The 88,587-nt window shown below is 54.1% G+C and carries 77 protein-coding genes and 1 rRNA gene; 28 read left to right on the top strand and 50 right to left on the bottom strand.

Annotated features, from left to right (window positions below):
- Positions 1-57: 57 nt before the first annotated feature.
- From rlmN to OGY13_RS20095, 4 genes are all read right to left on the bottom strand, one after another.
- Positions 58-1,224, bottom strand: coding sequence for a dual-specificity RNA methyltransferase RlmN (gene rlmN, locus OGY13_RS20080; RefSeq protein WP_008785455.1), 1,167 nt, complete (start codon positions 1,222-1,224; stop codon positions 58-60).
- Positions 1,225-1,475: 251 nt separating this feature from the next.
- Positions 1,476-1,907, bottom strand: a complete 432-nt coding sequence (gene ndk / locus OGY13_RS20085) for a nucleoside-diphosphate kinase (protein ID WP_003037710.1) — start codon at positions 1,905-1,907, stop codon at positions 1,476-1,478.
- 148 nt (positions 1,908-2,055) lie between these two features.
- Positions 2,056-4,368: a peptidoglycan glycosyltransferase PbpC gene (gene pbpC, locus OGY13_RS20090; protein WP_213752119.1), complete on the bottom strand. Its 2,313-nt coding sequence runs from the start codon at positions 4,366-4,368 to the stop codon at positions 2,056-2,058.
- Positions 4,369-9,303, bottom strand: coding sequence for an alpha-2-macroglobulin family protein (locus OGY13_RS20095; protein WP_213752120.1), 4,935 nt, complete (start codon positions 9,301-9,303; stop codon positions 4,369-4,371). It abuts the gene before it with no gap.
- Between the two features lie 206 nt (positions 9,304-9,509).
- On the opposite strand from OGY13_RS20095, the gene sseA reads away from it, so the two are divergent.
- Positions 9,510-10,355 (top strand): 3-mercaptopyruvate sulfurtransferase, encoded by an 846-nt coding sequence (sseA, locus tag OGY13_RS20100; protein ID WP_048234730.1) that lies wholly within the window; start codon positions 9,510-9,512, stop codon positions 10,353-10,355.
- Between the two features lie 43 nt (positions 10,356-10,398).
- On the opposite strand, the gene sseB is transcribed toward sseA, so the two are convergent.
- The 11 genes from sseB to trmJ form a co-directional block, all read right to left on the bottom strand.
- Positions 10,399-11,175 (bottom strand): enhanced serine sensitivity protein SseB, encoded by a 777-nt coding sequence (sseB, locus tag OGY13_RS20105; protein WP_213752121.1) that lies wholly within the window; start codon positions 11,173-11,175, stop codon positions 10,399-10,401.
- A 70-nt stretch (positions 11,176-11,245) separates the two neighbouring features.
- A complete protein-coding gene (gene pepB, locus OGY13_RS20110) occupies positions 11,246-12,529 on the bottom strand; it encodes an aminopeptidase PepB (RefSeq protein ID WP_079935288.1) in 1,284 nt (427 codons plus the stop codon).
- A 61-nt stretch (positions 12,530-12,590) separates the two neighbouring features.
- Positions 12,591-12,791, bottom strand: coding sequence for a Fe-S cluster assembly protein IscX (iscX, locus tag OGY13_RS20115; protein WP_003037694.1), 201 nt, complete (start codon positions 12,789-12,791; stop codon positions 12,591-12,593).
- Positions 12,792-12,802: 11 nt separating this feature from the next.
- Positions 12,803-13,138: an ISC system 2Fe-2S type ferredoxin gene (gene fdx / locus OGY13_RS20120; RefSeq protein WP_003037690.1), complete on the bottom strand. Its 336-nt coding sequence runs from the start codon at positions 13,136-13,138 to the stop codon at positions 12,803-12,805.
- A 1-nt stretch (position 13,139) separates the two neighbouring features.
- Entirely contained in the window at positions 13,140-14,990 is a 1,851-nt protein-coding gene (gene hscA / locus OGY13_RS20125) for a Fe-S protein assembly chaperone HscA (RefSeq protein ID WP_003838439.1), read from the bottom strand.
- A 15-nt stretch (positions 14,991-15,005) separates the two neighbouring features.
- Positions 15,006-15,521: a co-chaperone HscB gene (gene hscB / locus OGY13_RS20130; RefSeq protein ID WP_003835201.1), complete on the bottom strand. Its 516-nt coding sequence runs from the start codon at positions 15,519-15,521 to the stop codon at positions 15,006-15,008.
- A 76-nt stretch (positions 15,522-15,597) separates the two neighbouring features.
- Positions 15,598-15,921, bottom strand: coding sequence for an iron-sulfur cluster assembly protein IscA (gene iscA / locus OGY13_RS20135; RefSeq protein ID WP_003835203.1), 324 nt, complete (start codon positions 15,919-15,921; stop codon positions 15,598-15,600).
- Positions 15,922-15,941: 20 nt separating this feature from the next.
- On the bottom strand, positions 15,942-16,328 hold the full coding sequence (gene iscU, locus OGY13_RS20140; RefSeq protein WP_002913991.1) for a Fe-S cluster assembly scaffold IscU: 387 nt from the start codon (positions 16,326-16,328) through the stop codon (positions 15,942-15,944).
- 26 nt (positions 16,329-16,354) lie between these two features.
- Positions 16,355-17,569 (bottom strand): cysteine desulfurase, encoded by a 1,215-nt coding sequence (iscS, locus tag OGY13_RS20145; protein WP_003835233.1) that lies wholly within the window; start codon positions 17,567-17,569, stop codon positions 16,355-16,357.
- A 112-nt stretch (positions 17,570-17,681) separates the two neighbouring features.
- On the bottom strand, positions 17,682-18,173 hold the full coding sequence (gene iscR / locus OGY13_RS20150; protein ID WP_003037674.1) for a Fe-S cluster assembly transcriptional regulator IscR: 492 nt from the start codon (positions 18,171-18,173) through the stop codon (positions 17,682-17,684).
- A gap of 239 nt (positions 18,174-18,412) precedes the next feature.
- Complete coding sequence (gene trmJ, locus OGY13_RS20155; protein WP_003835235.1) at positions 18,413-19,144, bottom strand: tRNA (cytosine(32)/uridine(32)-2'-O)-methyltransferase TrmJ; 732 nt, start codon at positions 19,142-19,144, stop codon at positions 18,413-18,415.
- 118 nt (positions 19,145-19,262) lie between these two features.
- Here trmJ and suhB point away from each other — a divergent pair, with 118 nt between their 5' ends.
- A complete protein-coding gene (suhB, locus tag OGY13_RS20160; protein WP_003835237.1) occupies positions 19,263-20,066 on the top strand; it encodes an inositol-1-monophosphatase in 804 nt (267 codons plus the stop codon).
- Between the two features lie 103 nt (positions 20,067-20,169).
- On the opposite strand, the gene OGY13_RS20165 is transcribed toward suhB, so the two are convergent.
- Together OGY13_RS20165 and OGY13_RS20170 are read right to left on the bottom strand one after the other, a co-directional pair.
- Positions 20,170-21,150, bottom strand: a complete 981-nt coding sequence (locus OGY13_RS20165; RefSeq protein WP_213752122.1) for a nickel/cobalt transporter — start codon at positions 21,148-21,150, stop codon at positions 20,170-20,172.
- Positions 21,141-21,779 carry a DUF1007 family protein gene (locus OGY13_RS20170; RefSeq protein ID WP_032944224.1) on the bottom strand — a complete coding sequence of 213 codons (639 nt, stop codon included), beginning with the start codon at positions 21,777-21,779 and terminating at the stop codon, positions 21,141-21,143. Before OGY13_RS20170 ends, OGY13_RS20165 begins: the two co-directional genes overlap by 10 nt.
- 420 nt (positions 21,780-22,199) lie before the next feature.
- On the opposite strand from OGY13_RS20170, the gene OGY13_RS20175 reads away from it, so the two are divergent.
- From OGY13_RS20175 to csiE, 7 genes are all read left to right on the top strand, one after another.
- Positions 22,200-23,183, top strand: coding sequence for an autoinducer 2 ABC transporter substrate-binding protein (locus OGY13_RS20175; protein WP_003037665.1), 984 nt, complete (start codon positions 22,200-22,202; stop codon positions 23,181-23,183).
- 103 nt (positions 23,184-23,286) lie between these two features.
- Complete coding sequence (locus tag OGY13_RS20180) at positions 23,287-24,795, top strand: sugar ABC transporter ATP-binding protein (protein WP_213752123.1); 1,509 nt, start codon at positions 23,287-23,289, stop codon at positions 24,793-24,795.
- A complete protein-coding gene (locus OGY13_RS20185) occupies positions 24,788-25,777 on the top strand; it encodes an ABC transporter permease (protein ID WP_008785467.1) in 990 nt (329 codons plus the stop codon). The genes OGY13_RS20180 and OGY13_RS20185 overlap by 8 nt, the downstream gene beginning before the upstream one ends.
- A 1-nt stretch (position 25,778) precedes the next feature.
- Positions 25,779-26,732, top strand: coding sequence for an ABC transporter permease (locus OGY13_RS20190; protein WP_003037658.1), 954 nt, complete (start codon positions 25,779-25,781; stop codon positions 26,730-26,732).
- Positions 26,733-26,749: 17 nt separating this feature from the next.
- Positions 26,750-28,387, top strand: coding sequence for an FGGY-family carbohydrate kinase (locus OGY13_RS20195; RefSeq protein WP_008785469.1), 1,638 nt, complete (start codon positions 26,750-26,752; stop codon positions 28,385-28,387).
- Complete coding sequence (locus tag OGY13_RS20200; protein ID WP_213752124.1) at positions 28,384-28,983, top strand: KpsF/GutQ family sugar-phosphate isomerase; 600 nt, start codon at positions 28,384-28,386, stop codon at positions 28,981-28,983. Before OGY13_RS20195 ends, OGY13_RS20200 begins: the two co-directional genes overlap by 4 nt.
- Before the next feature lie 959 nt (positions 28,984-29,942).
- Positions 29,943-31,220 (top strand): stationary phase inducible protein CsiE, encoded by a 1,278-nt coding sequence (csiE, locus tag OGY13_RS20205; RefSeq protein ID WP_032944230.1) that lies wholly within the window; start codon positions 29,943-29,945, stop codon positions 31,218-31,220.
- Here csiE and OGY13_RS20210 read toward each other — a convergent pair.
- From OGY13_RS20210 to OGY13_RS20225, 4 genes are all read right to left on the bottom strand, one after another.
- Positions 31,215-32,363, bottom strand: a complete 1,149-nt coding sequence (locus OGY13_RS20210; protein WP_111465250.1) for a 3-phenylpropionate MFS transporter — start codon at positions 32,361-32,363, stop codon at positions 31,215-31,217. The genes csiE and OGY13_RS20210 overlap by 6 nt on opposite strands.
- 88 nt (positions 32,364-32,451) lie before the next feature.
- Positions 32,452-33,294, bottom strand: a complete 843-nt coding sequence (locus tag OGY13_RS20215) for an aldose 1-epimerase (protein WP_213752125.1) — start codon at positions 33,292-33,294, stop codon at positions 32,452-32,454.
- Positions 33,294-34,733 carry a sugar porter family MFS transporter gene (locus OGY13_RS20220; RefSeq protein WP_048215775.1) on the bottom strand — a complete coding sequence of 480 codons (1,440 nt, stop codon included), beginning with the start codon at positions 34,731-34,733 and terminating at the stop codon, positions 33,294-33,296. Before OGY13_RS20220 ends, OGY13_RS20215 begins: the two co-directional genes overlap by 1 nt.
- A gap of 72 nt (positions 34,734-34,805) precedes the next feature.
- Complete coding sequence (locus OGY13_RS20225; RefSeq protein ID WP_213752126.1) at positions 34,806-38,072, bottom strand: DUF5107 domain-containing protein; 3,267 nt, start codon at positions 38,070-38,072, stop codon at positions 34,806-34,808.
- A gap of 114 nt (positions 38,073-38,186) precedes the next feature.
- On the opposite strand from OGY13_RS20225, the gene OGY13_RS20230 reads away from it, so the two are divergent.
- Complete coding sequence (locus OGY13_RS20230) at positions 38,187-39,380, top strand: ROK family transcriptional regulator (RefSeq protein ID WP_213752127.1); 1,194 nt, start codon at positions 38,187-38,189, stop codon at positions 39,378-39,380.
- A gap of 3 nt (positions 39,381-39,383) precedes the next feature.
- On the opposite strand, the gene hcaR is transcribed toward OGY13_RS20230, so the two are convergent.
- Positions 39,384-40,277: a DNA-binding transcriptional regulator HcaR gene (gene hcaR / locus OGY13_RS20235; RefSeq protein WP_213752128.1), complete on the bottom strand. Its 894-nt coding sequence runs from the start codon at positions 40,275-40,277 to the stop codon at positions 39,384-39,386.
- A 135-nt stretch (positions 40,278-40,412) separates the two neighbouring features.
- On the opposite strand from hcaR, the gene hcaE reads away from it, so the two are divergent.
- The 5 genes from hcaE to hcaD are packed head-to-tail and all read left to right on the top strand — an operon-like array spanning position 40,413 to position 44,630.
- A complete protein-coding gene (hcaE, locus tag OGY13_RS20240; protein WP_060683413.1) occupies positions 40,413-41,774 on the top strand; it encodes a 3-phenylpropionate/cinnamic acid dioxygenase subunit alpha in 1,362 nt (453 codons plus the stop codon).
- On the top strand, positions 41,771-42,289 hold the full coding sequence (hcaF, locus tag OGY13_RS20245; RefSeq protein ID WP_032944241.1) for a 3-phenylpropionate/cinnamic acid dioxygenase subunit beta: 519 nt from the start codon (positions 41,771-41,773) through the stop codon (positions 42,287-42,289). Before hcaE ends, hcaF begins: the two co-directional genes overlap by 4 nt.
- A complete protein-coding gene (gene hcaC, locus OGY13_RS20250; protein WP_032944244.1) occupies positions 42,289-42,609 on the top strand; it encodes a 3-phenylpropionate/cinnamic acid dioxygenase ferredoxin subunit in 321 nt (106 codons plus the stop codon). The genes hcaF and hcaC overlap by 1 nt, the downstream gene beginning before the upstream one ends.
- Positions 42,606-43,418 carry a 3-phenylpropionate-dihydrodiol/cinnamic acid-dihydrodiol dehydrogenase gene (gene hcaB / locus OGY13_RS20255; protein ID WP_048215769.1) on the top strand — a complete coding sequence of 271 codons (813 nt, stop codon included), beginning with the start codon at positions 42,606-42,608 and terminating at the stop codon, positions 43,416-43,418. Before hcaC ends, hcaB begins: the two co-directional genes overlap by 4 nt.
- A gap of 9 nt (positions 43,419-43,427) precedes the next feature.
- Positions 43,428-44,630 carry a phenylpropionate dioxygenase ferredoxin reductase subunit gene (gene hcaD / locus OGY13_RS20260; RefSeq protein WP_167820763.1) on the top strand — a complete coding sequence of 401 codons (1,203 nt, stop codon included), beginning with the start codon at positions 43,428-43,430 and terminating at the stop codon, positions 44,628-44,630.
- Positions 44,631-44,722: 92 nt separating this feature from the next.
- Here the strand turns inward: hcaD and glyA are convergent, their stop codons facing one another.
- Entirely contained in the window at positions 44,723-45,976 is a 1,254-nt protein-coding gene (gene glyA, locus OGY13_RS20265) for a serine hydroxymethyltransferase (protein ID WP_079935298.1), read from the bottom strand.
- 326 nt (positions 45,977-46,302) lie between these two features.
- On the opposite strand from glyA, the gene hmpA reads away from it, so the two are divergent.
- Positions 46,303-47,493 carry an NO-inducible flavohemoprotein gene (gene hmpA / locus OGY13_RS20270; protein ID WP_213752129.1) on the top strand — a complete coding sequence of 397 codons (1,191 nt, stop codon included), beginning with the start codon at positions 46,303-46,305 and terminating at the stop codon, positions 47,491-47,493.
- 101 nt (positions 47,494-47,594) lie between these two features.
- On the opposite strand, the gene glnB is transcribed toward hmpA, so the two are convergent.
- From glnB to purL, 5 genes are all read right to left on the bottom strand, one after another.
- Positions 47,595-47,933 (bottom strand): nitrogen regulatory protein P-II, encoded by a 339-nt coding sequence (gene glnB, locus OGY13_RS20275; protein ID WP_002914032.1) that lies wholly within the window; start codon positions 47,931-47,933, stop codon positions 47,595-47,597.
- A gap of 60 nt (positions 47,934-47,993) precedes the next feature.
- Entirely contained in the window at positions 47,994-49,328 is a 1,335-nt protein-coding gene (glrR, locus tag OGY13_RS20280) for a two-component system response regulator GlrR (protein ID WP_304502732.1), read from the bottom strand.
- Complete coding sequence (gene qseG, locus OGY13_RS20285) at positions 49,328-50,071, bottom strand: two-component system QseEF-associated lipoprotein QseG (protein WP_003835304.1); 744 nt, start codon at positions 50,069-50,071, stop codon at positions 49,328-49,330. The genes glrR and qseG overlap by 1 nt, the downstream gene beginning before the upstream one ends.
- Before the next feature lie 22 nt (positions 50,072-50,093).
- Complete coding sequence (gene qseE, locus OGY13_RS20290; protein ID WP_103286014.1) at positions 50,094-51,524, bottom strand: two component system sensor histidine kinase QseE/GlrK; 1,431 nt, start codon at positions 51,522-51,524, stop codon at positions 50,094-50,096.
- Positions 51,525-52,172: 648 nt separating this feature from the next.
- Complete coding sequence (purL, locus tag OGY13_RS20295) at positions 52,173-56,060, bottom strand: phosphoribosylformylglycinamidine synthase (protein WP_213752130.1); 3,888 nt, start codon at positions 56,058-56,060, stop codon at positions 52,173-52,175.
- A gap of 257 nt (positions 56,061-56,317) precedes the next feature.
- Between purL and mltF the strand changes: the two genes are divergently transcribed.
- Positions 56,318-57,868, top strand: coding sequence for a membrane-bound lytic murein transglycosylase MltF (gene mltF, locus OGY13_RS20300; RefSeq protein ID WP_213752131.1), 1,551 nt, complete (start codon positions 56,318-56,320; stop codon positions 57,866-57,868).
- Between the two features lie 40 nt (positions 57,869-57,908).
- Here the strand turns inward: mltF and tadA are convergent, their stop codons facing one another.
- Genes tadA through murQ form a run of 4 tightly spaced genes read right to left on the bottom strand, consistent with a single transcriptional unit; the run spans position 57,909 to position 61,380 of the window.
- Positions 57,909-58,445 carry a tRNA adenosine(34) deaminase TadA gene (tadA, locus tag OGY13_RS20305; protein WP_071845284.1) on the bottom strand — a complete coding sequence of 179 codons (537 nt, stop codon included), beginning with the start codon at positions 58,443-58,445 and terminating at the stop codon, positions 57,909-57,911.
- Between the two features lie 28 nt (positions 58,446-58,473).
- Positions 58,474-59,109, bottom strand: coding sequence for a phosphatidylglycerophosphatase C (gene yfhb / locus OGY13_RS20310; protein WP_048234700.1), 636 nt, complete (start codon positions 59,107-59,109; stop codon positions 58,474-58,476).
- Between the two features lie 3 nt (positions 59,110-59,112).
- Positions 59,113-60,477 carry a PTS transporter subunit EIIC gene (locus tag OGY13_RS20315; RefSeq protein ID WP_213752132.1) on the bottom strand — a complete coding sequence of 455 codons (1,365 nt, stop codon included), beginning with the start codon at positions 60,475-60,477 and terminating at the stop codon, positions 59,113-59,115.
- Positions 60,478-60,486: 9 nt separating this feature from the next.
- Positions 60,487-61,380: an N-acetylmuramic acid 6-phosphate etherase gene (gene murQ, locus OGY13_RS20320; protein WP_048215764.1), complete on the bottom strand. Its 894-nt coding sequence runs from the start codon at positions 61,378-61,380 to the stop codon at positions 60,487-60,489.
- 117 nt (positions 61,381-61,497) lie between these two features.
- Between murQ and OGY13_RS20325 the strand changes: the two genes are divergently transcribed.
- The gene (locus tag OGY13_RS20325) at positions 61,498-62,346 is read left to right on the top strand and encodes a MurR/RpiR family transcriptional regulator (protein ID WP_008785493.1); all 849 of its coding nucleotides are present in this window, start codon (positions 61,498-61,500) and stop codon (positions 62,344-62,346) included.
- 55 nt (positions 62,347-62,401) lie between these two features.
- Positions 62,402-62,662, top strand: a complete 261-nt coding sequence (locus OGY13_RS20330) for a YfhL family 4Fe-4S dicluster ferredoxin (RefSeq protein WP_003037590.1) — start codon at positions 62,402-62,404, stop codon at positions 62,660-62,662.
- 105 nt (positions 62,663-62,767) lie between these two features.
- Here OGY13_RS20330 and acpS read toward each other — a convergent pair whose 3' ends face one another.
- From acpS to rseD, 12 genes are all read right to left on the bottom strand, one after another.
- Positions 62,768-63,148: a holo-ACP synthase gene (gene acpS / locus OGY13_RS20335; protein WP_003037588.1), complete on the bottom strand. Its 381-nt coding sequence runs from the start codon at positions 63,146-63,148 to the stop codon at positions 62,768-62,770.
- Positions 63,148-63,879 carry a pyridoxine 5'-phosphate synthase gene (gene pdxJ, locus OGY13_RS20340; protein WP_008785494.1) on the bottom strand — a complete coding sequence of 244 codons (732 nt, stop codon included), beginning with the start codon at positions 63,877-63,879 and terminating at the stop codon, positions 63,148-63,150. The genes acpS and pdxJ overlap by 1 nt, the downstream gene beginning before the upstream one ends.
- Before the next feature lie 15 nt (positions 63,880-63,894).
- Positions 63,895-64,605: a DNA repair protein RecO gene (gene recO / locus OGY13_RS20345; protein WP_008785495.1), complete on the bottom strand. Its 711-nt coding sequence runs from the start codon at positions 64,603-64,605 to the stop codon at positions 63,895-63,897.
- A gap of 27 nt (positions 64,606-64,632) precedes the next feature.
- A complete protein-coding gene (era, locus tag OGY13_RS20350) occupies positions 64,633-65,538 on the bottom strand; it encodes a GTPase Era (protein WP_003037581.1) in 906 nt (301 codons plus the stop codon).
- Positions 65,535-66,215, bottom strand: a complete 681-nt coding sequence (gene rnc / locus OGY13_RS20355; protein WP_003037579.1) for a ribonuclease III — start codon at positions 66,213-66,215, stop codon at positions 65,535-65,537. Before rnc ends, era begins: the two co-directional genes overlap by 4 nt.
- Before the next feature lie 269 nt (positions 66,216-66,484).
- The gene (gene lepB, locus OGY13_RS20360; protein ID WP_003835329.1) at positions 66,485-67,459 is read right to left on the bottom strand and encodes a signal peptidase I; all 975 of its coding nucleotides are present in this window, start codon (positions 67,457-67,459) and stop codon (positions 66,485-66,487) included.
- 15 nt (positions 67,460-67,474) lie between these two features.
- Complete coding sequence (lepA, locus tag OGY13_RS20365; protein ID WP_003037577.1) at positions 67,475-69,274, bottom strand: translation elongation factor 4; 1,800 nt, start codon at positions 69,272-69,274, stop codon at positions 67,475-67,477.
- Between the two features lie 270 nt (positions 69,275-69,544).
- A complete protein-coding gene (gene rseC, locus OGY13_RS20370) occupies positions 69,545-70,009 on the bottom strand; it encodes a SoxR-reducing system protein RseC (RefSeq protein ID WP_048225094.1) in 465 nt (154 codons plus the stop codon).
- Positions 70,006-70,962: a sigma-E factor regulatory protein RseB gene (rseB, locus tag OGY13_RS20375; RefSeq protein ID WP_286637825.1), complete on the bottom strand. Its 957-nt coding sequence runs from the start codon at positions 70,960-70,962 to the stop codon at positions 70,006-70,008. Before rseB ends, rseC begins: the two co-directional genes overlap by 4 nt.
- Positions 70,962-71,612 (bottom strand): anti-sigma-E factor RseA, encoded by a 651-nt coding sequence (gene rseA / locus OGY13_RS20380; protein WP_008785497.1) that lies wholly within the window; start codon positions 71,610-71,612, stop codon positions 70,962-70,964. Before rseA ends, rseB begins: the two co-directional genes overlap by 1 nt.
- Positions 71,613-71,643: 31 nt before the next feature.
- Positions 71,644-72,219 (bottom strand): RNA polymerase sigma factor RpoE, encoded by a 576-nt coding sequence (gene rpoE, locus OGY13_RS20385; protein ID WP_003037573.1) that lies wholly within the window; start codon positions 72,217-72,219, stop codon positions 71,644-71,646.
- Entirely contained in the window at positions 72,216-72,380 is a 165-nt protein-coding gene (gene rseD, locus OGY13_RS20390) for a rpoE leader peptide RseD (RefSeq protein WP_122973798.1), read from the bottom strand. Before rseD ends, rpoE begins: the two co-directional genes overlap by 4 nt.
- Positions 72,381-72,643: 263 nt before the next feature.
- On the opposite strand from rseD, the gene nadB reads away from it, so the two are divergent.
- Positions 72,644-74,266 (top strand): L-aspartate oxidase, encoded by a 1,623-nt coding sequence (gene nadB, locus OGY13_RS20395; protein ID WP_003037572.1) that lies wholly within the window; start codon positions 72,644-72,646, stop codon positions 74,264-74,266.
- On the opposite strand, the gene trmN is transcribed toward nadB, so the two are convergent.
- Entirely contained in the window at positions 74,251-74,988 is a 738-nt protein-coding gene (trmN, locus tag OGY13_RS20400) for a tRNA(1)(Val) (adenine(37)-N(6))-methyltransferase TrmN (protein WP_020996709.1), read from the bottom strand. The two genes, nadB and trmN, sit on opposite strands and share 16 nt — an antisense overlap.
- Before the next feature lie 130 nt (positions 74,989-75,118).
- Between trmN and srmB the strand changes: the two genes are divergently transcribed.
- Complete coding sequence (srmB, locus tag OGY13_RS20405) at positions 75,119-76,447, top strand: ATP-dependent RNA helicase SrmB (RefSeq protein ID WP_003835340.1); 1,329 nt, start codon at positions 75,119-75,121, stop codon at positions 76,445-76,447.
- Between the two features lie 17 nt (positions 76,448-76,464).
- On the opposite strand, the gene OGY13_RS20410 is transcribed toward srmB, so the two are convergent.
- Positions 76,465-77,361 carry a LysR family transcriptional regulator gene (locus OGY13_RS20410; RefSeq protein WP_213752135.1) on the bottom strand — a complete coding sequence of 299 codons (897 nt, stop codon included), beginning with the start codon at positions 77,359-77,361 and terminating at the stop codon, positions 76,465-76,467.
- Positions 77,362-77,463: 102 nt separating this feature from the next.
- Here OGY13_RS20410 and eamB point away from each other — a divergent pair, with 102 nt between their 5' ends.
- A complete protein-coding gene (gene eamB, locus OGY13_RS20415) occupies positions 77,464-78,051 on the top strand; it encodes a cysteine/O-acetylserine transporter (protein WP_008785502.1) in 588 nt (195 codons plus the stop codon).
- A gap of 79 nt (positions 78,052-78,130) precedes the next feature.
- Here eamB and grcA read toward each other — a convergent pair whose 3' ends face one another.
- Positions 78,131-78,514, bottom strand: a complete 384-nt coding sequence (gene grcA, locus OGY13_RS20420) for an autonomous glycyl radical cofactor GrcA (protein WP_003037563.1) — start codon at positions 78,512-78,514, stop codon at positions 78,131-78,133.
- A 317-nt stretch (positions 78,515-78,831) separates the two neighbouring features.
- On the opposite strand from grcA, the gene ung reads away from it, so the two are divergent.
- Positions 78,832-79,521, top strand: coding sequence for a uracil-DNA glycosylase (gene ung, locus OGY13_RS20425; RefSeq protein ID WP_198802837.1), 690 nt, complete (start codon positions 78,832-78,834; stop codon positions 79,519-79,521).
- Positions 79,522-79,554: 33 nt separating this feature from the next.
- On the opposite strand, the gene OGY13_RS20430 is transcribed toward ung, so the two are convergent.
- A complete protein-coding gene (locus OGY13_RS20430; RefSeq protein WP_020996710.1) occupies positions 79,555-80,634 on the bottom strand; it encodes a tRNA/rRNA methyltransferase in 1,080 nt (359 codons plus the stop codon).
- Positions 80,635-80,841: 207 nt separating this feature from the next.
- Here OGY13_RS20430 and trxC point away from each other — a divergent pair, with 207 nt between their 5' ends.
- From trxC to OGY13_RS20460, 5 genes are all read left to right on the top strand, one after another.
- On the top strand, positions 80,842-81,261 hold the full coding sequence (gene trxC, locus OGY13_RS20435) for a thioredoxin TrxC (RefSeq protein WP_008785506.1): 420 nt from the start codon (positions 80,842-80,844) through the stop codon (positions 81,259-81,261).
- 69 nt (positions 81,262-81,330) lie between these two features.
- Positions 81,331-82,029, top strand: a complete 699-nt coding sequence (gene tapT, locus OGY13_RS20440) for a tRNA-uridine aminocarboxypropyltransferase (RefSeq protein WP_003835347.1) — start codon at positions 81,331-81,333, stop codon at positions 82,027-82,029.
- A gap of 36 nt (positions 82,030-82,065) precedes the next feature.
- Positions 82,066-84,726: a bifunctional acetate--CoA ligase family protein/GNAT family N-acetyltransferase gene (locus OGY13_RS20445; RefSeq protein WP_213752133.1), complete on the top strand. Its 2,661-nt coding sequence runs from the start codon at positions 82,066-82,068 to the stop codon at positions 84,724-84,726.
- A gap of 114 nt (positions 84,727-84,840) precedes the next feature.
- Positions 84,841-86,196, top strand: a complete 1,356-nt coding sequence (gene pssA / locus OGY13_RS20455) for a CDP-diacylglycerol--serine O-phosphatidyltransferase (RefSeq protein WP_003835350.1) — start codon at positions 84,841-84,843, stop codon at positions 86,194-86,196.
- A 32-nt stretch (positions 86,197-86,228) separates the two neighbouring features.
- Entirely contained in the window at positions 86,229-86,564 is a 336-nt protein-coding gene (locus OGY13_RS20460) for a YfiM family lipoprotein (RefSeq protein WP_153687927.1), read from the top strand.
- On the opposite strand, the gene OGY13_RS20465 is transcribed toward OGY13_RS20460, so the two are convergent.
- Together OGY13_RS20465 and rrf are read right to left on the bottom strand one after the other, a co-directional pair.
- Positions 86,561-87,859 (bottom strand): MFS transporter, encoded by a 1,299-nt coding sequence (locus tag OGY13_RS20465; RefSeq protein WP_186413089.1) that lies wholly within the window; start codon positions 87,857-87,859, stop codon positions 86,561-86,563. The genes OGY13_RS20460 and OGY13_RS20465 overlap by 4 nt on opposite strands.
- 490 nt (positions 87,860-88,349) lie before the next feature.
- Positions 88,350-88,465: ribosomal RNA gene (rrf, locus tag OGY13_RS20470) — 5S ribosomal RNA — on the bottom strand.
- Between the last annotated feature and the right edge of the window lie 122 nt (positions 88,466-88,587).

Below are 88,587 nucleotides of genomic sequence, written 5' to 3' on the forward strand. Positions count from 1 at the left end.
ACCTCATATGGCTTACGTTGCACTACGGTACAGGAATTATACCGTAGTGCGCCAACATCAAACGGTCTTAATCTCGATAGCGTCGCCCTGCATGCGCTTACGCAGAGTACGCTTGGTACGGTCGATAACGTCGCCCGCCAGCTGACCGCAGGCTGCATCGATGTCATCACCACGTGTTTTACGCACGATGGTAGTGAAACCATAGCTCATCAACACTTTGGAGAAACGATCGATACGGCTGTTAGAACTACGGCCATACGGCGCGCCCGGGAACGGGTTCCACGGGATCAGGTTGATCTTACACGGCGTATCTTTCAGCAGTTCTGCCAGCTGATGCGCGTGTTCAGTGCCATCATTGATGTGATCTAACATCACATACTCAATGGTTACACGACCCTGGTTAGCGTTGGATTTCTCCAGATAGCGACGAACCGCGCCAAGGAATGTTTCGATATTGTACTTCTTGTTGATAGGCACAATTTCGTCACGAATTTCATCGTTCGGCGCATGCAGAGAAATCGCCAGCGCGACGTCAATCATATCACCCAGCTTATCCAGCGCAGGGACAACGCCTGAGGTGGAGAGCGTGACGCGACGCTTGGACAGCCCAAAACCGAAGTCATCAAGCATGATTTCCATCGCCGGAACCACGTTGGTCAGGTTGAGCAGCGGCTCACCCATCCCCATCATCACCACGTTGGTAATAGGACGCACGCCCGTAGCCTTTACCGCACCAACGATCTTCGCCGCGCGCCAGACCTGACCAATGATCTCCGATACCCGTAGGTTACGGTTAAAGCCCTGTTGCGCCGTAGAGCAGAATTTACACTCTAATGCGCACCCGACCTGTGAAGAAACACACAGGGTCGCACGATCGTCTTCCGGGATATACACCGTTTCAACGCGCTGATCGCCAACCGCGATAGCCCATTTGATCGTACCGTCAGAAGAACGCTGCTCTTCCACCACTTCCGGGGCGCGAATTTCAGCCACTTCTTTCAGCTTGTTACGCAGCACCTTGTTGATGTCAGTCATGTCATCAAAGTTGTCGCTGCAATAGTGGTACATCCACTTCATGACCTGATCGGCACGAAACGGTTTTTCGCCCATCTCTTTGAAGAATTCGCGCATTTGCTGACGGTTCAGATCCAGCAGGTTAATTTTTCCATTTTTATTTGGAACCGCAGGAATGACGACTTCAGAGGTGTTAACTAATTCAGACATAATTTTTTCCGGCCTCGTTGTTACACGTTGTGGCCCGTGGAGGGTTAAAAAGAAACGCCCCGGCAAGCGATCTGCTCTTCCGGGGCGTTGCATTGTACAAAGTCTGGCGCAGGGATGCCACGTTTGCACGAAGCATTAGCGAAAATAATATGTAAAGAAAGAACGTAGGTCTGAGAAGACGCATCAGCGTCGCCATCAGGCAAAACAGTGCCGGATGCGCAAATGCTTATCCGGCCTACCCCACGAGCTTATTAGCGAGTGCGCGGGCAAACCTCACCTTCACCAAAGAAATAGGCGATTTCGCGCGCCGCTGACTCAACGGAGTCGGAACCGTGAGTACCGTTCTCGGTGAAGCTGTCAGCATAGTCTGCACGCAGAGTACCGGCCAGCGCATTCGCCGGGTTGGTTGCGCCCAGCAGATCGCGATGACGCTGTACGGCATTTTCGCTTTCCAGAACAGAAACAACGATCGGACCGGAAGTCATGAATTCAACCAGACCGTCAAAGAACGGTTTGCCATCGTGCTCAGCATAGAAGCCACGTGCCTGCTCAACGGTCAGGTGCAGCATTTTAGTGCCGACAATTTTGAACCCTGCTGCTTCAAAGCGCGCAAAGATGCTCCCAATAACGTTTTTTGCCACCGCGTTTGGTTTGATGATGGAAAAAGTACGTTCAATAGCCATGATAACCTCTGTAATGTGTTCTGTTGTTGTCTATATAGATGTACGACCTGGCGCGGATTATAAAGAGCATCCCGGCAATTGACTATTGATGAAGGTAACATTTCTTTAAAATAAGATGAATTTTAGCAACAAACAGTCATCAACTGGTCTACTGCATCGAAAATCTCACCGTCGCTACCTGGCCAGCATCATCCATCACCAGCAGTTGATAATCCCCTTTAGTCGCCAGCCGTAGCGTAAGACGACGTCCGCGTTCATCCAGCCTTTCACCGTTAAGAAACCACCAGCGTTCACCGCTCCCACCACTGGTTTGCACCGGCAATGAGGCTTGAGCAGAACCGGGTAAACGCTTCACAATCGCGCCATCACGAATGCCTGTCAACTGCAATGGCTGCGAAGCGTCTTGCCCCAGCGGCGGACACGTGGCAGAAACTGGCGGTAATCTCGCCCCACGGCGTTCTGATTCCGGTAGCCATGGCTCCAGCGGCAACGGCCAGACGATTAATGTTTGCTCGTGCGCCTGCGGGCAATCCGCCGCCACACGTTTGCCTTCATCATCCAGCCAGACAGGAAAACGAATGCCATTAACCCCTTCCTGCTCGGGCAATAATAACGTTGGCGGCTGACTGCCATCCAGTAACCAGGTTGCCAGACGGCGACGGCAGTTGCTGTCTCCTGGGGCAAGGGATTGCCCGCCCGGCCAGCACACCACGCCGCGACTCACGGAATCAGGACGTGGATCTTCCGGCTGATTGGTCCCGCGAGAGAGCAAAAGATTGTTGACCTGATTGAGCAGCGGCACGGCGCTGGCAAATCCAAACTGGCCCACCACCGGCGTTCCGTCTGGTCTGCCAGTCCAGATACCGATCACATAACGGGCGTTAACGCCAATCGCCCAGGCATCGCGATAGCCATAACTGGTGCCCGTTTTCCACGCCAGCGGAACCACTCTGCTCAGTGCGTTATCCGGCAGCGGTTGCGCTTCGTCGGCCATAATACGGCGAATAATCCACGCCGCGCCCGCCGACATCAACGGACGTTCAAGCAGTGGGTCACCCGGCTGCAGACGCAGTTTTCCCGCTTTTCCCTTACGGGCAAAGGCGCTGTACGCTGCGGCCATATCTTCCAGCCTTGCCCCCGCACCACCTAAAATCAGCGACAGATTCGGCGCAGCCCCTGCGGGCAGATACAGCGGTAAGCCGACGTTACGTAACGATGCGGCAAAGCGCTTCGGACCATAGGCTTCGAGCACCTGCACGGCGGGTAAATTCAACGACCTTACCAGCGCTTCGCTCATGCTCACCGGGCCATGAAAACCGCTGTCAAAATTCCCCGGTCGATAATCTCCGGTTCGCCGCGGGACATCCTGCAACAACGAAGCGGGATGAATGAGTCCGTCATCCAGCGCCAGACCGTAAACAAACGGCTTCAGCACCGAGCCTGGCGAACGGATCGCATTCACCATATCCACATGACCAAAGCGGGAGTCGTCATTCATATCTACCGACCCCACCCAACCACGCACGCTCATATCGGTGTGATCGACCACAATCATTGCCAGCGAACTGTGTGCAGGTAAGCGCCCCTTCCAGTTCTGCGCCAGCTCTTCCAGTTGACGCTGCAATCCGGCATCAAGGGTAGTCACGATTTTATCGCTCCGGCTTTTTCCCAGCATCATGCGCGAGAATAACGGCGCTAACTGCGGCATTTGCCGGGGCGACAGCCAGACTGGCTCTTCACGCGACTCCTGTACCTGTCTGGCAGGCCAAATACCCTGGCTCGCCATACGTTCGAGCACTTTATTACGCGCCGCTTCAGCACGGTCCGGCCAACGGTCAGGGCGCAGGCGACTCGGTGCCTGTGGCAAAACAGCCAGCAGCGCGGCATCGGAGTAACTCAATTGCGCGGGTGATTTACCAAGATAGGCCCAGCTTGCCGCCCCGACGCCCTGCAGCGTACCGCCAAACGGCGCACGGTTGAGATACAGTGTCAGGATGTCGCGTTTGGAGAGATGCCATTCCAGCTGCAATGCGCGCCAGAGCTGGCGAAACTTGCCGCCGAAGGTTCGCGGATGGGGATCGAGTAATCGTGCAACCTGCATGGTGAGCGTACTGCCACCCGAAACCACACGCCCAGAGGAGAGGTCCTGCCATGCTGCGCGCAGGACTGAAAACGGATTGACGCCGGGATGCTTCCAGAACCAGCGGTCTTCATAGTTAATTAACGCCTCAAGGTAGCGGGGCGACACCTCATCAATCGTTACCGGATACCGCCAGATACCTTCGGCATCGGCAAAGCGCCAGAGTGGCGTACCATCATGTGCCACCACGACCCGTGCCGGATCGACTTCGTGCAAGGGCAGCGGCCAGATTTTATCTGCCGCCCAAACTGCTGCCACAATCAATAGCGCAACGGCTGCCAGCCAGAGCCAGCAGCCGCATTTACCCAACCCGCGCATCATTTACGGTCTGACAATCAAAAGTCCCTCTGTCGCACCGGTCGCGCGCCACTGCGGAACATACATTGATTCCACCTGTGGGACGGGAACCTGGTAGGTCCCCGGCGTTACCGCTCGCGCCAGATACACCAGCGTAACCGGTTGTCCTTCATTGACCGCCACCGCAGCGACAAAGCGATCGTCACGGAACTCAACGTGCTGGATATCTGCCTGCTGCATCTGATTAAGCAGATTCGCCACTTCGCTACCGCTATCCTGCAGGCTGGCGCTGCCGTTGGCCAGATTCTGGTTTTCCAGTTCCAGTCCTGCTGGCAGTAAGTCAACCACCAGCGCATCCGGCACGTTCTGGCTGGCTTTCACCTCCAGCCAGACCAGCACCAGCTCGCCGCTGCGCAGAGAATCCAGTGATTTACTGTTTCCGTCGAGCCCCAGGATTTGACGCTCAATATGCAGAACGTTGCTGGCAGGTGTCGGTGAGGTTTGCGGATAACCGCTCACATCCAGACGCAGCCACAGCGGTTGATTACCGGTATTGGTGACGCTCAGCGTAGACAGCGCATCGGCATCCAGATTACGCGTCTGTGATTTCTCCCCGGCTAACGGTTGCTCCGAGAGTGACGTTTGCGCCTGCCATGTGCCTGGCAAGTCCTGTAACGTACGGGCGGCAAGGAACAACGCATTATTTTCCTGAGTCGAGAGCCAGCGCTGCCCAAAGGCCTGTTCTGACAACGTGTTCAGCAGCGTATTCTGCACGTCAGGTTTGAGCTTGTTCTCTTCGAGCAAGGCCATCATCAACGCGTTATCCCGTAACGCACTGCCGTAATCCGCCATCCACTGTTGCGTATCGCGGCGCGGCGTATTCAGCGCCAGCGTCAACGCCTGTTCACTGCGGTTAGCATCGCCCATATTTTTCAGCGCGATCCCCAATTGCAACAGCGGTAAACCAGAAGCCGCCTGAGCGCGTCGCTCCCAGATTTCACGCAGTGCGCCAAGCGGGGCTTTTTGCTGACGAGCCAGAACCAACGCGGCGTAGGCTTGTACGGCAAACCGGCTTGCTGAAGAGTCGTCGGTATAGCGAATCGACAACATTCCAGGATCCTGCAAATAGCGCAGCAGCCGCTCGTTGCCACGGTTAATGACCTCTACCGGGACGCTGTAGCCCTGTTCATTTGCCCTAACAAGGAAATCCATGACATACGCAGTCAGCCAGTACTCTTCCGACCCGTTTTTATCCCACAGCGCGAAACCGCCGTTATCACGCTGCATCTGCACTAAACGAGAAATCCCAATATCGACTGCAGCACGGCGTTTTTCATCGCTGTCACCCACAATACCTAACGCCTTCAATTGCGCAGCGTTGGTGTATAAGGATGGGAACAATCCGCTCGCCGTTTGCTCCAGGCAGCCGTAAGGGTAAGCCTTCAGTTCGCGGATATAACGCGCCAGATTCAGCGGCGGCTTACCGCTGAACAGCAGTTGTCCCTGCATCGTTGCAGGGGAGAAATTGGTCAGTTCTTCGCCCGGAAGCTGCCAGGTTGCGCCCGGTTGAAGTGCGACACCGTTATTAACGGTTTGCGCCGGGAACGCCGGACGCACGCCAATCTTCCACTGTTTATGCTGAACTGGCAGCGTTTCACCCGGTAAAGTCAGACCGCTAATTTCTGCCTGAATTTCGCCATCGCCAAACCCCTCCCGCGCACGCACCGGAATAAACAACGTAGTCCGTACGCCTGGTGCCAGATTCAATGGAGCAGGATCTTGTCCCATCAGCTCCAGTAAACCGCTGGCCGCGAGCTTAATATTCAGCGTTTGCGGTTTGTCAGTCAGGTTAGTCACGTCCAGCGTCAGTCGCGAGGTATCGCCTCCCGCCAGAAAACGCGGCATATTCAGTTCAGCAATTACCGGCGCGGCAACAATCACCTTGCTTTCACTGCTGCCAAAGTCATCCGCCGTCCAGGCCTGTGCCATTACCCGTAGCTCGCCGTTGAAATCACCAATCGGTAGCGTCACCGTACCTTCGCCCTGCTCGTTGAGCGTGACCGGCAGCGCCTGTTGCGCCACGATATTGACGTGATTGACCGGTGGCTTACCGCCGCGCTTTAATTCATCGCCATCACCACCAAAGCGCAGCGCCGCCAGCCGACCTTGCCCTTCGATCACCTGGCCGTAAATATCATAAATATCCGCGCCATAGCGTTTTTGTCCGAAAAATGCCTGCCACGGATCTGGCGTGGCGTAATCGGTAATGTTCAACACCCCGCTATCAACGGCAGAGACCAGCACGTTGACCTGTTTTGGTATGTCGCCATTTTTGACGCTGGCTTTAATCTTGACGGTCAAAGACTGGTTTGGACGTATTTTCGCCGGGTTTTCCAGCGCCAGCGCCAGACGACGGTTTTCATCACCTAACGGCAAATGCAGTAAACCAACCGCCCGTTTTGGCGTGGCCGAACGGGACTTGTCGCCAGGACGAACCACCAGCGCACTGAGATACAAATCGTGGCGATTCCAGGTTTTATCAATCGGGATGGAGATATCGAGACCATCCGCCGGTACGTCTATTTCTTGCCACCACAGCGGGCCTTCGCTGGACTCCACCATCGCATAACCTTTGCCAGCAGCAGGAGCGGCAACGTGCAGCTTCATGGTATCGCCAGGACGATAGCTGGGTTTGTCCAGTTTCAGAGTCACGCGATCGGGACGCACGGCCCCACTGCCGTCGCTGTTATCCTGCCAGCTATAACCTGCCCAGAAGCGTACGCTGCTCACCGCATCATTCGGGGCTTTCACTTCCAGACGATAGGCACCCCACTCAACCGGGAAGCTGACTTTACCGGTTTCATCGGCCTTAAGATCCAGAGTCTGCTCACCTTCAACCAGATCCTTTTGATCGAACTGTGATTGCCAGCCCTCGCCTTCAGACCAGTTCCAGTAATAATCCCGGCGCTCGCGGATCAAACGCACCTGCAAACCGGACACCGCTTTTTTCTCGCCCTGCGCATCGGCATAAACAATGTCGAAAGCGGCGTTGCTGTTTTCATCAACGATAGGCTGATTCACAGTGGTATCAGTGCGGTAGTCATAGACGGCTTTTGCCGCAAACTGCGGACGAATACCCGGCAGCGTGTCCGCAGGCCAGATGGCTTGTTCAGCCCGACGCGTCACCGGGCGGCCACCTGACTCCAGCAGGCTGGCTTGCAGGATCACCTGTAACGGGGAATGCGTCTCCTGCCATTGGCTGTTGGTGGTCACTTCGCCGCGACCGTGTTCATCCAGCGTAAGCTGAACTTCATCGAGGCTGCGGGACAGGTTTTCTTCGGCAATATTACCAAACTGGAACCCCGGCAATGCCTGCACCGCTTCGCGCAGCGGGCGCAGGAAAAGCTGCCCTTGCAGAGCATTGCCATTAGCGGGCGCGCCGTACAGGTAGTAGCCCACTACCGAGAACTTCACTTCATCAGCCGGAGCCACGGGAATCTTATTAGCGGAGAGATTGAGCGCCATCCGCTCAGGCATAAAATCTTCGACGTGGAAATCCCACATCCGTGACTGGTTGTCGCCCGTATTAGCACGAATATGCCACATACCGGTTGGTGCGTTGGTGTCCAGCGGCCAGCTAAAGCGGTACAGACCGTTCTCCGGCTGGCTAACCACCGAACGTAACACTTGCCCGTCGGGCTTCACGACCTCCAGCTTCACCGGCTGGTCGGGCAACGTTTTGCCGTCGCTGTCACGCAGTAATCCGTTGAGGATCACCGTTTCGCCAGGACGATAGAGGTCACGGGGACCAAACATAAAGAACTGTTTGCTGTATCCCGGTGCACCGGCAATATCAAATTCAGCCAGATCCAACGCCGGGAGTTTCAAATCCAGCAGCGTGGTTTGCCCGTCTTTGCGGGCCAGCAATAAAGCCGCGTCTTTATCAGTCTCCAGTTTGACATGACCCTGCGCGTCGCTGGTAGCCTGCGCCAACGTCTGTCCTTTTTCGTTGAGTAAGGTGACCTCTATACCCTGCTGCGCAGCGCCGTTTTCCAGACTCTGCGTAAAGACATCAAGTTGATTATGGTAACGGTGCGCAGACACACCAATATCGCTGAGCGTGAACAGCGTAGCGGCATTACTGTAGTTGTATTGTCCAGCCTGATTCATCACCGCGATGTAAACACCTGCTTGCTGCAACGGCTTGATATCGCTCAGCGGCAGCAGCAGCTTCTCACGGGTGTTACGCGCAGGATTGAGGTCAAAGCGTCCGGTATACACCAGTTCCGCCATTTTCAGTAAATTGTCAGATTCCCAGTTCGTCAACGAATTGCGGTATTCCCACTGGCTGACAAATGCGCCGAGCGATTCAGGCTTCACACGAAAGAAGTTCACATCCACGCTGTTAACGTTGAGGGCCATTACCGGCAGGCCTTCAATTACTTTTCCCGGCAACAGCGAGCCGCGACTGGCAAACCCAACGCTTGGCTGTACATCGCGGGTGGTAATGTTTTTTTCATAATCAATAGCGAACGTCGCTTTATTCAGCGCCAGCAAATCACGCTCAATGGTCACCACCAGTTCCCGGTTAGGTTCCAGATGGCGTAAGCGCAGCTCTTTCAGATTTGGCGCCAGCTCCCAGGCACCATCCACTTTGCCGCTTTTTTTATCAACAACGTGCACGACGCGGGAAAAATCTTGTTCTGGATCGAGGGGAATGGAGAAGGTCAAAACGAGCGTTGCCGCACCGTCGAGCTGGACCTCTGAGGCATCCAGCAGCGTCAGCGACTTGCCCTGGCTTTGTTGCACCAGCTTTTGTAATTGGGCCTTGTCTTTTACTAGCGCAGTCTGGGGAGCTGGCGAGTCAGGTTTCGCAGCAGTCGGTGATTTTTCGTTATTATTATCGCACCCGACCAGTGCCAGCATCAGCATGCAGGCCGCTACGCGTAAATGTTTCATTTTTCATCCCTGGCCGTAGTGGCCCGTTAGCTACGTAGAACAACTATTATGCGTCAGATTTCCGGCTGTGGAAGTCAGTAACTGAACAACGTTGTCTTAATTTAAGTGATTAATGTGGATTCACCTGACAAATCAGCCTGTTTTACTTGTCGCTTTACGGTAAACATCCGACAATTTGCCAAAACCTGGTAAAAATGGAGATGCCTATGACCACCGCCTTCTTTGTCGCTGCCGACTGGCTTGCCGAACACATTGACGACCCGGAAATACAAATTCTTGATGCCCGGATGGCACCTCCAGGACAGGAAGATCGCGATGTTGGCGAGGAGTATCGTGCGGGCCATATTCCTGGCGCAGTATTTTTTGATATTGAAGCGCTTTCCGATCATACCTCACCGCTACCGCATATGATGCCACGCCCCGAAGCCTTTGCCGTTGCGATGCGCGAGCTGGGCGTTAATCAGGATAAGCATCTGGTTATCTACGATGACGGTAATCTGTTTTCCGCGCCACGCGCATGGTGGATGCTGCGGACATTTGGCGTCGAAAATGTCTCCATTCTGGCAGGCGGTCTGGCAGGCTGGAAGCGCGATGAGTTAATGCTCAAGGAAGGCGATGAGGATTTACCTGAAGGTGAATTTAACGTGGCCTTTACGCCTGACGCAGTTGTGCGCGTTACCGATGTACTGCTGGCCAGTCATGAAAAAACGGCGCAGATCGTCGATGCCCGCCCGGCTGCGCGTTTTAATGGCGAAGTTGACGAGCCGCGTCCTGGTCTGAAACGTGGTCATGTGCCGGGTGCGCTTAACGTACCGTGGACAGAACTGGTTCGTGACGGCGAACTGAAAACCACCGATGAGCTGGATGCTATTTTCTTCAGCCACGGCGTGAGCTTTGACCGCCCTATTATCGCCAGCTGCGGCTCCGGCGTAACGGCTGCCGTCGTCGTGCTGGCACTTGCCACGCTGGGCGTTTCTGACGTCGCATTGTATGACGGCGCATGGAGCGAATGGGGAGCGCGCAACGATTTACCGGTAGAACCGCAATTATAAAGCTGGAAAAGCCGGATAGCGCTTCGCTTATCCGGCCTACAATTTAGATAATCCGGTTCTGTTTAAAGTCGCGCAGGAAACCGCCCCAGCGGCGTTCGTAGAACGGTGCGATATGCTCAGTGATAAAGTGGCTCACGCCCTTCTCACCCTTCTTCACCTGGCAGATATCAATAGGTTCATCGCCCGACAGCGTATCGGTCGCGACGCTGCCAGCAGCGTGGATGATCTCTTCAATATCCCCTTCCGCTTCAATACCAATCAGCAGATTCGGCTGGGCTTCCGCGCTTTCTTTGATTGAGCAGAGAAACGCGCGTTTTACCGGCTTAATGGTTTTAAACAGCGTAGTCAGCGAGTCAATCATCTGCGCCGGAGGTTCAGCGACTTCAGAGAGGATCAGCGATTCACCGCCTTCCAGTACTTCCTGGGTGCTGAGCGGATTCCCCTCTTCCCCCATCAGCAGGCTGATTTCACGCGGCATAAATTCTTTGCCGGTCGGCAGTTTCGCGTTGAGAAAGAGCGTTTCGCCGAGCGTCATTTCAAACAACGTACGCACCGGCATAACGACAAATGCTTGCTCATCTTCCACCGCCTGCTGCAGGGCTTCCAGAGAAGTGAAGAACGGGATCACGGTCGTTCCGTCTTCTTTTTCCCAGTGCTGCAGGTCGAGAGCGCTGTCTTCAACCACCGCCTCGCCTTCTGCGGCAGTACCCGGCACCCAGACTGTGGATTCCAGTAAAGTACGGAAAAATGCCGGACGATGCGCAGGCTCTGTTGCCGCTTGTTCCAGCAATGTTTCTAATTCGTTTTTTGTTTCGGACATAAGTATCACAAATTGGATGAATACATGTAGGCCGGATAAGCGTAGCGCCATCCGGCAATACAGTAATAAATTATGCGGTCAGCAGATTCGCAATCGTGCGCACACCCAGACCGGTTGCGCCCGCAGACCACTGCTCAACCGGCGCTTTGCGATAGGTTGCGGAACAGTCGATATGCAGCCAGCCCTGCTGGTAGTTTTCCACGAAATGGGACAGGAAGCCCGCCGCGGTGCTTGCGCCAGCCGGGTAAGCCGCGCTACCGGTGTTATTCAGTTCGGCAAAGTTCGACGGCAACTGGCTACGGTGAAACTCTGCCAGCGGCAGACGCCAGAACGGTTCGTTTTCTTGCGCCGCACTTGCCAGCAGGCGAGCAGCCAGCTGATCATCAAAGCTAAACAGCGCGTGGTAATCGTTGCCCAGCGCGGTTTTCGCCGCGCCGGTCAGCGTGGCAGCATCAATGATCAGTTCCGGTTTCTGCGCGCTGGCATCGATCAGGCCATCGGCCAGCACCAGACGTCCTTCGGCATCGGTATTCATCACTTCAACTTTTTTACCGTTGCGATAGTGAATGATATCGCCGAGCTTAAAGGCGTTGCCGCTAATCAGGTTATCCGCACAGCACAGATACAGCTTCACGCGCTTGTTCAGACCACGGGTGATGGCAAATGCCAACGCGCCGGTGACCGTTGCCGCACCGCCCATGTCGGACTTCATTGAGTCCATAAATGCGCTTTGCTTGATGCTGTAACCACCGGAATCAAAAGTAATTCCCTTACCAACCAGGCAGGCATAAACCGGGGCTTCTTTGTCGCCTGTTGGGTTGTAGTCCAGCGCCAGCAGCACTGGAGGACGTTCAGATCCGCGACCCACGGTATGCAGGCCCATGTAGTTCTGCTCGCGCAGATCTTCACCTTTGGTGATGCGGTAAGAGACGTTATCGCACGCGACGGAGCACAGCAGATCAACAGCGCGCTGCGCCAGCTGTTCCGGGCCCAGCTCTTCTGCCGGGGCATTAATGGTATCACGCACCCAGTCAATAATCTTCAGACGGCTATCCAGCTCTTTGCGCTGCGCTTCGTCCAGAGCGGCCCACTCAACTTTGCGGGTGCCTTTTGGTCCCTTGTAGCCCTGCCAGAACGCCCAGCTACGTTCGGTATCCCAGCCTTCACCGTCCAGTTGAACGTGTTTAATACCCAGGCCGTCGATTTTACGCGCGGCACGCTGGATAAGGCCGAGGTCATCTTTTCCGTTCAGGTGCAGGGTAATGCCTTCATTATTAATGCTGTATGTTGCCTTTTCCCCCCAGCGGGCATCGGCAGGTTGCGTGGAAAGCGTAATTTTCATGGCTTCTGTCATTTTATTTATCCTTATTTTCGCGCATACAGGAAAACGGGCCACCCGTGGGCAGCCCGTTGACTTATTCGGCTTCGTCCAGCCAGACCAGCAAAATGGCCTCAAGGATTTTTTCGTTCGATGCCTGAGGATCATCATCGAACTCTTCCAGGTCACAGATCCACTGGTGCAGATCGGTGAAACGAACGGTCTTGGGATCGAGATCGGGGAAAGCGTCATACAGCGCCTCGCCGATTTCGCGGCTATCGGTCCACTTCAGTCCCATACTACCCTCTGTTAATGCTCACGCGCATGATTGATTGTGTAACGTGGGATTTCGACCACTAAATCGTCCTCGGTTACCCGCGCCTGACAGCTTAAACGGCTCTCCGGCTCCAGTCCCCAGGCTTTATCCAGCATGTCGTCTTCTTCTTCTGTGCTTTCCGGCAAAGAATCAAAACCTTCACGCACGATGCAGTGGCAGGTAGTGCAGGCACAGGATTTTTCACAGGCGTGTTCAATCTCGATTCCGTTACGCAGGGCAACGTCGAGAATGGTTTCGCCGGTCTCAGCTTCCAGAACTGCGCCATCGGGACAGAGATCCTGATGAGGCAAAATAACAATCTTTGGCATATTAAACCTCGTCCACGGAATGGCCTTTCAGCGCGCTACGGACGGATTTGTCCATGCGGCGAGCGGCGAATTCCTGGGTTTGTTTGTCTACGTTTTTAATGGCTTGTTCTATCGCGTCAACATCGTCACCCTGTGCAACCTCGCTCAAGTGCGCGGCGGCGGTGTCGATAGCCTGACGTTCTGCGGCGCTTAACAGCGCGGCATCAGCGTTCAGCGCACCGGATAAACTCTCCAGTACGCGTGCCGCTTCGACTTTCTGTTCTGCCAGCATACGGGCTTTAACGTCCTGCTCGGCAAAACTCATCGAATCCTGAATCATGGAGGCGATTTCACTGTCGGTCAGACCGTAGGACGGTTTAACCTGGATTGAGGACTCAACGCCTGTGGATTTCTCCATGGCGGTGACGCTCAGCAGCCCATCGGCATCCACCTGGAAGGTCACGCGGATGTGCGCACCGCCAGCCGGTAATGCCGGGATGCCGCGCAGCGCAAAACGCGCCAGTGAACGACAGTCCTGCACCAGCTCACGCTCGCCCTGCATCACGTGAATGGACATCGCGGTTTGGCCATCTTTAAAGGTGGTAAAGTCCTGCGCGCGCGCCACTGGGATAGTGGTGTTACGCGGGATCACTTTCTCCACCAGACCGCCCATGGTTTCCAGTCCCAGAGACAGCGGGATAACGTCCAGCAGCAGCATTTCGCTGTCCGGTTTATTTCCGACCAGAATATCCGCCTGGATTGCCGCACCGATAGCGACCACTTTGTCCGGGTCAATAGAGGTCAGCGGCGTGCGGCCAAAAAATTCACCGACGCGTTCACGTACCAATGGCACGCGCGTTGAACCGCCAACCATCACCACTTCCAGCACATCTTGCGGCTCCACGCCCGCATCTTTCAGCGCGCGACGGCAGGCCAGCAGCGTACGCTTGACCAGTGCGGAAATGAGTTCATTAAAGGTTTCACGGGTGATTTCCCCCTGCCATCCTGCCACGTTAACCGTTACAGAATCAGCGTCGCTAAGTGCGATTTTCGCTGCAATCGCGGCATCCAGCAGTTCACGCTGTACGCGGTTATCGCTGCGATCGGCCACGCCCGCCTGCTCGCGAATGTAATCGGCCAGCAGATGGTCAAAATCGTCGCCGCCGAGCGCGGAATCACCACCGGTCGCCAGCACTTCAAACACGCCACGGCTCAGGCGCAGAATAGAAATATCAAACGTACCGCCACCAAGATCGTAGACCGCGATCACGCCTTCCTGACCGGAGTCCAGACCATACGCGATCGCCGCTGCGGTCGGTTCGTTCAGCAGACGCAATACGTGCAGGCCCGCCAGACGCGCGGCGTCTTTGGTCCCCTGACGCTGTGCATCGTCAAAGTAAGCCGGAACGGTGATTACCACGCCGTCCAGTTCGCCGGACAGCGATTCGGTAGCCCGCGCGGCCAGCGCTTTCAGAATATCAGCAGAGACGCGCACCGGATTAAGCAAACCGGCAGCGGTTTCAATCATCGGCAGACCGTTTTCGCTCGCCTGGAACGTATATGGCAGATGCGGGTAACGCGCCTGGATATCCGCCAGAGAGCGGCCCATCATGCGTTTTACCGAGCTAACGGTGTTTGCCGTATCCAACGCTGCATTGGCGCGGGCATCGTAACCGACAGAGTAGCCCTGCTGCTGATAGTGAACCACTGACGGCAACAGGTGGCGACCTTCATGGTCTGCCAGCGTTTCGGCCTGGCCGCTGCGTACGGTAGCAACCAGGGAGTTGGTGGTGCCTAAATCGATACCTACCGCCAGACGACGCTGGTGCGGCGCGGCGCTCAGACCAGGCTCACTAATTTGTAATAAGGCCATTTTCGCTTCCGGAAATTAAAAATCGAGCAGTTTTTCTTCGAGTTGTTCTGCACTGCTTCGCAGTTTATCGAGAAAACGCAGCTTACGCACGGTATCTGCCGCTGCGTCCCACGTCTCGCTATCCAGCTGTTCCACCATCAGTTGATGGCGAACGTTATACATTTCGCTGACGCGTTTCATAAACGCATCTAAACGTTGACTGTCTTTTGCCTGTTCAATCTCGTCCAGCTCTTCACGCAGCTCAAGTTGCTCCATCAGGAACGCGGTATCGCGCACCGTGTGCTGCTCGCTGCGGATATCAAAACCGTGTAAAGACAATAAGTATTCGGCGCGCATCAAAGGATGGCGCAGCGTTTGCCAGGCCTGGTTGATAGTGGCGGACTGCGAAACCGCAGCAAGTTGTTCCGCCTGGGAACCGCTGGCGAATTTATCAGGATGATACTGACGTTGTAGATCCTGAAAACGTAGGCTCAGCGCCTGAGTATCGAGCTGATAACGGGCCGGTAAGCCAAAGAGGGTGAAGTAGTCCATAACATTCTCAGGGGTAGCCTGTTAGAACAAACCCCACACGTAGCGAAGCCACGGTGGGGTTTTCGGGTGACGCACGTTACACGTGGAAGCTTTCGCCGCATCCACATTCGTCTTTCACGTTCGGGTTAGTGAACTTAAACCCTTCGTTCAGACCTTCTTTGACGAAGTCTAACTGCGTACCGTCGAGGAATTGCAGGCTCTTACCGTCGATCACGACTTTTACACCTTTGTCTTCAAACACGGTATCTTCAGCCGCCGGCTCGTCAACAAATTCCAGTACATAGGCCATACCTGAGCAGCCGGAGGTTCTCACGCCCAGACGCAGACCAAACCCTTTACCGCGGTTTGCCAGGAAGGTATTTACACGCGCTGCTGCACTGTCGCTTAAGGTAATCGACATAATAAAACCTCAACTCTTAATTATTTTGCTTCACGTTTGCTTTTGTAATCCGCAATCGCGGCTTTAATCGCGTCTTCAGCCAGAATAGAGCAGTGAATTTTCACCGGTGGCAGTTCAAGCTCGTCGGCGATATCGGTGTTTTTAATCGCCTGTGCTTCGTCCAGAGATTTCCCTTTTACCCATTCGGTAACCAGAGAGCTGGAAGCAATAGCGGAACCGCAGCCGTAAGTCTTGAAACGCGCGTCTTCAATGATACCCTCATTGTTGACTTTGATCTGCAACTTCATCACGTCGCCACAGGCTGGTGCACCGACCATGCCGCTACCCACGTTCTCGTCGCTGTTGTCAAAAGAGCCCACGTTACGTGGATTCTCGTAATGATCGATAACTTTTTCGCTGTAAGCCATGTTGAATTCTCCTTATCGGTGCCGAATTAGTGATGTGACCATTCAATGCTGTTCAGATCCACACCCTGTTTGAACATTTCCCACAGTGGAGAAAGGTCGCGCAGACGGCCAATGGAGTTGCGAACCAGATTGATGGCATAGTCAATCTCTTCTTCGGTAGTGAAACGACCTAAAGAGAAACGAATTGAGCTGTGTGCCAGCTCGTCGGTCATCCCCAGCGCGCGCAGCACGTAGGATGGCTCCAGGCTTGCAGAAGTACATGCAGAACCGGAGGATACAGCCAGGTCTTTCAGCGCCATAATCAGCGACTCGCCTTCAACAAAGTTGAAGCTGACGTTGAGAATGTTCGGTGCGCCCTGCTCGAGGTCACCGTTGAGGTACACCTCTTCCATATCTTTCACGCCGTTCCACAGACGGTTACGCAGACTGCGCAGGCGCGCCATCTCGGTTTCCATCTCTTCTTTAGCGATACGGTATGCTTCACCCATGCCGACGATCTGGTGCACAGGCAGCGTACCGGAACGCATACCGCGCTCGTGACCGCCGCCGTGCATCTGCGCTTCAATACGAATACGCGGTTTACGACGAACGTACAGCGCGCCGATACCTTTCGGACCATAGATTTTGTGGCCGGAGAAGGACATCAGGTCAACTTTCAGTTGGCTCAGATCGATAGGCAGTTTGCCCACGCTCTGGGTCGCATCAACGTGATAGATGATGCCGCGAGCACGGCACATTTCGCCGATAGTCGCGATATCCTGCACCACGCCGATTTCGTTGTTCACGTGCATGATGGACACGAGGATGGTGTCGTCACGCATTGCTGCTTCAAGTTCTTTCAGGTCGATAATGCCGTTACGCTGCGGGGCGAGGTAGGTGACTTCGAACCCTTCGCGCTCCAGCTGACGACAGGTATCCAGCACGGCTTTGTGTTCGGTTTTGCTGGTGATGATGTGCTTGCCTTTTTTCTGATAAAAGTTGGCTGCACCTTTAATCGCCAGGTTATCGGATTCAGTCGCACCGGAAGTAAATACGATTTCACGCGGGTCAGCGCCCACGAGGTCGGCAATCTGGTTACGGGCGATATCTACCGCCTCTTCAGCCTGCCAGCCGAAACGGTGTGAACGAGACGCTGGGTTACCAAAGTTTCCGTCCAGGGTCAGACACTGCATCATTTTCTCGGCAACACGCGGGTCCACCGGCGTGGTTGCGGAGTAGTCGAGATAGATCGGTAATTTCATTGCTCTATAAACTCCGTACATCGCTTCAATGCAAGGAATCAGGCAACCGGCTGGATGTACGACCGAGTTAACGGGGTGTGTAGCACCCCGGCCTGATTCTAAAATACTTTTATTATGCGCGTAACTTAACGTCGATCGCGTCTTGAGCACGATTAGTGCGTGGAGCGTCATGGGTATGCTGGCGACCAGACACATCCAGGACTTCCTGATTATTTACCAGTTCGCCCAACGTAATGTTGTTGAGGAAACCGGTCAGACGATCGCTCAGATCGCGCCACAGCGCGTGGGTCAGGCATTTATCGCCGCCCTGACAACCGCCTTTGCCCTGGCAACGGGTCGCATCTACAGACTCGTCAACAGCGCTAATCACTTCACCTACTGCGATGCTGCCGGCATCTTTACCCAGCAGATACCCGCCGCCTGGTCCACGTACGCTGGAAACCAGACCGTTTTTACGCAAACGGGAAAACAGCTGCTCCAGATATGACAGGGAAATTCCCTGACGTTCAGAAATATCAGCCAACGGTACCGGGCCCGTTTCGGAGTTGAGCGCAACGTCCAACATTGCGGTCACGGCATAACGCCCTTTTGATGTCAGTCTCATGTCTTACTTAGCCTCAAACTCGCCCCTGCCCGGGGTTTTTTATTGTAAAATGGGGGTATTGCATAGCAGGGGCAAGTCTGACATTCCCGACTAAATCAGTCAACTATTTACTTGACTAATTTAGTCGGGTATTTAACCTTCAGTGCCATTTTCACTTGCCGGATGCGCTTCGTTTATCCGGCCTGCAAATCGTGCGGCCTGTAGGCCGGATAAGCGAAGCGCATCCGGCATTCGTACAGTTACTTGCTTTTATTCTGCTGCTCGATTGAAGCTAAAATCCCGCGCAGGATGTTCAGCTCCTGGCTCTCTGGACGCGCGCGCGTGAACAAACGACGCAGTTTGTTCATCACCTGCCCCGGGTGCCCTTCGCGGATAAACCCGGTCGATAGCAGCGTTTGCTCCAGATGACCGTAAAAACGCTCTAAATCATCGACCAGCGGATACTCTGCTTCTTCGTAATCTACGGTCTTGTCGCTTTCCTGCGTCGCCAGCCAGGCCATGCGCACTTCATAAGAGATGACCTGCACTGCCATCGCCAGGTTGAGCGAACTGTATTCCGGGTTCGCGGCAATGGCGACGTGATAATGGCACTTCTGCAGCTCTTCGTTGGTCAGACCAACACGTTCACGACCAAATACCAGCGCCACCGGCGAGTTCGTCGCTTCAGAGACACTTTTTAAACCGCATTCACGCGGGTCCAGCATCGGCCACGGCAGCGTGCGGGAACGCGCACTGGTGCCTACCACCAGGCTACAGCCCGCCAGCGCTTCATCGAGCGTATCGACGATCTGCGCGCTGCCGATCACATCACTGGCACCCGCTGCCAGGGCGATGGCCTGGGAGTCCGGTTTAACCAGTGGATTTACCAGCCACAGATTGGTTAAACCCATGGTTTTCATTGCGCGGGCTACAGAGCCCATGTTGCCAGTGTGAGAGGTTTCCACCAGCACGATTCGAATATTTTGCAGCATTGTATTTCTTCGGCTAAAGATTATTCGGGCATATTATCATAAAACGAAGACATATTCCGAACTCGCTGCTATACTCTGCGCCGTTTTCCCGTTCTTTAACATCCAGTGAGAGAGACCGATGCATCCGATGCTGACCATCGCCGTGCGCGCAGCGCGCAAGGCGGGTAATGTAATTGCCAAACACTACGAAACCCCAGACTCTGTAGAAACCAGCCAGAAAGGCAGCAATGATTTCGTGACTAACGTCGATAAAGCCGCCGAAGCGATTATTATCGAAACGATTCGCAAATCTTACCCACAGCACACCATCATCACCGAAGAAAGCGGTGAACATGTTGGTGAAGATTTGGATGTTCAATGGGTTATCGATCCACTGGATGGCACCACCAACTTCGTAAAACGTCTGCCGCACTTCGCGGTATCCATCGCAGTACGCATCAAAGGCCGTACTGAAGTCGCCGTTGTTTACGATCCAATGCGTAACGAACTGTTCACCGCAACCCGTGGCCAGGGCGCACAGCTGAACGGCTACCGTCTGCGTGGCAGCACCGCCCGCGATCTGGATGGCACCATCATCGCCACCGGTTTCCCGTTCAAAGCCAAACAGCACGCCGCTTCTTACATGAAAATTCTGGGCAACATGTTTACCGAATGCGCGGACTTCCGCCGCACCGGTTCTGCTGCGCTGGATCTGGCCTACGTTGCCGCAGCCCGCGTTGACGGTTATTTCGAAATTGGCCTGCGCCCGTGGGATTTCGCCGCAGGTGAGCTGATTGCCCGTGAAGCTGGCGCACTGGTTTGCGACTTTACCGGTGGTCATAACTACATGGCGACCGGCAACATCGTTGCAGGTAACCCGCGCGTAGTGAAAGCCATGCTGGCTAACATGCGTGACGAACTGAGCGATGCGCTGAAGCGTTAATCGTTGATGCCTGATGGCGGCTAGCGCCTTATCCGGCCTACCAGGGAAGTTCCCCGTAGGCCTGATAAGCGAAGCGCCATCAGGCATTCATCCTACAACAGTGCTAAAACGGTCTTATCCCTCGCCCTACCGGCACCGCGCTCATCCACATCACAATCGCAGCAGCAATCAGCACCGCACCACCGGCTAATGCCAGCGTCGTCCAGCCAATCTGTCGCCACAATACCGGCGCTTTATGCCCGCTAAATTTCACCGCAAGCGAGCGGAAACTGTGTACCAACAGAGCCAGTGACGTAATCGTCAAAGAGGTTCCTGCCGCCATCGCCAGCGCCGACGCCATCCCCCAGCTAAACACGCCAACCACTTTGCTGAACAGTAAAACCATGATGGCCCCCGAGCACGGGCGCATCCCCATAGACAGCACGATCATCAACCGGGCACGCCAGTCATCACCACTTTGCAGCTGTTCAGGATCGGGAAAATGCTGATGCCCGCAGCCGCAACCCTCGTGATGCACATGATGCGGCGTGAAGGCAGTGAATTTTGGGCGGCGCAGCAGCTGGCGCAATTTCTTCAGCGCACGGACGCACAATAAAACGCCCAACACGCCAACCAGAGCATAACTCCCTTTCTCTAGCCAGAAACTACTCATATGTAGCTGTCGTGCGGGCAACTGCAAGATGGTAAGCACCACAACCACCAGTCCGATGGCGACCAGCCCCTGTAATAAAGATGAGGCTAGCGTCAGGCCAATACTCGACTTCAGCTTCGAGGGGTGCGTTGCCAGCCAGGTGGTAATGACGACTTTTCCATGTCCCGGCCCCAGCGCATGCAGAACTCCGTAGAGAAAACTAAACAGCAGCAGCGATCCCCCGGCCTGGGCCGGCCTGGCGGCAACTGCTTTCAGCAACCCGCTCATCTGTTGGTTAACGTCGCGCTGCCAGACGACACTTTTCATCATCACCTGCGGCCAGGCCTGCCATAGCCACAGTATGCCGCCTGCCGCCAACAGCAAAAAGACAGCCAGCGGCCATAGCGTCAGCCAGCGACGTCTGGCTGCGCGTTGTTGATAAACTACTGACATTGCAGCGTTACCGTCTGTGCAAACTGTTTACCCAACTCCATATCCTCCGGCGGTGCGTCTTCTTTATCCAGCGACTGCGCAAAGCTCAGCGTTTGTTCATTGGGCGTCGGCGTATGTACTGAAATCCGGCATTTCTGGCTTATGGCCTGCCCCAGCCTGGCGTCGCTGTCTTTGTCATAGCTCATATCAACGTAGTAGGTCGGGTCGAAGGTTGAAATGGTATATTTTTGACCACTCAGCGGCTGAGCTTCGGCCAGCGGCAAAACGAACGTCAGCACTGCCTGGTGTTCCTCCCGCGCCATGCCATATTCCGTCGGCCTGTTTTTAAACTTTACCTTTTTCCCGTCGTGCCACACTTCGGTGAAATAGTGCTGCCCGAGAACGTTGGCCATCACTTCCGCCGCCAGTTTCTTCCAGATCTCATCACCAGGTTTGGCATTCCCCGCATCGTAAAGCAGATCCGCCGAGGTAATTTCATCCATCGTCCAGCGCATTTTCAGCGCGACGAACTGGTCATTCTCGCTCACTATCTCAGTTTTCAGATGGATAAAGCTGTGGGGATGCGCGCCTGCGCCAAAGGACAGGACAGCGAGAAACAACGTGATAATGATACGTTTAACGCCTTGCATGAGTTCTCCACGATGAAAATCTACACCGCCACAAATAATGATGCCTGGTTTGGCGAAAGTGTGCTGAGGATACCATTGAACGAAAAAATATTGAGCACCCTTTTCCGGTATCGATTCAGTTCTCAATTTCGATAATTTCTTCTTCGGGAAATTCCCCCCAAACACCTTTTAGGCGTCAAAACTTAAGCCAAATGATAAAAAAATGTTAATTGATGGTTTCATTTTAATATTTAATTAACACTTAATTTGAAAACCTGAATGTAAAACCATGCAAATTTAACTAATTGTTAACCATTTTATTTCTATAAATTCACAATAATGGGCATATATCACATTTACCAAACTTATGATTCATTCCCTCTTCCATTCATTGTTAACTTCACGCCGTGACATGTCCTGCCCCCTACGAAAGGTACAACTATGAAATTCAAACTCGCATTACTCAGTGCAACCCTGGTTTCTGCATGCATGTTGTCCGGCACGTCCTTTGCGGCGGAAAAATATGAAATTGCTGTGGTTGCCAAAGTCACCGGGATCCCATGGTTTAACCGGATGGAAACCGGCGTAAATGAAGCAGCAAAAAAACTGGATGTGAATGCTTACCAGACCGGACCTTCAACGCCGGACCCGGCGCAGCAGGTGAAAGTGATTGAGGATCTGATCGCCAAAAACGTTAATGCGATCATCGTGGTGCCGAATGATGCCAAGGTCCTTGAGCCGGTACTGAAAAAAGCGCGCGATAAAGGCATCGTGGTGCTGACGCACGAATCCCCGGATGAGCAAATTGGCCAGTGGGATATCGAAACCATCGATAGTGAAAAATACGCACAGGCTAACGTCGATGAGTTAGCGAAAAATATGGGCGGCAAAGGCGGATATGCCATCTATGTTGGTTCGCTGACGGTCCCACTGCATAACGCGTGGGCGGATTATGCGATTAAGTACCAGAAAGAAAAATATCCGGAAATGTTCGAAGTCACTTCACGTCTGCCGGTCGCGGAAAGTATCGATAAATCCTACGCCACAACGCTGGATCTGATGAAAACCTACCCGCAGATGAAGGGCATTATCGGCTTCGGCTCACTGGGTCCAATCGGTGCTGGTCAGGCTGTGCAGAAAAAACGCGCCAAAGATAAGATCGCCGTCGTCGGGATCGCCATGCCGGCGCAGGCAGCACCTTACCTGATGCGCGGTGATATCAAAAAAGCGCTGCTGTGGGATCCAAAAGACGCGGGCTACGCGCTGGTCACCGTTGCCGATCAGCTGTTGCAGGGCAAAGAAGTGAACGCCGATCTGAGTATCGATGGTTTAGGGAAAGCCGATATCGACACGGAGAAGAAAGTGATCCGCTTTAACAAGATCCTCGAAGTCACCAAAGACAACGCACAATCACTTGGTTTCTAAGGCTTTAGCCAACACCAGGGAACCTTAACGCCGACCGTCTGGTCGGCGCTATCAACCAAACTAACACTCAGCGTCCCCCCGGACGCGCGCAGGGGTATTGTCCATGGCAGACACCACCGCATTTATCACTCTTGAGAATATCAGCAAACAATTCCCGGGCGTGCTGGCGCTGGATAACGTGAATCTGACGCTGAGAAAAGGCGAAGTTCACTGTCTGGCGGGTCAAAACGGCTGTGGTAAAAGTACCATTATTAAAGTGATCTCCGGGGTTTATCATCCGGAAAAAGGCGCGCAGATTTTACTCGACGGAAAATTGTTCCATCATCTGACGCCGCAGCTCTCTTCCCATTATGGCATTCAGGTTATTTATCAGGACCTGTCGTTGTTCCCCAACTTTAGCGTCGCAGAAAATATCGCGGTCAACCGCTATCTGCCGGGTGGCGATATCTGGGTGCGTCGCGGCGCCATGAAGCAGCAGGCGCTGGCAGCCATGAAACGTATTGGGGTGAATATCGATCCCGATAAAAAAGTTGAAAAACTCTCAATTGCTGATCGACAGCTGGTCGCCATTTGCCGGGCGATTGCCGCCGATGCGCGTCTGGTGATTATGGACGAGCCCACCGCCTCGCTAACCCGCCAGGAGGTTAATGGCCTGCTGCGGGTAGTTAATGAACTGAAAGCGGCCGGAATTTGCGTCGTGTTTGTCAGCCATCGTCTGGATGAGGTGATGGAAGTGGCTGACCGCATCAGCGTAATGCGCGACGGCAAACTGGTGGGTACATACCCTGCCAGCGAACTCGACAGTCACGAACTAGCCTTCCTGATGACCGGACAACGCTTCCACTACAGCCCATTGCCGGAAAGACCTGCTATTGAGCAAGAGCCGCTCCTTGAGCTGCGCAATCTCAGCCGCAGAGGTAAATACCAGAACATCAATCTGTCGCTGCACGGCGGCGAGATCGTCTCCATTGTTGGTCTTCTGGGTGCCGGGCGCACCGAGCTTTGTCTGAGCCTGTTTGGTATGACGCGCCCGGAAAGCGGCGAGATTCGCATTAACGGTCAGCCGGTTACTCTGCGCAATAACCATGACGCCATCCAACACGGGATCGGCTATGTCTCAGAAGATCGCCTGACGCAGGGGCTGATCATGGAGCAGTCGATCTACGACAACACCATCGTCACGGTGTTTGATCAACTGCACACCGGTAGCGGCCTGCTCGATCACCGTAAAGCGCAAAAGTTGGTCGCCGATTTGATCCGCGAACTGAATATCAAAGTGTCCGATCCGCACCTGCCGGTCAAAACCCTTTCCGGCGGTAATGCCCAGCGTATCGCCATTGCCAAATGGGTGGCGACCAATCCCCGCATCCTGATCCTCGACTCGCCTACCGTTGGCGTGGATATCGCCAACAAAGAGGGCATTTACCAGATAGCCCGCGATTTGGCGGGACAGGGTATGGCGGTGCTGATGATTTGCGATGAAATCCCGGAAGCGTATTACAACAGCCACCGCGTGCTGGTAATGCGTCGCGGCAAGCTGGTGGCGGAATTTAATCCTCATCAATGCCGTGAAGAGGAGATTGCTGAAGTGGTCGAGGTAATCAATGAATAAGATGCATCTCTCCCGTTTAATCGGGCAACATGAGTTCTGGCTGGGCCTGCTGGTTGTAGCCCTTGCCGTTGGGCTGAGCATCAGCACCGACGAGTTCTTGTCTTTGGGGAACCTGACGGATGTGGCCACCAGCTACGCGATTCTCGGCATCCTGGCCTGTGGGCTGTTTGTAGTGCTGATTTCCGGTGGGATCGACATCTCATTTCCGGCGATGACCGCGATAGCCCAGTATGCAATGGCCAGTTGGGTTATCGGTCACGGTGGCAACTTCGCGCTGGCGTTAATCATCGCCATTGCGGTGGGCCTGCTGCTTGGGCTGATCAACGGTTTTCTGGTCTATTGGCTACGCGTTCCGGCAATCATCATTACCATCGCCACGCTGAACGTCTACTACGGTCTGCTGGTTTACGCCACCAAAGGCACCTGGCTGTACGGCTTCCCGGACTGGTTTATGAACGGCATTAACTGGTTCTCGTTCACCGCGGCGGATGGCTACGACTACGGTTTGACCCTCCCCCTGCTGTGCCTGGCGGCGGTGATCATTTTTACCGCCGTGCTGATGAACTATACCCGTCTTGGCCGTCAGGTTTACGCCATGGGCGGCAACCGCGACGCGGCCTCGCGCCTGGGGCTGAATCTGCTGAAGCTGCATTTTTACGTCTATGGCTACATGGGCATTCTGGCAGGCGTTGCCGCCGTGGTTCAGGCGCAAATCACCCAGTCAGTTGCGCCCAATTCGCTGCTCGGCTTTGAGCTGACGGTGCTGGCGGCGGTAGTACTCGGCGGAACCAGCATGAGCGGCGGGCGCGGTACGTTGACCGGAACCCTGCTCGGCGTGGTTCTGCTGGCCTTCTTACAAAATGGCCTGACGCTGCTCAGCGTCTCCTCTTACTGGCACACCGTGTTCAGCGGCGCCATTATCCTGGTCAGCATTAGCGCCACGGCCTGGAACGAAAAACGCAAACTGGCAAGGGAGCTTTGAGATGAAAACAATCGCCAGATTTTTACCCGGTGATGCCATCATTCGTCTGCAATGCGTGATTATTGTGGTCGTCGCCCTGGTCTTCTCGGCCCTGCTCGGCAGCCGTTTTTTCAGCGTCGCTAACTTCCAGTCGATTGGCTCACAGCTACCAATCCTCGGCATGCTGGCCCTCGGGATGGGCATGACCATGCTGACCGGCGGCATTAACCTGTCGATTATTGCCGGGGCGAACGCCTGCTCGCTGGTGATGGCGGCGATTATCGTCACCCATCCGGATAACCCGCTGTTTCTGGTGCTGGCGCTGCTGGCAGGCGCTGCCGTGGCGGTGGCTATCGGCACGCTCAACGGTGCGCTGATTGCCTGGGTCGGGGTTTCGCCTATTCTCGCCACGCTCGGCACGATGACGCTTATCTCCGGGCTGAATATTCTGCTTTCCAACGGGACGGTGATTTCCGGTTTCCCGACCGCCATTCAGTACCTTGGTAACGCCACGATTGCCGGTATTCCGGTGGCGCTACTGCTCTTTTTCCTGGTGGCAATCCTGCTGTGGGTGCTGCTGGAGCACACCACGCTTGGGCGCAGCCTGTATCTCGTCGGTTCCAATGAGCAGGCTACCCGCTACAGCGGTGTGAATACCGTACGGGTACAAATTTCGGTGTACGTGATTTCTGCCCTGCTCGGCTGGGTCGCCGCCATTTTGATGATGGCGAAATTCAACTCAGCTAAAGCCGGATACGGTGAATCCTACCTGCTGGTCACCATCCTTGCCTCCGTCCTCGGCGGTATCAACCCGGATGGCGGCTTCGGGCGCATTATCGGCCTGGTGCTGGCACTGATTGTGCTGCAAATGCTGGAAAGCGGCCTTAACTTGCTGGGGGTCAGCAGCTATCTGACGATGGCGCTGTGGGGCGCGGTGCTGATCCTCTTTATCGCATTACAGAATCGTAAAGCCTGATTTCAGGAGAAAAAATTATGGCAAGTTACTTTATTGGTGTGGATGTCGGAACCGGAAGCGCCCGTGCTGGCGTGTTTGATCTCAACGGCAGAATGGTCGGTCAGGCCAGTCGGGCCATCGAGATTTACCGCCCGCAGGCCGATTTTGTTGAGCAGTCTTCCGATAACATCTGGCAGGCGGTGTGTAACGCGGTTCGCGATGCGATTAACCAGTCGGATATCAACCCAATCCAGGTGAAAGGTCTGGGCTTTGACGCGACCTGTTCACTGGTGGTGCTGGACAAAGAAGGTAAACCGCTGACCATTAGCCCGTCCGGGCGCAGCGAACAGAACATCATTGTGTGGATGGATCACCGCGCCATTACTCAGGCCGAGCGCATCAACGCCCTGCATCATCGGGTGCTGGACTACGTTGGTGGTATTATCTCCCCAGAAATGCAAACGCCCAAGCTGCTATGGCTGAAGCAACATATGCCCAACACCTGGGCCAATGCGGGATACTACTTTGACCTGCCCGATTTCCTGACCTGGCGCGCAACGGGCGATGACACGCGCTCATTGTGTTCGACGGTGTGTAAATGGACCTATATGGGCCATGAAGACAAATGGGATGCCAGCTATTTCCGCCAGATTGGGCTGGAAGATTTGCTGGAGCATGATGCCGCCAAAATTGGTCGCTACGTGAAAACCATGGGCGAACCGCTCGGTCACGGGCTATCCGCGCGCGCCGCCAGCGAAATGGGGCTGATTCCGGGGACCGCTGTCAGCGTCTCGATCATTGATGCCCACGCCGGTACCCTCGGCACGCTCGGGGCAAGCGGTGTTTCCGGCGAGGTGGCGGATTTTGACCGTCGTATCGCGCTGATTGGCGGCACTTCCACTGGACACATGGCGATTTCCAAAGAGCCGCGTTTTATCGGCGGCGTCTGGGGTCCTTACTACTCAGCCGTGCTGCCAGAATACTGGCTCAACGAAGGTGGACAGTCGGCAACAGGGGCGTTAATCGACCACGTTATTCAGTCGCATCCTTGCTACGAAACCCTGCTGGCGCAAGCTAAATCTCAGGGGCAGACCATTTACGAAGTGCTAAATGCGCTGTTGCGTAAAATGGCCGGTGAGCCGGAAGATATCGCATTTTTAACCCGCGATATGCACATCCTGCCCTATTTCCACGGCAACCGCTCGCCGCGCGCTAACCCAACGCTTACGGGCGCAATCACCGGACTGAAACTGTCACGTACGCCGGAAGATATGGCGCTACAGTACCTTGCGACCATCCAGGCCATTGCGCTGGGAACCCGCCATATCATTGAAACGATGAATCAAAGCGGCTACACCATCGATACGATAATGGCCAGCGGCGGCGGGACGAAAAACCCAATCTTCGTTCAGGAACATGCCAACGCCACCGGCTGCGCGATGCTGCTGCCTGAAGAGAGCGAAGCCATGCTGCTGGGTGGCGCCATGATGGGAACTATCGCCGCGGGCGTTTTCGAAACCTTCCCGGAAGCGATGTCGGCGATGAGCCGGATTGGTAAAACGGTTACCCCGCAGACTAATCGCATTAAGCAGTACTACGATCGCAAATATCGGGTATTCCACGAGATGTATCAGGATCATATGAAATACCGCCAGTTGATGCAGGAGGACGCATGAGCGACTCCTGGTCTCAGGCCACCGGCGTATTTCAGCTCTATAGCGATGCCCTGGCGGGTCTGGGGCAGCATCTGACTGAACCGCTCTGGCAGTCGCTGATGGCGGAGCTGCGCGGCTGTCAGGGGAAAATCGTCGTCATCGGCGTAGGTACCTCCGGCATCGCAGCGCGTAAAGTGGCGCATATGCTTGCGTGCGTGGAACGCCCGGCGATCTACCTCAACGCGACGGACGCGGCGCATGGCGATCTCGGTTTTTTACGCGCCAACGACCTGGTGATTATGCTGTCGCGTGGAGGGAATTCGGACGAACTCACCCGGCTGCTGCCCGGACTGAATGCGCGAAATGTGCCGATTCTGAGCGTGACTGAAAACGCCGATTCTGCCATTGCTAAAGCGTCGAGACTGGTGATTTCCACCGGCGTCCAGCGTGAGGCCGACCCGCTCAACATGTTGGCCACCACATCAATTTTACTGGTGCTGGCTATCTTTGACGCCGCCTGCGCCTGCCTGATGAGCGAAAGCGGTTACTCAAAAGAGACGCTGTTGTCTGTGCATCCCGGCGGTGATGTGGGATTAACGCTGAGCCGTGGTAAGTAACGCCAGGCAGCGCTCTTTTTACCCCCCCCTATTTGCAAGTGTAATGACGGTCAGTTAAACATGTAGGGAGAACGTTTTACTCTGAATAAGTTTCCGTTCACCTTATGTGCATCGCTTCTCTGATATCGCTATACCCGTGAACGTGCAAGGGAGGCTCACCGCCGCCTCCCTTGCATCCCAGGCTCCCGGCGGGAAAATCGTCGCTGCGCGAGCTATTCGTCTTATTCCGTCTGCCTGTCGGGTCGGGGCCGAGCCTGCATCCATGCAGGCCGTCCCCTCTGCCCGCATCCTTGCGGGCAGTCCCGGTCAGCCGTCAACGCCTCATCGATTTTCAGCCGGACCGGGGTCATCGCTTCAACGCTCTGACTTCCAGTTAAATCTGTTTTGCTGTTTTAACAAAAAACACAGAAGGTGAGGTGTGAGCTGGTCCGGCTGAAAATTGCCGACGTGCTTCCGTAAGGCCGGGAGAGCCAGCATGGATGCTGGCTCAGGGCGCGCTTTACAGGGACGTTACATCGCGCCCGGCCCGGTAGCCTGGAGGAATAAGCGGAGGGAACCGCGGAGCGGCAATTTTCCCGCCGGGAGCCGGGATTGTTAAGGGTGCGGCGATAGCACCCTTAACACGTTCACTGGCGTTCAGTGTACAGAGAAGCGATGAACATAAGGTGAACGGAACCTTTTCTCGGAGAAAACATATTCATTATGCTCCGCCAACATATGTTGATACAGGAGCATTAACAGTACGTCATTGCGCAACCTGCCGGTTTATTTATATCTAACCAAAAGATAAAACAGTGAAAAAGCGGATTAACGCGCTGCGTTCCACTACCGCTATCTGTTCCGCACGTTAAAAATTCTGTGACGCTCCCCAGCATTCCTGGCGTAAAGCTTTCCATTCCTCAAATCTATGAGCAAACTTTAGCTATTCTTATCAAACATACTCACGGGAGAATCTACAGATGATGTCAACGCTTGCCCCACCATCTGTACTTTCCGCTCCCCAGCGCCGTTGCCAGGTGCTGCTGACGCTTTTCCTGCCGGGGCAAATCGCTACTACACAAACCTTCAGCAGCCTCAACGGTGTCGATGATGCCACGGTTCAGGAAGATATTATTGGCGCAGGACTCGAAATCCAGCGCTATCACCGGCTCGCGATAGCCACCGCGCAGAATGGTGGCTATACGATCGAAGGAACCCCGCTAAATCAGCGTCTGTGTCTGTTGCAGTGGCTGCGCCGTGGCCTGCGGATTTGCCCGGCCTTTATCGCCCAGCAGTTTACCCCGGCGTTAAAAGCAGAACTAAAACAACGGGGGATCGCACGTACGCTGTATGACGACACCAATCTGCATGCGCTCATTAATCTGTGCTCCCGGCGCTTGCAGAAGCCGTTTGAGTGTCGTGACATCCAGTTCCTGCGCCTGTATTTACAGTACTGCCTGCTACAGCATCACGCGGGGATCACCCCGGAATTTAACCCACTCCAGCAACGCTGGGCGCAATCCTGCGCGGAATATCCGCTCGCAGAGGAAATTGGCCGTCACTGGCAGCGCCACGTCATGCAGAGTGCACCGCTGGGCGAATCGCTGTTTATGGCGTTGCTGTTCTCAATGCTTCGTATCCCCGACCCGATTCGCGATAATCACCAGCAGGATCGCCGCCTGCGCCTTGCTATTGCGCGGCTGGTGCTGCGTTTTCGCGAGTATGGCAATGTGCGCTTCAGCGATGAGCAAGGGCTGAATGACCAGTTGTATATCCACCTGGCTCAGGCACTGAACCGCAGCGTGTTTGCCATCGGCATTGATAACACGCTGCCGGAGGAGTTCAGCCGCCTTTATCCCCGGCTGGTTCGTACTACCCGCGAGGCGATTCACGGCTTCGAGGCCGAATACGATGTGCAATTTTCCGAAGAAGAGATCGGGCTGGTGGCCGTTATTTTCGGCGCCTGGCTGATGCAGGAGAAGGATTTACACGAAAAGCAGATTATCCTGCTGACCGGTAGTAACGAACAACTTGAAGTGCATATAGAGCAACAGCTGCGCGAACTGACGCTGCTGCCGCTCAACGTAAAACATATGCCGATGCAGGACTTTCAAAAAGAGGGTGCCCCGCGCGGCGTAACGCTGATTATTACGCCGTACACCACGCCGTTACCGCTATTTTCACCCCCGTTGATTCATGCGGATCTGGCGCTTACGCCGCATCAGCAGCAGCAGATCCGCAAAATCCTCGAATCATAACGTTGCAGGCTGCGCGACCACCTTCGGGCGCAGAACGATTGCCGGGAGCGCCACCAGCGCCATCACCCAGAACACGCCGCTGCCCAGATTCTGGTACAGATAGCCCGCGAATACGGTCATGATGGCGATACTGCCGCCCATCGCTATCGCGGAATACACCGCCTGCAAACGAATAACTTCGCTCCCCTGGCGTGCCGCGATATAACGCATTGCCGCCAGGTGGCAGACGGTAAAGGTTCCGCAATGGAGGATTTGCACCACGATCAGCCACGGCAGCTCGGTGCTCCAGCCCATCAATCCCCAACGCACCACCCCGCAAATGGCGGAAAGCAGCAGCAGATCGCGGGCGCTGAAGCGACGGAACAGCTTGTGGCTAAGTGCGAAAATAATCACCTCCGCCACCACACCTAGTGACCATAAATAGCCCACCGCCGAAGCGGAATATCCGGCAGACTGCCAATAGATGGCGCTGAAACCATAATACGCAGCATGCGCCCCCTGTAGCAGACTCACGCAAGCAAGAAAACGCCAGCTCTGGGTTATCAGCGCGCGCCAGGCGGGCCATCCCGCACTCTCCTGCTGACGGTTTTCACCCGCTGGCTGCACGCTCGGGCGAATCATCATGCCCAGCAGCATCGAGGCGACGCCAAGCGATAGCAGGACCAGGATCACCCGATAGTCAAACAGGCTCACCAGTTTGCCGGTTAGCGCGGAGCCGATCACAAAAGCCACGGATCCCCACAGTCGCACCCGACCGTAATCCATGGTTATCTGTTTCTGCCAGGTGTTGGCCAGCGCATCGGTCAGCGGTACCAACGGTGAGAAAAACAGGTTAAAACCGACCATCACCACCATCAGCCACGCCACGTTGGTTCCCGCCCAGAAGGCCAGCGCAAACACCAGCGTCAACAGGGCCAGAATACGTAACGCTGAGATCAGCCGAGAGGGATCGCTCACACGCGGCGCAATCAGCAAACTACCGAGAAAACGGGCAATCAGCCCCGCCCCCAGCAGTAAACCGATGGTTTCCGGCGTCAGCCCTAACCCTTCGAGCCAGACGCTCCAGAAAGGCAGAAAGATACCGTAGCTAAAGAAGTAGGTGAAATAACCGAGCGCCAGCCAGCGCGTGGAATGCAAAGCCATGAATCCCTCCCGTTTGGAGGCGATAGTCTGGCGACAAACGCAGGCTGGCGCAAGAGAGCATTAACAGGCAGATAACATGATTTTTGCCCTATTCGATGCTAATTTGCATCGCAAAATGGCAGCGTTCTCCCTGCGCTAAAACCTGCAATCCCGGCTGCCCCTGCATGTTGTGGGCATTCACCGGATACGTTTGCGGCTCCAGACACAGGAACTCCTCACCCGACATTCTGAACAGCATCAACCACGGAGTTTGCGCTAAAATCGTGACTTTCATCACATCACGCTGAATAACGGCCCGCCCGCTCCAGCCAGAATATCCGACATTCAGCCAGCTATCCTCACCGTATTGCGCATGCATGAAATCAGCCGCTGAAGGGATATCACGTTGCCATTCCAGCGGCAGATGCTGCTCCCCCTCAGGCCAGTAGCCGCTTGCGGTGAACTGCGCCGTACTGCGCTTATCAAAGGCGAAAAACGGATGGAACCCGCAGCCGTAAATCATTGGCTGCTCACCGCAATGAGTGAGCGTCAACGAGGCGTGCAGGCTCGAGGTTTCCAGTTGATAGCAAAGCTGCGCCGTATAGTCGTAGCCACAGGGATGCCAACTGCGCAACTGCAGCAAACAACCGCTTTGGGTGACAGTGATAACCTGCCAGCGTTGCAGCCAGCCGTCACCGTGCAGGAAAAAGGTGTCATCTGCGCCATGTTGAGGTAAAACCACCTCTTCACCGCGCAGCATAAAACGATTTCCCGCCACCCGATTCGCGACCGGCAGCATCGGGAACAGGCCGCAATCACCGGGTTGCTGACCATGACCTTCGCGTAAAATGGCCTGTTGATGTTGTAACGAAACCAGACTTAATAGCGAACCGCCCTGCGAGTCTACGCACATCCGCAGATGTGCGTTTTGTAGCGTCAGCAGACCATCCATTATCGGGCGCTTCGTTGCTGGGCTGATGTGCCAGCTTTTGTATGTTGCGCCGCCAACTGTTCTTCCAGCGCTTCCAGCGTCACGCCTTTGGTTTCCGGTACATTACGCAGAACATATATGAAGCCCATCGCGCAAATCACACCGTACAGCAGGAAGCTTCCCGACGCGCCCAGACTCGCATTCAGCAGCGGGAAGGTATAGGTCAGCAGGAAGCAGGCAATCCACAGCGCCAGCGTCCCCAGCGACATCGCCAACCCACGAACGCGATTAGGGAAAATTTCAGACAGCAGCACCCAGGTCACCGGAGCCAGCGTCAGGGCATAAATAGCGATCGCCGCCAGCACCAGAACCAAAACCGGCCAGCCCATAATGCCCAACCCGTACGCCCCGGCAATCAGTACATAAATAACCGTTAATCCTGACGCACCGAACAACATCAGTTTACGACGACCAATTTTGTCCACTAACGGCAGAGCGGCAAGGGTAAAGACCAGATTGATGATCCCTGTCGCCACGATCGATTTTAACGTACCGTTGATGTCGAATCCGGCAGAAGCGAAGATCTCCTGCGCATAGTTGAAAATAACGTTGATCCCACACCACTGCTGAAACACTGCCAGCACCATACCAATAATCACGATCGGTTTGATCTGCGGTTGTAACAGCGTTGACCACGCGACCTTGTGATTATCTTTTTGCAGCGTATGTTCAATCTCTTTCAGCGTTTGCCCGGCATATTCCGCCGAACCAATGCGCTGCAGCATGGCGCGCGCACGATCGGCTTTTCCCGCTTTCACCAGCCAGCGCGGCGATTCAGGAACAAAGAACATCAGCACCAGGAAAATTACCGCGGGCACTAATTCCGCGCCAAACATCCAGCGCCAGCCCGTCTGACCGTTCCAGCTTTCAACAATTGCCTGCTGCGTAGCGCCTGTGGCAACAGGTTCGGCAATCATCAGGTTGATAAGCTGCGCCGCCAGCACGCCAATGACGATGGTGAGCTGGTTGACGGCCACAAAGCGACCACGCTTTTCAGCGGGGCTAACCTCGGCGATATACAGTGGGCTTAGCGCAGACGCCAGACCAATCCCCACGCCGCCAACGATGCGATAAACAATAAACATATCGAAGTTACTGGCGACGGCGGTTCCCCAGGCGGAAGCGCTAAAGAGGATCGCTGAGAGAATCAGCGGCATTTTTCGGCCAAATTTATCGGCGCACCAGCCGGAAATCAGCGCGCCAAAGATACAACCAACCAGCGCGGAACTCATCGCCCAGCCGGATTGTGCCGGATCGGTAATCGAGAAATATGCTTCATAGAAGGGTTTTGCCCCGCCGATCACCACCCAGTCATAGCCAAACAGTAAACCTCCGCAGGCCGCAACCAGGCAGATAGTCCAGACGTAACCAATCTTTAAATGTGTCTGCGCGTTATTCATTATGATTCCTCTTTCAGGGAAACGCAGGGTACAGTAGGTTTCGGGTGAGGTTACCCCCACCCGTTTCGGGTGTTACTGGAAAAGCCTTACGTTAATGGCGTGACGCAGCAGTAATGCCTTGTCATGTGCCGGATTGAGTTGCAGGAGTTCATCGAGTTCACGCTGACAGGCGGCGCTATTTCCCAGCCCCAGATGCCCGAGCGCATTGATAAACAGGCAGTGTTGCTGGTGTTTTGCTTGTGCTGAGGTATCCAGCACCACCAGGTCGGGTAGCGAGACGGCGAAGAAATCGACATCCGGCACGTTGTCGTGATGCGACTCAACCCATTGCAGGAAGCTATTGAACAAAGCGTCCGCCTCTGCGTCATCGCCAAGTTTTCTCTGCGCCATACCCTGCCAGAAGAGATAGTCCACTGGCTGGTCGTTGTAATAACGTCCGGCATCCAGTGAGCTGCCGCCACGCGTTGCACGGGAGAAGTAGCGCAGGGATTCCTCGAAATGGCCTTGCAGCTGCGCGCAATGCCCCAGCAAATACCAGATGTCGTTATCCGTTTGCCCTGGCAAGCGTCCTTCCCCGAGGTTTTGTGGGTAGTGCAACGCCTGTTGCAGCTGCGCGATGGCGGTTTGCAGGTCGCCGGAATGAACGGCAGCCAGGGCACGATGCATCTGATTCAGCAGATATTGCCCGGTGGCTTTACCTTCACCACCTTCCCACGGATGGAACACGCGTTCACGTAACACTGCGGCGGCATCGTCGTAGCGCCCCACCCCATTCCACAAGCTGAGCAGTTCCACCGTCAGATCGTCTCGATGGAAGACAATCTCTTTACTGGCTTCCAGTCGCTGCAGACGCTGCTCAGCGGGTTGTGCCATTAACTTCTTGAGATAGTCGAGTTCAAACAGGAAGCGAGCATTCTGTGGTTCCAGCGCCACGGCCTGCGACAAATACTGCATCGCCTGCTGTGCATCGTGCAGTTTGTTCCAGGCATAGATTCCCAGTAAACGGTGTACCGGTGCGAAATCCGCTTCCTGCGCAAGCGTGAACTGCCAGCAGGAAACCGCCTCGGCATAACGCCGTTTGCTGTACCAGAAGCAGCCGAGGAAATAGCGGGCAAAAGCACTTTGCTCAAGAGTTTGCAGCATCTGCACTTCATCCAGCGTATTGGGGAAGCGCACGCGGTTTTGCAGACACTCACGAGCACGTTCAATGAACGGTTGTGGATTATCGCTCAGCGAAGCGCGCCACAGCATCGGCAGCGTTTCCTGGCTGTCGAGCAGTTCCAGCACGCTACGGGCAGCATCCTTTTGCCCCAAAGAAGTCAGCCAGCCTGCCAGTTCACACGCGTTGGTACCGCGACGCCCGGTAATTAAGATCAGCGCTTTCGCCGTCGCCTCGTCTTGGCAGATAGCCCAGCGCGCATAGTGCAGGGTGTAACTCAGCGGATAATCAACCAGTTGTTGGCGAATGTAGTCCAGCGCTTGCGCATTGCGATCAAGCTTTGCCAGCGCCAGCGCTTTCAGCCCCATCGCCAGGTTATTACTGCCGTTAAAGCGCAGGCTCTGCTCGACCTTTTCCAATGCGCCAGCGTAGTCCTGACGCTTCATCGCCAGACGCGCTAACGACCAGAAAGCCGCATCCCGGCAGTTGCCGCTCCAGCTGGCCTTATAATAATTATCCCACGCGCTGTCATCATCGCCCTGACGTTCCTGTGCGGCGGCCAGCAGCATACTTGCCTCACCATCACGCGGATTTTTATTGAGCTTATGCGCCCGCTCCAGCGCCTTGCCAGCACATTGTGCCGCCAGCGCCCAGTCGGCGCGGTTTAGCGCCAGCGTCCCCAGGGCCACATTATTGCGGTAGTCCAGCGGATCAACGTCCAGCGCGCGGCGATAATAATCTTCGGCATAGCGGCTGGCGTGGTTATACTGCTCCAGATGCTGACCAATAAAATAGAGTTCATCGGTATTAGAAAGCGCTTCTGGCAGCGCTGGCGCGACGGCCGCCGAAGGCAGCGGTAACTCTTTCGCGATGTGCTCTTCGTACTGCAAAAGCGTAGTGCCATCGGCGCTAGTGACGGTCATCGTCACCCGGGCATGGCCATTGTCAGACACATCGGCCAGCCAGCTCTGTCCAGGCTCAAGGGTGAGGGTATTTTCATAGAACGGCTGCCCGTGCGCAGCAAGCGTAACCTGAACATCGCGTAGCGGCGCAATAGCATAAACGCCCACAGAAAGCTGGCTACGCTCACGCACCAGACGAAGCGCCAACTGCGTGCTGGCGTTTTGCACCATTCCCAGTTCGCTGTAGGGCAAGAAGTTTTGCACGAAGACTTTCTCTTCGTACGGCGCAAGCCAGGTGAAATCCGGCTGATTATCGGTAAAGACCCCGGTCATCAGTTCAATATACGGACCGTTGTCATCGGTGAGATTACGATCCCAGGCAACACCAAAGTCGCCGTATCCCCATGTCCACTGTTTTTTCCCCGGCGAAACATGGTGATCGGCCACATGCAGCAACCCACCACGCTCGCCGTGATGCCACGCGCCAACAAAATCATAATCTGATTTTTCAGCCATATAGGAGGTCGGTACGGGTACGTTCTTGTAGCGTGAGATATCCACACCGGCCGAATAGTCCACTTTGTAGTATGTGCCGGTGGCGATGGGAAACGCTGAGACATCGCGCTTACCGTGGTCAAATACCGCCGTCACATCCGGAGGGAACACGCTCTGATGATCGTCGCCGCCCTTCACCGCCGGATTCGCCCACCATAAGAAGTGGCGCGGGGTAGCGTTACCGTTAAACACCTTCCCGGTTATCTCGATCAACGCGCGATCCGGATACAGCGTGAATCCGGTCATCACCTGTAAACCGCGCATGGGTTCAACCTCACCCATCCACACGGTGTATTCACCCTGCTCACCCTGCTGTTGAGTAAAATCCACCGGCATAAAGGTGGTCGGGCGATGATGTTGCGGCCAGTTAAACTCGATACCGCCGGAGATCCACGGCCCAAGCAGACCGACCAGCGCGGGTTTCACCACTTCGTTGTAGTAGACGAAGTCGCGCTGCTGCACTTTGTCATACGCTCGATGAATACGCCCGCCTAACTCCGGCAGCAGCATGATGCGAATGAAGTCGTTCTCCATCCACACCGCCTGATAGTCGCGCATTTCACGTTTGCCGGTCAGCGTATCAATCACGCCGTAAGGGTAAACCGCTCCAGAAGATCCCTGATACACCCGTTTTTCCAGAAACATTGGGTTGGCATCTTCTTCACCCGCCGCCCACGTTGGGAGGGTGATCGTTTCCTGCCAGACTTTAACTGAACCGTACATGCCGCTCTCCACTCAATAAACCAAAGTAAAAATTCAACTTGATGCTATTCTGCGGCAGTTAAGTGGCGTTAAAATGCGCAATGCTCACGCAATATAGTTAAGGGAGTTAAGTGAATGCAGCGTTCGGGGTTCAACAATGCCAGGGTCCGTCAGGCGAATAAACAGATCTTTTTGTCTCACCTGTGGCGGGAAAAACAGCTCAGCAAGTCACAGCTGGCGCAGCTCACCAGCCTGTCGATCCCGGCGGTCAGCAATATCCTCGAAGAACTGATGGATGAAGGGAGAATCAGCCATTCGCGAGAAACCTTAAGCCAGCGCGGTTTGAGCAGCGGCAGCTATCATTTGCCAGAAAAAGGCGCCTGGACGCTGTGCATCAACGTCACCCCCACCAGCATCACCAGTCAACTGGCGGACGCGCGACTGGTGGCTGTAGGCGACTGGCAGCATGAAGTCATCAACCCCGAATCGCCAAAAGCGCTGCTGTCAGCCCTGGCGGCACACTGGCGGGAGTATCGTCGGGAATTTCCCGATGTGACGATTAATCTGGCGCTTGGCGTTCATGGTCAAGTTGATCCGATAACCGGTGCATCAAAAACCATGCCCCAGGCCCCGTGGAAAACTCCGGTGGAAATAAAATATCTGCTGGAGGAGAAGCTCGGCGTGCAGGTCCGGCTGGACAATGACTGCGTGATGCTGGCGCTGGCGGAAAAATGGCAAAACCCGGCGGCAAACGGTGATTTCTGCGTGATTAACGTTGATTACGGTATTGGCTCATCGTTTGTGATTAACGATAACATCTGGCGCGGTAGCCTGTATGGCAGCGGTCAGATTGGGCATACCATCATTCATCCCGATGGTGTCGCCTGTGACTGTGGTCGCTATGGCTGTCTGGAAACCGTAGCGTCATTAAGCGCATTGAAAAAGCAGGCCCGGGTGTGGATGAAATCGCAGCCGACATCCCTTTACGATCCGGAAACGCTCACCACTGACCAGCTAATTGCGGCCTGGCAGCACGGAGATGTCCGCATTCAGGCCTGGGCCGAAAATGCCGCCAGCGCCATCGGGCTGAGTCTTTATAACTTTCTGAATATACTGAATATTAACCAAATATGGTTGTATGGGCGTAGCTGCGCATTTGGCGACAGCTGGCTCAATACGCTGGTGCAGCAAACTGGGTTTAACCCATTCGATCACGGCGATAACCCGCGAGCCAGAGCCACGCAGATAAGCTTCGGTAAGCTTAATCGCACCCAGCAACTTATGGGCATTGGCTATCTGTATGTCGAGTCACAGCTTAGCGAGTTATAGCCATTACTCCGTCAGGCTCACCGTTAAACGTTCATGTACCGTGGCGATAAAATCGGTCAACGCCGGTTTGATTGGCCCTTTTTTCCACGCCATCAACAGCGCAATGGTCGGAACATCGCCAACAATAGGGCGGAAAACCACCTGTCCGGTATTAAAATTATTCATATAACCGGGTATCAAAGTCACCCCCAGCCCCATGCCGACCAGGTTCATGGTCACCAGAATGTTGGTTGCCACCTGCACAATGTTGGGCTGGCTTTTTTGCTGCTGAAACCAGTTTTTGACAATCATCGCTAACGCGCCAGAGTAGGCCGGATCGGTGCTGACAAAATTCACGCCGTGTAGTTGTTCTGCGGAGATTGCTTGCTCATTAGCTAACGGATGATTCACCGGTAAAACCACGACTAACGGCTCATGAATCAGCTCCAGATAATCGAGATCCGGGCTGTACACCGGGTGGCGCATTAAGCCCACATCCAGCTCTCCACTCAGGATCTTCTCTTCCTGTTCGGTGGTGATCAGACTCACCAGCTCAATGTGCGTATCAGGCTGTTTTAAACGAAACAAAGGCAGCACCTTCGGCAGCAGATTTACCTCTGCGGAAGGGACAAAACCGATGGCGAAATGATTATCTTCCTGCACCGTTTTACGGGCACGAACTTTGGCGTTTTCCGCCTGTTCGAGGATCGCCTGCGCATCTTGCAAAAAGCACTCTCCCGCCGCCGTCAGCGCAACTTTTCGTTTATCCCGCACCAGCAACGGAACGCCCACGCACGTTTCCAGATCGCGGATCTGGCTGCTTAACGACGGCTGAGAGGTATGCAGCTTTTCTGCCGCTCGGGTGAAATTCAGCGCCTGCGCCACCGCTACGAAATAGCGTAAGTGCCTCAGTTCCATGCCCTTCTCCTTGTTATCGAAAAAATGTCTCAACTGGTAGAAATTTACTATTTCACAGATTGATAACTAACCAGCAACATCCTTAAGGTACAAAAAAAGAAGGTCAATACATCTTAGCTTTCAGGATTAAAAAATATGACCACACCCTCAAATTTAGACATCTACCAACTGATCGACACGCAAAACGGTCGCGTAACCCCACGAATTTATACCGACCCTGAAATTTACCAACTGGAGCTGGAACGCATCTTCGGACGCTGCTGGTTATTTCTCGCCCACGAAAGCCAAATCCCCAAACCCGGTGATTTTTTTAACACCTACATGGGCGAGGATGCAGTTGTGGTGGTTCGCCAGAAAGACGGCAGCATCAAAGCGTTTCTCAACCAGTGTCGCCACCGCGCTATGCGCGTCAGCTACGCCGACTGCGGCAATACCCGCGCCTTCACCTGCCCGTATCACGGCTGGTCGTACGGCATTAACGGCGAGCTGATCGACGTCCCGCTGGAACCGCGCGCCTACCCGCAAGGGCTGTGCAAATCGCACTGGGGGCTGAACGAAGTTCCTGGCGTAGAGAGCTACAAGGGACTGATTTTCGGCAACTGGGATACCTCCGCGCCTGCGCTGCGCGATTATCTCGGCGACATCGCCTGGTATCTCGACGGCGTGCTGGATCGTCGTGAAGGCGGCACCGAAATCGTCGGTGGCGTACAAAAGTGGACCATTGATTGTAACTGGAAATTCCCCGCCGAACAGTTTGCCAGCGACCAGTATCACGCGCTGTTCAGCCATGCCTCGGCCGTGCAGGTGCTGGGGGCAAAAGACGACGGCAGCGATAAACGCCTGGGCGACGGACAAACCGCCCGCCCGGTGTGGGAAACCGCCAAAGACGCACTACAGTTCGGTCAGGATGGGCACGGTAGCGGATTTTTCTTTACCGAAAATCCCGATGCCAACGTCTGGGTCGACGGCGAAGTCTCCAGCTATTACCGCGACACCTACGCGGAAGCCGAGCAGCGTCTGGGTAAAGTTCGCGCCCTGCGTCTGGCCGGTCACAACAACATTTTCCCAACGCTTTCCTGGCTCAACGGTACTGCCACCTTAAGGGTCTGGCATCCGCGCGGGCCGGATCAAGTTGAAGTGTGGGCATTCTGTATTACCGATAAAGCCGCCTCTGATGAAGTGAAAGCTGCGTTTGAAAACAGCGCAACGCGGGCTTTTGGCCCCGCCGGATTCCTGGAGCAGGACGACTCGGAAAACTGGTGTGAAATTCAAAAACTGCTGAAGGGTCATCGCGCACGCAACACCAAATTGTGTTTGGAAATGGGGCTGGGCCAGGAGAAACGTCGTGAAGACGGCATTCCGGGGATCACCAACTACATCTTTTCGGAAACCGCCGCGCGCGGCATGTATCAGCGCTGGGCCGATTTGCTCAGCAGCGAAAGCTGGCAGGAAGTGCAGGAGAAAACTTCAGCTTACCAGCAGGAGGTGATGAAATGAGCACCTTAGTTTCTCAGGAACTACACCACCGCATTACACAGTTTCTCTACCATGAAGCCAGCCTGCTGGATGACTGGAAGTTTCGTGACTGGCTGGCACAACTGGATGAAGACATTCGCTACACCATGCGTACGACGGTCAATGCCCAGACGCGCGATCGTCGCAAAGGCGTGCAGCCGCCGACCACCTGGATTTTCAACGACAACAAAGACCAGCTCGAACGTCGTATCGCGCGGCTGGAAACCGGCATGGCCTGGGCGGAAGAGCCACCGTCGCGTACCCGGCACCTGATCAGCAACTGCCAGGTCAGTGAAACTGGAGTTCCCGACGTCTTTGCCGTGCGCCTTAATTATCTGCTGTATCGCGCGCAAAAAGAGCGCGATGAAACCTTTTACGTCGGCATGCGCATAGACAAAGTGCGCCGTTTGCCGGGCGATGAGTGGCGCTTACTGGAGCGTGAGATCGTGCTGGATCAAGCGGTGATCACCTCCCATAACCTGAGTGTACTGTTCTGATGAGTCGTGTTTATGCTTGCCCCGTAGGGGATTTGCCGGAGGGTGAAGCGCTCCGGCTTGATACCTCGCCCGTCATCGCGCTGTTCAACGTTGGCGGCGAGTTCTATGCCATTAACGATCGCTGTAGCCACGGTAACGCTTCGATGTCGGAAGGCTATCTGGAAGACGACGCTACGGTGGAATGCCCGCTGCATGCCGCCAGTTTTTGCCTGAAAACCGGCAAGGCGTTGTGTCTACCCGCCACCGACGCGCTCACCACCTACGCGGTATATGTGGACGGTAGCGATGTGTTTGTTGATATTCCAGAGGACGCAAGATGAGCGATTTACGCGATAACGTGGTCTTTATCACCGGTGGTGGCTCCGGTCTTGGCCTGGCGCTGGTCGAGCGTTTCATCGAAGAAGGTGCGCGGGTCGCCACGCTGGAGCTGTCGCCAGCTAAAGTTGCCAGCCTGCGTCAGCGCTTTGGCGAACATGTGCTGGCAATCGAAGGCAACGTCACCTGCTACGCCGACTATCAGCGCGCGGTAGATCAAATCCTGACGCATTACGGTACGCTGGACTGTTTTATCGGAAATGCGGGGATATGGGATCACAACGCCTCGTTGGTCAATACGCCTGCGGATGCGCTGGAGAGCGGCTTTCATGAGCTGTTTAACGTCAACGTGCTGGGCTATCTGCTGGGCGCGAAAGCCTGTGCCCCTGCACTTATCGCCAGCGAAGGCAGCATCATCTTTACCCTGTCCAATGCGTCGTGGTATCCAGGCGGCGGCGGCCCGCTGTATACCGCCAGCAAACATGCGGCTACCGGGCTGATTCGCCAGCTGGCATACGAGCTGGCACCAAAGGTTCGTGTTAACGGTGTCGGTCCATGCGGTATGGCGACAGATCTACGCGGCCCGCAGGCGCTGGGACAAAACGATACATCGATTATGCAGTCGCTGACGCCGGAAAAAATCGCCGCTATTTTGCCACTACAATTTTTCCCGGAGCCTGCGGATTTTACCGGCCCGTATGTGATGCTGGCGTCAAAGCGCAACAACCGCACATTGAGTGGCGTAATGATCAATGCCGACGCTGGTCTGGGTATTCGCGGTATTCGTCACGTCGCCGCCGGACTGGATCTCTGAGGAGGCGTTATGAACCCAAAAACTATCGCTATCGTCGGCGGCGGTCAGGCGGCGGCTATGGCTACCGCTGCACTGCGCCAACAAGGTTTTGACGGCGAATTACACCTGTTTTCCGATGAGCAGCATCTGCCCTATGAACGCCCACCGCTCTCCAAAGCGATGCTACTGGACGACAATCCGCAACTTCAGCCGATACTCCCCGCTGACTGGTGGCGGGAACACAACGTACAGCTGCATCTGGGGGTTACTGTGCAGACGTTCGGCCGCCAAACGCATCAGTTGGTACTGGCTAATGGGCAGAGTTATCCATGGGATCGGCTACTGATTGCAACGGGCGCTGCGGCACGCCCCCTTCCGCAACTGGATAAGCTGGGCGATCGTTGCTTCACCCTGCGCCACGCGGGCGATGCCGAGCGCCTGCGCGACAATTTATTGCCGGGCAAGTCGATTGTCATTGTCGGTGCGGGCACCATTGGTCTGGAACTGGCGGCCAGCGCGACTCAACGCGACTGTCAGGTGACGGTGGTGGAGCTGGCGCCAACGGTCATGGGCCGCAACGCGCCTGCTCCGGTGCGCGACTATCTGCTAGCCCGCCACCAACTTGCGGGCGTGCGGGTACTGCTTAACAACGCTATTGAGCATGCCGAAGCGGGAGAGCGTCTCTCGCTCACGCTACAAAACGGCGAAACTCTCACCGCTGATGCGGTGATCTATGGCATCGGTATCGTGGCGAACGATATGCTGGCCCGCGAAGCGGGGCTGGAGACGGCGAACGGCATTATCGTTGATACCGCCTGCACCACCTCCGATCCCGCGATTTTCGCCGCCGGTGACGTAGCGATAACACGCCAGGCTGACTGTTCGTTAGTACGCGTGGAAAGCTGGGAAAACGCCAATTTTCAGGCACAGGTTGCCGCCGCCGCGATGCTCAATCAACCGCAGCCAGCAGCAACGCCGGGCTGGTTCTGGACCGATCAGTACCGTGATAATCTACAGTTTGTCGGCGAAATGCAGGGTGAGAACTGGCTCCTACGCGGCGATCCTGATGCGCAGAAAGCAATATGGTTTAACCTACAGGATGGCGTGATTGTCGGCGCAGTAACGTTGAATCAGGGCCGAGAAATACGTTTATTGAGAAAATGGATTCAGGCAAAGAAAAAGCCGCCAGTGGCGACTTTAATCGATGAAACAATCTTGCTTAAGTCAATATAACTGCCGGATGGCACTTCGTTTATCCGGCCTACATGTGAGTTACCTGTAGGCCGGAAAAGGTGTTTACACCACCATCTGGCAATCCGTATTACTTACGCGTAAACCGGGAAACGTGCACAGATATCCAGCACTTTACCTTTGACGCGCTCGATAACAGCTTCGTCATTGATGTTGTCCAGAACGTCACACATCCAGCCAGCCAGCTCTTTCACTTCCGATTCTTTAAAGCCACGGCGAGTCACAGCCGGAGAACCGATACGGATACCGGAAGTCACAAACGGGCTCTTCGGATCGTTCGGTACGCTGTTTTTGTTAACGGTGATGTTAGCACGGCCCAGCGCGGCGTCAGCTTCTTTACCGGTCAGGTTTTTATCAACCAGATCCAGCAGGAACAGGTGGTTTTCAGTACCGCCAGAAACCACTTTGTAGCCACGGTTCAGGAACACTTCCACCATCGCTTTGGCGTTTTTGGCAACCTGCTGTTGGTAAACCTTGAACTCAGGCTCCATCGCTTCTTTCAGCGCCACAGCTTTCGCCGCGATCACGTGCATCAGCGGGCCGCCCTGCGCGCTTGGGAACACAGCGGAGTTCAGTTTTTTGTACAGCTCTTCGTCACCGCCTTTCGCCAGGATCAGGCCACCGCGTGGACCTGCCAGGGTTTTGTGGGTGGTGGTGGTCACAACGTGTGCGTGTGGAACCGGGTTCGGATAAACGCCTGCGGCAATCAGACCCGCAACGTGCGCCATATCGACGAACAGATATGCACCGATGCTGTCGGCGATTTCGCGCATTTTTGCCCAGTCAACAACGCCGGAGTAAGCAGAGAAGCCACCGATGATCATCTTCGGTTTGTGCTCTTTGGCCTGCTTCGCCATGTCTTCGTAGTCAATTTTGCCGGACTCATCAATACCGTAAGGGATGATGTTGTACAGTTTGCCGGAGAAGTTAACCGGGGAGCCGTGAGTCAGGTGGCCGCCTTGTGCCAGGTTCATACCCAGAACGGTATCGCCCGGTTGCAGCAGAGCGGTGTAAACAGCGAAGTTAGCCTGAGAGCCGGAGTGCGGTTGTACGTTAGCGTAGTCAGCGCCAAACAGCTCTTTTGCGCGATCGATAGCCAGTTGCTCAACGATATCAACGTACTCGCAACCGCCGTAGTAGCGCTTGCCCGGATAACCTTCAGCATATTTGTTGGTCAGCTGAGAACCCTGCGCCTGCATAACACGCGGGCTGGTGTAGTTTTCGGAGGCGATCAGTTCGATGTGCTCTTCCTGACGTACTTTTTCCTGCTCCATAGCCTGCCACAGTTCGGCATCATAATCGGCAATGTTCATTTCACGCTTTAACATCCGCATCTCCTGACTCAGCTAACAATAAAATTTTCGGCCTTAAAAGGCGGTCCGTAGGACAACGGCGAACAGTATAACCGAATCATTCTTCGATAACAGGTCTTGACAAAGGATTTTACGCAAACGATTACCTTCACGGTACGCAAGGCTTTGGAGAACAAAGGTCTGCTGAATTTCAACGGATTTCTTTTCAGGTTTGTGATGCAGATTTTTCACGATGTAACCTTTACAACGCAAAGTTACAAAGAACCATTTACAATGCAGGGGTATTTTTTATAAGATGTATTTGACATACATCATTAAAGTCTCAGATAAAGGAAGACCGTATGCTTGACGCACAAACCATCGCTACAGTGAAAGCCACCATTCCCCTGCTGGTTGAAACAGGCCCGAAGCTGACCGCCCATTTCTACGACCGCATGTTTACGCATAACCCAGAGCTGAAAGAAATCTTCAACATGAGTAATCAGCGTAATGGCGATCAGCGTGAAGCGCTGTTTAATGCTATTGCCGCGTATGCCAGCAATATCGAAAATCTGGCGGCACTGTTGCCGGCTGTTGAGAAAATCGCACAGAAGCATACCAGCTTCCAGATTAAACCCGAGCAGTACAACATCGTGGGTGGCCATTTACTGGCAACGCTGGACGAAATGTTCAGCCCAGGCCAGGAAGTTCTGGATGCGTGGGGCAAAGCATACGGCGTGCTGGCGAACGTTTTCATCAACCGTGAAGCGCAAATCTACAGCGAAAATGCCAATAAAAATGGCGGCTGGGAAGGTATCCGTCCTTTCCGTATCGTGGCAAAAACCCCACGCAGTGCACTTATCACCAGCTTTGAATTTGAACCTGTCGACGGTGGCGCAGTAGCTGAATATCATCCGGGGCAATATCTGGGCGTCTGGTTAAAGCCGGAAGGTTTCCCGCATCAGGAAATTCGTCAGTACTCACTGACCCGTAAACCCGATGGCAAAGGCTACCGTATTGCGGTTAAGCGTGAGGACGGTGGTCAGGTTTCAACCTGGCTGCACAACCATGCGAATGTTGGCGACGTTGTTCACCTGGCCGCACCTGCGGGCGATTTCTTTATGGACGTTGCGACCGACACCCCGGTATCTCTGATCTCCGCGGGCGTGGGACAAACCCCAATGCTGGCGATGCTGGATACGCTGGCAAAAGCGCAGCATACGGCGCAGGTTAACTGGTTCCATGCGGCAGAAAATGGTGACGTGCATGCCTTCGCTGATGAAGTCAATGAACTCGGCAAAACGCTGCCACGCTTTAGCGCACACACCTGGTATCGTGAGCCAACCGAAGCCGATCGTGCGGAAGGTGCCTTTGATAGCGTAGGTCTGATGGATTTGAACAAACTGGAAAGCGCAATCAGCGATCCGGCGATGCAGTTTTATCTGTGCGGTCCGGTTGGTTTCATGCAGTTCGCCGCGAAGCAGCTGGTCGGTCTGGGCGTGAAAAACGAGAACATTCATTACGAATGCTTCGGTCCGCACAAAGTCTTGTAATGTGTTACGCGAGTAGGCCGGATAAGGCGTTTACGCCGCCATCCGGCAATCACTCTGCCTGATGCGCTACGCTTATCAGGCCTACAAATTAACGGCGCGGCTTAGATTGCCGCGTCGTCTTCTTCACCGGTACGAATACGAATAACGCGTGCCACGTCGAAGACAAAAATCTTACCGTCACCGATCTTGCCGGTCTGGGCAGTACGGATAATGGTGTCGACGCAGGTATCGACGATGTCGTCGGTAACCACAATTTCAATTTTTACCTTCGGCAGAAAATCCACCATATATTCCGCGCCACGGTACAACTCGGTATGGCCTTTCTGACGGCCAAAACCTTTCACTTCTGTCACAGTCATACCGGTAATGCCGACTTCTGCCAGCGCTTCGCGGACGTCGTCCAGCTTGAAGGGTTTAATAATCGCATCAATCTTTTTCATGCTATTCCTTGAAAAGGTCGCCTGTCTTTTGATCGAATAAAGCTAACATAATCCGCAGATTTATTCTTTGAAATCGTTTGCATCCAGCTCGTGCCGAGAAAGCAATTTATAGAATTCGGTGCGGTTGCGCCCCGCCATTCTTGCCGCGTGGGTCACATTGCCCTTGGTGATTTGCAGCAGCTTACGCAGATAGTTGAGCTCAAACTGGTTACGCGCCTCAACAAAGGTCGGCAGCGCGGTGTTTTCCCCTTCCAGCGCCTGCTCCACCAGCGCGTCGCTGATCACCGGCGAAGAGGTCAACGCCACGCACTGCTCAATTACGTTGACCAGCTGACGCACGTTGCCCGGCCAGCTGGCGGTCATTAACCGCTTCATGGCATCGGTTGAAAAGGCGCGTACGAACGGTTTGTGCCGTTCAGCAGACTGGCGCAGCAGATGGTTCGCCAGCAGCGGAATATCTTCCGTACGCTCGGCCAGCGCAGGGATCTTCAGGCTCACCACATTGAGGCGATAGTACAAATCCTCGCGAAATTCGCCCCGTGCCATCGCTTTGGGTAAATCGCGGTGGGTCGCAGAAACGATCCGCACATCAATGTCGATATCGCGGTTACTGCCCAACGGTCTGACTTTTCGTTCCTGCAATACGCGCAGCAGTTTCACCTGTAACGGCGCAGGCATATCGCCAATCTCATCGAGAAACAGCGTACCTCCTTCTGCGGCCTGAAACAGCCCTTCACGATTGCTCACCGCACCGGTAAAAGCACCGCGCGCATGACCAAACAGTTCTGATTCCAGCAGTTGTTCCGGCAACGCGCCGCAGTTAATGGCAATGAAAGGTTTTTGGCTGCGTGGGCTGGCGTTGTGAATAGCCTGAGCGAAAACTTCTTTCCCGGTTCCGCTTTGACCGTTGATCAAGACGCTAACGTCCGATTGCGCCACCATTCGCGCCTGTTCCAGCAGGCGTAGCATCAGCGGGCTGCGGGTAACGATAGATTCGCGCCAGCTGTCATCGGTGGCGGGCGCAGACTGTTCCAGCGCCCCGTCAATCGCGTGATATAACGCGTCCTTGTCGACTGGTTTAGTGAGGAAACTGAACACCCCTTGCTGGGTCGCCGCAACGGCGTCCGGGATGGAGCCGTGAGCGGTCAGGATAATCACCGGCATTCCAGGCTGTACTTTCTGGATTTCAGTAAACAGCTGCATGCCATCCATTTCATCCATGCGCAGATCGCTAATAACCAGATCCACTTTTTCACGGTTCAGCACCCGTAACCCTTCCTGCCCACTTTCCGCGGTCACGACGCTGTAGCCTTCGCTGGTCAGTCGCATTCCAAGTAATTTCAACAGGCCCGGATCGTCATCCACCAGCAGCAGATGCGCGGGCTTACGGCTTATCATGGCGTAACCTCATCGGCAGACGGCGCTGCGCCTTCTTCGTTATCAGGCGTAGTGAGTTTATCGTTCCCGTGCAGCGCATCAGGATTGTAGTTACCGCCAGGTTTGCGCGTGGAAAGCTGACGCTCAATATCGGTCAGATTCTCCAGCTTGCGGGTCGTGAGATCGAGCTGGGACTGCAAATGCTGTTGCTGTTGGCGCAGCGTATCGAGATCGCTGTCGGACGCCTGCTGGAGCTTACTGTAGCGCATACGCTCTTCGGCAAGCTGCAACTGCAACGTTTGGCTGCTGCGCCAGACCTGATACAGCGGGCGTACCTGCGGCGGAATTTGCGGGCTTAACGCATCGAGGCGCGTAACAGCCTCCCGCCTTTCAGGCGGCGTAATGTTGGCATTATCGAGCAGGATCCCACGCCTGAAAGCGCCCTGCCAGGTATCTGTCATCAGGGTGCTGGCTTCACTACGCGCCTGCACCGGCATCAGGCGATTGGCACAATCCATCGCCCGCAGCCAGTACAACGGATTGGTTTCTGTAGACTGGCCAGACAGCGACCAGATATCCGTACAGTCGGTTGCAAGGTAGTCCGCCAGTTGATTAGGCGGAATTTTCTCCTGCGAGGGATCGCCGATAATATGATTCACCGCGTTCGGGACACAACCAACCAGCGCCAGGCACGGCAGGCTTGCGAGGATGACGCGACGAAGAAAATGTCGTTTAAGCATTCGGACAACAACGTATGGCATACTCACCAGACTTAAGTTTATTTTAGTGATTTTTCGCAGCAGCTAGCGGCAGTTCTATGCGAAAACAAACGTTTTGCGCATGGTCATCAACCAGATACAGCTTGCCCCGCATACGGCGGATGCAATCTCTGGCAATGCTTAGCCCCAACCCGCTTCCTTTTACCGCCCCTTTTCGCTGATGACTCCCCTGGAAAAAAGGCTCGAAGATCATGGTCTGTTCTGCTTCTGGAATCGGTGTGCCGGTATTCATTACATCGATGTATACCGTTGAGCCATGCAAACTGCTGCGGATCCAAATGTTACCGGATTCAGCACCATAGTGCACCGCATTGGAATAAAGATTGTCCAGCACGCTCATCAACAGCATCGGTTCTGCCAGGCAGGTGTTCACCGCAAGCGCAACATCAGTATGTATCATTTTGGCGCGAGCGGGCAGGCTATGCGCAGAAACAACGCTTTCCACCAGCGGCGCAATTTCCACACTTTCAAGTTCCACCTCGTCATCCGCCAGCTTGCGGTTGTAATCGAGGAGTTGTTCAATCAGCTTTTGCAGGTTACGGCTGCTGTCATCCAGAATACCGACCACCTCTTTTTGCTCCGGTGTTAACGGGCCAACCACCTGATCGGCCAACAATTCGGTACCTTCGCGCATGCTCGCCAGCGGTGTTTTCAGCTCATGGGAAAGATGGCGTAAAAACTGATGCCGTTGCGACTCAAGCCAGGAGAGGCGTTCGCTTAACCAGATGATGCGCTGCCCCACGGATCTTAATTCCCGTGGCCCGGTAAATAATACGCTATCCCCCAGCGAGCGCCCTTCTCCCAGACAGTTGATCATCCGTTCAATGCCCTTCACCGGACCGATAATCATGCGGGTAAACAGCAAGACCATCGCCAGGCTGACGAGAAACAGCACCAGTGCCTGCCAGCCAAAAAACTGCCCGCGTTCGGCTATTTCCTGCTGTAACTGCTGCCCACGAGAAAAGACCACGGTACGCGTCGCTTGCACCATCTCGGTATTGGCATTGGCGAACGCTTCCAGCCGTGCAGCCGACACACTGTCAGGACCACTGTTTTTACACTGCAACTGCGCGAGATCGTTAAGATCCTGACGCAACGCCTGGTAGAGCTTGGTATCCGGCAACACCCCCGCATGCGCATCCAGCATGTCGCTGTAGCGTTTACGCTGGCTTTGGTAGACCCTGGCCAATGTTGGGTCATCAAGCACGCAGTATTGCCGATAGCTGCGCTCCATCTCCAGCGCGACGTTGGTCATCGCCTCGCTGCGTCTGGCATCAATCAGCGTGGTGCGGTTTGTCAGCGCAGCCTGCGCGCTCAGGGCATTCAGACTTTGCCATGCCTGCCAGGCCAGAACTAACAACGGCAGCAGGATAAGCAAGAAGGCCAACGTCACCAATTGACGTAAAGATCGGGGAAAAACTGACCAGCGCTTCAAGGCGTTACTCTCAATGGACAGGAATAGATTGATGCTAACTGAGGGGAACGCCAGATACAACAAAGCCGGGATTAACCCGGCTTTGTTGTGGAATAAGGCGGTGCCTAACTCGACGTTTCGCCCGGAGGTTGATATGAGCAATGCTAATATCAGATGTTGGACGGCAGGCACCTTGTTGTGCGTCATTCGAAGTTTATGTAGCACGTCCCGAAGGGGCTGACATAAGAAGGTGAATGAGCCACTGGTTAATATTATGCAGCATCTGTGCCAGTATTCAAAACACTTTATTAACACAATGATAAGTATGAAAAATATTATTATTTTCACAAATAACAATTCTGGCTGTTTTTTGTTCTCTATGTCGCCAATCAGCAACACTTGCAGCACTTAAAAAAAAACCCCTATTAAATCAAATAATTAAACGTCTCTTTTTGACGACACCACAACCCTGTCCATGTCGGCATTTCCCGACACTTTACTTTTAGGTGCAAGCGCTGAGTTTATTGCCGGATGGCGGCGTGAACGCCTTATCCGGCCTACAACCGCATTTTCCCTGTAGGCCTGATAAGCGTAGCGTCATCAGGCGGGTTCCATCCGGCAGACAAAAAAAGCCCCTCGCGAAGAGGGGCTTGATGACTATTGAGCGAATTAACCGAGCTGTTTACGCGCGTTGCGGAAAATACGCATCCATGGGCTATCCTCGCCCCAGTTTTCCGGGTGCCAGGAGTTGCTCACGGTACGGAACACACGTTCCGGGTGCGGCATCATAATGGTGACGCGACCATTTTCAGTGGTCACTGCAGTAATGCCGTTCGGCGAACCGTTCGGGTTAGCCGGATAGGTCTCGGTCACCTTACCGAAGTTATCAACGTAGCGCAGCGCCACCAGACCTTTGCTCTCAAGCTGAGCCAGATGCGCACCGTCACGCACTTCCACACGACCTTCACCGTGAGAAACGGCAATCGGCATCATCGAACCCACCATATCGGCAAGCAGTAAAGACGGGCTTTGCGTCACTTCGACCAGACTGAAGCGGGCTTCAAAGCGGTCGGAATGGTTACGCACAAAGCGCGGCCACAGGTCGCTTCCTGGGATCAGCTCACGCAGGTTAGACATCATCTGACAACCGTTACACACGCCGAGTGCCAGCGTTTGCGGGCGATGGAAGAAGGTTTCGAACTCATCACGGACGCGGTTGTTGAACAGAATCGACTTCGCCCAACCTTCACCAGCGCCAAGCACATCGCCGTAAGAGAAGCCGCCGCAGGCCACCAGTGCCTGGAAGTTACCCAGGCCGATACGTCCGCCCAGCAGGTCGCTCATGTGCACATCGATGGCGTCAAAACCCGCACGGTGGAAGGCAGCTGCCATTTCAACGTGGGAGTTCACACCCTGCTCGCGCAGTACGGCCACTTTGGGACGTGCACCGGTGGCGATGTACGGAGCGGCAACATCTTCGTTGATATCAAACGACAGTTTAACGTTGAGACCAGGGTCCGCATCGTTGGTTTTAGCGTCGTGTTCCTGATCGGCGCATTCCGGGTTGTCACGCAGGCGCTGCATCTGCCAGGTAGTTTCCGCCCACCACATACGCAGGGTAGTACGGCTTTCGCTAAACACCGGCTGGCCGTTAGCGGTCAGGGTGAAGCGGTCACCTTCAACGGCTTTACCGAGGAAGTGTACGCAGTCTGCCAGGCCGTGGGTAGCCAGAATCGCTTCCACCGCCTCACGCTCAGCAGCACGAACCTGAATCACCGCACCCAGTTCTTCGTTAAACAGCGCCGCCAGACGATCTTCACCCAGAGAGTGGATATCAGCGTCAATACCGCAGTGACCGGCGAAGGCCATTTCCGCCAGCGTAACCAGCAGACCGCCGTCAGAACGGTCATGGTAGGCCAGCAGCTTACGCGCAGCGACCAGCGCCTGAATCGCATCGTAGAAGCCTTTCAGTTGCTCAACGTTACGCACGTCGGCAGGCTTATCGCCCAGTTGACGGTAAACCTGCGCCAGCGACGTAGCGCCCAGCGCATTGTGACCAAGACCGAGGTCAATCAGCAGCAGGGCGTTGTCTTCAGTAGACAGCTGCGGGGTAATGGTGTGGCGCACATCTTCTACGCGGGCAAAGGCGGTGATCACCAGCGACAGCGGCGAAGTCATTTCACGCTGCTCGTTACCTTCCTGCCAGCGGGTTTTCATCGACATAGAGTCTTTGCCCACTGGAATGGTCAGGCCGAGCGCCGGGCATAGCTCTTCCCCGACGGCTTTTACTGCTTCGTACAGGCCAGCATCTTCACCAGGGTGACCAGCAGCCGCCATCCAGTTTGCCGACAGCTTAATACGTTTGATGTCGCCAATCTGCGTTGCCGCAATGTTGGTCAGCGCTTCACCGACCGCCAGACGCGCAGAGGCAGAGAAATCCAGTAGCGCAACCGGCGCGCGTTCGCCGATAGACATCGCTTCACCGTAGTAACTATCGAGGCTGGCGGTAGTGACCGCGCAGTTAGCGACCGGGATCTGCCATGGACCAACCATCTGGTCACGCGCAACCATACCGGTAACGGTACGGTCACCGATGGTCACGAGGAACGTTTTCTCCGCGACAGTCGGCAGATGCAGCACGCGGTTAACCGCATCTGCAATCGAGATTTCACCACGATTCAGGGCATCGCCTTTGGCTTTCAGCGTCTGCACATCGCGGGTCATTTTCGGTGTTTTACCCAGCAGCACATCAAGCGGCATGTCGATCGGCTGGTTGTCGAAGTGGCTGTCGCTCAAGGTCAGATGCTGTTCTTCGGTAGCTTCACCAATCACCGCATACGGCGCGCGCTCGCGCTTACACAGTTCGTCAAACAGCGGCAATTGATCGGCAGCAACCGCCAGCACGTAGCGTTCCTGGGATTCGTTACACCAGATTTCCAGCGGGCTCATACCCGGCTCGTCGCTGAGGATATCGCGCAGCTGGAACTTACCGCCGCGACCACCATCACTTACCAGCTCCGGCATAGCGTTAGACAGACCACCCGCGCCAACGTCATGGATAAACAGAATCGGGTTCGCATCACCCATCTGCCAGCAACGGTCGATAACTTCCTGGCAACGACGTTCCATTTCCGGGTTGTCACGCTGTACGGAAGCGAAATCAAGATCGGCATCAGACTGGCCGGAAGCCATAGAGGAGGCTGCCCCGCCGCCAAGGCCAATGTTCATTGCCGGGCCGCCGAGGACGATAAGCTTAGCGCCAACGACGATCTCGCCCTTCTGCACGTGATCGGCACGGATGTTACCGATCCCGCCTGCCAGCATGATCGGTTTATGGTAACCGCGCAGCTCTTCGCCGTTATGGCTGTTGACCTTTTCTTCATAGGTACGGAAGTAGCCGGTCAGCGCCGGACGACCAAATTCGTTGTTAAACGCCGCGCCGCCCAGCGGGCCTTCGGTCATGATATCAAGCGCGGTAACAATACGGTCCGGCTTACCGAAGTCTTCTTCCCACGGCTGTTCAAAGCCAGGAATACGCAGGTTGGAAACGGAGAAACCCACCAGCCCGGCTTTCGGTTTTGCACCGCGACCTGTTGCGCCCTCGTCGCGGATTTCGCCGCCGGAGCCGGTTGCAGCACCTGGCCACGGAGAGATAGCCGTCGGGTGGTTGTGAGTTTCAACCTTCATCAGGATGTGGGCTGGTTCCTGATGGAAATCGTAGCGGCCGGTTTTGTGGTCGGCAAAATAGCGGCCCACTTCAGAGCCTTCCATTACCGCAGCGTTGTCTTTATAGGCAGACAGCACGTGGTCCGGCGTGGTTTCGAAGGTATTCTTGATCATCTTGAACAGCGACTTAGGCTGCTGTTTACCATCGATAACCCAGTCGGCGTTAAAAATCTTGTGGCGGCAGTGCTCAGAGTTGGCCTGCGCAAACATGTATAGTTCAATATCGTTCGGGTTACGTCCCAGTTTGGTGAACGCATCCTGCAGATAGTCAATTTCGTCTTCCGCCAGCGCCAGACCCAGACGCAGGTTAGCGTCGATCAGCGCCTGACGCCCCTCACCCAGTAGATCAACGCTGGAGACCGGCGCCGGTTGGTGATGGGCAAACAGTTTTTCGGCATCGTTCAGCGAAGAGAAAACCGTTTCCATCATGCGATCGTGCAGTTCGTCGGCCACCATCTGCCATTGCTCAGCGGTCAGCGTGGAGGCTTCTACATACCAGGCAATGCCACGTTCCAGGCGGCTAATCTGGTGCAGACCGCAGTTGTGGGCAATATCAGTCGCTTTAGAAGACCACGGGGAGATGGTGCCAGGGCGAGGCGTAACCAGCAGCAGTTTGCCTTCCGGGGCGTGGCTTTGCAGAGCAGGACCATATTTCAGCAAGCGTGCAAGCTGCGCGTGCTCATCTTCATTTAACGGTGCATTCAGATCGGCGAAATGGACGTACTCGGCGTAAATGTTGTGGACCTGGAGGTTGGCAGCCTGAAAACGTGCCAGCAGTTTGTTAATACGGAATGCAGACAGTGCAGGTGAACCACGCAGAATTTCCATCATAAGTCTCTCGTCTTCTAAGCTTTCGGTGTGCCCAAGTGGGGGAAACGGGCGTCATTATAAAGAATCTACCGCGCCGACGAAACCGTTTGCGTCGAAATAAAATCACGACCGTCACTTATCATCAAATGCGGTCAGATTTCTGAATAAGTTGCCAACTGACGCAAGTTTAAGCAAAATGCCGTTCATTAATGACGACTTCACTTCTTAATCAACACCACAGCAGACAGAGACAACGTACGGTTCAGAGAATTAACTAATTGAAAAAATTAAAGATTAATTATCTGTTCATCGGCATATTGACGCTGTTGTTGGCAGCGGCCCTTTGGCCATCTATCCCCTGGTTCGGTAAAGCCGAAAATCGTATCGCCGCCATTCAGTCGCGGGGAGAGCTGCGCGTCAGTACCATCGACTCACCGTTAACTTACGCGACCCTCAACGGCAAAAAATTCGGCCTGGATTATGAACTGGCCCAGGAATTTGCCGACTACTTAGGCGTGAAGTTAAAAGTTACCGTACGCCAGAACATCAGCCAGCTTTTTGACGACCTGGATAACGGCAATGCCGACCTGTTAGCCGCAGGTCTGGTCTATAACAGCGAGCGGGTGAAAAATTACCAGCCCGGCCCGACCTATTATTCGGTTTCACAACAGCTGGTGTACCGGGTTGGGCAATACCGCCCTCGCACGCTTGCCACCGTGAACGAAAACCAACTGACTATCGCCCCGGGGCACGTGGTGGTTAATGACCTCCAGCAGCTAAAAGAGAAAAAATTTCCCGATCTGAGCTGGAAAGTCGATGACAAAAAGGGCACCACCGAACTGCTTGATGATGTAATCGCCGGAAAGCTGGATTACACCATTGCCGATTCTGTTGCCATCAGCTTATATCAACGCGTGCATCCTGAGCTGGCCGTAGCGCTCGACGTCTCTGACGAACAACCGGTGACATGGTTTAGTCGGCTGGACGATGACAACACGCTGTCTGCCGCCCTACTGGATTTCTTCAACACCATGAATGAAGACGGTTCTCTGGCACGGCTGGAAGAGAAATATCTCGGGCATGGCGATGATTTTGACTATGTCGATACCCGCTCCTTTTTACGCGCCGTAGACAGCGTGTTGCCGGACCTCAAGCCGCTGTTTGAGAAATATGCGCAAGAAATAGACTGGCGACTGCTGGCCGCTATCTCGTATCAGGAATCACACTGGGACGCGCAGGCCACTTCTCCAACCGGCGTACGCGGGCTGATGATGTTGACCAAAAATACCGCTCAGAGTCTCGGGCTGACCGACCGTACCGATGCCGAACAGAGTATCAGCGGCGGCGCGCGATACTTGCAGGATATGATGAGTAAAGTACCGGATACCGTCCCCGAAGGAGAACGCATCTGGTTTGCCCTTGCAGCCTATAACATGGGTTATGCGCACATGCTGGATGCGCGGGCGCTGACGGTGAAAACCAAAGGCAATCCGAACAGTTGGTCTGACGTAAAACAGCGATTACCGCTGCTCAGCCAAAAACCGTATTATAACAAGTTGACCTATGGCTATGCGCGCGGCCACGAAGCTTACTCCTATGTGGAAAATATCCGTAAGTACCAAATTAGCCTGGTGGGATATCTGCAAGAGAAAGAAAAACAGGCGCTAGAAACGCAGCAACTGGCGCAGGATTACCCGACGGTGACGCCCGCAGAACTATTAGGTAAAGAGAAATTCCCGCTTTCGGCGTTTCTGTCTCAAACGTCGTCAAACTACCTGACGCACTCCCCTTCCCTGCTGTTTTCACCGCATAAAAAAGAGGAGAAGTAGTCTTGTACGCCTGATAAGCGCACTGCCATCAGGCTGAGAGTTACTGATTAGCGGATTTTTTCAGGGCCTTGATTTCCTGCCGGCGCATGCGGAAGAAATCACTGAGCAACGTGGCACATTCATCCCGCAGTACCCCCTCTGTCACTTCAACCCGATGATTCATTCCAGGGTGATGCAGTACATCCATTAATGACCCGGCAGCGCCCGTTTTCGCATCGCGCGCGCCAAAAACGACCCGACCGATACGGCTGTGCACCATCGCGCCAGCACACATCACACACGGCTCCAGAGTGACGTACAGCGTGGCATCTAACAGGCGGTAGTTTTGCAGCACCAGGCCGCCCTGACGCAGCGCCATAATCTCAGCGTGGGCAGTCGGATCATGATGTCCAATCGGGCGGTTCCAGCCTTCGCCAATCACTCGGTTGTTATGTACCAATACCGCACCCACCGGGACTTCACGCTCATCCCAGGCGCGCTTAGCCAGCGTTAAAGCATGACGCATCCAGTATTCGTGGCTAAATTCAACATCTGACAAAGGGGTAACTCCAGTAATCAAAGCGGGCGCATTATACACGTCATACTTCAAATTGCATGTGCGTTAGCTATTCGAGTTGCTGAAGCTCTCCGCGCGGCGTGACGCGCCAGCGATGCTGGCAAAAAGAGAGCAGCGGATTGTCCTGATTACTGTCACTATAGCCACTGTAAAGCTGTAGCGGCGCGCCAATGTGGCGTTCCAGTTGTGTCACTTTCTCATGGCCCAGACAGCGCAAAGTCAGTACCCAACCGCCGTATCCCCGCGCCATTTTGCTGGCGATCAGATTGACTCGCGGTAGCCATGGAGTATCAAAGTAAACCTGCTCGACCAGTGACTGCGGAGAGCCGGTAATAAGCCAGATATCAGCGTCAGAGCTTAACAGGTAGGTTGTCAGCCGCTGCTGCACGAGCGGAAACGCCGTCACGTTACTGCGAAACCAGCGCACAAAGTCGGCCTGATGCGCTTTCAGACGCGCCTCACTGCGGCCAAAAGTGCATCCCCATAACAGCAGGCTCATTGGCCAGCGGGCGGCACGTCCTTTTATCAGCAACGCCAGCGCAATCACCGGTAATAGAGGCAGCACAAGCAACGCATTCAGCGGCTGGCGACGCAGCAGATAACGAATAAAACTACCGAACATATCCTGCTGGTGTAACGTGCCATCCAAATCAAAAAAGACAACGCGGCGCTGGTGATTGGTCAAACCTTATTCCTCTGGATCAGTGAATCCCAATAGCCAGGTAAACAGGAACCCGGCGATAACTGCTACCAGATAGCCTAACAGATAGAACATCACTTTTCCGGCAACAATCGTCAGTGCCAGCGGTAACCCGGAGATGCCAAAGGTGATGACCGTCGCCACCTTCCAGTAGCTAATCAGCGCCCCACCTACCGCGCCGCCAAGACAGGCACCGATAAACGGCTTACCCAACGGCAGCGTTACGCCAAAAATCAGCGGCTCGCCAATCCCCAGCAGTCCGACCGGTAGCGCCCCTTTGATCACTTTCTTTAGCCGCGCATTACGAGTTTTCATCAGAACCGCGATCGCAGCACCTATTTGCCCAACGCCCGCCATCGCCAGGATCGGAAAAAGCGCGTTATAACCGTGTGCCTGAACCAGCTCAACGTGGATGGGCACCAATCCCTGATGAAGTCCGGTGAGCACCAACGGCAGAAAGGTACCTGCCAGCACGGCACCGACCAGAAAACCGCCGCGATCGATAGCCCATGATGCGCCGTGAGCGATAGATTCAGAAATCCATCCGCCAAGCGGTTGCAGCGCCACAATCGCGATTACGCCGGTAATGATGGTGGTTAGCAGCGGGTTAAGGATAAGCTCCAGTGATTCCGGCAACAGCGTGCGGAATTTACGTTCGATCCAGCACATCAGCGCAACCACCAGCAATACCGCGATCACCCCACCGCGCCCCGGCTGCAACACTTCGCCAAACAGGGTAATTTGCGCCAGCTGAGGGCTGGAAAGGATCCCCGCCATCACCCCGCCCATTGCCAGGGAGCCACCGAAAACTTTGGCGGTATTCACCCCGACCAGAATATTCATGATGGCAAACACGGCGCTGCCAAATATGCCCATCAGTCCCAGCATATTTGGATAGTGGGTCGCAAAATCCCCCACGATATCCGGGCGCTTAAGGATGTTAATAATGCCGGTAATCAAACCAGAGGCGATAAACGCCGGAATAAGAGGGATAAAGACGTTCGCCAGCTTGCGCAGCGCATCGCTCATCGGCGCTTTGTACTTCGCTTTGGCTTCTGACTTGGTGCGCTCAATATCATTGGTACCTGCTCGCTCGCCGCCATCGGCAATCAGGGAACGCATGGCATCCACCACTTTGGCAGCTTTACCGGGGCCGACAATAATCTGGTGCTGTGCGCCCTGCTTCACGTAGCCGCTAACGCCGGGCAGTTGCCTGAGGCGGGGAATATCGATCTGCCCGTCATCCTGAACTTCCACCCTGACACGGGTCATACAGTTTTCCAGACGCAGAATATTGTTCTCTCCGCCAACGCCCAGCAGGATGTCGCTGGCCAGCAACGCCGTCTTATCCATATACACCTCTTAGTGTTCTAACGCCGCGCGTAAAAAACCCTGGTGAGCGGCAAGCTTTTCGCGGGCGGCAGCGGCATCCAGGCCGGTGAGCGCCATTAAAATAGCTGGCTTAACATCATAATCCGTCTGCTTCAGCAGCGTTTCAGCTTGAGCCCGCGCAATACCGGTGGCTTCAACCACCATACGGCACGCCCGATCGACCAGTTTGACGTTGGTTGCCTGCATATCCACCATCAGGTTCTGATACACCTTGCCAAATTTCACCATCGCGCCGGTGGAGATCATATTGAGCACCAGCTTTTGCGCGGTGCCGGATTTCAGTCGTGTTGACCCGGTCAGCGCCTCAGGCCCCACTACCGGAGAAATGGCAATATCCGCTTCATGCGCGATAGGGGAATCCGGATTGCAAGAAATAGCCGCCGTTGTACAGCCCACCGAACGCGCATATTTCAACCCGCCAATTACATACGGCGTGCGACCAGAAGCTGCCAGCCCCACCACCAGATCCTGTGCGGTAAGATTAAGCTCACGCAGATCGTCTTCGCCTAGCTGCGGGTTATCTTCTGCGCCTTCTACTGCCTTCAGCAAAGCGCCCGGTCCCCCGGCAATCAGCCCAACCACCAGACCGTGTGGGACGCCGAAGGTCGGTGGGCATTCAGACGCGTCCAGCACCCCAAGACGCCCGCTGGTACCTGCTCCCATGTAAATAATGCGTCCACCGGCTTTTAGCGCGTCAGCTGCCGCATCAACCGCGCGCGCAACTTCAGGAAGAGTTGCTTTTACTGCTTCAGCTACCAGCGTATCCTGTTGATTAAAACGATGAACCAACTCCAGAGTGGAGAGCGCATCCAGATCCATGGTCTGAGGATTGCGGGTTTCTGAAACTAACGCACCGAGATTCATTTTTTGTTCCTTAGGAATTTTTAATTCATAATAATCTGTCATAATGGAATATTATATTCACTAAGGCGAGTGATATTTTGTTTTGTAATCGCCATCACATTTTCGCCAGGAGAAAGCATGAACTGTTTAATTCGCATTCGTCAGCGTTATCCGGATCTCGCGCAAAGCGATAAAAAACTTGCGGATTATCTTCTTGCTCAGCCGGATACTGCGCGTCATCTCAGTTCACAACAGCTGGCCTTTGAAGCGGGCGTCAGCCAGTCCAGCGTGGTGAAATTCGCGCAAAAGATGGGCTTTAAAGGATTCCCGGCACTCAAACTGGCGATTAGCGAAGCATTGGCCAGCAATCCCAATCCCCATTCCATTCCGGTACATAATCAGATTCGCGGTGACGACCCGATGCGAATGGTAGGCGAGAAACTGATTAAAGAGAACGTGGCGGCGATGCATGCAACGCTGGACGTCAACAGCGAAGAGAAACTGATGGAGAGCGTCACGATGCTGCGTTCAGCCCGCCGCATCATCGTGACCGGGATTGGCGCATCGGGTCTGGTGGCACAGAATTTTGCCTGGAAGCTGCTGAAGATTGGTTTTAACGCGGTGGTGGAACGCGATATGCACGCCCTACTGGCGACGGTGCAGGCGCTTTCGCCCAACGATCTACTGCTGGCCATTTCGTATACCGGAGAGCGTCGCGAGCTCAATCTGGCTGCGGATGAAACGTTGCGCACCGGCGCGAAAATCCTCGCCATCACCGGATTTACACCGAACGCACTGCAGCAACGGGCAAATCATTGTCTGTACACTATTGCCGAGGAGCAGGCCACGCGCAGCGCAGCGATTTCCTCCACCCATGCGCAAATGATGCTCACTGATTTACTGTTTATGGCGCTGGTACAGCAGGATCTGGAGCATGCCCCGGAACGTATTCGCCACAGTGAGGCACTGGTAAAAAAACTGGTCTGAGCAAAGAATGCGCGTATAATGCCCGCCCGATTTGTGATGTTTTGAGAGTTTCCTGATGGCCCTGTTAATCACTAAAAAGTGTATCAATTGCGATATGTGCGAGCCCGAATGCCCGAATGAGGCGATTTCGATGGGTGATAGCATTTACGAGATTAACAGCGACAAGTGTACGGAATGCGTAGGCCATTACGACACGCCAACCTGCCAGAAGGTGTGCCCGATCCCCAATACTATTTTGAAAGATCCGGCGCATGTCGAAACAGAAGAGCAGCTGTGGGATAAGTTTGTGCTGATGCACCACGCCGATAAACTTTAGCCACGTCGCCATCTGGCGATGAAGTCCCTACCTGCCCCTGCAACAAACGCATAACCCGTAGGCCGGATAAGACGCTACGCGTCGCCATCCGGCATCGTCCTGAATCTAACTTTCGATAATCACCGTGGCGCAGGCGTAGTGACGCTCATCGGCCAGCGTCACATGCATGTGCGCAACGCCGAGTTTTTCCGCCAGTTTTAACGCCTCTCCCCATAATCGCAGACGCGGCTTACCGAGTTCATCGTTAAAGACTTCAAACTGATTAAACGCCAGCCCATTGCGAATACCCGTGCCAAAGGCTTTTGCTGCCGCCTCTTTGACTGCAAAACGCTTCGCCAGAAAACGCACCGGCTGCTGATGCGTTTCCCAGATTGCCCATTCGTTGTCGCTGAGCACACGTCTTGCCAGGCGGTCGCCGGAACGGGAGATCACCGCTTCGATGCGGGCAATCTCCACGATATCCGTACCTAATCCCAGAATCGCCATTAGCCACGCGCTTCCAGCATCAGGCGCTTCATTTCGACTACGGCCTCTTTCAGGCCGCTCATCACCGCACGTCCAATAATGGCATGGCCAATGTTCAGCTCGTGCATTTCCGGGATCCGCGCGATAGCTTTAACGTTGTGATACGTCAGACCGTGACCCGCATTCACCTTCAGGCCAAGACTTGCAGCATAGGTTGCCGCTTTGGCGATACGCGCCAGTTCGCTGGCCTGTTCTGCGTCGGTTTTCGCATCGGCGTAACAGCCGGTGTGAATCTCAATAAACGGTGCGCCAACTTCCGCAGCGGCCTTAATCTGTTCTTCATCGGCATCGATAAACAGCGAAACCAGAATGCCTGCGTCCGCCAGCCGTTTGCAGGCATCGCGCATCTTGTCACGCTGACCGGCGACGTCCAGCCCACCTTCAGTGGTAACTTCCTGACGTTTTTCCGGCACCAGGCAGCAAAAATGCGGCTTAGTCTCAACGGCAATCGACAGCATCTCTTCGGTGACTGCCATTTCCAGATTCATGCGCGTATCCAGCGTCTGGCGCAAAATACGTACGTCACGGTCGGTGATATGACGACGGTCTTCACGCAGGTGTACGGTAATACCGTCCGCGCCCGCCTGTTCAACGATAAACGCTGCCTGAACCGGGTCCGGATATGCGGTACCGCGTGCATTACGTAAAGTGGCAATGTGGTCAATGTTGACGCCTAACAGTAATTCGGCCATGACAATCCTCGTTTTTTATTTTCGCTTCGGCATAAACTGCCGGAATAATTCGCGGCTCTTTAAGGGCTTACCACCAAGATACGGCTTTAACGCCATGCGGGTAAAGCGTTTCGCGGCGCGAAGCGTATCAGCATCCGGAAATTCCCGCGATTCGAGTGCTTTCAGATGGCGTCCGGTAAAGGTGGCGTTATCAATCACTACGCTTGCGATAAACCCTTTTTCTTCCCTGTAGCGATAGGTCATGGTGTCGTCTACCGGCTCGCCGCTGCCTGCACAGTGGGTAAAATCGACGCCATACCCCAGATGACCAAGTAAGGCCAGCTCAAAGCGACGCAACGCAGGTTCTGGCGAACCCGTGGCGCCAGCCAGCGCCTGAATACAGTTCAGGTAATCGAAAAAGAGTGCAGAAAAGCGGGTTTCGTACTCGAGTACGCGCGAGATAAGCTCGTTAATATACAAGCCGCTGTACAGCGTGATTCCGCTAAGGGGGAGTGCCAGAGAAACGGCTTCGGCGCTGCGCAAGGTTTTGACCTCGCCACGTCCACCAAAGCGAAGCAACAACGGGGTAAAAGGCTGGAGTGCGCCTTTAAGATTGGAGCGTTTGGAACGTGCGCCTTTAGCCACAAGGCGCACGCGACCCGACTCTTCCGTGAAGACGTCCAGCACGAGACTGGTTTCGCTCCAGGGGCGACTATGCAGGACAAAAGCGCGTTGCCATCCTTCCATATACTCGCCGTGTTTCAGAAGATGTGTTTAGACGTCGTCGCCGTAACCGAGGCTACGCAGCGCGCGTTCGTCATCGGCCCAGCCGGATTTCACTTTCACCCACAGTTCGAGGTGAACGGGCGCTTCGAACATCTCCTGCATGTCTTTACGCGCTTCGATGCCGATGGTTTTAATCTTGGCCCCTTTGTTGCCAATAACCATCTTCTTCTGCCCTTCACGTTCAACGAGGATCAGACCGTTGATGTCGTAGCCACCGCGCTCGTTAGAGATAAAACGCTCAATCTCCACGGTAACGGAGTACGGCAGTTCAGCACCCAGAAAACGCATCAGCTTTTCACGGATGATTTCAGAGGCCATAAAGCGCTGAGAACGGTCGGTGATGTAATCTTCCGGGAAGTGATGAATAGCTTCCGGCAAATGCTTACGCACGATGCCCGCAACGGTATCGACATTCAAGCCGGTTTCGGCAGAAATCGGTACGATATCAAGGAAGTTCATCTGGCTTGCCAGGAACTGCAGGTGCGGCAGCAGATCGGCTTTTTCCTGAACGTTGTCGACTTTGTTGACGGCCAGAATAACCGGGGCTTTGCCATCACGCAGCTTGTTGAGCACCATTTCGTCGTCCGGCGTCCAGCGGGTGCCTTCGACAACGAAAATAACCAGTTCAACATCACCGATCGAGCTGCTCGCCGCTTTGTTCATCAAGCGGTTAATAGCCCGTTTTTCTTCCATATGCAGACCCGGGGTATCAACATAAATCGCCTGATACGCGCCTTCGGTATGGATGCCAACAATACGGTGACGTGTTGTCTGAGCCTTACGTGAGGTAATAGAAATCTTCTGCCCAAGCAGATTATTCAACAGGGTGGATTTGCCGACGTTCGGGCGACCGACGATAGCAATAAATCCGCAGTAAGTTTTCTCTTCGCTCATTCCAGCTCCAGTTTTTTCAACGCCTGTTCGGCGGCAGCCTGCTCAGCCTTACGACGGCTCGAACCTGTGCCAACCACCGGTTCACTCAGGCCGCTGACCTGGCAGTGGATAGTAAATTCTTGATCGTGTGCTTCACCACGGACCTGCACCACCAAATAAGACGGCAGAGGCAGGTGGCGACCCTGCAAATATTCCTGCAGGCGCGTTTTCGGATCTTTTTGTTTGTCGCCTGGGCTAATTTCATCCAGACGAGTTTGATACCAGTTCAGGATCAATTGCTCAACGGTTTGAATATCGCTGTCGAGGAAGACGCCGCCGATCAAAGCTTCAACGGTATCCGCCAGGATTGATTCACGACGGAAGCCGCCGCTTTTCAGCTCACCAGGCCCCAAACGTAAACATTCACCGAGGTCAAACTCACGGGCTAATTCAGCCAGCGTATTGCCGCGAACCAGCGTCGCGCGCATGCGGCTCATATCACCTTCATCCACACGCGGGAAACGGTGATACAGCGCATTAGCGATAACAAAGCTCAAAATAGAGTCGCCTAAAAATTCTAAACGCTCGTTATGTTTGCTGCTGGCGCTCCGGTGAGTTAATGCCTGCTGCAACAGCTCCTGATGATTAAAAGTGTAGCCCAGCTTCCGTTGAAGCCGATTAATTACGATGGGGTTCATGCGATACCAATAAATGAATGCGTCAACAATTCAGCACACGAAACAGACCTGATATACGCATTTCGCTGAGCCATCCGGCTTCGCCTGCATGCTTTTGTATACAAACCAACGCTGTTTCGTGTGCCGTGGCAACCTGTCGGTGCCAACCTAAAACTTCGGGGGAATATTCTATACACAACGACAAGGGATGTCGTTAGTCTGCGGGAATTTATCCGAGAAATAATTCACGCTGCCGCCGTAATGACGACAACGTGAACAATTATCGGTGATTAGTGAATGCCACCAATACGGCTTAAACGCACACCGGTCGGCCATTCACCTTCTTGCTTATCGAAACTCATCCAGATAGCGGTCGCTTTACCAACCAGATTCGCTTCCGGTACAAATCCCCAGTAACGGCTGTCCGCGCTATTATCACGGTTATCACCCATCATGAAGTAGTGTCCCGGCGGAACGATCCAGGTTGCCAACGGCTGACCAGGTTGACGGTAATACATCCCCACCTGATCCTGCGCAATCGGCACGGTCAGAATGCGGTGCGTAACCTCACCCAGCGTTTCTTTACGCTCAGAAAGGCGAATACCGTTCTCTTTCGTTTCGTTCAGCGGAACTTCAAAGAAGCCGCTGGTCGCTTCACCGCCGTTACGACGAGCAAAGGTCTGTACAAAATCACTTGGCTGAACATCAGAGTACGTTACCGGCAGCGCGTTTTCACACGCCTGACCGGAACGGCATCCTGGCTGAATAGTCACCTCTTTCGCCACTGGATCGTACGTTACTTTGTCTCCCGGTAAACCGACAGCACGTTTAATGTAGTCCAGACGCGGATCTTCCGGGTATTTAAACACCACGATATCACCGCGTTTCGGATGACCGGTTTCGATCAACGTTTTCTGGTAAATCGGATCTTTAATCCCGTAGGCGAATTTCTCCACCAGGATAAAATCACCGATAAGCAGCGTCGGCATCATCGAACCTGACGGGATCTGGAATGGTTCATAGATAAATGAACGCACCACCAGCACAATCGCCAGTACCGGGAAAACGGACGCCCCGGTTTCCAGCCAGCCTGGCTTAGGTGCCACTTTTTTCAGCGTAGCTTTATCCAGTGAATCACCTGCAGCAGCTTGCGCTGCTGCCTGACGCTCCCGGCGCTTTGGCGCGAAGATGAATTTATCTACGCACCATAAAATGCCCGTCACCAGTGTGGCAATCACCAGAATCAGGGCAAACATGTTCGCCATGCCAACTCCTTAAGATTATTTGCTGTCTTTACCGACATGCAGAATGGCGAGGAACGCTTCCTGCGGCAGTTCGACGTTACCGATCTGCTTCATGCGCTTTTTACCCTCTTTCTGTTTTTGCAGCAGCTTTTTCTTACGGCTGATATCGCCACCGTAGCATTTCGCCAGAACGTTTTTACGCAGCTGCTTAACCGTTGAACGCGCGATGATGTGCGTACCAATGGCCGCCTGGATCGCGATATCAAACTGCTGGCGAGGGATCAGATCTTTCATCTTCTCAACCAGTTCACGGCCACGGCTCTGGGAGTTGTCGCGGTGGGTAATCAGCGCCAGCGCATCGACACGTTCGTTGTTGATAAGGACATCAACACGCACCATGTCAGACGCCTGGAAGCGTTTGAAGTTATAGTCCAGCGACGCGTAGCCGCGAGAGGTCGACTTCAGACGGTCGAAGAAATCGAGTACGACTTCCGCCATTGGAATCTCATACGTCAGCGCCACCTGGTTACCGTGGTAAACCATGTTGGTCTGGACGCCACGCTTCTCGATACACAGGGTGATGACGTTGCCAAGGTAAGCCTGCGGCAGCAACATGTGACACTCAGCGATCGGCTCACGCAGTTCGTAGATGTTGTTCAGCGGCGGCAGCTTGGACGGGCTATCGACGTAGATAGTCTCTTTCGCCGTGGTTTCGACTTCGTAGACTACGGTCGGCGCGGTGGTGATCAGATCCAGATCGTATTCACGCTCCAGACGTTCCTGAATGATCTCCATGTGCAGCAGACCAAGGAAACCACAACGGAAGCCGAAGCCCAGCGCGGTAGAGCTTTCCGGTTCGTAGAACAGGGAGGCGTCGTTCAGGCTCAGCTTGCCAAGCGCGTCACGGAAGTTTTCGTAGTCGTCAGAGCTCACCGGGAACAGACCAGCGTAAACCTGCGGCTTCACTTTTTTAAAGCCTGGCAGCGGTTTGTCTGCCGGGTTACGCGCCTGCGTCAGAGTATCGCCAACCGGTGCGCCGAGGATGTCTTTAATCGCACAAACCAACCAACCTACCTCGCCGCATTTCAGCTCGGTACGGTCAACCTGTTTTGGCGTGAAGATGCCCAGACGGTCAGCGTTATAGACCTGACCGGTGCTCATCACTTTAATTTTGTCGCCTTTACGCATGGTGCCGTTTTTAATACGCACCAGTGACACCACGCCAAGGTAGTTATCGAACCAGGAGTCGATGATCAGCGCCTGCAATGGGCCTTCCGGATCGCCTTCCGGCGGCGGAATGTCGCGTACCAGACGTTCAAGAACGTCAGTGACGCCAACGCCGGTTTTCGCCGAGCAGCGAACGGCATCTGTCGCATCGATACCGACGATATCTTCGATCTCTTCCGCTACGCGTTCAGGATCGGCGGCTGGCAGGTCAATTTTGTTCAGTACCGGTACTACTTCCAGATCCATTTCCATGGCGGTATAGCAGTTAGCCAGGGTCTGCGCTTCTACGCCCTGTCCGGCATCAACCACCAGCAATGCACCTTCACAGGCAGCAAGCGAGCGGGAAACTTCATACGAGAAGTCAACGTGGCCCGGGGTGTCGATAAAGTTAAGCTGATAGGTTTCACCATCAGATGCTTTGAAATCGAGCGTCACGCTCTGCGCTTTGATAGTAATACCGCGCTCACGCTCAAGATCCATCGAGTCGAGAACCTGCGCTTCCATTTCACGGTCAGACAGGCCACCGCAGATCTGGATAATACGGTCAGACAGCGTCGATTTACCGTGGTCGATGTGAGCTATGATTGAAAAGTTACGTATGTTCTTCATATAGTGTAATTATTGTGCCTTACGCCCGCCGGAGCAGGCTCTGAGAAGTCGCTGATCTGAGCTTAACGTCTGTTTAAGTGAAACGCCGCATTCTACACTACAACGCTGAGGCGAGGAAACGTTCATAGAGCAAGGATAGCGGGAACTGGAAACAACCTTGCAAAGTCGGTGAAACTTTTGCCGGATGGCGGCATAAACGCCTTATCCGGCCTACGCCTGCATCTGAGCACGCTGTAGACCTGATAAGCGCAACGCCATCAGGCAAAGATATCACTGCTGGGTTTCGACGCGAATAAGATCGGGTGGGAGAGCAACGTTCAGAATGACCGGCTGCCAGGCTTCGCGCTCAGCAAGCTTACGAGAGTATCCACGAGCAATCAGGAATCCGCCCACGCCCCCCAGCACTGCGCCGCTTAATGCCGCAAGATCGGAACCAAACAGCACCTGGAACAGCGCCGCGAAAAGAAACAGTCCCGCCAACGGAGACATGTAGACCAGCATCGCCGATCCCAACAGGCTACCTTCGGCAATGCCCAGTTCAACTTTTTGACCAGGGGTCAAGGGTTCGTCGCAGGGCACCACGATAGTGTGTGTGGTCTGTGGTCCCAGTTTGTTCAGCACGCGGCTCCCGCATCCGGCCCGGGAAGCACAGCTGCTACATGATGCTTTAACATCGCAGCTGACCGTCGCCAGACCATTATGCCAGGAGACGACCGTCGCCCATTCTTTAATCATTGTGCTGCCCTGAACTTGATATTGTCCGCGATACGCTTCGCCGTTTGTGGTGGAAGCTCGCCCACAATCGTAATTTCCGCGTTATCACGCACGCTGGTGCTGACCGTTCTGCGGCCAGTACGCAGCAGTTGATCGGCGCTGTTCTGCGTCGCACGGTTTACGTTCACGGAGAAACTAAACAGGCCATCAGAATAAAGGCGTGATTCAATCGGCATGTTATCCATCGTCGGCAGCGGACGTCGACTGCTTGAGACCTCACTGAAACCTTGTGGCAACCACGACGGACTCCAGTTGAAGTTGGTTTTCTCGCCTGCAGGAACCGACAGCAACGGTGGTAAATTCGCTTTTGCTAACGTCTGCATGCTGTCGCTAACACCGTTATTCACGGTAAAGGAGATCACACGGAACTGTTCCAGCGTTTCGCCATCACGATCGAGGAGATCGACACGCATTGGCAGTTTGGTCTCCGTGTCCATCCAAACGATATAGCTGTAACGGGTGCCGTCACGCGCCACAACGCGGATCACTTCACAGAGCCGATCGGCAATACGGGTGCGGCCTACTGAGATAAAATCATAGTAGGGAGCAAGGCGTTTGAAATCGGTGTAAATCAGGGATGGCAGAGAGTCAACGATATAATCGCCGTTCAGCGTGAACGGTTCGAGACCAGGCTCAAAATAGCTAATTTCGTTGCCGCGTTGCACCACTTCCCGGCGCGGTCCATCCATTTGTAATAGTTGCGCGAGTGGACGGTTATCCTGGCGGGCATGACGATAACGTAGGGATTCAACACCCTGCTTATTGATGCTGACAAATGACAGCTCATAGGTTAGCGACTGGCTGGCCAGATTCATCTGCTGCAACAACGCCCCGGACGCAGGATTGGCCGAGGAGTTTACAGAGAAGAACAGGCTACCAGCCACAAGTGACATGGCAAACCAAAGTTGCTTCATTACTGCGATTGCGTTCCTAAAGTTTGAATTCCTGGCACCTGCACAGCGGCTTGCTGTGTTTGGGCCTGCTCAAACTGAAGCTGTTCAGAGTGCAGTCGACGTTGCAGTTCGTAATCCTGCAACATGGCATTAATACGACGACGCTGCTCCTGTACCTGCTGTTGTTGACCGCCGCTGGCCGTCGCGTCAGAAGGTACACCCAAGCTTACCGGACTGGCTTTACCCATCATCGGTAATGTATTAAATACCGGTGTTTCGGGCTGCTGGGACGTTTCAGATTGCCCATTATAGTGCTGGACGCCAACGATAACTGCAAGTGATACGCACGCGGCCACACCCATTTGGGTAAGCTGCGCGGCCCACGGACGCATTTTCTTCCAGAATGGCATTTTCTGCCACTGGTGCGGTGCTGGCTGGGCCTCAGGAATCAATGGCGCCGTCTGGCGTACTGGCTCATCCTGGATGGCGGCCATTACGCGGGCGGAAATATCGAAATGGAGAACGTCGGCGGTATCACCTCGCATGGAATCGCGAATCAGGTGATAACTCTCCCAGGTTTTTTGCATTTCCGGGTCGTGAGTTAGCTCTTTGAGTAACTCAGTATCCAGCGTTTCGCCATCCATTAAAGCGGAAAGTTTCTCTTTCTGCATGCCTAATACCTTTTCCAGTATCCCGCTATCGTCAACGCCTGATAAGCGGTTGAACTTTATTATCAATAGCTTCCCTCGCTCGGAAGATACGTGAACGCACCGTACCTACCGGACAATCCATGATAGCGGCTATCTCTTCATAGCTCAGGCCATCCAGCTCCCGCAAGGTTATTGCCATGCGTAAATCTTCCGGGAGGGACTCAATAGTTCGGAAAACTATCTGTCTCAGTTCTTCTGACAACATTAAGTTCTCAGGGTTCGAAATTTCTTTCAGCGCACCGCCACTTTCGTAATTTTCTGCTTCAATCGCATCAATATCACTGGAAGGTGGACGACGCCCCTGAGCGACCAGGTAATTCTTCGCTGTATTGACTGCAATACGATACAGCCAGGTATAAAAAGCACTATCTCCCCGGAACGAGTCCAGCGCACGATAGGCTTTGATAAATGCTTCTTGTACTACATCGGGTACATCACCCGACGGTACATAGCGAGAAACCAGACTCGCCACCTTATGCTGATAGCGCACTACCAGTAGGTTAAAGGCTTTCTGATCTCCCTTCTGGACCCGTTCTACCAGGACCTGGTCCGTTAACTGCTCGCTCATCCGAGGTAAAGTCTCCCCAAACCAAATTTCCACGCGCTTTCGAAACGCCACTCCATCAGCTTCACTATGAGCAAGCAAATGCTTAGAGTGCTCAAGTTTCGTAAAGTTCCGTTACGCATTGTTTTTTGTTTGTCATGTTGTAGACAGGTCTTATCTCTCATTATAAGTCTACATAACCCGATCAACGCACTATCTGTACAGAAATGCCCATTTCACCGCTTGCAGAGTAACCCAACGGGCACTTTATTTCATCACATAATCTGATGCTAACGGCCTGCTTCACAAAATATTTTTGCCTATTTCGCCCTCATCATGCTTTTCCTTCATGTTTAGTCATTGCAACACATTTAAAAATAAAACGTGCAGTATCGCGCAATGTGGTGCTATGGTGACCAAACACTGTTTAGTAAATTAAACAAACATCATGAATACGACTCCTGAATTATCCTGTGACGTGCTGATCATTGGCAGCGGGGCTGCCGGACTCTCACTGGCGCTGCGCCTGGCTGAAAAACATCAGGTTATTGTCCTGAGCAAAGGGCCGGTCAGCGAAGGCTCGACATTTTATGCCCAGGGGGGTATTGCCGCGGTTTTCGATGAAACCGACAGTATCGACTCCCACGTTGAAGATACGCTGATTGCCGGGGCCGGGCTGTGCGATCGTCATGCGGTTGAATTTGTCGCCAGCAATGCCCGCACCTGCGTTCAATGGCTTATCGATCAGGGCGTCTTATTTGATACACAGGTTCAGCCTAACGGCGAAGAGAGCTATCACCTGACCCGTGAAGGCGGTCACAGCCATCGACGCATCCTGCACGCTGCGGATGCTACCGGCAAAGAAGTCGAAACCACCCTCGTCAGCCAGGCACAAAATCACCCCAATATCCGGGTTCTTGAGCGTAGCAACGCCGTCGACCTGATTGTCTCCGATAAAATCGGTCTGCCAGGAACGCGTCGGGTTGTCGGCGCATGGATCTGGAATCGTAATAAAGAAGCCGTCGAAACCTGCCATGCGAAGTCGGTAGTGTTGGCCACCGGCGGCGCATCAAAGGTGTATCAATACACCACCAATCCGGATATTTCCTCGGGTGACGGGATTGCAATGGCCTGGCGCGCAGGATGCCGCGTCGCCAACCTGGAGTTTAACCAGTTTCACCCGACAGCGCTGTATCATCCGCAGGCGCGCAATTTTCTGCTGACCGAAGCGCTGCGCGGCGAAGGAGCGCACCTGAAACGCCCGGACGGTTCACGCTTTATGCCCGATTTTGACGAACGTGGCGAATTGGCTCCCCGCGATATTGTCGCCCGCGCCATTGATCATGAAATGAAGCGCCTTGGTGCAGATTGCATGTTCCTCGATATCAGCCATAAGCCGGAAGAATTTGTTCGTCAGCATTTCCCGATGATTTATGAAAAGTTGCTGGGATTGGGCATTGATTTAACCAAAGAGCCGGTTCCCATCGTGCCTGCCGCGCACTATACCTGCGGCGGTGTGATGGTGGATGACTTTGGCCGTACCGATGTCGACGGGCTGTATGCGATCGGCGAAGTGAGTTACACCGGCCTGCATGGCGCCAACCGGATGGCATCGAACTCATTGCTGGAGTGTCTGGTTTATGGCTGGTCCGCGGCTGAAGATATCGACAGGCGCATGCCTTATGCTCGCGGCGTTAGCACGCTCCCGGGCTGGGATGAAAGCCGGGTAGAAAATCCGGATGAGTTGGTTGTTATCCAGCATAACTGGCATGAGCTGCGGCTGTTTATGTGGGATTACGTCGGTATTGTGCGTACGACCAAGCGCCTGGAGCGCGCTCTGCGCCGTATCACCATGCTGCAACAGGAAATCGACGAGTATTACGCCCATTTCCGCGTGTCGAACAATTTGCTGGAACTGCGCAATCTGGTGCAGGTTGCCGAGCTGATTGTCCGCTGCGCAATGATGCGCAAAGAGAGTCGGGGCCTGCACTACACGCTGGATTACCCAGAGCAGCTTCCAGAAGCCGGCCCGTCCATTCTCTCGCCGCTAAGTCATCACATAAACAGGTAAAACGCCTGGGTCAGCGCCGTATAACCTTCAGAGTAACGTTGGTCTGGCCCACGAATCACCAGCCTGTCGCTAAAGCACTCCCCGGCCTGCGGGGAGAATGCCAGCAATACCCGATGCGGTAGTCGGGCTTCCGTTTCTGCTACATCCGTACGTAATCGCAGATGCCAGCCCATACTTAATGCCTGCTGGGTAAACGCGTTCCCAATCTGTTCCGGCAGCACGACACAAAAAAAACCTTCTTCCGTAATGCTGTCCGCCGCCAGCGTAAGCAACATCTGGTGATCGAGCGTGGTGGTATAGCGCGCCTGCTCGCGCTGCGGTGTTGCACATTCCACGCCCTGTTCATAATAGGGAGGGTTGCTGATTATCAAATCAAAACGCACGGTCTGACGCGGTATCCACTGCTGCGCATCTTCTGTATGAACACTCACGCGATGCATCCACGGAGATTGCGCGATGTTCTCCTGCGCCTGCTGCGCGGCATCGACATCAAGCTCCACGGCGTCAATGATGACGTTTTCATCCGTGCGCTGGGCCAACATCAGCGCCAACAGGCCGCTCCCGGTACCAATATCCAGGATCCGCTTTACGCCCGCAACGGGGGCCCAGGCCCCCAATAAAATGCCGTCTGTTCCGACTTTCATTGCACAGCGATCGTGTGCCACAAAAAACTGCTTAAAAGTAAATCCATTACGTCTCAGTACGGATGTAGACTGGGGCATGAAGAACAACCTTCCTGGAAAAAAAACGATAACATAGGATAAAAACAATACCTGAGAAGGTATATCCATACAAACAGATGAAGATTGCAGCCGTAACGTCTATAATCAGCGCCCCACTCAGAGGTAGAACATGACTGTAACGACTTTTTCCGAACTTGAACTCGATGAAAGCCTTCTGGATGCCCTCCAGGAAAAAGGTTTCACTCGCCCGACCGCCATTCAGGCTGCCGCCATTCCGCCTGCGCTCGATGGCCGTGATGTACTCGGTTCTGCGCCGACAGGCACCGGTAAAACGGCGGCATATTTGCTGCCAGCGTTGCAGCACCTGCTCGACTTCCCGCGCAAGAAATCTGGTCCGCCGCGCATTTTAATCCTGACGCCAACGCGCGAACTGGCGATGCAGGTTGCCGAACACGCTCGTGAACTGGCGAAGAATACGCATCTGGATATCGCTACGATTACCGGCGGCGTGGCTTACATGAACCACATGGAAGTCTTTAGCGAAAACCAGGACATCGTGGTCGCCACCACGGGTCGTCTGCTGCAATACATTAAAGAAGAAAACTTCGACTGCCATGCGGTTGAAACGCTAATTCTCGATGAAGCAGACCGTATGCTGGACATGGGCTTTGCCCAGGACATCGAGCATATCGCCGGTGAAACACGCTGGCGTAAGCAAACCATGCTGTTTTCCGCCACACTGGAAGGCGATGCGATTAAAGATTTTGCCGAGCGTCTGTTGGAAGACCCGGTCGAAGTCTCAGCGGATCCGTCCACCCGCGAACGCAAGAAGATCCATCAGTTTTACTACCGTGCCGATGACATCGAGCACAAAACTGCCATGCTGATCCACCTGTTAAAACAGCCGGAAGCGACTCGCTCGATTGTCTTCGTACGCAAACGTGAGCGTGTGCACGAACTGGCAGGCTGGCTGCGCCAGGCGGGCATTAATAACTGCTATCTCGAAGGCGAGATGGTGCAGAACAAACGTAACGAAGCGATCAAACGCCTGACCGATGGTCGTGTGAACGTGCTGGTAGCAACCGACGTTGCCGCTCGCGGGATCGATATTCCTGACGTCAGCCACGTGTTTAACTTCGACATGCCGCGCAGTGGCGATGCCTATTTGCACCGTATTGGCCGTACCGGTCGTGCTGGCCGTAAAGGCACTGCGATCTCTTTGGTTGAAGCGCACGACCACCTGCTGCTCGGCAAAGCGAGCCGCTATATTGACGAACCGCTGAAAGCTCGCGTCATTGACGAACTGCGTCCAACCACGCGCGCGCCAAGTGAGAAATCTAACGGTAAGCCATCCAAGAAAGTGCTGGCGAAGCGCGCTGAGAAAAAGGCGAAAGAGAAAGAGAAGCCGCGGGTGAAAAAACGTCACCGCGACGCCAAAAATATCGGCAAACGTCGTAAGCCGAGCGGCGCTGCTACCCAGCAGTCCGACAAAGAGTAAACCGAATGCCGGGCCATTTAGCCCGGCATTTTTTCACGTGATGCAAAACTCTCTTCAATGCACTCAAGAAACACCCGCATCGCCGGGCTAACGACTTTTCCGGCATGATAACCACACAATGCCGTAATTAACTCAGGTTGTTCACTGAACGGTAATTCAATCAACTCCCCTGAACGTAACTCTTTCTCGACGGCAAAATGCGGCAAAAAGCTGATCCCAAGATTTGCCGATACGCACTGCTTAATGCTTTCAATGCTCCATAACTCAATGGTATTTTCCAGCGTAATCTGTCGTTTACGCAGTAGCCCCTCGAAGCGTTGTCTGAAAATACATTGCGGCTCATTAATGATAAAACTGCAGTGAATGTGCTGGTTATGCTGAGTAAAATCAACGTGCTGAAGCAGTGGCGAAGCAACTAATGCCAGTGACTGATCGCCAAGCGGCATCAACTCCAGGGCATCGTCATTACCCACCCGATAAAAGACCCCCAGATCAACATCATCACTGAGCAATGCATCGCGAATGACATAACAGTTGAGCGACTGTAAAGACAGCCGCACATGGGGCGCACGTTGTTTAAATCGCTGTAAAACCTGCGGCATTTTATACGCCAGCAGCGTTTCGCCTGTTGCGACACGTAGATCGCCGCTCGGCTGCGCATCCTGATGTGCCGACTGTCGAATCGATGCCATCACGCGCGTCAGGTCATGGATATGCGGCATCAGCCGTTTTCCCTCACTGGTGAGACACATCCGGCGACCAATTTTTTCAAACAACTGCACCGAAAGCTCTTGCTCAAGCTGTTGAATATGAAAGGTAACCGTTGATTGCGTACAGCACAGTTTTTGTGATGCCCGCAGAAATGAACCCTCTTCCACCACCGTTTTTAGCGTAATAAACCGACGTAAATCCATCCGCACCAACCCATCGAAAATATCGAACTCAGAATGCAAAAACATTCATTTTTTTTAATATTTTGCCTCGGGTACTGTCTACCAAAACAGAGGAGATAACAAGTGACCCCCACGCTTTTAAGTGCATTCTGGACCTATACATTGATTACCGCGCTAACCCCCGGACCAAACAACATCCTTGCGCTCAGCGCCGCGACGTCACACGGTTTTCGTCAGAGTACACGCGTACTGGCCGGAATGAGTCTGGGCTTTTTAATCGTCATGATGATGTGCGCCGGGATTTCATTTTCACTGGCGGTCATGGATCCAGCCATCATCCATTGGCTTAGTTGGGCTGGGGCCGCTTATATCCTGTGGCTGGCGCTGAAGATCGCCACCAGCCCGACCTCGAACGATAGATTGCAGTCAGAGCCGATTAGCTTCTGGGCAAGTTTTGGCTTGCAGTTTGTTAACGTGAAAATCATTTTGTACGGCATTACCGCGTTATCCACGTTCGTATTACCGTACACTCAGGACGCCCACTGGCTGATTGGGGTGAGTATTCTGTTAGCGCTGATCGGCACCTTCGGGAATGCCTGCTGGGCGCTGGCGGGCCATCTTTTTCAGCGCGTTTTTTGCCGTTACGGTCGACAGTTGAATATCATTCTGGCGCTGCTGTTGGTGTATTGCGCGGTGAGGATCTTTTACTAACAAATGCAAAAAAGCGGAAGACGCACTGGCATCTTCCGCTTTTTGATTCTCTACTAAACGGGGTTATTCCCCGTGAGCCTTACAGGCTCTCAGTAAAGGTACGAGCAATAACGTCGCGCTGCTGTTCTGGGGTCAGAGAGTTGAAACGCACTGCATAACCAGAAACACGGATGGTCAGCTGCGGATATTTTTCCGGATGCTTAACTGCATCTTCCAGCGTTTCGCGACGCAGAACGTTCACGTTCAGGTGCTGACCACCTTCCACGCGGACTTCCGGCTGTACGTCTACCGGTACTTCACGGTATTCGATTTCGCCCAGTTTGCTGACTGCAACGACTTCATCAGCATTGAAACCTGCTTTCGCAACGATGCAGCGTGCTTCGCCTTTTTCGCTGTCCAGCAGCCAGAAAGAGTTCAGCAGGTCGTCGTTTGCAGCTTTAGTAATCTGGATACCTGTAATCATTTGATGCCTCCCCGGCAAAATTATTTGATCTCGGTTGGCCGTCATCCGGCCAATTGGTAAAACCATTGTTGCTTGAGTGTATATATACCCCTCACACACCCTTGAATCTTTGATTTAAATCAATAAAAACCATACATGAAAAGTGGTGATAGGTGGATTTTATTGTTTTACATCAACTTACGCCATGTGTGCAGCTAAACTTTTTACATAAATTTTCAACTATCTTTAAGGGGTAGACCATTGAGTAACGTACAGAATTTTGCGACGTCGAAAGAAGCAGTTAAGCTAGGGGGATTGAAAATTCGCAGGAGAGCGAGATGGCCACCGAATTAACCTGGCACGATGTGCTGGCTGAAGAGAAACAGCAGCCTTATTTTGTTAACACGCTGCATACCGTTGCCGGCGAACGTCAATCGGGTATGACAATTTATCCGCCGCAAAAAGATGTGTTTAACGCTTTTCGCTTTACCGAGCTTGGTGATGTGAAAGTCGTCATCCTGGGTCAGGATCCTTACCACGGTCCAGGCCAGGCACACGGTCTCGCGTTCTCTGTTCGCCCCGGCATTGCCACTCCACCCTCGTTGCTGAACATGTACAAAGAGCTGGAGGCAACGATTCCAGGCTTCACGCGCCCAACGCACGGATATCTGGAAAGCTGGGCACGCCAGGGGGTACTGTTACTCAACACCGTACTCACCGTCCGCGCCGGCCAGGCACATTCTCACGCCAGCCTTGGGTGGGAAACATTTACCGATAAAGTCATCAGTCTGATTAACCAACATCGGGAAGACGTGGTTTTCCTGCTCTGGGGTTCTCACGCACAGAAGAAAGGCGCGATTATTGATACGCAGCGTCACCATGTGTTGAAAGCGCCCCACCCATCACCGCTCTCTGCGCATCGCGGTTTCTTTGGCTGCAATCACTTTGCACTGGCGAATGAATGGCTGGAACAACGAGGTGAAAAGCCAATTGACTGGATGCCGGTATTACCCGCAGAAAGCGAGTAAAAAAATGCCAGCGATTCGCTGGCATTTTTATTATCAGGCTTTGTTCTGACGCCACCACTCCGCGAGCAGCACGCCTGTTGCCACAGAAACGTTGAGCGTTTCTACCTTGCCAGTGCCGTCAATCGCTATGCACAAATCGTCGGCTGAGCATGCTGCTTCTGGCAGAGCTTCACGCTCACGCCCTAATACCAGCACCATTTTTTCCGGCAGCGTGGTAGTAAACAGCGGTTTGCCTTTCGCGCTTGAGGTCATCACAACCGTGTAACCCGCCTGGCGGAAGTCGTCCAGCACATCAACAATGCTGTCGCCGGTAATCGGCTGAACGTGCTCTGCACCACCTTCAGCGGTACGGATGGCCGCACCTGATTCCAGCAGCGCCGCATCCTGAACCACTACGCCTTTCACACCGAAGTGCGCACAGCTACGCATCATGCCGCCCAGGTTATGCGGGTTAGCGATATCTTCCAGTGCCAGCACGCAATCCTGCGCCCCTGCCTGACCGACCCACTGCTTAACGGTAGTACCGTTACGTTTTTTGATCAGGAAACAGACGCCACCATGGTGTTCAGTGCCAGAGGCTTTCGCCAGCTCGGCTTCGTCAACCACGTGATAGGCTTTGCGGTTTGCCGCCATCCAGCGTAATGCTTCTTTAAAGCGCGGGGTTACGCTCTGAACAAACCAGGCGCGGACGATGGCGTCCGGACGACTCTGGAACAGAGCCTGACAGGCATTCTCACCGTAAACACGGGTTTCTTCCGCACGCTGACGGCGTAATACTTCAGGATCGATAAAGCTCTTACCGCTAATACCGCCGTGATCGGCTTTATCCGCTGCGTCATCATTCGGTGCGCGGGACACGGTACGCCACGGTGAATCTTCACGTCTGCGGTCACGTTCTACATCGCGGTCACGACCACGTTCACGACCGCGTTCGCTGTTCGGACCCTTTCGGTCATCACGGGCAGGGCGACGACCGCCTTCGGCTCGGGAAGTACCGGGGCGACCACCGCCTTTGCCAGTACGTGGATTTTGGGTGCGTTTATCCGAGTCATCGTCACTGCGGACGTACATCACTTTGACCTTGCCGTTTTTGTTCTTCAGTTCGTCGCTCATGTTTTTCTCCACCTGCTCTGCGCGAAGCGCGCAGATTACCCGATGTGCACGTCGTTAGCCATTATTTCATTTAAAAGCTAAGGACTATTGTACTCATTGAATAAAACGCATTGTTGTTTAGAACAGACTCCCCGATAATATGTAACATAATAGAAACATACTGGCGTTCCTGCCGTGAAGTCCACTCCACTCATCCAGAGGTTAGTTATGAATACCGTTTGTACCAGCTGCCAGGCTATCAACCGCATCCCCGACGATCGTGTCCAGGAAGCGGCTAAATGCGGACGCTGTGGTCACGACCTGTTTGATGGGGAGGTGATCAATGCGACCGGTGAGACACTGGATAAACTGTTAAAAGACGATCTCCCGGTGGTCGTTGACTTTTGGGCCCCCTGGTGTGGTCCATGTCGTAACTTCGCCCCGATTTTTGAAGATGTCGCGGAAGAGCGTAGCGGTAAAGTGCGTTTTGTTAAAGTGAATACGGAAGCCGAGCGTGAACTCAGCGCCCGTTTCGGTATCCGCAGTATTCCGACCATTATGATTTTCAAAAAAGGGGAAATTGTCGACATGCTTAACGGCGCTGTACCAAAAGCCCCATTTGATAGCTGGCTTAACGAATCATTATAATCTCTACGGGGCGCATCTTGTGCCCCGTTTTCACCTCTGCGACAATAGCGTTTTTCAACGTGTTTCCCCATGACCGATAACGCTGTTCTTCAGTTACGCGCAGAGCGCCTCGCGCGCGCCACGCGTCCTTTCCTTGCCCGAGGTAATCGCGTTCGCCGCTGTCAGCGCTGCCTGCTGCCGCAGAAACTCTGCTTGTGCGCAACGCTGGCACCCTCTGAGGCAAAAAGTCGCTTTTGTCTGGTGATGTTTGATACCGAGCCGATGAAGCCCAGCAACACGGGGCGTTTGATTGCTGATATTCTGCCCGATACCACGGCTTTTCAGTGGTCACGCACCGAGCCGCCGCAGGCGCTGCTGGAACTGGTGAAAAATCCGGATTACCAGCCGATGGTTGTATTCCCGGCCTCCTATGCGGGTGAAGAGCGTGAAGTGATTTTCACGCCACCAGCCGGTAAGCCACCATTGTTTATCATGCTCGACGGTACCTGGCCTGAGGCGCGTAAAATGTTCCGCAAAAGCCCGTACCTCGATAACCTACCGGTGATCTCCGTTGATTTATCACGCCTTTCTGCTTACCACCTGCGTGGCGTTCACGCTGAAGGGCAATATTGCACTGCTGAAGTGGCCATCGCCTTGTTGGATCTGGCGGGAGATACGCAAGCCGCAGAAGGGTTAAGCGATCATTTCACTCGCTTTAAAACCCGCTACCTGGCAGGAAAAACTCAACATCAGGGAAGCGTCACAGCAGATTCATCAGAAAACGTTTAAAATCATTCGGTCACTGGTGTCATTAAGGAAGCCGATATGAGTCAGCGTGGTCTGGAAGCACTACTGCGACCGAAATCCATTGCGGTGATTGGGGCGTCAATGAAGCCTAATCGCGCGGGTTACCTGATGATGCGTAACCTGCTTGCCGGCGGTTTCAATGGACCTGTTTTACCGGTGACGCCCGCATGGAAAGCGGTGCTGGGCGTACTGGCATGGCCCAATATCAACAGCCTGCCCTTTAGCCCGGATCTCGCCGTGTTGTGCACCAATGCCAGCCGTAACCTGGCGTTACTCGAAGCGCTTGGCGAGAAAGGCTGTAAAACCTGCATTATTCTCTCAGCTCCCGCGGCGCAGCACGCAGAGCTGCAGGCCTGCGCATCACGCTACAACATACGTTTGCTGGGCCCCAACAGCCTGGGACTTCTCGCGCCCTGGCAAGGGCTTAACGCCAGCTTTTCCCCCGTCCCGATTAAGCGCGGCAAGCTGGCTTTTATCTCTCAATCCGCTGCCGTATCCAACACCATACTCGACTGGGCACAGCAGAGAGAAATGGGCTTTTCTTACTTTATCGCGCTGGGTGATAGCCTGGATATCGACGTTGATGAGCTGCTGGATTACCTGGCGCGCGACAGCAAAACCAGCGCGATATTGCTGTATCTCGAGCATTTAAGTGATGCCCGACGCTTTGTTTCCGCCGCCCGCAGCGCCTCGCGCAATAAACCTATTTTGGTGATTAAGAGCGGTCGTAGTCCAGCGGCGCAGCGTTTACTGCATACCAGCGCCGGGATGGACCCTGCGTGGGATGCCGCTATTCAGCGTGCCGGTTTATTACGCGTGCAAGACACTCACGAGCTGTTTTCGGCGGTCGAAACCCTGAGCCACATGCGTCCACTACGTGGCGACAGGCTGATGATCATCAGCAATGGGGCCGCGCCTGCCGCACTGGCATTAGATGAACTGTGGTCAAAAAATGGCAAGTTGGCGACGTTGAGTGAAGACACCTGCCAGAAATTACGCGATGCATTGCCTGAACATGTTGATATCGCCAACCCGCTGGATCTGCGTGATGACGCCAGCAGCGAACACTACGTTAAGACGCTGGATATTTTGCTCGCCAGCCAGGATTTCGACGCGCTGATGGTGATTCATTCACCCAGCGCAGCCGCTCCCGGAACCGAAAGCGCACTGGCATTGATTGAAGCGGTAAAGCATCACCCCCGAGGAAAATTCGTCTCGTTGCTGACCAACTGGTGCGGAGAGTTTTCCTCTCAGGAAGCCCGCAGACTGTTTAGCGAAGCCGGACTGCCCACCTACCGCACGCCGGAAGGTACCATCACCGCATTTATGCATATGGTGGAGTATCGGCGAAACCAGAAGCAGCTACGAGAAACGCCTGCGCTGCCTGACAGCCTGACCTCCAACACCGCCGAAGCGCATAATCTGTTACAGCGTGCGATTGCTGAAGGAGCGACATCGCTTGATACCCATGAAGTGCAGCCGATTTTACAGGCTTATGGCTTACACACGCTGCCAACGTGGATCGCCAGCGACAGCGCGGAAGCCGTACACATCGCGGAGCAAATCGGCTACCCGGTGGCGCTCAAGCTGCGTTCTCCTGATATTCCGCATAAATCAGAAGTTCAGGGGGTGATGCTCTACCTGCGTACAGCCACTGAAGTGCAGCAGGCCGCCAATGCAATTTTCGATCGGGTAAAAATGGCCTGGCCGCAGGCACGCATTCACGGCTTATTAGTGCAAAGTATGGCGAATCGCGCCGGCGCTCAGGAGCTTCGCGTTGTCGTTGAACACGACCCGGTATTTGGCCCGTTGATTATGCTGGGTGAAGGTGGTGTTGAGTGGCGACCGGAAGAGCAAGCCGTGGTGGCATTGCCGCCATTGAACATGAATCTGGCGCGTTATCTGGTGATCCAGGGGATCAAAAATAAAAAGATCCGCGCGCGCAGCGCACTGCGCCCTTTGGATATCGCCGGGTTGAGCCAACTTCTGGTGCAGGTCTCCAACCTGATCGTCGATTGCCCGGAAATTCAGCGTCTGGATATTCATCCGCTGCTGGCCTCGGCCGGAGAATTTACCGCGCTGGACGTTACGCTGGATATTGCCCCTTTCACGGGAGATAACGAAAGCAGACTGGCTGTACGTCCCTACCCTCATCAGCTTGAAGAGTGGGTGGAGTTGAAGAACGGCGAGCGCTGTCTGTTCCGCCCCATTTTGCCGGAGGATGAACCTCATCTTCAGCAGTTCATTTCTCAGGTGACAAAAGAAGATCTTTATTATCGCTATTTCAGTGAGATCAACGAATTTACCCACGAAGATTTAGCCAATATGACGCAGATCGACTACGATCGGGAAATGGCCTTTGTTGCGGTGCGTTGTAAAGATAATCACGAAGAGATCCTCGGCGTAACGCGAGCAATCTCGGATCCTGATAACGTAGACGCTGAGTTTGCCGTACTGGTTCGTTCCGATCTCAAAGGGCTTGGACTGGGTCGCCGATTGATGGAAAAATTAATTGCCTATACTCGAGATCACGGACTTATACGTTTGAATGGTATTACGATGCCGAACAATCGTGGGATGGTCGCCCTGGCCCGAAAGCTCGGGTTTGTTGTTGACGTCCAGCTCGAAGAGGGAATTGTTGGGCTAACGCTTAATCTGGCCCAATGTGAGGAATCGTGAGTAAGGTACTGGAAATGTTGACCACATTAATGGGTACTGGTGGTATCATTGCCCGCTTATGTCGTCTGCATAGCACAGAGGACCCTTCAATGAACAGAGAAGAAATGCACTGTGATGTTGTCAAAATTTAAGCGTAATAAACATCAACAACACCTTGCCCAACTACCCAAGATTTCTCAGTCAGTTGATGATGTAGATTTCTTTTATGCTCCCGCTAATTTCAGGGAGACTCTGCTGGAAAAAATAGCCAGCGCGACGCGACGGATCTGCATTATTGCGCTGTACCTGGAACAGGATGACGGTGGTAAAGGCATACTTGACGCTCTCTATGCGGCAAAACGGCAGCGTCCTGAACTGGATGTCCGGGTGCTTGTCGACTGGCACCGAGCCCAGCGCGGTCGTATTGGTGCTGCGGCATCCAATACCAATGCTGACTGGTATTGCCGAATGGCGCAAGAAAACCCTGGTATCGATATTCCTGTCTATGGCGTTCCGATTAACACCCGCGAAGCGCTTGGCGTCCTGCATTTCAAAGGCTTTATCATTGATGACAGCGTCCTGTACAGCGGGGCCAGTCTGAACGATGTTTACCTGCATCAGCATGATAAATATCGCTATGACCGTTATCAGTTGATTCGCAACGCGCAAATGGCCGATATCATGTTCGATTGGGTGACGCAAAACCTGATGAACGGTCGCGGCGTTAACCGTCTTGATGATATCAACCGCCCTAAAAGCCCAGAAATTAAAAATGACATCCGCCTGTACCGTCAGGAACTGCGCGATGCGTCATTCCATTTTCAGGGTGATGCTGATAACGAACAGCTTTCGGTTACGCCTCTGGTGGGCCTTGGGAAATCCAGTCTGTTAAATAAGACCATTTTCCATCTTATGCCCTGCGCAGAGCACAAGCTCACAATCTGTACCCCTTATTTCAACCTGCCCGCCATACTGGTGCGCAATATCATTCAACTGCTGCGTGAAGGGAAAAAGGTTGAAATCATTGTCGGTGATAAAACCGCCAACGACTTTTTCATCCCGGAAGATGAGCCATTCAAGATCATCGGTGCGCTGCCTTATCTGTATGAAATAAATCTGCGCCGTTTCTTGAGCAGATTGCAGTATTACGTGAATACCGACCAGTTGGTCGTGCGCTTATGGAAAGATGATGACAATACCTATCATCTGAAAGGTATGTGGGTTGATGATAAATGGATGCTGCTCACCGGCAACAACCTTAACCCTCGTGCCTGGCGTCTGGATCTGGAAAACGCCATCCTTATCCACGATCCTAAGCAAGAGCTCACCCCTCAGCGCGATAAAGAGCTGGAGCTTATCCGTACGCATACTACCGTCGTTAAGCACTATCGCGACCTGCAAAGCATTGCTGACTATCCGGTCAAAGTGCGTAAGCTCATCCGTCGACTACGCCGTATTCGTATCGACAGATTAATTAGCCGTATTCTGTAATCAAGACCCCGTCCAGTGACGGGGTTTTTCATATGGAGGCAACGGTGCGCCTGTTCATTCTTACCAGTATCCTTGCCATTTCGGGCTGCAGCCATATGGCTAACGACCAGTGGAGCGGGCAAGACAAAGCTCAACACTTCATCGCCTCCGCCATGCTTGCCGCAGCCGGCAATGAATATGCCCAACATCAGGGCAACAGCCGCGATCGCAGTGCGGCTATCGGCCTGATGTTCTCAGTCAGCCTGGGTGCGTCAAAAGAGCTATGGGACAGCCGTCCCGCAGGGAGCGGCTGGAGCTGGAAGGACTTCGCCTGGGATGTTGCAGGCGCATCTACCGGCTATGCGGTCTGGCAACTGGCACATTACTAGAGGCGCAGACCTTTCCCTTTCCCATGCAGCATTAGCGATACTAAAAACGCAACTACTGCCAGCGCAGTGACGTACCAGAAGAATGTCGTTTCCATACCGACAGACTTCAGGGACAACGCGACATATTCGGCTGAACCGCCAAACAGCGCATTGGCCACCGCATAAGATAAGCCGACCCCAAGAGCGCGTACCTGTGCCGGGAACATTTCGGCCTTCAGAATACCGCTAATTGACGTATAGAAACTGACGATTAACAGAGCACACATCACCAGAGCAAACGCCATATACGGGGATGTTACGCTTTGCAATGCTGTCAGAATGGGAACGGTGAAAATCGCGGCCAACGCGCCAAAACACAGCATTGAAGTACGCCGGCCAATTTTATCTGACAAGGCGCCGAACAGCGGTTGTACCAGCATGAACACACACAGTGCCGCCGTCATAATCCCACTGGCTACGTTGGCATGCATACCTGCTGTATTAACCAGGTACTTCTGCATATAGGTTGTGAACGTATAAAAACACAATGATCCCGCGGCGGTAAAACCAAGCACCATGACAAAAGCTTTGCGATTACGCCACAGACCTTTCAGGGAACCCGCTTCTTTCAGCGCGCGAACATCCTGTTTCGAGGTTTCATCCAGTTGGCGACGCAGCCATAGCGCAACAATAGCCAGCACGGCGCCCAACGCAAATGGAATACGCCAACCCCACTCTCTGAGCGCTGAGTCTTCTAACGTGTGCTGTAATATGACCACAACCAGTAATGCCAGTAACTGTCCGCCGATTAACGTTACGTACTGGAATGAAGCATAAAAACCTTTCTTACCTTCAACGGCGACTTCACTCATATAGGTCGCGCTGGTTCCGTATTCACCACCGACAGATAACCCCTGGAATAGCCTTGCCAGCAGTAATAGCGCAGGCGCCCAGGTACCGATAGTTTCATATCCCGGTAGACAAGCGATCACCAACGATCCCATGCACATCATACAAACGGACAGCAACATGGACTTTTTACGCCCGTGCTTATCCGCGATACGGCCAAACAGCCAGCCTCCAATTGGTCGCATCAAGAAGCCAGCGGCAAAAACGCCAGCGGTTTGTAAGAGTTGTGTGGTGGTATTTCCTGATGGAAAAAAGATATGAGCAAAATAAAGAGAGCAGAATGAATAGATATAGAAATCAAACCATTCGACCAGATTCCCTGATGATGCTCCGACAATCGCCCATATACGACGACGGGTATCGCCGTCTGCCAGCACCCCGTTCTCAGTTACACTACTATCAGCCATTAGAATTGTACCCCTGCCAACGATCGCGTGAATTTATCAATGATGGTTGTGTGTTTTTTGGTGAACATAATGTTATATAATTGTTATATCTTATTGTGCGGTAAAGATCACGATTTTAATTAGCAGAGAAAGGATTCAGATATGTTCGAGGGAGAGATCCGTGTAGTAGATCGAGACAGTGTGCTTTTGTTGGTCGATTAAGGCTGTTACGCCGCATCCGGCAATGTACCGCCGCGTTGCCTGATGCGCTGCGCTTATCAGGCCTACAAAATACATTCAGCCCGGCCCCTGCAGGCCGGATAAGGCGGCACGCCGCATCCGGCAATGTACCGCCGCGTTGCCTGATGCGATGCGCTTATCAGGCCTACAAAATACGTTCAGCCCGGCCCCTGTAGGCCGGATAAGGCGGTACGCCGCATCCGGCGGTTTTCATTCCGCACAGACGCAAAAAAGCCCATCCGGCAGGATGGGCTTTTTCACTTTAATTAATGCCTGGCAGTTCCCTACTCTCGCATGGAGAGACCCCACACTACCATCGGCGCTACGGCGTTTCACTTCTGAGTTCGGCATGGGGTCAGGTGGGACCACCGCGCTACAGCCGCCAGGCAAATTCTGTTTATCAACACACCTCCTGGGCATGTCGATGTCATCTGTAATCAAACTGAATCTTGTGTCTGTCTCTTCGCCAAAACATCTTCGGCGTTGTAAGGTTAAGCCTCACGGTTCAT

It is taken from the genome of Citrobacter sp. Cpo045 (genome assembly GCF_030332875.1).
GTDB lineage: Bacteria > Pseudomonadota > Gammaproteobacteria > Enterobacterales > Enterobacteriaceae > Citrobacter > Citrobacter portucalensis.

Coding starts and splice junctions, on each gene's coding strand:
- csiE (WP_032944230.1), top strand. CDS start 29,943: ATGATGTCAACGCTTGCCCCACCATCTGTACTTTCCGCTCCCCAGCGC.
- OGY13_RS20220 (WP_048215775.1), bottom strand. CDS start 34,733: ATGAATAACGCGCAGACACATTTAAAGATTGGTTACGTCTGGACTATC.
- hcaC (WP_032944244.1), top strand. CDS start 42,289: ATGAGTCGTGTTTATGCTTGCCCCGTAGGGGATTTGCCGGAGGGTGAA.
- hscB (WP_003835201.1), bottom strand. CDS start 15,521: ATGGACTACTTCACCCTCTTTGGCTTACCGGCCCGTTATCAGCTCGAT.
- hcaB (WP_048215769.1), top strand. CDS start 42,606: ATGAGCGATTTACGCGATAACGTGGTCTTTATCACCGGTGGTGGCTCC.
- OGY13_RS20410 (WP_213752135.1), bottom strand. CDS start 77,361: ATGGATTTACGTCGGTTTATTACGCTAAAAACGGTGGTGGAAGAGGGT.
- hcaR (WP_213752128.1), bottom strand. CDS start 40,277: ATGGAACTGAGGCACTTACGCTATTTCGTAGCGGTGGCGCAGGCGCTG.
- murQ (WP_048215764.1), bottom strand. CDS start 61,380: ATGAATCTCGGTGCGTTAGTTTCAGAAACCCGCAATCCTCAGACCATG.
- fdx (WP_003037690.1), bottom strand. CDS start 13,138: ATGCCAAAGATTGTTATTTTGCCTCATCAGGATCTCTGTCCCGATGGC.
- hscA (WP_003838439.1), bottom strand. CDS start 14,990: ATGGCCTTATTACAAATTAGTGAGCCTGGTCTGAGCGCCGCGCCGCAC.
- OGY13_RS20325 (WP_008785493.1), top strand. CDS start 61,498: ATGAACTGTTTAATTCGCATTCGTCAGCGTTATCCGGATCTCGCGCAA.
- rseD (WP_122973798.1), bottom strand. CDS start 72,380: ATGAGAGATAAGACCTGTCTACAACATGACAAACAAAAAACAATGCGT.
- hcaF (WP_032944241.1), top strand. CDS start 41,771: ATGAGCACCTTAGTTTCTCAGGAACTACACCACCGCATTACACAGTTT.
- rnc (WP_003037579.1), bottom strand. CDS start 66,215: ATGAACCCCATCGTAATTAATCGGCTTCAACGGAAGCTGGGCTACACT.
- hcaE (WP_060683413.1), top strand. CDS start 40,413: ATGACCACACCCTCAAATTTAGACATCTACCAACTGATCGACACGCAA.
- suhB (WP_003835237.1), top strand. CDS start 19,263: ATGCATCCGATGCTGACCATCGCCGTGCGCGCAGCGCGCAAGGCGGGT.
- iscR (WP_003037674.1), bottom strand. CDS start 18,173: ATGAGACTGACATCAAAAGGGCGTTATGCCGTGACCGCAATGTTGGAC.
- OGY13_RS20330 (WP_003037590.1), top strand. CDS start 62,402: ATGGCCCTGTTAATCACTAAAAAGTGTATCAATTGCGATATGTGCGAG.
- OGY13_RS20190 (WP_003037658.1), top strand. CDS start 25,779: ATGAAAACAATCGCCAGATTTTTACCCGGTGATGCCATCATTCGTCTG.
- pbpC (WP_213752119.1), bottom strand. CDS start 4,368: ATGATGCGCGGGTTGGGTAAATGCGGCTGCTGGCTCTGGCTGGCAGCC.
- OGY13_RS20185 (WP_008785467.1), top strand. CDS start 24,788: ATGAATAAGATGCATCTCTCCCGTTTAATCGGGCAACATGAGTTCTGG.
- OGY13_RS20210 (WP_111465250.1), bottom strand. CDS start 32,363: ATGGCTTTGCATTCCACGCGCTGGCTGGCGCTCGGTTATTTCACCTAC.
- rseA (WP_008785497.1), bottom strand. CDS start 71,612: ATGCAGAAAGAGAAACTTTCCGCTTTAATGGATGGCGAAACGCTGGAT.
- sseB (WP_213752121.1), bottom strand. CDS start 11,175: ATGTCCGAAACAAAAAACGAATTAGAAACATTGCTGGAACAAGCGGCA.
- OGY13_RS20460 (WP_153687927.1), top strand. CDS start 86,229: ATGGAGGCAACGGTGCGCCTGTTCATTCTTACCAGTATCCTTGCCATT.
- hmpA (WP_213752129.1), top strand. CDS start 46,303: ATGCTTGACGCACAAACCATCGCTACAGTGAAAGCCACCATTCCCCTG.
- recO (WP_008785495.1), bottom strand. CDS start 64,605: ATGGAAGGATGGCAACGCGCTTTTGTCCTGCATAGTCGCCCCTGGAGC.
- pdxJ (WP_008785494.1), bottom strand. CDS start 63,879: ATGGCCGAATTACTGTTAGGCGTCAACATTGACCACATTGCCACTTTA.
- OGY13_RS20230 (WP_213752127.1), top strand. CDS start 38,187: ATGCAGCGTTCGGGGTTCAACAATGCCAGGGTCCGTCAGGCGAATAAA.
- pssA (WP_003835350.1), top strand. CDS start 84,841: ATGTTGTCAAAATTTAAGCGTAATAAACATCAACAACACCTTGCCCAA.
- OGY13_RS20465 (WP_186413089.1), bottom strand. CDS start 87,859: ATGGCTGATAGTAGTGTAACTGAGAACGGGGTGCTGGCAGACGGCGAT.
- grcA (WP_003037563.1), bottom strand. CDS start 78,514: ATGATTACAGGTATCCAGATTACTAAAGCTGCAAACGACGACCTGCTG.
- srmB (WP_003835340.1), top strand. CDS start 75,119: ATGACTGTAACGACTTTTTCCGAACTTGAACTCGATGAAAGCCTTCTG.
- rlmN (WP_008785455.1), bottom strand. CDS start 1,224: ATGTCTGAATTAGTTAACACCTCTGAAGTCGTCATTCCTGCGGTTCCA.
- lepB (WP_003835329.1), bottom strand. CDS start 67,459: ATGGCGAACATGTTTGCCCTGATTCTGGTGATTGCCACACTGGTGACG.
- hcaD (WP_167820763.1), top strand. CDS start 43,428: ATGAACCCAAAAACTATCGCTATCGTCGGCGGCGGTCAGGCGGCGGCT.
- era (WP_003037581.1), bottom strand. CDS start 65,538: ATGAGCGAAGAGAAAACTTACTGCGGATTTATTGCTATCGTCGGTCGC.
- tapT (WP_003835347.1), top strand. CDS start 81,331: ATGACCGATAACGCTGTTCTTCAGTTACGCGCAGAGCGCCTCGCGCGC.
- rpoE (WP_003037573.1), bottom strand. CDS start 72,219: ATGAGCGAGCAGTTAACGGACCAGGTCCTGGTAGAACGGGTCCAGAAG.
- OGY13_RS20165 (WP_213752122.1), bottom strand. CDS start 21,150: ATGTCAGTAGTTTATCAACAACGCGCAGCCAGACGTCGCTGGCTGACG.
- pepB (WP_079935288.1), bottom strand. CDS start 12,529: ATGACAGAAGCCATGAAAATTACGCTTTCCACGCAACCTGCCGATGCC.
- trmN (WP_020996709.1), bottom strand. CDS start 74,988: ATGCCCCAGTCTACATCCGTACTGAGACGTAATGGATTTACTTTTAAG.
- OGY13_RS20445 (WP_213752133.1), top strand. CDS start 82,066: ATGAGTCAGCGTGGTCTGGAAGCACTACTGCGACCGAAATCCATTGCG.
- iscX (WP_003037694.1), bottom strand. CDS start 12,791: ATGGGACTGAAGTGGACCGATAGCCGCGAAATCGGCGAGGCGCTGTAT.
- OGY13_RS20175 (WP_003037665.1), top strand. CDS start 22,200: ATGAAATTCAAACTCGCATTACTCAGTGCAACCCTGGTTTCTGCATGC.
- acpS (WP_003037588.1), bottom strand. CDS start 63,148: ATGGCGATTCTGGGATTAGGTACGGATATCGTGGAGATTGCCCGCATC.
- OGY13_RS20195 (WP_008785469.1), top strand. CDS start 26,750: ATGGCAAGTTACTTTATTGGTGTGGATGTCGGAACCGGAAGCGCCCGT.
- ndk (WP_003037710.1), bottom strand. CDS start 1,907: ATGGCTATTGAACGTACTTTTTCCATCATCAAACCAAACGCGGTGGCA.
- OGY13_RS20200 (WP_213752124.1), top strand. CDS start 28,384: ATGAGCGACTCCTGGTCTCAGGCCACCGGCGTATTTCAGCTCTATAGC.
- OGY13_RS20215 (WP_213752125.1), bottom strand. CDS start 33,294: ATGGATGGTCTGCTGACGCTACAAAACGCACATCTGCGGATGTGCGTA.
- glyA (WP_079935298.1), bottom strand. CDS start 45,976: ATGTTAAAGCGTGAAATGAACATTGCCGATTATGATGCCGAACTGTGG.
- iscA (WP_003835203.1), bottom strand. CDS start 15,921: ATGTCGATTACCTTAAGCGACAGTGCAGCAGCGCGTGTAAATACCTTC.
- trmJ (WP_003835235.1), bottom strand. CDS start 19,144: ATGCTGCAAAATATTCGAATCGTGCTGGTGGAAACCTCTCACACTGGC.
- OGY13_RS20170 (WP_032944224.1), bottom strand. CDS start 21,779: ATGCAAGGCGTTAAACGTATCATTATCACGTTGTTTCTCGCTGTCCTG.
- lepA (WP_003037577.1), bottom strand. CDS start 69,274: ATGAAGAACATACGTAACTTTTCAATCATAGCTCACATCGACCACGGT.
- OGY13_RS20180 (WP_213752123.1), top strand. CDS start 23,287: ATGGCAGACACCACCGCATTTATCACTCTTGAGAATATCAGCAAACAA.
- nadB (WP_003037572.1), top strand. CDS start 72,644: ATGAATACGACTCCTGAATTATCCTGTGACGTGCTGATCATTGGCAGC.
- OGY13_RS20430 (WP_020996710.1), bottom strand. CDS start 80,634: ATGAGCGACGAACTGAAGAACAAAAACGGCAAGGTCAAAGTGATGTAC.
- iscU (WP_002913991.1), bottom strand. CDS start 16,328: ATGGCTTACAGCGAAAAAGTTATCGATCATTACGAGAATCCACGTAAC.
- sseA (WP_048234730.1), top strand. CDS start 9,510: ATGACCACCGCCTTCTTTGTCGCTGCCGACTGGCTTGCCGAACACATT.
- glnB (WP_002914032.1), bottom strand. CDS start 47,933: ATGAAAAAGATTGATGCGATTATTAAACCCTTCAAGCTGGACGACGTC.
- iscS (WP_003835233.1), bottom strand. CDS start 17,569: ATGAAATTACCGATCTATCTCGACTACTCCGCAACCACGCCGGTGGAC.
- OGY13_RS20225 (WP_213752126.1), bottom strand. CDS start 38,072: ATGTACGGTTCAGTTAAAGTCTGGCAGGAAACGATCACCCTCCCAACG.
- OGY13_RS20095 (WP_213752120.1), bottom strand. CDS start 9,303: ATGAAACATTTACGCGTAGCGGCCTGCATGCTGATGCTGGCACTGGTC.
- ung (WP_198802837.1), top strand. CDS start 78,832: ATGGCCACCGAATTAACCTGGCACGATGTGCTGGCTGAAGAGAAACAG.
- rseB (WP_286637825.1), bottom strand. CDS start 70,962: ATGAAGCAACTTTGGTTTGCCATGTCACTTGTGGCTGGTAGCCTGTTC.
- trxC (WP_008785506.1), top strand. CDS start 80,842: ATGAATACCGTTTGTACCAGCTGCCAGGCTATCAACCGCATCCCCGAC.
- qseG (WP_003835304.1), bottom strand. CDS start 50,071: ATGCCATACGTTGTTGTCCGAATGCTTAAACGACATTTTCTTCGTCGC.
- purL (WP_213752130.1), bottom strand. CDS start 56,060: ATGATGGAAATTCTGCGTGGTTCACCTGCACTGTCTGCATTCCGTATT.
- OGY13_RS20315 (WP_213752132.1), bottom strand. CDS start 60,477: ATGGATAAGACGGCGTTGCTGGCCAGCGACATCCTGCTGGGCGTTGGC.
- rseC (WP_048225094.1), bottom strand. CDS start 70,009: ATGATTAAAGAATGGGCGACGGTCGTCTCCTGGCATAATGGTCTGGCG.